This is a genomic window from Alloalcanivorax marinus, assembly GCF_016785095.1.
In the GTDB taxonomy this organism is placed as follows: Bacteria; Pseudomonadota; Gammaproteobacteria; order Pseudomonadales; family Alcanivoracaceae; genus Alloalcanivorax; species Alloalcanivorax marinus_A.
Window position 1 is genome coordinate 111,952 of record NZ_JAEKJB010000002.1, and the last position, 115,343, is coordinate 227,294.

The following is a 115,343-nucleotide window of genomic DNA, read 5'->3' on the forward strand; positions in this document are numbered from 1 at the left end:
TGAGCGGAGACCGGGCCTGCCCGGACCTGGGCCGGGCGTTACGCGCCGGCGGTAACCTGGATGAGACGGTGGCCGGCACCACCGGCCCTGGTTGCGCGCTCACCGAGCGCCGCCCCAGCGTGGTGACCGGCGGCGAGCATTTCCTGGAAGAGGCGGGCGGCTTCATCTGCGCCGCCGTGCCGCTGTTCGCGCCGGACGGCGAACTGGCCGGCGTGCTGAATGCCTCGCGGCGTCACGACGGGCGCGCCATGGGCGTGCTTGAGCCGCTGGCGCTGGCGGCCCGGGAGGTGGAGAACCGCATGGTGGAAAACCTGGCCGGGGACCTGCGTCTGGCGATCCATTACCGTTCCGAACTGACCGATTCCCCGGTGCGTGGCCTGATTCATTTCGACCGCGACGGACGCCTGCTGGGCGCCAATCCGGTGGCGCGCCAGTTGCTGGATCTGGCGCGGCTGGAAGGGGAGGGCCGGCCGGTTACCCTGGAGCGGCTTTGGGGGCGGGCGGTGCCGTCCCTGCGGCGCGCCGGCGGCGAGCCGGTGGCGTTGGCCTGCCAGGACGGCGGGCGGCTTTATGTTCGCGTGGAAAGCGCCTCCCGGTCGATGGTGGCCACGCCCCGCCGTGACGTCGGCGAGGCGGCTTCCGGGCCGCTCTATGAACGCGCTTTGAAAGCCTTTCGCGGCGGCGTGCCGGTGCTGATCAATGGAGAAACCGGCACCGGCAAGGACCGGCTGGCGCGCTGGCTCCACCAACGGGGCGGCGCGGGCCAGGGGCCGTTCGTGGCGGTGAATTGCGCCTCCATTCCGGAGGGGCTGATCGAATCCGAATTGTTCGGCTACGAGGAGGGGGCCTTTACCGGTGCCCGCCGTGGCGGCATGGCTGGCAAGTTCGAACAGGCCGACGGCGGCACCCTGTTTCTCGATGAAATCGGCGACATGCCGCTGACGCTGCAGGCCCGCCTGTTGCGGGTGCTCCAGGACCGGGAGGTGACCCGTCTCGGCGGCGGTCGGGTGCGCCCGGTGTCGTTCTCTCTACTGTGCGCAACCCTGCAGCCCCTGGACCGGGCCATCGCCGAGGGTCGTTTTCGCGAGGACCTGTTTTACCGCATCAACGGCCTGCGGGTGGCGTTGCCGGCGCTGCGCGAGCGCGCCGACCTGGCGGCGCTGATGGACTCGCTGCTTGAGGAGGTGTCGCCCTCGACGCCGGTGCCCCGGCTGTCGCCGGCGGCGCGGCGGGCGCTGATGGCCCATTCCTGGCCTGGCAACATCCGCGAACTGCAACAGGCATTGAGACTGGGCGCGGTGCTGGCGGAGGATGGCTGGATCGAGCTGGAGCATCTGCCCGCCGCCCTGCAGGAGAAGGCCGGCGAGCCGGCGACCGAGCCTCCGGCGGGCACCCTGGACGGGCAGACCCGGCAGGCGATGCTGGCGGCGTTAAGGGCCCACGGCGGAAACGTCTCCGCCGCCGCCCGTGGCCTGGGCATCGGGCGCGCCACCTTTTACCGCAAGATGCGGCGCTTCGGGCTGAACCGACAGGCCGGGCAGGAGTTTCAGAACCGGTAGGCGAGGGTCAGCGACGCCAGATTCATGCCCGGGTTGGGTTTGTACAGCCGTGAATTGGAAGTGTGCTGGCCGCGAAAGCCCACCGCCAGTCGGGGCGTTACCTGGAACACCAGGCCGCCGTGGCTGGTGAACTGGATATTGCCGCCCATATCGTCATCGTCGATGTGCGGGTGGCTCATGTAGGAAGGCTGCACGCCGAACAGAAAGTAGAGCCGGTCGCTGGGCCAGTTGACCCGCGCCACCGGGCCGAAAATATAGACCTCGGTCCGGTTGTCGCGACCGTTGCCATCTTCCCCTTCCCAGCGTTCCACGGACAGATCCCAGTAGGCCTGGACAAGATCGCCGGGCAGCCAGGATTCCACCGCGTGGGTTTGCAGCCAGGGTGATGGCCAGCTCACGAACAGGCTTTGGTAATCCAGCCCCTCGCCGCCGCCAACGCGGGCCCCGGCCTCGACGCCGGGTTCGGCGGCGCCGGCCTGGCCGCACAGCGCCTGGGCGGTCACCAGCGTGCCGCCGGCAATGGCCCTCACGGCGCGGCGTCCCAGGCCGCGTAATCCGTTCTTCATGGTGTGTTTTCCCGAGCAATAAAAGCGCAACAGGCGCGGTTTATACTCCAAACGGAGTGGTGTTTCCCGACAACGGGGAAAACGCGAAAAAGATCAGCGTAAATGTCCAAGCATGGGAGACGGAGCCGGTCGCCGGCGGGGCCGGCGACCGTGACGGGATCAGCCTTGGGGCGTGCTCCCGGTGTCCTTCGTGGCACCGGCCGCGGCGCCGGCCTGGGCGGCGCCGATCAGCGTGGCGCGGTCCGCCGCGCCGCCGCCGCCGAGGGCCCGGTACAGCGTGATGCGGTTGGCCAGCTTATCGAGCGTCACCGACACCCGCTGCTGGCGGGCGGTGAGCAGCTCGCGGCGCGCGTCCAGCACCGCCAGATAATCGTCGGCGCCTTCCCGGTAACGCGCCTCGGCCAGAACCAGGGAACGCTCGGTGGCGTCCACCAGGGCGGTTTGCGCGCGTTCCTCATCGGCCAGGGAATCCCGGGCCGCCAGGGCGTCCGCCACTTCCTGGAACGCGGTCTGGATGGCCTGCTCGTAGCGGGCCACGTTCTGGTCACGGCGCACCTCGGCCAGGTCCAGGTTGGCCCGGTTGCGGCCACCGCTGAAGATCGGCAGCGAAATGCTGGGTGAAAACGCCCACGCCTTGGAGCCGCTTTCGAACAGCCCGGACAGCTCGGCGCTGGCGGTGCCGGCGGAAGCGGTCAGGCTGATGCTCGGGAAGAACGCCGCCCGCGCCGCGCCGATGTTGGCGTTGGCGGCACGCAGAGCATGCTCGGCGCGCTGGATGTCCGGGCGCTGGCGCAAAACCGCGGAGGGCAGCGCGGCGGGTACTTCCGGCAGCGTGGCCACCGCCGGGTTATCCAGGTCCTCGCCGGGCAGCGACGGCAGCGGCGCGCCCACCAGCACCGCCAGGGCGTTGCGGTCGGCGGCCACCCGGCGCTGGTAGCGGGCCTGGTTGGCGCGGGCGGTTTCCAGGGCCACCTGGGCCTGGCGCAGGTCCAGTTCCGAGCCCAGGCCGAGATCGAAGCGGCCTTGCACCAGATCCACGGATTCGCGCTGGGCGCTCAGGGTTTCCTCGCTGATGCGCAGGTTTTCGCGGTCCGCCATCAGTGTCAGGTAGGCGTTGGCCACCTCGGACACCAGGGTGATGCGGGCGCTGTGGCGCGCTTCCTCGGTGGCCAGGTAGGACTCCAGCGCCGATTGCTTGAGGCTGCGGATACGCCCGAACAGATCCAGCTCGTAGGCGGCGATGCCCACGTTGACGCCATACTGGCTCTGCACCGTGCTCTCGCCGCTGCTGCTCAGATCGGCGGGTACCCGCTGGCGGGTGCCGTCGCCGTTGACGCTGACGCCGGGCAGCAGGTCCGCGCCTTCGATGCGGTACTGGGCGCGGGCCTCGGCCACGTCCAGCATCGCCAGCCGCAGGTCCCGGTTGTTGCTCAGAGCGGTGTCGATCAGTTGCTGCAGGTGCGGGTCGGTGAACAGTGCCCGCCAGCCGGGCAGCATCACCGAGCCGGTGGCGGCGACGCCGTCCTCGCCCAGGGTGGCCGGCACCGGCGAGGCCGGTTGCCGGTAGTCCGGGGCCAGGGTGCAGCCGCCCAGGGTCAGGGCGGCCAGCAGGGGCAGGGCACAGGGTCGATTCAGAACGCTCATGACCGTGCCTCCCGATCCTCAAGGGCGGTGCTGCCGTCTTTCTTGCCGGTCAGCGGCACGCCGGAGATGCGGCGCACCAGGGCATAGAACAGCGGGATGAAGAAGATCGCCAGCACGGTGGCCGCCACCACGCCGCCGAACACCCCGGTACCGATGGCGTTGCGGGCGCCGGAGCCGGCACCGGTGCTCAGCATCAGCGGTGTCACGCCGAGGCCGAACGCCAGGGAGGTCATCAGGATCGGACGCAACCGCATGCGCGTGGCTTCCAGGGTGGCCTTGAGCAGTGAGTAGCCCTCGTCCTCCAGGTCCTTGGCGAATTCGGCGATCAGAATGGCGTTCTTCGCCGACAACCCCACCGTGGTGAGCAGGCCGACCTGGAAGAACACGTCGTTGTTCAGGCCTCGCAGCATGGCCGCCAGCACGGCGCCGATCACACCCAAGGGCACGATCAGCATCACCGCGAACGGAATCGACCAGCTCTCGTACAGCGCCGCCAGGCACAGGAACACCACCAGCAGCGACAGGGCATACAGAGCGGGCGCCTGGGCGCCGGCCTGCTGCTCCTGGAACGACAGGCCGGTCCATTCGAAACCGAAGCCCTGGGGCAGGTCCTGGGCGAGCCGTTCCATGGTGGCCATGGCTTCACCGGTGCTGACGCCGGCGGCGGCGTCGCCCTGGATGTTCATCGACGACACGCCGTTATAGCGCTGCAGTTGCTGCGGGCCATAGGTCCATTCGCCCTCGGAGAAGGTGCTGAAGGGCACCATCTCGCCGACGCCGTTGCGTACGTACCAGTCGTTGATGTCCTCGGGCAGCATGCGGAAGGGCGCGTCGCCCTGCACGTACACCCGCTTGACCCGGCCCCGGTCGATGAAGTCGTTGACGTAGCTGGAGCCCCAGGCCACCGACAGGGTGTTGTTGATGTCCGCCAGGGGCACGCCCATGGCCTGCGCCTTCTGGCGATCCACGTTGAGGTCGTAGGTGGGCGCGTCGGGCAGGCCGTTGTAACGTACCTGGGTCAGAACGCCGGCCTGGTTGGCGGCGCCCAGCAACTGGTCGCGGGCCTGTACCAGGGCGTCATGGCCCTGGCCGCCACGATCCTGCAACTGGAAGTTGAAGCCGCCGGAGGTGCCCAGCGCCGGGATCGCCGGCGGATTCAGGGCGAAGATGATGGCCTCGCGGATTTGCGAGAAATAGCCCATGGAACGGCCAATGACCTGGCGCACGCCGTTGGTGCTCAGGTCCCGTTCTTCCCAGTCCTTGAGCCGCACGAAGGCGATGCCCGAGTTCTGGCCGCGACCGGCGAAACTGAAACCACCCACCGTGAAGATGGACGTTACCGCCTCTTCCTTGTTGAGGTAGTAGTCCTCCATCTTGCCGAGCACATCCATGGTCTGGCCCAGGGTGGAGCCCACCGGCAATTGCACCTGGCTGAGCAGGATGCCCTGGTCTTCCTCGGGCAGGAAGGCACTGGGCAGGCGGGTGAAGGTAAAGCCCAGCACCGCCACGATGGCCACGTAGATCAGCAGGTAGCGGCCGCGATGGCCGATCATCTTCTCGACCCGGCTCTGGTAGCCGTGGCTGGCGCGGTTGAAGTTGCGGTTGAACCAGCCAAAGAAACCTTTCTTCTCGTTGTGCTGGGCGGAGGAAGGCTTGAGCATGGTGGCGCACAGCGCCGGGGTGAGGATCAAGGCCACCAGCACCGACAGGGTCATCGCCGACACGATGGTGATCGAGAACTGCCGGTAGATGGCGCCGGTGGAGCCGGGGAAGAACGCCATTGGCACGAACACCGCCGACAGCACCAGGGCGATGCCGACCAGGGCGCCGGTGATCTGGTCCATGGATTTGCGGGTGGCCTCCAGGGGCCCGAGCCCGTCCTCCTCCATTACCCGTTCCACGTTTTCCACCACCACGATGGCGTCGTCCACCAGCAGGCCGATGGCCAGCACCATGCCGAACATGGTCAGGGTGTTGACCGTGAAGCCGAACGCGAACAGCACCGCGAAGGTGCCCAGCAACACCACCGGCACGGCGATGGTGGGAATCAGGGTGGCGCGGAAGTTCTGCAGGAACAGGAACATCACCAGGAACACCAGGGCGATGCCCTCGAACAGGGTCTTCACCACCTCCAGGATGGAGATCTTCACGAACGGCGTGGTGTCGTAGGGGTAGGAGATCTCCATGCCCTCGGGGAAGAACTCGCTCAGCTCGTCGAGCCGCGCGCGCACCCGGTCGGCGGTGTCCAGGGCGTTGGCGCCGGACGCCAGGTTGATGCCGATGCCGGAGGCGGGGCGGCCGTTGAAGCGGGCGTCGAAGTTGTAGTTCTCCGAGCCCAGTTTGATGTCCGCCACGTCACGCAGCCGGACCCGGGAGCCGTCGTTGTTCACCCGCAACAGGATCTCGCCGAATTCCTCCGGCGTTTCCAGCAGGGTCTGCACGATGATGGTGGCGGTGAGCTGCTGGTTTTCCACCGCCGGCTGGCCGCCCAGCTGACCGCCGGTGACCTGGTTGTTCTGTACCGTGATCGCCTGGATCACGTCGGTGGGGGTCAGGTCGTACTGGTTGAGCTTGTTCGGGTCCAGCCACACGCGCATGGCGTACTGGGCACCGAACAACTGGGTGGTGCCCACCCCCTGCACGCGGCTGAGCGGGTCCTGGACGTTGGCGCCCAGGTAATCCGACAGGTCGGTACGGCTCATGCTGCCGTTGCTGGACGTGGCGGCCAGCACCATCAGGAAGGAGTCGGACGACTTGCTGACCTGCACCCCCTGCTGCTGCACCACCTGGGGCAGGCGCGGCGTGGCCAGCTGCAGTTTGTTCTGCACCTGCACCTGGGCGATGTCCGGATCGGTGCCGGCGGCGAACGTCAACGCGATCTGCGCGGTGCCGGTGGAATCACTGGTGGAGTCGATGTAGAGCAGGTTGTCGATGCCGTTCATCTGCTGCTCGATGACCTGGGTCACCGAATCCTCCACCGCCTCGGCGGAGGCGCCGGGGTAGGTGGCGCGGATCGAGACTTCCGGCGGCGCCACGGTGGGGTATTGCTCCACCGGCAGGTTATAGATCGACAGTGCCCCGGCGAGCATCATGACGATGGCGATCACCCAGGCGAAGATGGGTCGGTCAATAAAGAATCTGGCCATGATTGTCCCTGTTGCGTGGGCGTTCGTTTACCGCGCGTCTTGCGCCTGGGCGTCGTCTGTCTGGTCGGTCTTGGGCGCCGATGTGCCATCGGCGCTGTCTTCCGGTGTCACCGTGATGGTGTCGGAATCCGACCTGTCCTGTTTCAGCTCCACCGGCTTCACCGGAGCGCCGGGGCGAATTTTCTGCAGGCCCTCGACAATCAGCCGGTCGCCGGCCTGGAGACCGTCGCTGATCAGCCAGCGGTTGCCCACCGTCCGTTCGGTGGTTACCTGTCGCTGCTCGACCTTGCCGTCCTGACCGATCACCAGGGCGGTGGCCTTGCCGTTGGGGTCCCGGGTGACACCTTTCTGCGGCACCAGGATGGCGCCCTCGCGCTCGCCCTGGGGCAGCCGCGCGCGCACGAACATGCCGGGCAGCAGGTCGTTATCCGGGTTGGGGAACAGGGCGCGCAGGGTCACGGAGCCGGTGCTTTCCTCCACCGCGAATTCAGAGAACTGCAGGGTGCCGGCCTCGCCGTATTCGCTGCCGTCTTCCAGCAGCAGGGTGACGCGGGCCTTGTCCTCGCCCACCTGCTGCAGGCGGCCGGCCTGCAAGGCCGCGCGCAGGCGCCGCAGCTCCTGGTTGGACTGGGTCAGATCCACGTAGATCGGATCAAGCTGACGGATGGTGGCCAGCGCCTGGGTCTGGTTGGCGGTGACCAGGGCGCCGGGGGTCACCACGGAGCGACCGATGCGACCGTCGATGGGGGCCTTGATGGTGGTGTAATCCAGGTTGATGCGGGCGGTTTGCAGCGCCGCCCGGGCGGCGTCCACCTGGGCCTGGGTCTCGCCCAGGGCGGCCTGGGCCTCGTCGTACTCCTGCTGGCTCACCGCCTTCATCTTCAGGAGCTTGTCGAAACGCTCGGCGCGCAGGCGGGTGGACTTCAGGGTCGCCTCGGCGCTGGCCACGTTGGCCCGGGCGCTGGCCACGTCGGCCTTATAGAGGCTGTCGTCGAGCTGATAGAGCGGCTGGCCGGCTTTCACCAGCTCGCCACCTTCGAACAGCCGCTTCTCGACGATGCCGGTGACCTGGGGGCGCACCTCGGCGATCTGGTAGGGGCTGGTGCGGCCCGGCAGCTCATTGATCAGCGTGAAGTTCTGGGACCGCACGGTGATGAAGCCGGCCTCCGGCGGAGCGCCGGCCTGCTGTTGCTGCTCGCCATCACCGCCGCAGGCGGCCAGGGCCAGGCTGAAAAGAACAATAAAGGGGAAGAACACCGAACCTGTGCGCATGGAAACCTCGGTTCTTTGATTCGTATCAAGCCAGGGAAGCTCAGAAGTATACATACATCCAAGAACGTATGTATAGTAGGGAAAAGTGAAACTATCGTGGAACGCAGGACCGGACCATGGCCCGACGCACCAAAGAGGAAGCCCAGGAGACCCGCGAGCAGATCATTGATGCCGCGGAGTTGGTTTTCCATCGTAAGGGCGTGGCGCGCAGCTCCCTGAACGACATCGCCCAACAGGCGGGAGTGACGCGCGGCGCGATCTACTGGCATTTCAAGAACAAGCAGGATGTGTTCGCCGCCATGCTTGAGCGCCACCGGCTGCCCACCGAGGCGCTCTCCCAGCGGGCCGAGGACCCCAGCGAGTCCGACCCTCTGGGGCGTTTTCGTGATCTGCTCATCAGTGTCCTCCAACGTACCGTGCGTGACCCGGGTCATCGCAGGGTATTCGAGATCCTGTTCTATAAATGTGAATTCACCGACCAGACCGCTCCATTGATGCAGCGCGTCCAGGAAAGCTATCTGGATGGCGGCGCCAAGGTGCGCCGCACCCTGGGCAATGCCATCGAGCGTGGCCAGCTGCCCGCCACTCTCAACCTGGGTCGGGCCGTCACCCAACTGCACGTGCAAATGACGGGCCTGCTTTACACCTGGTTGCTGCTGCCCGGTTCCTTCGACCTGGACCGCGAGGCCGCCGACTTCGTCGACAGCTACATTGCCACCCTTCGTTACTGCCCCACCATCGCCGGAGAGGGCGCCCACACGCCGCCTGGCGGCCTCGATCCGTAAACCTGAAACACCATTTCGATTTATTTGACGGAACCGATCCTCCATGCCACATTGCCGGACCTACCGATAAGTATGTCCGCCGTTAGCGGGCGCATAACAATGCGAGGAGAGCGCCATGCTGCCCCTTTCCGAACGGGCCCAGGGCCTGTACGACCAATTGGTCGATTTCATGGACCAGCACGTCTATCCCAATGAAACGGTGTACGCCGAGCAGCACGCCGCCAGCGAGGATCGCTGGACGCCGCCGCCGATCCTCAAGGAACTCAAACAGAAGGCCAGGGCCGCCGGCCTGTGGAACCTGTTCCTGCCGGAAAGCGACCTGGGTGCCGGGCTCAGCAACTACGATTACGCCCACCTGTGCGAGGTGATGGGGCGCGTTGCCTTCGCTCCCCAGGTATTCAACTGCGCCGCGCCGGATACCGGCAACATGGAAGTACTGGCCCGCTATGGCAGCCCGGAACAGCAGGAACAATGGCTCAAGCCCCTGCTGGCCGGCGAGATCCGCTCCTGCTTCTCGATGACCGAACCGGCGGTGGCTTCTTCCGACGCCACCAACATCTGCACCGAGATCAAACGGGACGGCGACGACTACGTGATCAATGGCCGCAAATGGTGGTCTTCCGGCGCCATGTCCAGCGACTGCAAGATCGCCATCGTGATGGGCAAGACCGACCCGAACGCGCCGCGCCATCAGCAACAGTCCCAGATTCTGGTGCCTCTGGATACCCCCGGGGTCCGGATCGAACGCGCTTTGCATGTGTTCGGCTATGACCACGCCCCCAAGGGGCACGCGGAAATCGTCTATGACAATGTGCGCGTGCCGGCGTCCAACCTGATTCTTGGCGAAGGCCGTGGCTTCGAGATCGCCCAGGGCCGCCTGGGACCGGGCCGCATCCATCACTGCATGCGCACCATTGGCCTGGCCGAGCGCGCCCTGGAAGCCATGTGTCAGCGGGTCGAGGCCCGCGAGGCCTTCGGTCGCAAGCTGTCGCAGTTCGATTCCATTCGCAAGGACATCGCCCGTTCGCGCCTGGAGATTGAACAGGCGCGCCTGATGACCCTCAAGGCGGCGCACATGATGGACACCGTGGGCAACAAGGTGGCCCGTCAGGAAATCGCCATGATCAAGGTGATCGCACCGGAAATGGCCCTCAAGGTGGTGGACCGCGCCATTCAGGTGCACGGTGCCCTGGGCGTGTGCCAGGACACCTTCCTGGCGTCCGCCTGGGCCAACCTGCGCACCCTGCGCCTGGCCGACGGCCCGGACGAGGTACACCTGGACACCATCGCCAAGCTGGAGCTGGGTCGGTATCGGTAAAACCAAGGAGAACAACAATGAGCAAACTCTTCGATCTGACCGGCCAGGTGGCCCTGATCACCGGCTCCACCCGGGGCATCGGCAAGGCCATCGCCGAGGAAATGGCCCGCGCCGGCGCCAAGGTGGTGATTTCCAGTCGCAAGCCGGAGCCCTGCCACGAAGTGTGCGAGGCGATCAAAGCGGAAGGCGGCGAGGCCATCGCCGTGCCCTGCAACGTGGGCAAGAAAGACGACCTGATGAACCTGGTCGACGAAACCCTGGCCGCCTTTGGCAAAATCGATATTCTGGTGTGCAACGCCGCCACCAATCCGGTCTACGGTCCCACCGCCGAGCTTACCGACGAGGCCTGGGACAAGATCATGGACACCAACGTCAAGGGCACCTTCTGGCTGTGTAACCGGGTGCTGCCGGAGATGGACAAGAACGGCGGCGGCAAGGTGGTGATCATTTCCAGCATCGCCGGCCTGCGCGGTAATACCGTGATCGGTACCTATGGTGTGTCCAAGGCCGCCGAGGCGGCCCTGGCCCGCAACCTGGCGGTGGAGTGGGGGCCGCGCAACATCCGTGTCAACGCCATCGCCCCGGGGCTGGTGCGCACCGACTTCGCCAAGGCACTCACCGAGGACCCGGAGCGCCGCAAGCGCGCCGAGGAGCGTACCCCGGTACGCCGTATCGGCGAGCCGGTGGACATCGCCGGCGTGACGCTGTTCCTGGCCAGCGACGCCAGTGCCTATGTCACCGGTCAGACCATTGTCGCCGACGGCGGCGAGACCATCTGTTAACACGGCTGCAAGCTTCAAGCCGCAAGCTGGAGGTGGCGGCCTGATGGGCCGGAGGCTTGCGGTTTGAAGCCGATTTGAGGGTTTCATTATGGAAGGTCAACCGGAAATCGTGCCGGTGCTGGAGGCGCACCGTCTCGACGAGGGCCGCCTGGCGGACTACCTGGCCGGCCAGGATCTGCTCGATGGCCCGCTGAAGGTGCGCCAGTTCCAGGGTGGGCAATCCAACCCCACCTATTTGCTGGAAAGTGGCGCGTGCCGCTATGTGCTGCGCAAGAAGCCGCCCGGCAAGGTGTTGCCCTCGGCACACCAGGTGGATCGTGAGTACCGGGTCATGAAGGCCCTCGGCGAGCATGGCCAGGTGCCGGTGCCGACCATGCGCGTACTGTGCGAGGACGAGACGGTACTCGGTACCAGCTTTTACGTAATGGACTTCGTGCCCGGCCGGGTCTACAGCCAACCGCAACTGGAAAGCCTCGACAAAGCCGACCGCGCCCGTCTCTACCACGACAAGATCGACACCCTGGCGCGGCTCCACCGGGTCGACTACCAGGCCGCCGGGCTGGGTGATTTCGGCAAGCCCCAGGGCTACGTGACCCGGCAGGTGAAACGCTGGAGCGCCCAGTACGAGGCCTCCAAAACCGACGACCTGCCGGCCATGGATAACCTCATGGCCTGGCTGGCGGACCACATCCCCGACGACGACAGCGCCGCCATCGCCCATGGCGATTTCCGGCTCGGCAATTTGCTGGTGGATAATCACGAGCCCCGGGTGGTGGCGGTCCTGGACTGGGAACTGGCCACCATCGGCCACCCGCTGGCGGACCTGGCCTATTGCTGTCTGCCGTACCATATGCCCCATGGCGTCAACGGCGTGCGGGGCCTGGATGGGCTTGATCTGGCCGCCCGCGGCATCCCCGACGAGCGTACCCTGCTGGAACGCTACTGCGAGGGCGCCGGCCGTGATGGCATCAGCGACTGGCCGGTGTTCCTGGCGTTCGCCCTGTTCCGCTCGGCGGCGATTCTGCAGGGCGTTTACGCCCGCGCCCTGCAAGGTAACGCCAGCGATCGAAACGCTCTGGAAGTGGGCAAACGCGCCGGGCTGATCGCCGAGCGGGGCTGGCAGATCGCGCGGACCCATAAATAAGAGTCGTAGGAGCGGCGGTTCCGCCGCTCCTACCATGATGTTCAAGAGGTCGGTAATGAAAATGTTCCGCAAGATTCTGGTCACCAACGATGACGGTATCGACGCCCCGGGCCTGGTGGTGGCCGAAGCGGTGGCCGCCGAGCTCGCCGAGGAGGTGTGGACGGTGGCGCCGGAACACGACCAGAGCGGCGTGGGGCAGGGCATCTCCCTGCATTCGCCGTTGCGCGTATACCATCATGGCGAACGCCGCTTCGCGGTATCCGGCACACCGGCGGACTGCGTCATGTTCGCCATGGCCGAGTGGTTCGCCGAGGACGCGCCGGATCTGGTGTTGTCCGGGGTCAATTGCGGCGCCAACCTGAGCGACTCGGTGATGTACTCGGGCACCGTGGGCGCGGTGCTGGCGGCGGCCCACCTGGGCCTGCCGGGCATTGCCCTGAGCCAGGCCTTCGTGGGCGACCGCGAGGCCATCAATTACGAGCCCACCGCACGCCATTCGGCGCCGCTGATTCGTCAGCTTTGGGAAACCGGCGCCGACCGGGACGGCTACCAGCGGGCCTGCTGGAATCTTAATTTTCCGGACCAGCCGGTGGCGGAGCTGCGCGGTTGCCGCTTCACCCGCCAGGTGAGTGGCGGCATCGCCGGGCCGCGCCTGGTGCACGGCACCGACGGCCGCGGCCTGTCCTACCACTGGCTGGCGTTCGAGCGCCGGCCTGGCTCCATCGAGCATCCGCGGTCCGACGTGGTCGCCCTGCGCGACGGCTATGTTTCGGTGATGCCGCTGCAGCCGACCCGTTGCGACGACGTGTTCGCCGAACAATGCTGGAATCAGGACGAGGCGCCGCGTCTTGATCGCGGATGAACTCGTTCCCGTAAGGACTGGGCGGCTGTGATCGCGGCTGAAGCCGCTCCTGCAAGGTCTTGTCCGGCGGTGTGAATCGCTCCTGTCGGGAGGGGGCTGTAGGAGCGGCTTCAGCCGCGATACGGCGCTTCGGAGTGCCGTTTCGTTTTTGGAACGTTATTCCGAAATAGTATTGACGGCCCTGGGGCGGCGTGTCAGATTGACCGCCAGATTCACTCCGGAGACCGCCCCCGGGTGCCCCGAGCGGGCGCTTGGGTGTGCTATTTCCTGTATCTAACAAAAACGGCGTGGCCCGATCCGCGCCGCAAACAGCATCACAAGGGAGAGTACAGGCATGTTCGATCGGCATTTCGCCGTCTGGCCGGACGGGGCCCCGCACCATCTGACCCTGCCGGAAACCAGCCTCTATACCAACCTGGAGATTTCCGCGCTGCGCTACCCCGACGAGAACGCCGTTGTCTATTACGACAAGGCCATCTCCTATCGGGAACTCAAGGAGCAGGTGGACGCGCTGGCCGGACAGCTCGAGCATCTCGGCGTGGAGAAAGGCGACCGGGTACTGCTTTTCATGCAGAACGCGCCGCAATTCATCATCGGCTATTACGCCATCCTGCGCGCCAATGCCATCGTGGTGCCGATCAACCCGATGAACCGCAGCGCCGAACTGGAGCATTACCTGGAAGATACCCAGGCCGCCGTATGCCTGTGCGGCCAGGAAGTGCTGCCCCAGATCCAGCCGCTGATCGGCCATGAGCGTCTGCGCCACGTGATCGTGGCTGCCTACGGCGACTATGCCGCCGCCGACACCGACCTGGACCTGCCCGCGGAAGTGAAGGCGCCGGCGCAACCGGTGCGCGGCGAAGGCCTGATCGGCTGGGCGGATGCCCTGGCCGCCGGTCACCGCCCCGGTGAACTGCTGGTGGGCCCGGATGATCTCGCCGTGTTCCCGTACAGCTCCGGCACCACCGGCGCGCCCAAGGGGTGCATGCACACCCACCGTTCGGTGATGGCCACCTGCGTGCACGGCGCCGCCTGGCGTCCCGGCGGCGGTCGTGAAGGCGTGGTGCTGGCGACCCTGCCGTACTTCCATGTCACCGGCATGCAGGGCGCCATGAACAGCCCCATTTTCCTGGGCGGCTGCATCGTGCTGATGACCCGCTGGGACCGCCGCGTGGCGGCGAAGCTGATCGAGCGTTACCAGGTCACCAGCTGGACCAACATCGTCACCATGGCGATCGATCTGCTTTCCGATCCGGAGGTGGAGACCTTCAACCTGTCCAGCCTGCAGAACATTGGCGGTGGCGGCGCGGCCATGCCGGAGGCGGTCTCGGACAAACTGTTCAATCTCACCGGCCTGCGCTATATGGAAGGCTACGGCCTGTCCGAAACCATCGCCGCTACCCACATCAACCCGCCGGAGCACCCCAAGAAGCAGTGCCTGGGCATTCCCGTGTTCGACACCGATTCGCGCATCATCAACGAGGATACCGGCGAAGAGCTGGGCGTGGGCGAGGTGGGCGAGATCGTGTCCCGTGGCCCGCAAGTGTTCCAGGGCTACTGGAACCGTCCGGAAGAAACCAAGAAGGCCTTCATTGAACTGGATGGCCAACGTTTCTTCCGCACCGGCGACATGGGCTACTACGACGAAGAGGGCTATTTCTTCATCGTCGACCGGGTCAAGCGCATGATCAATGCATCCGGATTTAAAGTCTGGCCCGCCGAGGTCGAAAGTCTTATGTATCGACATCCGGCGATCCAGGAGAGCTGTGTGATCTCCGCCCCCCACGAACGGCGCGGTGAAACCGTCAAGGCGTGCGTGGTGCTGGCCAAGGATCAGAAGGGCAAGGTCAGCGAGAACGACATCATCGAGTGGTGCAAGGAGCAGATGGCCGCCTACAAGGTGCCGCAAATCGTCGAATTCCGTGACGAACTGCCCCGTTCACCCACCGGTAAGCTGATGTGGCGCGCGCTTCAGGAAGAGGAGTGGGCCCGCGCCAAGAAACAAGCCTGAGCAAGACAGTACACAACAGAACAACACAAAAACCGAAGCCGTCTCGACAGCGCGGGCCCGTTCAATGGTGGGACCTTGGGGCACAGCGCGAGGCGGTTTCATAACCATAACGAGGAGTTCAAGCCTTGGACGCGTTTCTGCAGCAAGCGCTGAATGGCCTGACGCTGGGCAGCATCTACGGGCTGGTGGCCCTGGGGCTGACCCTGGTGTACGGCATTTTGCACGTTCCCAACTTCGCCCACGGCGCGCTCTACATGGTGGGCGCCTACATCAGTTACTTCATCATGGTCGAGCACGGCCTCAACTACTGGGTCGCCATGCTTGGCGCCGGCCTGGTGGTGGCGCTGCTGTCGGTGCTGTGCGAGCGGCTGGTGTTTCATCCACTGCGCCATGCGCCACCGATCCATGACAAGATCGCCGCCATCGGTATTCTGTTGTTTCTCGAGGCACTGGTGCAGATGCACTGGGGCGCCGACTTCCGGCGCATGCCCACTCCCTATACTGAAATCTTCCACTTCGGCTCCCTGACCCTGCCGGCCCAGCGTCTGCTGATCATCGTCGGCGCCTTCAGCCTGATGGGCGCGCTGCATCTGTATCTGAAGAAGACCATGACCGGTTCCACCATCATCGCCATGGCGCAGAACCGCGAAGGCGCTTTCCTGGTGGGTATCGACGCCAACCGGGTGGCGATGATGACCTTCGCCATCGCCGGTTTCCTGGCGGCGGTGGGCGCCACCCTGTTCGCGCCGATCAACCTGGTCTACCCGGCCATGGGGCACCTGGTGATCATGAAAGCGTTCGTGATCATCATCCTGGGCGGCATGGGCAGTATCCCCGGCGCCATCGTCGGCGGCTTGATCATCGGCTTTGCCGAAGCCCTGGGTGGCTACTACCTGTCCGGCACCTACAAGGATCTGATCGCCTTCGTGCTGCTGGTGGCGATCCTGTCGATCAAACCCACCGGCCTGTTCACCAAGGGGGTGCGCTAATGGACCGCGTCATGAATTTCCTCGCCAGCCCGGCCATGAAGGTGGTGCTGCTGGTGGCGGCGATCCTGTTCCCCTGGGTGGCCGCCAGCGAATACCAGATCTACGTGATGGCGCTGGCCTTCGTCTGGGCCATCGCCGTCTACGGCCTTAACATCATCACCGGTTATTGCGGCCAGCTGAACCTGGCCCACGGTGGTTTCTTCGCCATTGGTGCCTACGCCGTGGGGTTGCTCACCGTGGATTACGGCTGGGCGTTCTGGCCGGCGTTCATCGCCGCCGGCGTGCTCGGCGCTTTCTTCGGCTTCCTGGTGGGCGTGGTGTCCCTGCGCCTCAAGGAACATTACTTCGCCATCTTTACCCTGTGCGTGGGCTTCATCATCTATCTGTTGATCGAAAAATGGGAAGAGCTCACCCACGGTACCCTGGGCGTGATCAGCATCGCGCCGCCGGAAGGCTTCGGGCTGGTGGACTTCACCGAGACCATCCCGTTCTACTATCTGGTGCTGTTCTTCCTGGTGCTGGCGATCTGGCTGATCAGCCGCATCTCCCGCTCCCTGGTGGGCCGCACTTTCCTGGCTATTCGTATCAGCGACGATCTGGCCCAGTCCCTGGGTATCAACCTGATGCGCAACAAGGTCCTGGCGTTCGTGCTGTCCACCACCTACGCCGGCCTGGCCGGGGCGCTGCTCGCCGGCGTGGTGCGCTTCATCGGCCCCGACCTGGCGGAAATCACCCACACCTTCGACGTCATCACCTACCTGCTGGTGGGCGGCATCGGCACCCTGATGGGGCCGCTGGTGGGCACCCTGCTGATCACCTGGATCACCCAGGCGGTGCAGTCGTTCGAGGAATACCGCATGATCGTGTTCGGCCCGCTGCTGGTGGTGCTGGTGATCTTCATGCCCAAGGGCATCGTCGGCACCTTCCTGACCTGGCGTGGTCGCCGGCTGGCGAGCAAGGCGCCGGCCCGGCGCGCCGAGTCCCGGGTCGGTGATTCCAGTGACGGCAACCAGGGGGAGGCCGGCTGATCATGGCGGATAACAAAACAATGCTGAGCATCAAGAACCTCACCAAGCGCTTTGGCGGGCTGGCGGCGGTCAACGACGTGAGCGTCGATTTCCAGGCCGGCCAGATCAATGCCATCATCGGCCCCAACGGCGCCGGCAAGACCACCTTCTTCAACCTGGTGGCCGGCGCCATGCCGCCCAGCGAAGGCAGCATCGAATTCCAGGGCATCGATGTCACCGGCATGTCGCCGGACCGCATCGCCCGGCTGGGCATCGCCCGCACCTTCCAGACCACCATGCTGTTCGATCAGTCCACGGTGCTGGACAACCTGATCGTCGGCCATCGCCTGCGTACCCAGTCGCGGCTGTGGGATGTGATCATCAATTCCAAGCGTCTGCGCGACGAGGAGAAGAAGTGCCGCGCCCGCGCCGAGGAAGTGCTCGACTTCGTCGGCCTCTCGCATCTGGGGCACCGCTACATCGTCGACATCAGCCAGGAAGAGCGCAAACGGGTGGCCTTTGCCCTGGCCATGGCCACCGACCCGGAACTGGTGCTGCTGGACGAACCGGCCGGCGGCATCAACCCGGAGGAAACCGAGAACCTGGCCGGTCTGATCCGCAAGATGGTCGATCACGGCATCACCGTGTGCCTGATCGAACACAAGATGGACATGATCATGAGCCTGGCGGACAAGATCATGGTGCTCGACCATGGCGAGAAGATCGCCGAAGGCACGCCGGAACAAATCAAGAACGATCCGGTGGTGATCGAAGCTTATCTGGGGAGTGACGAAGATGTTGAAGCTTGAGAACGTCGACGCCAAATACGACGGCTTCAAGGCCCTGGATGGCGTGTCCATGAACGTGGAACAGGGTGAGTTGGTGGTCTTGCTGGGCGCCAACGGCGCCGGCAAGACCACCCTGTTCAATACCATCAGCGGGCTGCTCAAGCCCAGCGCCGGTCGCGTCAGCCTCAACGGCCAGGACGTGACCGGTCGTAAACCCTCGGCGCTGGTCCAGGCCGGCGTGGTACAGTGCCCGGAAGGCCGCAAGCTGTTCCCGGAGATGTCGGTGATGAAGAATCTGATGCTCGGCGCCTACGTGCACCGGCGCGACAGGGCCGGCATGAAAAAAACCCTGGGTCACGTTCTTGAAATGTTCCCCATTTTGAACGACAAAAAGGATGACGCCGCCGGCTCACTGAGTGGCGGCCAGCAGCAGATGGTGGCCATCGGTCGTGCTCTCATGGGACGCCCCAAGCTGCTGATGCTCGACGAACCTTCCCTGGGTCTGGCGCCGCTGGTGGTCAAGCAGGTGTTCAGCGCCGTGCAGGCGATCAACCAGGAAGGCACCACCGTGTTGCTGGCGGAGCAAAACGCCTTCGCGGCACTGAAAATCGCCACCCGGGCCTACGTGATCGAAAACGGTCGCCTGGTGATGGAGGGTGATCGCGAGACCATGCTCGGCAACGAAGCGGTCCGCAAGGCCTACATCGGGGCCTGACACGCATCAACGCGACGCACCACAACACACAACAATAGCCCAACAAAAACAATGGGAGAGAAAAGCATCATGAATCTGACCAAAACCTTTAAACGCCTGGCGACCGCCAGCGCCGTGGCCCTGGCCCTGGGTGGCGCGGCTCACGCCGAGGAAGTGACCATCGGTTTCACCGGCCCGCTCAGCGGCGGCGCCGCCCTGTACGGCGAGAACACCCTGGAAGGCATGCGCATGGCCGCCGAGGAAATCAACGCCGCCGGTGGTTTCGACGTGGATGGCGAGAACTACACCCTCGAGATCGAATCCCTGGATGACAAATACTCGCCCAGCCAGGCGGCGGTGAACGGCAAGCGCCTCGTGCAACAATACAAGGCGCCGGTGATTTTCACCCCGCACTCCGGTGGTACCTTCGCGCTGCAGGCGTTCAACGAGCGCGACGGCTTCCTGATCATGTCCTACACCTCGGTGCCGGCGGTAACCGCCAAGGGCAACGAGCTGACCGTGAAGATCCCGCCCAACTTCACCGATTACCTGGTGCCGTTCACCAAGATCACCATGGACCGCTTCGGCAAGAAACTGGGCGTGGCCAATGCCACCCACGACTACGCCAAGTACTGGACCAAGGAATTCGTGCCGGTATGGCGCAAGGCCGGCGGTGACGTGGTGTCCATGAACCCGATGGATTACAACAAGTCCGCGGATTTCTACACCGGCGTCAGCAAGGTGCTTTCCGAGAAGCCGGACGTGCTGTTCGTGGGGGGCGCCTCCGAGCCCACCGGTCTGGTGGTGCGGCAGGCCCGGGAGCTGGGCTTCAAGGGCGGCTTCGTGATCATGGACCAGGCCAAGATCGATGAAGTGGCCAAGGTGTCCGGCGGCCTGGAATCCCTGGAAGGTTCCGTGGGCGTGGTGCCCCTGGCCGAGTACAACACCCCGGGCGCGGAGCGTTTCGTCAAGCTGTGGAAAGAGAAGCACGACGGCGTTGCCACCTCGGAAACCGCCTACCACTACTTCGCCACCTACCTGGTGATGCACGCCATGCAGGAAGCCGGCAGCGTGGACGACCCGCGCGCCATTCGCGCGGCCATCCCCAAGGCCCTGGCCAAGGTGGACCCCAACCACAACCCCTATGACGTGACCGACATCACCGAGGACGGTAACCTGGGCGCCGATCCGCAAATCGCGGAAGTGGTCGACGGCAAGGTGGTGATTCGCGAAACCTCCGACTACAAAGAGTAAGCCCGCCACCGGCGGTACCAAGGGCACCCGGGAGGGTGCCCTTTTTGATTCCGCCAGCCGGAGGCCTCCGTGCCGTGATCCGGTCATTGGCGGGCTCGTCCGCTAGATAAAACCAAGTTTCGAATTATTGATAAAAGGCCCGCTTTTCTTATACTGAGGGGCCTGGAATTCAACCCGTTCTAAAGGCCACCGGAGACGCCGGAAACATGGCGAAAAAAGACATTTCCGGGGCTTTTTGCTGAAGGAGAGATCATGAGCGACGTAGTCAGCTACTGCCTGGAAGGCGACATCGGCGTCATCAGCGTCAATTACCCGCCGGTCAATGCCCTGGGGCAGGGCGTGCGCGAGGGGCTGGTCGAATGTCTGCGCCAGGGGCTCAAGGACGACCAGGCCAAGGCTCTGGTGGTGATCGGCGAAGGCCGTACCTTCCCGGCCGGCGCCGACATCCGTGAATTCGGCAAGCCGCCCCAGGGCCCGGCCCTGCCGGACGTGGTCGCCGAGTACGAGAGCAGCGACAAGCTGGTGGTCGCCGCCATTCACGGCACCGCCCTGGGCGGTGGCCTGGAAGTGGCGCTGGGCTGCGACTACCGCGTGGCCGTGGGGTCCGCCAAGGTGGGCCTGCCGGAAGTGAAACTGGGCATTCTGCCCGGTGCCGGTGGCACCCAGCGTCTGCCGCGCCTGATCGGCGCCCAGAAGGCCCTCGAGGTGATCGTCTCCGGTAACCCGGTGAAAGCCAAGGATGCCCTGGCCCTGGGCATCGTCGACGAAATCGTCGACGGTGATCTGCTGGAAGGGGCTTTGGCCTACGCCCGCAAGCTGGCCGCCGACAACGCGCCGCTGCGTCGCATCCGCGATCTGCAGGCACAAAAGGAAGACGCCGACCTGTTCAGCAACTTCGAGAAATCCATCGCCCGCAAACAGCGCGGCTTCAAGGCCCCGTTCCACTGCATCAAGGCGGTGCAGGCGGCGGTGGAGCTGCCCTTCGACGAGGGTATGAAGCGTGAGCGTGAGCTGTTCGCCGAACTGCTGGTGAGCCCGGAATCCCGCGCCCAGCGCCATGTGTTCTTCGCCGAGCGGGAAGTGGCGAAGGTGCCCGGCCTGGCCAAGGACACCCCCAAGCGCGAGATCAACCAGGTGGCGGTGATCGGCGCCGGCACCATGGGCGGCGGCATCGCCATGAACTTCGCCAACGCCGGCATCCCGGTGAAGATCCTGGAAGTGAAGGAAGAGGCGCTGGAGAAAGGCATCGCGGTGATCCGCAAGAACTACGAGAACACCGCCAAGAAAGGCCGTATCACCGCCCAGCAGGTGGAAGACCGCATGGCGCTGATCCAGCCCACCCTGAGCTACGACGACCTGTCCGACGTGGACCTGGTGATCGAAGCGGTGTTCGAGAACATGGATGTGAAGAAAGCCGTGTTCTCCGAGCTGGACCGGGTCTGCAAGAAGGGCGCGATCCTGGCCACCAACACCTCCACCCTGGACGTGAACCGCATCGCCGCCTTCACCCAGCGTCCCGAGGACGTCATGGGCATGCACTTCTTCAGCCCGGCCAACGTCATGAAGCTGCTGGAAAATGTGCGCGGCGAGAAAACCTCCGATGACGTGATCGCCACGGTCATGGACCTGAGCCGCCGCATCGGCAAGGTCGGCGTGCTGGTGGGCGTGTGCCACGGCTTCGTCGGCAACCGCATGCTGCACAAGCGTCAGGCGGAAGCCGTGCAACTGGTCAATGAAGGCGCCAGCCCCGCCCAGGTGGACAAGGTGCTGTTCGATCTGGGTTTCCCGATGGGCCCGTTCGCCATGTCCGACCTGGCCGGTATGGACGTGGGTTATCGCATTCGCGAGGAGCTGCGTAAGGAAGATCCCGACAACGCGCCGCCGCGTAACTGGACCGACGAACTGGTCGAGCAGGGCCGCCTGGGCCAAAAAACCCAGGCCGGTGTGTTTGACTACAAGGAAGGCGACCGTACCCCGGTGCCTTCATCCGAGGTTGACGCTCTGATCGCCAAATTCCGCGAAGAGCAGGGCATTCAGTCCCGTGAAGTCAGCGATCAGGAAATCCTGGAGCGCTGCATGTACGTGATGGTCAACGAAGGCGCCAAGATCCTGGAGGAGGGCATCGCCGCCCGCCCCCTGGACGTGGACGTGATCTGGATCTACGGCTACGGCTTCCCGGTGTACCGGGGCGGCGTGCTGTTCTGGGCCGATTCCGTGGGCCTCAAAACCATTTATGACAAGGTGAGCCAGTTCCACAAGGAAACCGGTGACGACGTATGGAAGCCGGCGGCGCTGCTCGAGAAGCTGGCCAACGAGGGCAAGGGCTTTTACGGCTGAGCTCGTTCATCGCGGCATTAGAGAGGACACTATGGATATTAATTACACCCCGGAAGAGCGCGCGTTCCGTGACGAAGTGCGTACCTTCCTGAACGACAAACTGCCGGCGGATATTTCCCGCAAGGTGAAAGAGCACAAACGCCTGGGCAAGGAAGACACGGTCCGCTGGCAGAAGATTCTTAACGAGCAGGGCTGGCTGGCCCTGCACTGGCCGAAGGAACATGGCGGCACCGGCTGGAGCCCGATCCAGAAGCACATCTTCGAGGAAGAGTGCGCGGAAGCCGGCGCTCCCACCGTGCTGCCGTTCGGCGTCAACATGGTCGCTCCGGTGATCATCAAGTTCGGCACCCAGGAGCAGAAGGATTATTACCTGCCGCGCATCCTGCGCAGTGACGACTGGTGGTGCCAGGGCTACTCCGAGCCCGGCGCCGGTTCCGACCTGGCCGGCCTGAAGACCCGCGCGGTGCGCGAAGGCGATCACTACATCGTCAATGGCCAGAAGACCTGGACCACCCTTGGTCAGCACGCCAACATGATTTTCTGCCTGGTGCGCACCGACCCGGATGCCAAGAAGCAGGAAGGCATTTCCTTCCTGCTCATCGACATGGAGAAAAGCGAGGGCATCACCGTGCGCCCGCTGATCACCCTGGACGGCGAGCACGAAGTGAACGAAGTGTTCTTCGATAACGTCAAGGTTCCCGTGGAGAACCTGGTCGGCGAGGAGAACAAGGGCTGGACCTGCGCCAAGTACCTGCTCACCTTCGAGCGGACCGGCATCGCCGGCGTGGGCTCTTCCAAGGCCGCCCTGGCGCACCTCAAGCAGGTGGCCCGCGAGCAGATCGTCAACGGCAAGCCGTTGATCGAGGAGCCGCATTTCCGCGCCCGCCTGGCGGACGTGGAAATGGAGCTGATGTCCCTGGAGATGACCAACCTGCGCACCGTGGCCGCCGCCGAGGCCGGTGGCGTGCCCGGCGCGGAAAGCTCCTTCCTGAAAATCATGGGCACCGAGCTGCGTCAGGAGATCACCGATCTGTTCCGCCGCGCCGCCGGCCCCCACGCGCTGCCGTTCCTCCCCGAGGAGCTGGAAGGCGATTTCGAGGGTCCCTACGTGGGGCCGGAATTCGCCGCCTCCGTGGCCAGCCGCTACTTCAATTTCCGCAAGCTCTCCATCTTCGGGGGCTCCAACGAAATTCAGAAGAACATCATCTCCAAGATGATCCTGGGTCTGTAAGGAGACGCGAACATGGATTTCAAACTGAGCGACGAGCAGCGCATGCTCGAAGAGACCGTGGGTCGTCTGGTCCGTGACACCTATACCTTCGACGCGCGCAACAAGATCCTGGAGTCCGAGCAGGGCTTCAGCACCGACATGTGGAACCAGTTCGCCGAGCTGGGCCTGCTGGGCGTGCCGTTCTCCGAGGAAGCCGGTGGCTTCAACGGCGGTGGTCCGGAGCTGATGGTGGTGGCCGAGGGCTTCGGTCGTGGCCTGGTGGTGGAGCCCTACCTGGCCACCGTGGTGCTCTCCGGCACCCTGATCGACAAGCTCGGTGACGATGCCCAGAAAGAACAGTGGGTGAGCGCCATCATCGGCGGTGAAACCCGCTTCGCCCTGGCCGCCTACGAGGCCCGGGGCCGCTACGACCACACCGTGGTCGAGACCAGCGCCAAGAAGGATGGCGACGGCTATGTGCTCAGCGGCGAGAAAGCCGTGGTCCTGCACGGTGACAGTGCCGATCAGCTGGTGGTGATCGCCCGCACCGGTGGTGATGCCGACGCCCGCGATGGCCTCAGCGCCTTCATCGTCGACGCCAACGCCGACGGCGTGAGCCGCAAGGGCTACCCGACCATCGACGGTCTGCACGCCGCCGAGATCACTCTGAGCAACGTCAAGGTTGGCGCCGACGCCCTGCTGGGCGAGGAAGGCAAGGCCATCGACGCTCTGGAAGCGACTCTGGATCTGGCCCTGATCACCCTGTGCGCGGAAGCCTCCGGCGCCATGGAAGTGGCCTGCGACCAGACCCTGGAATACATCAAGGAACGCCAGCAGTTCGGCGTGCCGATCGGTAAATTCCAGGCCCTGCAGCACCGCATGGTGGAAATGCGCATGGAACTGGAAAAAGTGCGTTCCATCACCATGCTCGCGGCCTGCAGCCTGGACGCTCCGGCGGACCTGCGCAAGAAACGCATCTCCGCGGCCAAGGCCCAGGTCGGCAAATCCGGCCGCAAGGTGGCCGAGGAAGCGATCCAGCTGTTCGGTGGCATGGGCATGATGGAGGAGACCCCGGTTTCCCATTACGCCAAGCGCATCGTGATGATCGACCACTGGTTCGGCGACCGGGAATACCATCTGGGTATCCTGGAAACCCTGATCGATGTGGACGACCACGCGGCGTAACCAAAAAGGGCGGCCCGCGGGTCGCCTTTTTTTGTTGTCCTAATTCTCCGTAGGAGCGACTTCAGTCGCGATCAACCGCCTTGGCAATCGCGACTGAAGTCGCTCCTACGGTTTGTCACGAATAACAAATTTATCGGGAGAGAGCATCATGACCGTCAATCGCCAGATCATTCTCGCCAAACGTCCCACCGGCATGCCCGGTGATGAAAACCTGAAACTCCAGGAAGGCAGTGTCCCGGAAGTGGGCGACGGCCAGGTACTGGTACGCACCATCTATCTGTCCCTGGACCCCTACATGCGCGGTCGCATGAGCGCCGCCAAGTCCTATGCCGCTAGCGTCGAGGAGGGCTCCGTCATGGAGGGCGCCACCGTGGGCCAGGTGGTGGAATCGCGCAGCGGCGACTTCAAGCAGGGCGACTATGTGCTGTGCCCCGGGGGTTGGCAGGAGTATTCCGTCAACAGCCCGAAAATGATGCGCAAACTGGACCCGGCCCAGGCACCGATCAGCACCGCCGTGGGCGTGCTCGGCATGCCCGGCTTCACCGCCTATGTGGGCCTGGATGAAATCGGCAAGCCGCAAAAAGGCGAGACCGTGGTGGTGTCCGCCGCTGCCGGCGCGGTGGGTCAGGTGGTCGGTCAGATCGCCAAAATCCAGGGCTGCCGCGTGGTCGGCGTGGCCGGCGCCGAGGACAAGTGCAAGCACGTGGTGGAAGCCTATGGCTTCGACGCCTGCGTGAACTACAAGGACGCGGACTTCCGCGACCAGCTCAAGAACGCCTGCCCCGACGGCATCGACGTCTACTTCGAGAACGTGGGCGGCGAGACCTTCGACGCGGTGATGGAGCTGGTCAACGATTTCGCCCGCATTCCGGTGTGCGGCCGTATCGCCCACTACAACGACACCGAGCAGCCCCAGGGCCCGGACCGCCTGCCCGGCTTCATGGGCAAGGTGCTGGTCAAGCGTCTGCTGCTCAAGGGCTTTATCCAGTTCGATTACGCCCACCGTGGCCCGGACTTCCAGCGTGATATGAGCGCCTGGATTCGTGACGGCAAGGTCAAATACCAGGAAGATGTGGTGGACGGCCTGGAAAACGCCGTGTCCGCGTTCCAGGGACTGCTGCAAGGCAAGAACCGGGGCAAGCTGCTGATTCGTGTCGGTGACGACCCGACCCTGAAGTAAGGGTCCTCCATGTCCGACAATCCGGCCGTGGCGCTCCTGTTCGAGCGTCATGGGGCCCGCTATCGATGGTTCGCCACCGTCACGGTGATGCTCGGCACCCTGTCCGTGGTGCTCGCCGCCACCATCATCAATGTGGCGGTGCCATCGATCATGGCTCAATACGCTCTGGCCCAGGATCAGGTGCACTGGCTCGCCACTGGTTTTCTGGCGGCGATGACCGTGGGCATGCTGCTCAATGCCTGGGCGGTGGCCCGCTTCGGGTCCCGCCGGGCGTTCCTGCTGGCCATGGGAATCTTCATCGTCGCCTCCCTGGTGGGCGGGTTCGCCGACAGCTTCACCGTGCTGGTGCTGGCCCGCGTGGTGCAGGGGGTGATGGCCGGCATGATCCAGCCGCTGGCGATGATCACTATCTTCCAGGTGTTTCCGCTGCACAAGCGCGGCCAGGCCATGGGCATCTACGGCATGGGCGTGATCCTGGGGCCGGCCATCGCGCCGGCCCTGGGCGGCGTGCTGGTGGACGCCTGGTCCTGGCGTGCCACCTTCTTCGTGGTGTTGCCCGCCTGCGCCCTGGCCATGGCCCTGGGCCGCGCCTTCCTGCCCGACCACCGGGAAGCGGATGCCCCCCGTCTGGACTGGGCCGGCCTGGCGCTGCTCAGTCTGGGACTCACCGCCACCCTGTGGGCGATGGCCTCCGGGTTGCGCCGTGGCTGGCTGGAGCCGTTGCTGCTCAGCGCCCTGGTGGGCGGTCCGTTGCTGTTGATTGTCTTCGTGCTCTGGCAGCGGCGCGCCCCCCATCCGTTGTTTGACCTGCGGGTGTTCGCCACCCCGGGCTTCGGCGGCGGTTTCCTGCTCTCCATGGCGATTGGCGCCGGGGTGTTCGCCTCCACCTATCTGTTCCCGCTGTATTTCCAGCAGGTATCCGGGTTGAGCGCTTCCGCCTCCGGTCTGATGCTGATGCCCGCCGGCCTGGCCATGGCGTTCATCTTCCCGTTCGTCGGTTACCTCACCGACCGCATGCCGATCACCGGCCTGGTGGCCGCTGGCCTGTTGTTCTTCATCGCCAGCATGGTGATGATGCGCGCCGCCGATGCTACCACCACCGGTGCCTGGCTGATTGCCTGGGCGATACTGGCGCGCCTCGCCATGGGCCTGATGATGCCGCCGGTGACCACCGGCAGCCTGATGATGTTGCCGCCGGCGCTGATTTCCCAGGGCTCCGGCATCATCAACTTCGGCCGCCAGATCGGTGGTGCTCTGGGCATCAACCTGTGCGCCATCTGCGTACAATTTTTTTCCGACCGTTACTGGCGGGCTTTCCCCGAGGCCGGCCACGGCCACGCCTTCGAGGTGGGCTTCGACGACGCCTATCTCATGTTACTGATCGTTTTCGTTCTCGGTTTCTGGCCCCTGCGCGCGCTGCGCCGGGGCGAGCAACGAATGCACGCGGAGAAATCCTGATGACCGATTCCCAACCCCATGCCCTGATTATCGGCGCCGGCGCCATTGGCAGCTTCTACGGTGCCATCCTCAAGCGCGCCGGCTGCACCGTGAGCGCCGTGGTACGCTCCGAATACGACGCCATCAAGGAGCACGGTTTCCAGTTCGAAAGCCCCCTGGGGGATATCTCCTGGACCCCGGACCACCTGTACAGGGACGGCGATGCCCCGGCCGCCACCCCGGACTATGTGATTCTGGCCACCAAGGTGCTGCCCGGCAGCGACCGCGCCGCCCTGGTCAAACCCTGGGTGGGCGAGGGCACCCGCATCGTGCTGATCCAGAACGGCCTGGACATTGAACGTGAACTGGCCGACGCCTACCCGGACAATCCCATTATCAGTTGCCTGGCGTTCGTCGCCGTGAGCCGGGTGGCGCCCGGGCGCATCAAGCACAACGCCTATGGCCGCCTGGTGATGGGGCGTTTCCCGTCCGGCCTGGACGTTCACTGCGAAGCCCTGCGTGACCTGTTCGTGGCCGGCGGCATCGACATCAAGCTGGCCGAGGACGTGGTTCGGGAACGCTGGCTCAAGTGCGTCTGGAACACGCCGTTCAACCCGCTCTCGGTGCTCGCCAACGGTGCCGATACCCTGACCATGCTGGACGCCCCCGGTGGGGAGGAACTGGTGCGCGGCATGATGGAAGAGGTGATGGCCGCCGCCGCCGCGGACGGGCACCCGTTGCCGCCGCAACTGGTGGACAGCAACATCGAAGGCACCCGCAAGATGCCCGCCTACAAGAACAGCATGGCGCTGGATTACCTCAATGGGCGGCCCATCGAGCTGGATGCCATCCTTGGCAACGTGGTGGCCATCGCCCAGCAGCACGGCGTCGCCGTGCCGCGTTTGGAAACCATGCTGGCGGCTCTGCGCATGCGCGCCTGATTGCCCCACCGTGAAGACGGCGTGATTGCCTGATCCTCCTTAATGAGACTACAATTAATAATAATTCTCATTAATGATATGAAGAGGTGATGGCCGATGCACATGCGGATTGGCATGACGCCCAGCGCGGGCGTGTTGATGGGGTGTTTCGCGGTTTCCCTGGGCGCCCTGGCGCCGCCGGCGCTGGCTCAGGCAGTGGATTCACCCCGTGCCAGCCATCGTCCGCAGCGCGTGCGGGTGGCGGTGCCCGCCCAGGATCTGAGTCGGGCGCTGGCCAATCTTTCCCAGCAGACCGGCGTGCCCATCCGCCACGCCGGCGGTCTGCCGGCGATCACCGCCAACGCGGTCAACGGTACCCTCAGCCTGGATCAGGCCCTTGCTACTCTGTTGGCGGGCAGCGGCCTCACCTGGCGCTTCACCGACGACGGCGTGTGGGTGGAAAGCGACGCCTCCGAGAGCCACCGTCTGGAGCAGGTCGAGGTGGTCGATCAATCGCCGGTAGCGGAATACGCCTGGGGCGCCGCCAGCAAGGGCTATCTGGCCACCCACTCCGCCACCGCCACGAAAACCGACGCGGCGCTACTGGAGGTGCCGCAATCAATCTCCGTGGTCACCCGCCAGGAAATGGACGACCGTGGTTCCGACACGGTGATGGACGCGCTCAATTACGCCGCCGGTGTAAGCACCGAGCTGTCGGGCATCGACAGCCGCGTCGACGATATCCGGATTCGTGGCTTCGACGCCGGGAGCTGGAGCAACAACATGTACCTGGACGGCCTGCGCATGCCCCGTGGCGGCCAGTGGACCACCACTCAGGTGGACGCCTACGGGCTGGAGCGCGTGGAGGTCATGAAGGGCCCCGCCGCCGTGCTGTACGGGCAGGTGGCGCCCGGCGGGCTGGTCAACATGGTGGCCAAGCGGCCGGCCCATGATCACCGCAACGAGGTGGTGCTGGAGGCGGGCAGCTTCGACCAATACGAAGGCGCCTTCGATCTTGGCGGCGATCTCACCGGTGATGGCCAGGTGCTGGGCCGTTTGGTGGGTTCCTACAACGATGGCGATGCCCAGGTGGACGAGACCGAACTGAGCCGGCTCTACCTGGCGCCCAGCGCCACCTGGTTCGTGTCCGACGACACCGACATCACCTTCCTGAGCTATTACCAGAAGGACGAAGGCGGCTCCACCTATCAGTTCCTGCCGGTACAGGGGCTGCTGTATCCCACTCCCTACGGCTACATCGACCGCGACACCTTTCTTGGCGAGCCGGACTGGAACACCTATGACCGCGAACAGTGGGCGCTGGGCTATGACCTCAACCACTATTTCAACGACGTCTGGTCGTTCCGTCAGAACGTGAAGTACAGCTATGTGGACTCCCTGTTCCGAACGGTGGTGTCCAGCCCGCGCCTCACCGTCGCCAACGGTGGCCTCAACGCGGACAACCGCACCTTCCCCCGGCGTGGCGTGAAAGGCGAGGGCGACCTGCGCAGCATCCAGGCGGACAACCAGTTCAAGGCCCGTTTCCGCACCGGCGGCCTGAGTCATGACATGGTGATGGGTGTGGACTATCTGCGCAGCCACTGGCAGGCCACCCGTTACATGGTGACCGCCAACATCACCGATATCGATGTCTTCAATCCGGTCTACGGTGGCGCCGCCGGGTTCGAGGAAAGCCTGGCGGTGCAGATCGATCAGGACCGCATCGAGCGCCAGACCGGCGTCTACCTGCAGGACCTGATCGCACTGAATGACTGGCGGTTCACCCTGGGCGCCCGCCAGGATTACTTCAAGGTGGATGCGCTGGACGACGCGGACTCCGCGGACGACGACGCGCTCACCTGGCGTGCCGGCGCCACTTATCTGTTCGATAACGGCCTGGCCCCCTACGCCAGTTACGCCACCTCCTTCGAGCCGCTCAGCGGCGACGATTCCAGCGGTTCCCCGTTCGAGCCCTCCGAGGGCAAGCAATACGAAATGGGGCTGAAGTTCCAGCCGCCGCGCAGCAACAGCCTGATCACCCTGTCACTGTTCGATCTTTATCAGACCAACCTGGTGGTCACCGACGGCAACCCACCGGCCAACGCGGAGTGTCTCAGCACCGGTTCCTGCCAGCGACAAACCGGCGAGACCCGCACCCGGGGCGCGGAGCTGGAAGCCAAGATGTGGCATGAAAGCGGGTTGAGCGTCACCGCCAGCTATACCCACCTGGACACCGAGGTCACCGAAGGTGATCAAGAGGGCAACGAGAAGCCCCTGGCGCCGGAAAACATGGCCAGCCTGTGGCTGGACTATCAATGGCGCCAGGGCGCCCTGGCCGGCCTCGGCCTGAGTGCCGGCGCTCGTTATGTCAGCAGCCTGTATGGCGACGCGGAGAACCTCTACCGGCTGGACAGCTACACCCTCTACGACGCCTCCCTGCGCTATGACCTGAGCCACCTGGGCGCCCGTGGTGTTACCGTGGCGCTCACCGGGCGCAACCTCAAGGACGAGGAATACCTGACCACCTGCACCGTCTACGGCTGTTCGTTCGGCTCGGCGCGCAATATCACCGCCAGCGTCAAATACCGCTGGTAACAGGAGGGAAGAGCACATGGCCATCGCCATCAGTCTGATCCTGAGCATCGTCGGCACCGCCTTGCTGTATCTCGCCTCGCCCAACCAGGGCTGGCTGCGCCAGCCGCTGGGGAGGGCCTGGGTGCCCTGGGCGGTGGTGATGGTGTTGTTGTCCTGGCCCGCCTGGATGGGCGCCCTCGATCCCAAGGCCGGTTTCTTCGCCGCCCTGACGCTGCTGATGCTGCTGCTGGGGCTGTTGCCGCTGCTTTCCCTGCTGCGTGGTGGGGCCCGCTGATGGCGAAACCGAAGTACACACCGATCCGGCAGGACTGGTGGAGCAAGACCCTGGCCGGTGGCGTGCTCGGGTTTACCCTGGGTGTCGCACTGAGTGGTCTGTTCGCCTGGCTGGGCCCCGGCGGCATCGAAGCCGCCAACAAGGTGCAGGTGGTGATGTGGCTGGTGCCGGTGCCCTGGATGGCGGCCTTCTCGCTGGTCTATCTGTTTCCCAGCGGCGTGCGCGCCTGGTTGTGGCTGGGCGCCGCCAACCTGCTGGCCTTCGGCGCGCTGGTGGTGGCCCGTGGCGCGCTGGCGGGGGGATGATCATGCGCAGTGACGTCATCCGCGTTTACAAGAGCCTGCACACCTGGACCGGCCTGATCGCCGGTATGTTGCTGTTCATCGGCTTTTACGCCGGTGCGCTCACCATGTTCAAGGACCCCCTGGATCGCTGGGCCACGCCCCCCTCGCAGCAGAAGGTGGCGGCGACGGACTGGCCGGCGGCGGGGCAGTGGCCGGCGCTGATCGCCGCCACCCTGGACGCCCACCCTGGCGCGGCGCGGGGCTTCACTTTGCACCTGAAGCGCGAGGAAAACACTCCGGCACCCCTGGTCTGGCGCGAAGGTGGCGACGAGCATGGTGGCGGCCGGGTGCGGGGAGCGACCCTCGACGCCGACGGCGAACTGGTGACCCTGGAGACCGCCCCTTCGGCGATGGCGGAGCTGATTGATCTGCTGCATCAGACCGGTGGCATCCCCGGTCGCGGGCACCATTACTGGGGCGTCTACGCCATGGGCGTGGTGTGCGTGCTGTACGTGCTGGCGCTGGTGTCCGGGCTGGTGGTGCTGCTGCCCACGCTGGTCAAGGATTTCTTCGCATTGCGGCGCGGACGCAACCTCAAGCGGTTCTGGCTGGACGCCCATAACGTGGTGGGCATCACCAGCCTGCCGTTCCATCTGATGATCGGGCTCACGGTGATCGTGTTCGCTTTTCACGACCAGATCTACGGGGCGCTGGGGCAGGTGGTCTATGGCGACCGGCCCCTGTTCGAGCGGCCCGCGTCCGCGCCGGAAAGCGCCCCCCGAGGCGTGGATCATCTGCTGGCGCCGGCCACCTTGCTCGCCACGCTGCGCGAAACGGAGCCCGCCTTCGTGCCACGGGAGCTGATCTACAGCGACCCGCTGGGCCCCCGCGCCGACCTCCGCGTGGCCGGCGAAAGCGAAGGGCATATGCGGCGCGGCGCCAATCGCGGCTTCGCCAGTCTGGACCCCTACACCGGCGCGATCACCAACCTGGATTATCTGCCCGGCCATGAAGATACCTGGATTGATATCGTCACGGTGTTCTTCGCTCTGCACTTCGGTAATTTTGGTGGCCCGGTGATTCGCTGGAGCTATGTGCTGCTGGGGCTGGGCGGTGCTTTCCTGTTCTATACCGGTAACCTGCTGTGGGTGGAAAGCCGGCGTCGCAAGCAACGACGCGGCGCGGCGCCGGTCAGCCAGCGACGTGCCACGCGGGCGATGGCGGCGGCCACCGTGGGGGTGTGCTGGGGCTGCGTGGCCGGCGTGTCCGCCGCCATGGTGGCGGGCAAGTGGGTGCAGGGTCTGGTGACGGACCCCAACGCCTGGTATCCGGCGGTCTACTACACCGTTTTCCTGGGCAGCGTGGCCTGGGCTTTCTGGCGCGGCGCGGCCCGAGCGGTGGTGGAATTGCTGTGGGTCAGCGCTCTGACGACCCTGGCGATCCCGGTCACCGGCCTGGTGGCCTGGCTGGCGCCGTCGCTGCCACCCTGGGTGTATCCCCGGCCGGGGTTGCTGAGCGTGGAGATCAGCGCATTGCTGGCCGGCGGTCTGCTGGTGCTGGCAGCCCGCCGCACCGCCCGCCGGGTACGGCAAGGTAGTGCCGACAGTGTCTGGTCGCGGGCGGACGCCGATGGCGAGGCCCGCTCGTCGTTGCCCGGCTCGGTGTGAAGGCTGCACGCGGTGGCGCCTTGTGGCCGTGAGATGCCGGGTTACACTGTCCCGGTGCCGGGCGAGCGCGCCGGCGATGCGATGACAAGGAGAACACGCGATGCCGGATCCGGGGTGGACACGGCGGGTCAAGCTGCAGCAGTTGCGGGCCATTCTGGCGGTGGCCGATCACGCCAGTCTGGTCAAGGCCAGTGAACGCATTGGCCTGAGTCAGCCGGCGATCAGCAAGATCATCAACGAGGTGGAAGCGGATTTGGGGGTGCGGCTGTTCGTGCGCAACAGCCGTGGCACCCACGCCACCGGGTTCGGCGAGATGCTGGCCGGCCACGCCAAGCGGGTGTTTTCCCAACTCGAGCAGGTTGAACAGGAAATCCACGACGCCCGCGAGGGGCTCAGCGGCCATGTGGTGGTGGGCGCCCTGCTGGCCGGCAGCGCTCAGTTGCTGCCCCGGGCCATGGCGCGGCTGCACCGCCGCTTGCCGGGTATCCGCACCACCGTGGTGGAAAGCACCTACGAGCATCTGGTGCCGTCGCTGCACCGGGGCAGTCTGGATTTCATTGTTGGCCGTTTGCCCGCCTACCGGTACCGCGAGGGGCTGGCGGTGGAGCCGCTCTACCAGGAGGAGATTCATTTCGTGGTGCGCCCCGGCCACCAGGCGCTTGCTCTGGCGACCCCGGATCTGGCCGACCTGGTGCGCTGGCCCTGGATTCTTCCGCTGCCGGATACCACCCTGCGTCAGATGTTGGAGGCGGCGTTTCTTGACCGCAACCTGGAGTTGCCGGTGGCGCCCTGCGAGTCCCTGTCCGTGGCTGGTAACCGGGCGATGATTCTGGAAAGCGACTGTATCGGTACCTTTCCATCCCGGGTGGTAGCCCGGGACCTGGAGGCGGGCCTGCTGGCACGGCTGCCGGTCACTCCGGCCCTGCCGTTCGGGCCGGTGGGAATTTCCTATCTCAAAGGCACGGCGTTTTCCAAAGCGGCGGAAGCATTGCTGGCGGAGATGCGCTCCCAGGAGCTATAGCCTCGGGTTATAGCTGGGCGCCTTAAATTCATTACATGACATATCCCGGGCCGGGGTAACGTGACCTTGCTTTCACAGGCCGCGCCCGGACGCTCACTCCCCGGGCACGGTGACCTCGAAGAACAACAAAGGCATCGTGATGACCTCCTTGATCGATACTCCCCTGGCCGATCATCAGATCACCGTCCGCAAGGCCGCCCGTGCCCTGGGGCGCCATGGCCTGGCGCACGCCTATGGCCATTGCAGCCAGCGGCTCGACGACAACCACTTCCTGGTGTGCGCGGCCCGTCCGCTGGGCACCATCGCCCCGGGCGAGGAGGGGCGCGTGGTGGCTCTGGACGAGCCACTGCCGGAGGGCGTGCTCGGAGAAGTGCGCATTCACCGGGAGATCTACCGTCGCCGGCCGGACGTGGGCGGCGTGGTGCGGGGCATGCCGCCTCGGGCCATGTCACTGTCGGTGCTGGGCCGCACGCCACGCTTGCTGCACGGAATGGGCGCTTACTTCGTCGATGGTATTCCACTCTGGGACGACCCCCAATTGATCCGGGATGACAGCGACGCCGAACGCCTGGCCGGACAACTGGGCGGCGCGGCCGCCATTGTCATGCGCGGTAACGGCGTGGTGACCGCGGGCCCCAGTCTTCCGGACGCGGTGGTGCTTGGCTGGTACCTGGAGGACGCCGCCCGTATCGAAATCGACTGTCTGCCGGCGGCGGATGCCGTCCGCCCCCTCGGCGAACAGGAAGCGCGCCGCCGCGCAACCCGCTCCGGGCGCATCTTCGAGCGCATGTGGGATTACCTGACCCACGGAGACCCGGAATGAGCGCCGCGGCTCCGGAAACGGCGCCGCGTTCCGGATTTCTGCCCCGCCTGCAGCGGTTCAGCACCGCCATGGCCGGGCTGGAACGGGGTGTCGCCGGCCTGTGTCTGGCCGTGGTGTTTGTGCTGCTGGTGCTCAACATCGTCACCCGCGCCGCCGGCCAGGCGCTGTTCTGGGTCGATGAGGCCGCCATCACCGCCATGGTCTGGATGGCGTTCTTCGCCGCGCTGGTGGGATTGCAGGCGCGCTCCAATATTGCCGTGACGCTGCTTGCCGACGCCGTGCCGATCGCCGTCCGTCTCTGGCTGGCGGTGTTGGTGGACCTGATTCTGCTGCTGTTCGTGATCGCCCTGGCGGTCATGGTATGGCGCTGGTTCGCGCCGGTGGCGGTGTGGCGCGCCGGCGGTGATCTGCGGGCGTTCGCCGAACAGACCTTCAATTTCATGTACCAGGAGCCGACGCTCACCCTGGGAATTCGCAAGGTGTGGCCGTGGTTGGTGCTGCCGATGTTCGTGCTCGGTGGTCTGGTGCACTGCGTCGCTAACCTGGACGACAGCCTGGCCCGGGCGCTGGGGGGGGAGGACTGATATGGTCATTGCCTTCTTTATCGGGCTGTTGCTGGTGGGCGTGCCGGTGGCTTTCGTGCTGGCGCTGACCGCATTGTTCTATCTGTTCTCCAGCGGCAACTCGGTTCTGCTGGATTCGTTTCCGCAACAATTCTACGGTGGCCTCGAGAACTATGGCCTGCTGGCGCTGCCTCTGTTCATCCTGGTGGGTGAATGCATGAACGAGGGCGGCATCGCGCGGCGTTTGATGGCCATGGCCGCCGCGCTGCTTGGCTCCATCCGTGGCGGACTGGCCTACATCAACCTGCTCTCCAACATGATGATGGCCTCCATCCTCGGTTCCACGGTGGCGCAGATCACGATCATGTCGCGGGTGGCGGTGCCGGAGATGGAGCGGGCTGGCTACCCACGCGATCAGGCGGTGGCGATCACCGCCGCCGGTGGCATGCTGGCACCGATTATCCCGCCGTCCATGCTGTTCGTGATCTTCGGTGTGATCGCGCAGATATCGATCGGGGATCTGTTCATTGCCGGTATCCTGCCCGGCGTGCTGCTGGGGCTGGCATTCTTCGCGGTGTTGGGCTGGATGGCGCGCCGCCACCGGTTTCCCGCCACCGAACCCATGTGCTGGCGCCGCCGGCTTATGGCCCTGCGCGACGGTCTCGCCGCCGGCTTGATTCCCGCGCTCATCGTCGGCGGTATTCTCAGTGGCCTGGCGACCCCCACGGAGGCGGCGGCGCTGGCCTGCCTGGGCTCGATTCTGGTGGGGCGATTCGTTTACAAGGAATTCGATCCGCGCGCCCTGTGGCCGGCCCTCAAGCGCACCGCGTTGAGTTCCTCGGTGGTGTTGATTCTTATCGCCGCCGCCAACCTGTTCAGTTGGGTGATCACCTACGAGAATCTGCCGGCCCTGGCCGCTCAGTGGATCCAGGCCGCCGCGGGTTCACCGGCCCTGTTCCTGGTGCTGGTCACACTGGCGTTGCTGGTGGTGGGGATGATCCTGGACCCGATCCCGGCGTTGATCCTGGTGGTGCCGGTGCTGTTGCCGGTGGCGACCGGGGTTTACGGCATCAGCCCGTTCCATTTTGGCGTGATTGTTTGCCTGACCCTGGTGATGGGGCTACTGACTCCACCGGTGGGCTCGGCGCTGTTCACCGCCTCGACGCTGTCCGGGGTGCGCGCCGAGCGGCTGTCGCTGCTGCTGCTGCCTTATCTGCTGGTAATGCTGGTGGTGATGGCGCTGCTGATCTTCTTCCCGTTCCTGACCACGGCGCTGATCTGAGATGGCGGCGCCGGTGTATTCCACCGCGGTGCTGGGCGCCGGCCTGATTGGCGCCGGCTGGGCCGCGCTCTTCGCCCTGCGCGGGTGGCCGGTGGTGGTGGTGGACCCGGCGCCGGATGCCGGCGAACGGGTCACCGCCATGATCGAACGGGCCAGGCCGGTGCTGGACCGGCTTGGCCTGTTGGCCGGGCAACCCGCCACGCCGACGGTGATTCCGACCCCGGGGCCGACTCTGCGGGACGTGGTGCTGGTGCAGGAAGCCTTGCCGGAACAGCCCGCACTCAAGCGAGAGGCGTTATTGGCGCTGGAGAGCTGGATCGGTGCCGACGCACTGATCGCGTCCAGCTCCTCCGGGCTTATGCCGTCGCAATTGCAGGCCGGCCTGCGTCACCCGGAACGGCTCCTGATCGCGCACCCCTGTAATCCACCCTGGTTGATGCCGGTGGTGGAACTGGTCGGCGGTGGGGCAACCGGGCCAGCCACGCTGGACCGCGCCGAGGCGCTGTATCGGGCCCTGGGTCGGGAACCGGTGCGCCTGCGTCGGGAGGTGCCGGGGCATCTGCTCAACCGGTTACAGGCGGCGTTGTGGCGCGAGGCGGTCTATCTGGTGGCCGAGGGCTACGCCACCGTCGCCGACGTGGATACCGCGGTGACACGCGGGCTGGGTGCCCGGTGGGCCTGCTGCGGCCCCCACGAAATCTTTCATTTGGCCGGTGCCGACCGGGGGCTGGCCGGCTTTCTCGAGCAACTGGGGCCCGCCGTGGAGGATTGGTGGCGGGACCTGGGCGAACCGACCCTGGACGCGGCCACCCGCGACGCGCTGATCGCCGGCATGGATCAGGCGGCGGCCGGGCGCGGCGTGACGGCGCTCGCCGAGCGTCTCGATGCGCTGATGCCGAAGGTATTGGAGGCACTCCGGGACTGATCCTGACATCACTGCAAAAAAACAAGGGAGATAATCATGAAAAGAATCCACGCTGGTGTGCTGCTGATCGCACTGATGGCCCTGTTTCCTTTAGCCGCGCAGGCCAAGACCCTGCGTCTGGGGCTGATCACGCCACCCTCCCACCAGTGGACCCTGTCCGCCCAGGCCATGGCCAAACAGGTGCGGGAAGAAAGCAACGGTGAGCTCGATATCCTGGTGTTTCCCTCCGGCCAGCTCGGTAGCGAAGCGCAAATGGTGCAGATGATGCAGCGCGGCGCCCTGGACATGGCGTTCCTGGCCGCCGGTGAACTGGCTAACCGGGAGCCGGATTTCGCCGCTCTGTTCGCCCCTTATCTGGTGGAAACACCACAACAGGCCCGCGAGTTGCTGCAAGGCGACAGCGCGCGGAAATTGCTTGCCGAGGGGCGGCGTCTGGGCTTGGTGGGGCTGGGGTTCGGCATGGCCGGTTTGCGCCAGATCGTGGTGCGTGGCGAGGTCAACAGTATCGATGATCTGGCCGGGCGAAAAATCCGCACCATGCCGGTCCAGCCGGAGCGGGATTTCTGGAACAAGATCGGCGCCGCGCCCACCCCGATCCCTCTGCCGGCACTCTATGACGCCTTCGCCAATGGCCAGGTGGACGGTATGCAGATCGATTTCGAGGGCACCTGGAACACGCGTTACCTGGACTACGCCGGCACCGTGATTCAATCCAATCACATGATGTTGCCGATGATCGCGGTGGCCTCGGCGCGCACCTGGAAGGGGCTCTCCGAGGACGAACGCGCGTTGTTGAACAAGCGGGTCGGTGCGCACCTGGACGCTTTGTTCGATACCTACGCGGACATCGATGCCCGCTATCTGGCGAAAATCCGTAACGAGTCGGATGTGCCGGTGATCACCGTGGGCCGCGATTTCTTTGGCAACGGCGTCGATCTCTGGTATCGGGAGTGGCGTGAGAAAGCACCGCTGCTCAAGGCGCTGGAAAAGGAAGCGGCGGCGATCCGGGGCGAACAATAGAACGGTTGAGCGCCCCCCGGGGGGGGGGATCGCGACTGGGCGGCATTCCGCTTCAGTCGCGATCAACGACGCCTGATCAACTGGCGTAATCGGAGCCGATGCGCTCCAGTTTACGCAGCAGCGCCGGCCAGGTCAGTTTGCTGGCCATGCCCAGTTGCTGGGACTGCTCGGCGGTGGTGTCGATGGCCGCCTGGGAGGGCAGGTAGGGTTCGCCCTGGTTGAGGGTGCGCACCTGGATCTCCGCGGCCTTCATCAGGAAGTACATGTAGGTGAAGGCCTCGCCCACGTCGCGACCCACGCTCAGGGTGCCGTGGTTGCGCAGCAGCATCATGTTCTTGTCGCCGAGATCCCGGACCAGCCGTTCGCGCTCATCCAGGTTCAGGGCCACGCCTTCATAGTCGTGGAAGCTGAGATGTTGCAGGCACAGCATGGCGGTCTGGCTGAGCGGCAGCAGGCCGTCCTTGTGGGCGCTTACCGCCACCCCGTCCGGGGCGTGCAGGTGCAGCACCGCGCCCGCTTCCTCGCGGGCCATGTGCACGGCGCTGTGAATGGTGAAACCGGCCGGGTTGACCCGGTTGGTGGCGCCGCCATCGACGATCTCGCCGTTCTGGTCCACCTTCACCAGGGAAGACGCGGTGATTTCATCGAACAACCAGCCGTAGGGGTTGATCAGAAAGTGATGCTCCGGGCCCGGCACGCGGGCGGACAGGTGGGTGAACACCAGGTCTTCCCAGTCATACAGGGCCACCAGCCGGTAGGCGGCGGCCAGATCCTTGCGGACCTCCCACTCTCCCTGACTCATGGTGCTCTGGCGAGCGGTTGCTTCGGTCATTGCGGCACCTCATTTGTTGTGAAATAGTGTTTCATTAATATAACAACAGTGTTGAACCGATGGCTATCCGTAGGAGCGGCTCCGGCCGCGATGCCTCGCGCGGCCAAGCTGCTGCCCATGTCACCGTGAACGCTCTTTCGCGGCTAACGCTAGTCGTTCACAAGCACCCGCTTGCCGCTGAAGCTGTCCTCCAGCATGTGCCGGTGCGCCGCCGGCGCGTCACTGAACGGGAAGGACGCCAGGGGCAAAGGCTTGAGCCGGCCGCTGGCGAACAGCGGCGCCAGCCGGTCGTTGAAGACCTCGGCGATGGCGATGCGTTTTTCCAGCGGCTGGCTGCGCATGGTCATGGCCATCATGGTCGGCCGGCGCGCGATCAGGGCACGCAGGTTGAGCTCGGTGGTGGCGCCGCCCAGGGCGCTCAGCATCACCAGCTTGCCCTCCACGCGCAGGGCCTTGAGCACGGTTTTCCAGTCCGGGCCCACCATGTCCAGGATCACCGCCACGCCGTCGCCGGTGAGCGCCTGGATGCGTTCGGGCAGGGTGTCGTCCTCCAGCACGCCTTCCAGCAGGCCCATCTCGCGGGCCGTGGCCAGGTTGGCCAGGTCGCGGCTGGAACCGATCGGGCGCGCGCCCAGGGTGCTGGCCAGCTGGGTGGCGGCCAGGCCGACGCCGGCGGTGGCCGGGCGGATCAGACACCACTGGCCGGGCTGCAGGCCGCCTTCCAGGAACAGGCCCCGGTAGGCGGTGAGAAAGGCCTCCGGGATGGTGGCGCCGGTGGCGAAGTCCAGTTCGTCGGGCAGCGTCAGCGTCTCGCGCTCATGGACCACCAGTTGTTCGGAATACGCCGCGCTGGGGATCAGCCCCATCACCCGGTCGCCCACTTTCCGGCCCATGACGCCGTCGCCCACCGCGTCGATGACGCCGGCGTATTCCAGCCCCGGCACGCTGTTGTCGAAGCCCGGGGGCGCCGGATACAGGCCCTGGGTCTGCATGATGTCGGCGCGGTTCACGCCCACCGCGCGCACCGCGATGCGGACCTGGCCGGTGCCGGGTTCCGGCGCCTCGGCGTCGTCCAGTTTCAGAGTGTGGTCGTCCTGAATGCGCCACGCTTGCATGCTGTTTCTCCCTGCCAAACCGGGCGGCCTCGCCGCCCCGGTCAAGTTCATGTTGTCGCGCGCGCCGGGATCACCGGGCGCGCGCCCAGAAAGAGTGTCCCGGTATGAGCTCAGCGCTTCAATATCCTTTCACCGAGCCGCCGGCGTCCGGCCACCGTATCCAGGTGGCCCCCGGCGTCCACTGGCTGCATTTTCCGCTGCCGTTCTCCCTCGACCACATCAATCTGTGGCTGCTCGAGGACGGTGACGGCTGGACCCTGGTGGACACCGGTTTCGGTTCCCGCGCCACCCGCGAGCTGTGGCGCGCCACCTTTGATCAGGCTCTGGATGGCCGGCCGATCCGGCGCATCCTGGTGACCCATTACCATCCGGATCACATCGGCCAGGCCGCCTGGCTGGCCGGGCACTTCCAGGCCCCGGTATGGATGACCGAGGGCGAGTGGGCGCTCACCCATCGCCTGCAGACCGCCAGCGACCAGGAGGTGGCGGACGGTTTCCGGCGGTTATTTGGCCGCCACGGCCTGGGCGAGGCGGACCTGGCCGCCCTGGCCGGTCGCGGCAACGGCTACCGCAAGGTGATACCGGAACTGCCGCCGTCGCCGGTGATCATCGCCGAAGGCGACACCGTGTCGATCAACGGTGATGCCTGGCGGGTGCACATCGGTCGGGGTCATGCCCCGGAACACGCCTGCCTGTACCGTGAGCAGGACCATCTGCTGATCAGTGGCGACCAGGTGCTGCCCACCATCTCCAGCAACCTTACCGTGCGCGCCCATCAGCCGGACGAGGACCCGGTCACCGAGTTCGTCGATTCCCTGCGCGCCCTGCGCGCGGCGCTGCCGGCGGATACCCTGGTGCTGCCGGCCCATGGCCTGCCGTTTCGCGGGCTGCACCAACGCATCGACGATCTGTGCGCTCACCACGACGAGCAGCTTGATGCCGCCCGGGACGCCTGCGCCGAACGGCCGCTGACCGCCTTCGATCTGCTGCCGGTGCTGTTCAAGCGCGAACTGGACAGCCACCAGCTGATGTTCGCCATGGGCGAGAGCATCGCCCACCTGAATTGCCTGCACGCCCTCGGCCGGGTACGGCGCGAAGAACGGGACGGATGCCTCTACCACATCGCGGTCTAGCATACCGTTCGGTATGGGCGGGGCATTGTATAAATTGGCTGGGGTGGGGGGGGATCGCGACTAAAGTCGCTCCTACGCGGTTGTAGGAGCGACTTTAGTCGCGATGGCGGTCGGCTCAAGCCGCAAGCCTGCAGCCGCTTATTGCGCGTCGCGGACCATGCCGCGGGCGATCACGATCTGCTGGATCTGGGTGGTGCCTTCATAGATGCGGAACAGACGCACGTCGCGGTAGAAACGTTCCACCGCGTACTCGGCCATGTAGCCCGCGCCGCCGTGGATCTGCACCGCCCGGTCGGCCACCCGGCCCACCATTTCCGCGCAGAACAGCTTGCAGCAGGAGGCGTCGAGGCTGACGTTCTTGCCGGCGTCCTTGCTGCGCGCCGCTTCCAGTACCATGGAGCGGCCGGCGAAGGCTTCGGCGCGGGAGTCGGCCAGCATCGCCTGGATCAGCTGATGGTCGGCCAGGGGCTGGCCGAACTGCTTGCGCTCCATGGCGTATTTCAGGGCGTCCTCGATCAGGCGCTCGGCCACGCCCACGCACACCGCCGAGATGTGCAGACGGCCCCGGTCCAGTACCTTCATGGCGGTTTTGAAACCCTGGCCTTCCTTGCCGCCGATGATGTTCTCGGCGGGCACCCGGCAGTTGTCGAAGGTGATGTCGCAGACATGGGCGCCTTTCTGGCCCATCTTCACGTCCGGCTTGCCACGGATCAGGCCCGGGTTGTCGCCTTCCACGATAAAGGCGGTGATGCCGCCGGCGCCCTTGTTGTCCGGATCGGTGCGCGCCATCACCGTGTACAGGCCGGCTTCCGGGCCGTTGGTGATGTAGCGCTTGGTGCCGTTCAGCACATAGTGCTCGCCGTCCTTGTCCGCCCGGGTTTTCAGGCTGGCGGCGTCGGAACCCACATCGGGCTCGGTGAGACAGAAGGAACCGATCACTTCGCCGGTGGCCAGCTTGGGCACGTACTTGCGCTTCTGTTCCTCGGTGCCGTCGATCAGGATGCCCTGGGCGCCGATGCCGTTGTTGGTGCCGAACAGGGAACGGAACGCCGGCGAGGTATGGCCGATCTCGAAGGCCACCAGGGCTTCTTCTTCCATGGTCAGGCCGAGGCCGCCGTACTCTTCCGGAATGGACAGACCGAACAGGCCCATTTCCTTCATTTCGTTGGCGATGTCCTCGGGGATGGCATCGTTTTCCGCCACGGTCTGTTCCGCCGGAATCAGGCGGTCGCGCACGAAACGGCCGATGGTGTCGACAAGCTGGTTGAGCACTTCCTGGTCGCGAATCATGGGGCTCTTCTGTCTTATTGGTTAGTCTGGAGGTTGGTCCGTCCGGAGGCATGACCGATGGGTCGCCGGCGGCTTGCATCGCACTCTGTCACGACCTATTCTTTCCGTCAAGTTTCGGAATAACATTCCGCTATGCGGACTATCACCCTTTTTTATGGCGGTCGCGCCCTGCGTCCGTCTTCCCCGATTCGAGGACCTCTCCATGCTCGACGCCTACATCTATGACGGCCTGCGCACCCCCTTCGGCCGCCACGCCGGCGCGCTCGCGCCGGTGCGCCCCGACGACCTGCTGGCCGGCGTGATCCGTGCCCTGATCGCACGCAACCCGTTCGCCCCGGAAGACTTCGAGGACCTGGTGGCCGGCAACACCAACCAGGCCGGGGAGGACGCCCGCAACCTGGCCCGCCACGCCGGCCTGCTCGCCGGGCTGCCGGAAACCGTGGCCGGCCTCACCGTCAACCGGCTGTGCGGCAGCGGCCTGGCCGCCACCCTGGACGCGGCGCGCATGGTCACCGTGGACGAAGGCCAGTTGGTGATCGCCGCCGGCGCCGAGTCCATGAGCCGCGCGCCCTTCGTCATGGCCAAGGCGGAATCGCCCTACAGCCGCAACATGCCCATGTTCGACAGCACCATCGGCGCGCGCTTCCCCAACCCGCGCATCGAGCAGCAGTTCGGCCGCGACACCATGCCCGAAACCGCCCAGAACGTGGCCTCCGAGCTGGGCATCACCCGGGAGCAGGCGGACGCCTACGCGGCCCAGTCCCAGCGCCGTTACGAAGCGGCCCGCGCCGACGGTTTCTTCGCCGCCGAGCTGCAGGCCGTGGAAGTGCCCCAGGGCCGCAAGAAGCCGCCGCTCAGCGTTACCGAGGACGAGCACCCGCGCCCCGGCACCGATGTGGAAAAGCTGGCCAAACTGCCGGCCATCGTGGAAGGCGGCGTGATCACCGCCGGTAACGCCTCCGGCGTCAACGACGGCGCCGGCGCCCTGATCATCGGCTCCCGCGCCGCCGGCGAGAAAGCCGGCATCGCCCCGCGCGCCCGCATCATCGCCGGCGGCGTGGCCGGCGTGCCGCCACGCATCATGGGCCTGGGCCCGGTGGGCGCCTGCCGCAAGGTGCTGGACCGCGCCGGCCTGACCCTGGCGGACATGGACGTGATCGAAATCAACGAGGCCTTCGCCGCCCAGGTGTTGGGCTGCTGCAAACAGCTCGGCCTGGAGGGCGACGACGAGCGCCTCAACCCCAACGGCGGCGCCATCGCCGTGGGCCACCCCCTGGGCGCTTCCGGCACCCGCCTGGCGCTCACCGCGCTGCGTCAGTTGGAGCGCATCGACGGCCGCTACGCTTTGGTCAGCCTGTGCATCGGCGTGGGGCAGGGCGTCGCCATGCTGATCGAACGCCAGCGCTAACCCGCCGCCGGAGGGATGATCGCGACTGAAGCGGTGCGCCGCCCGGCCGCTCCTACAGCGGGGGGCGGCCACTGTAGGAGCGACTTCAGTCGCGATCCGCGCCGTGGCCGTCGAGGAAGGCCCGGGCCAGTCGTTCCGCTTCCTCGGCGGTGGCCACGATCCGCAGCCGCACCTTGAACAGGCCCGCCAGGGCCGCGCTCTGAGCCCGCATCATGGTTCGTTTACCGGTATCCGGCTCCACCGCCACCATGCCCCGGCAACGGCGCGCCAGGGTGTCCCGGTTGCGCTTCATCCACAGGGTGCGGCGTTTACGGTCCTCATGGGCTTCCCGGTGTTCGCCCTCGATGGCGGCGACCACCATCACGAACGGATCGGGCTGCCCGATCAGGGTCTCCATCTCCGCCTCCCATTGCACCGCGTAGCCCTCCGGCAGCCCCTCGGGCATCAAACGCACCAGCGGAAAGTCGGCCACATCGTGTACCTGAAAGTCATTCGGATTCATGGCCCGTCCCCCGGTCGGTGTTGGGGCGGTTCACGCCCAGGGTGTTTTGTTGCTCGGCAAGAATATCGTTGGCTCGCATTGTCGTTTCCTTGAGTCGGGGCCGGGAATCAGGGTGCGATCCAGACTAGCCGCGCGCCTCTGACTGAAATACCGTATTGAAGACATTCAATATCGGAAATACGCCAATATGACGTGGACCAGGATGCCCCCGACGGGGGGCAGCGGCACTTTCCCGGCCTTTCAGGGCCCGCTGCTTGCCCGCATCTGGGACAAATCCCAGGCCAGCCGCGAGGCCCACGCCGCCGGCGTCCATCAGCACAAGGAAGGGCAGCTGTGCGGCGCCACGGAAGGGCTGTTGACCGTGCACACCGGCGACACCCGCTGGGCGGTGCCCGCTCTGCACGCCATCTGGATTCCGCCGCGCCGGGAGCACGGCATCGACCCCCACGGTCAGTTCGACGGCTGGGCCATGCTGATCAACGAAACGCTGTGCCAGGGGCTGCCGGCGGAACCCTGCATCCTGCGCGTCTCCGGTCTGCTCATGGAGGCGGTGAAGCGCGTGGCCGGCTGGGATGAACAGACCTGGGCGCCGGAGCGGGATCCGCTGGTGGCGGTGATCGCCGCCGAGATTCGTGCTCTACCGGACGCGCCCCTGGGGTTGGTCATGCCCCGGGATCCAAGGCTGGCGCGCATCGCCGACGCCCTGCTGCGCGACCCGGCGGACCGGCTTGGGCAGGCGGAATGGGCGAGTCGGGCCGGCCTGTCGTCGCGCACCCTGTCGCGCCGGTTCCCCCGGGAAACCGGGCTGGGCTTTCAGGCCTGGCGTCAACGCGCCCGTTTGCTGCGAGCTCTGGAACACCTGGCCGCCGGCCTGCCGGTGACCACCGTGGCCCTGGAATGCGGCTACGACACCTCCAGCGCCTTCATCGAGGCGTTCCGCCGGGTCTTCGGCGTGACGCCGGGCCGCTGGAAAGAGCGCGGGCCGGCGTGAGGCCTTGCCATCACGTTACGTTCCTGCCGGCAAGCCGTGGCAAAGGCAGACCGCATCACGCTGGCGGTGTGACCCGGGCGGCGGATTGGCACGCCAGCACGTTATTGCGCGACTCTCTATCTTGAACCCGGGTGGTGAGTGCGGCTTGATAGCCGGCTGACCAAGGAGAGTTCAATGAATGTGAAACGTCATGCCCTGACGCTGGCCCTGCCGGCGCTGCTGGCCGCCTGTGGCGGCGGGAGCGGTTCTTCCGGTGGTGGTGGCGATGAACCACCTGCCAACGAGCCGCGCAATGTGGCGCTGCCGGAAAACGGTGGCCAGGCCGACGCCAATTACAACCAACAAAGCGCCGGCCTGGTCAACGATGGCATTGCCTACCAGGAAGACAGCAACGAGGAACTGCTGGCGGATTATTGGCAGGGCAACGTGGAGGATGATTTCGTGGTCGTCAACTTCGACCGCGTCTATGAAGTGTCCGAATTCAGCTTCTACACCAACATGGCCCAGCAGGTGAACAACGAGCCCGACCGGCTCTGGGTGGCGGTGTCCGCCGATGGCGATCAGTTCGAAGCCATCAACCTGCGCGAAACCTGCGATACGGCGACCTGGATGGGCCGCTACCGGATACGCTGCCAGGTGGAAGACCCGCTTACCCTGAAAGCCCTGCGGGTGCATACCCGCTTTCAGGTCAACGCTCACAACTTCCACGTTGCCGAGATCGAGGCCTGGGGAGTGCGCTGATCGCCGGCTGCCTGAAATATGCTTGCTATTAAATAGCGCACTATGTAATCATTCGCTCCATGAGTGATGACACCGACACCCCGGACTCCCTGCTGCGGCTCGACCTGCAGGTCTGCTTCGCGCTGTACTCCACCCAGCTGGCGATGACCAAGGTCTACCGCAAGCTGCTGCGCGAGCTGGATCTCACCTATCCCCAGTACCTGGTGATGATGGTGCTGTGGGAGCGTGACGGGCAGTCGGTGTCCGCCATCGGCGAACGCCTGTTTCTGGACTCCGCCACCCTGACGCCGCTGCTCAAGCGCCTGGAGAGCGCCGGCCTGCTGCACCGCCGCCGCGCGGCCGAGGACGAACGCCGGGTGGAAGTGCGCCTGACCGACGCCGGCCAGGCCCTGCGCCGCCGCGCCGAGGCGATCCCCGAGGCGGTGGCCTGCGCCAGCCGCTGCGAGCCGGAGGAGTTGGTGGCGCTCAAGGAGCAGTTGGAAACCCTGCGGCGGCGGCTTACTGAAACGTCCTGAACGCCGCGGAGGCCCTGAACGCCTGTCGGCGTTATCGCGACTGAAGTCGCTCCTACAGCACTCTCGCGGTAGTTATCGCGACTGAAGCGGAACGCCGCCTACGGGAGGTTGTAGGAGCGACTTCAGTCGCGATCAGACTGCGCCGGCAACGTACAAGCCATTAAATAGCGCACGATTTAATCGTGCAAAATCAAGCAAACGGAGAAACCCCATGACCATCGAAAAGACCCTCTATCAAGCCGAAGCCCGTGTCACCGGTGGCCGCGACGGCCACGTCACCAGCAGCGACAAACAGCTCGACCTCCAGCTCACCACGCCCAAGGCCCTGGGCGGCCCCGGCGGTGACGGCACCAACCCGGAGCAATTGTTCGCGGCGGGCTATTCCGCCTGCTTCCTCAGTGCCCTGAAGCTGGTGGCCGGCAAGGCCAAGGTGGCGCTGCCCGACGACACCCACATCAATGCCAAGGTGGCGATCGGGCCGGACGGCGAGGGCTTCGGCCTGGCCGTGGTCCTGGCGGTGACCCTGCCCGGCCTGGAAGAAGATGACGCCCGCGCCCTGGTGGAAAAGGCCCACGTGGTGTGCCCGTACTCCAACGCCACCCGGGGCAACATCCCGGTGGAGCTGGAAGTCCACGTTTGAGCCCGCGCTCCTGGCCCGGCGTCACCGCCGGGCACTGGCCTCGATGGCCGGCAATGCTAGAATCGGCCGGCATTCGCTGAAACGAGGTCGTCGTGTCCCAAGTCACCCGCGCGCTGGATTATCTGAAACAAGGTCTCACCCTGGCCCGCAGCCCCGGGCTGCGGGCCTACGTGGTGGTGCCCATGATCTTCAACGTGCTGGTGTTCGGCGGCCTCTATTACCTGTCCGGTCAGTGGATCGCCGGCTGGATCAGCACCGCCACCGCCGGCTGGGCCTTCGACGGCGGCCTCAGTTTCCTTAACGGCGCCATCGATTTCCTGGTCAGCGCCGCCGTGGTGCTGGTGTGGATTCTGCTGCTGGGGTTGCTGGCCAGCGTCTTTACCCTCGGCGTGCAGTTGATCGCCGCGCCCTTCATGGGCTTTCTGGCGGAAAAGGTGGACGTGCGTGTCACCGGCCGGCCATTGCCGGAGGAATCCATCGCCGCGATGACGGTGCGGGTGTTCAAGCGCGAGCTGCGCAAGACCTGGTACTGGCTGTGGCGGGCGGTGCTGATCCTGTTGGTGGTGCTGGTGATCTACTTCATCCCGGTGGTGAACGTGTTCGCGTCGGCGGTCTGGTTCCTGTGGTCCGGCTGGTTGCTGGGCATGCAATACATCGACTACGCCGCCGACAACCGCCAGGTGCCGTTCACCGAGATGCTGGAACGCCTCAAGACCAAACGCTGGCTGGTGCTCACCTTCGGCTCGGTGATCCTGGGCCTGACCATGCTGCCGCTGGTGAACCTGGTGATCATGCCGGTGGCGGTGATCGCCGGCACCCTGGTGTGGGTGCACGAATTGGAACAGGTATCTTGACTGACCCCTTTTTTTGTTCCGCTCAAAAAGCTTTTTTCTAATGAAAAAAGCTGGTTTTTTTTAAGTATCGTTTCGTTTTCAAAATGTTCCCAATGAAACAGGATTGTTTTGGCCCCGTCCGGGGCCGAAATAATCCGTCATTTTCTCCCCAAGTACCTCGAAATACTCTTATTTTCTCGCTCTGATATTTTTGTCTTAGTGCAATTTTTTCATACGTAAATCACATCAACATTCAGCCCTGAAAACCCTTCGGAACGTAAAAGAATGTTGATTGACCGTATGGTTTTGGTGACATAGATTCCAAAAATTGTGAACCAGTTGGTTGCGAACACTTGTTTGCAAAAATACGCAAAGCCATAAAATAACGTCAGGAGCCGCTGGCTCCATCGGGGGAAAGCACAATATGGGAGCACCAACCACACCCTCCCTGCGCATCACCGCGCCCGGTTCCATCCTGCCAGTTCCTTTTTCGGCCAAGCCCGCCGCCATCTCCGGTTCTTCCCGGCGGGCGGACCAACCTCTCGGGATCTACTTCGCATGAGCAGTAAAATCAGATTCTTGCCCGCCGCCGCGCTGGCATTGATGTTGGGTGCCGCCGGCCCGGTGGCCATGGCCCAGGAACCCGCCGCCCGCCAGGTGCTGGTCAACGGTGTCGCCTTCCAGGGCAATACCACCTACAGCGCCTCCGACCTGTCCGGGTTGATCGCCTCGGAAATCGGCAAGCCCATGACGCTCAAGGATATCCAGGGCCTGGCCGCCAAGGTCGAGGCGTTCTACCACGACGCCGGCTACCCGCTGGTCAAGGTGGTGGTGCCCCGGCAGGCCTTCGCCGACGGCAAGCCGGTGGAACTGGTGGTGCTGGAAGGGCGCCTCGGTGAAGTGCGTATCGAGGGCGAGCGCCGCTACCACACTCAGCGTATCCGCGATGCCCTGGCCGCCAGTGGCGTGCGCGCCGGCGAGCCGCTGCGCCTGGACCGGGTGGAACGGGCACTGACCCGCATCAACCGGGAAGCCGGCGTGGAAGCCAGCGCCACTCTCAAGCCCGGCGCCGAGCAGGGCTACACCAACCTGGTGGTGGCGGTGGAAGAGGGGCCGCTGCTCAGCGGCAGCCTGGAAGTGAACAATTACGGCAGCAAGGACACCGGTCGCTACCGGGTGGTGCCCTCCATCAAACTGGAGAACCTGAGCGGTCGGGGCGACAGCGCCAACCTGATCGGCATGCAGTCTCTGGGTGACGGTGATGCCTGGTTCGCCTACGCCGACTACGCCACCCCGGTGAACAGCCGTGGCACCAGCGTTCAGGTGTACGGCTCCACCGGTAACGTCAACGTCGGCCGTGACTTCAAGGTGCTGGAAGTGGAAGGCGACAGCACCGGTGCCGGCCTGGGCGTACTGCAGGATCAGATTCTTTCCGCGCGCAGCATCCTCACCTACAGCCTGTGGCTGGAGGGCACCAACCTGGATCAGGAGATGCTCGGTGTCACCGTGGCCGAGGACCGGGTGCGCAAGGTGCGCCTGGGCGTGGCCTGGGACCGCACCGACCTGTCCGGACGCAGCCTGGTATCCCTGGATCTGCATCAAGGGCTGGGGGAGCGCCTGGGCGGCATGGACAACGACTCGGTGCTGTCCAGCCGCGCCTTCGCCGGCGCCGACAACGACTTCACCAAGATCACCCTGGACCTGACCCGCATCCAGCGGCTTAACGCCCGTACCCTGTTGATCCCGCGCCTGTACGGCCAGTACGCCTTCGATCCGCTGGTCTCCAGCGAGCAGTGGGCGATCGGCGGCGTCAACTCGGTGAAAGGCCACGCGCCCTCGGTGTACTCCGGTGACAGCGGCGTCACCGCTTCCCTGGAAGGGCGCTACGACCTGTTCGCCGATAACCACCGCTACCAGTTGATCGGCCAGATCAGCCACGGTCGCATGCACATCAAAAAACCATTCTACGACCAGGACGGCGAGCAGGATATCTCCGGTGTCAGCCTCGGCGTGATGGCCCGGCCGCTGGACCCGGTCGAGGTGCGCCTGGAATGGGGCCTGCCGCTGGGGCCGGAAACCGGTGATGACAATTATTTCTACGCTCAGGCGCGCTACCGCTTCTGAGGGGGGCCGGGCCAGTCGGCCCGCATACGACTTTCACGGGTGACAGATCATGGCACGGAATAACAAGCGCAAAGCTTCGGTGGCGGTAGCCGTTTCGGTTTCGGTGTTCGGTTTCAGCGGCACGGCTCAGGCCGGGCCCAGTGGCGGCAATGTGGTTCGCGGCGATGCCCAGATCACCAACCCCGCGGCGCTGGAAACCTTGATTCAGCAGACCTCCGGCAAGGCGGTGATCAACTGGAATGACTTCAGTATCGATCCCGGCGAGCTGGTGAAATTCATTCACCAAAATGCCAGCGATGTAACGCTTAACCGGGTCACCGGCGGCAGCGTCTCGCAGATCAAGGGCGCGCTCACCGCCAACGGCAACATCTTCCTGATCAACCCCAACGGCATCGTGTTCGGCGCCGACGCCACCATCGACGTGGCCGGCCTGCTGGCCACCACCTTCGATATCGCCGACGACGACTTCATGGACGGCAAGTTCAATTTCAGCGGCGAGCTGATGAACAGCGCCTCCATCAAGAACCAGGGCACGATCACCACCGACGACGGCGGCTTCGTCTACCTGATTGCTCCCAATGTGGAGAACACCGGCCACATCATCGCCAACGTCGGTCGCGTGGCCCTGGCCAGCGACGGCAGCTATGACATCGACCTCACCGGCAACGGCCTGGTGAAGTTCTCGGTCACCGACGCGGACCTGACCGGTGCCACCGGCTCCATCAAGAATGGCGCCGGCGGCCAGATCGAGGCCGGCCACGTGCTGCTCTCCGGCAGCCAGAAGGACGCCGTGGTCTCCTCCGTGGTCAACCAGGGCGACATCACCGCCGCCACCGAGCTGACCATGGCCGGCGACGACCTGGAGCAGTCCGGTAATCTCACCGTCACCGGCCCCGATGGCGAGGTCCGGCTGCAGGCGGACAACGCCATTACCTCCAACGGCGGGCTGATCAAGGGTGACAGCGCCGTTCTCGATGCCGGTACCGGCATCGGCGCCGCCGGCGCGGTCAATACCGAAGTGGATCACCTGACGGTGAGCAGCGACGAGGGCGCTATCCGCGTCGACGAAGCGGACCAGCTCGCCAGCCTCAGTATCGACACCGGCGACAGCGCCGAGATCAACCTCAAGCACGAAGTCCAGGACCCGATCACCGGCGATCCGCTACTGGTCAATGCCAGCGTCGATTTCGATGGTGACCGTCTGTCCACCTCCGGCATCGTGGCCACCGACCTCGATTTCACTCACTCCGACGGTGGCGTGACCCTGAACGGCGCCCATGTGGATGGCGATCTGGCCGTCACCGCCGCCGGCGATATCCTCGGTAACGGCAACCTGGACACCGCCGCCAGCGGCGAGCGCGTGGCCCTGGCCACCACCGTGGACGGCGCCACCATCGGCGCGGAGAACAACGCTCTGCGCCTGGACGCGGACACCCTGCGCGCCGAGGCGAAAAAAGGCCACGTGGTGATCACCGACACCGACGGCGACCTGACCCTGGAGCGGGTCAGCACCGGTGACAACAGCGTCGAGGCCGGCCTGCGCGCCCTGATTACCGCCGAGGACGGCGACCTGCGCGGCAGCAATGGCGCCCAGGCCAACGTGGAGGCCTGGGCCACCAACCTGCAAGCCGATGGCGCCATCGGCGGGGAAGGGCAGGCGGTGACCACCGCCGTGGACGTACTGTCGGCCTCCACCCAGGACGGCGGTATCTATATCGATGAACAGGACGGCGAGCTGATGCTCGGTCGGATCAGCGCCGGCGAACGCGTCAGCCAGGGCGGCCAGACGGTATCGTCCACCGGCATCGCCGGAGCCGACGGTGACATCACCCTGAGCACCGGCGCGGCGGGCACTCATGACGTCATGATCGCCGCTGAAGACAACATTCTTATCGGTGACCAGATCTCCTCCCCGGACGGGCTCGGGCTGTTGTCCCGCCAGGGTGGCATTTACCAGAGCGGGGACAGCGCGACCCTTACCGGTCGCTTCATTTACCTGGCCGCCGCCGGTCGCCTGGGTCAGGATGGCGGCGCCCTGAAAACCCGCAGCAATCGCCTTCGCGCCTATTCCGGCGGCGACGGTATTTACCTGGCCGAGGACAACGGCCTGAACGCCGAGGAAATCCGCTCCCTGGGCGAAAACGCCGAAGTCAGCCTGCAAGCCACCCTGGGCGACGTGGTCCTGGGCCTGGTGGAAGCCGACAACGGCGAGGTGTCCGTGACCAGCCAGGACGGTGACATCCTCGCCAGTGGCGACGCCGACCAGATCGTGCGCGGCAATCACCTGACCCTGGACGCCGACGGTGCCATCGGCACCGCCGCCCAGGCGCTGAACACCGAGGTCGGCGGCCTTACCACCAGCACCGGCACCAGCCTGGCCGGTACCTACGTGGCCAACACCGGCCTGCTGTCGAGCCTGGACGTGACCACCGTGGGCGGCAATGTCTCGGTCTCCGACGACGATGGCGGCATTACCTTCGACCGCGCCGACGAACATCTGGCGGTGCGGCGCGACAGCGCCCAGGGTCTGGATCTGGCCTTCAACAACCAGGCCGGCAACCTGATCGTGGAAGGCGCCGATCTGTCCGGCCATGACGTCGACCTCACCGCCAGCGGTCGCATCGGCGACGGCGGCGGCCTGCTCGCCGCCGACGCCCTGACCCTGGACGCCGGCGACGACATTGATCTCACCACCAACGCCAATAGCATCGACGCCACCAGCGCCGACGGCGACATCGATCTGGATAACCGGGGCTCCGGCGAACTGACCCTGAACGCGTCGGCCGGCGGCGCCGATCGCGGTGTCACGGTCAGCCACCAAGGCGATCTCACTCTCGGCCAGGTGTCCGCCGACGGGATGATCCGGCTTACCGCCGAGGGCTCCCTGAACGGTGACGGTGAGAGCACCGCCATCACCGGCAACGACGTGCAACTGGACGCCGCCCGCATCGGCAGCGACAGCCGCGCGTTGTCCACCGCCGTGACCGGCAGGCTGTCGATGCTATCCGGTGGTGATATCCACGTCAGCAACGTGGGCGCGCTGAGCATGTTGGAGGGTGAAGCCAGCGACGATATCGATTTCAGCCAGTCCGGCGACGCCGTGCTGGGTCGCTTGTCCAGCGGCGGCAGCGTCACCTTCTACGCCACCGGCCGGGTCAGCGACGGCAACGGCGACGACAACAACATCGTCGCCGGAAACCTGGACCTGGACGCCCAGCAAATCGGCGCCGTCGACGGCACCGTGGACGCCCTGGAAATCCGCGTCGACGAACTGGTGGTCAACGCCAGCAACGGTGGCATCTATCTGCGCAACCGTGACAGTGGCCCGCTGAGCCTGATCCGCGCCCGCGCCGCCGGTGGCGACGTGGACATCGACAGCGCCGGAAGCATCGGCCTGGGCACCGTCACCGCCGCCGGCGGCAACGTTACCCTGACCAGCGGCGGCGCCATCAACGACGCCCGCCCGGACGGTTCCGACGAAGCCAACGTGGTGGCCCGCAAGGTGGACATGCGCGCCGAGCAGGGCATCGGCAACACCGGCCCCCTGGTGCTGGACGTGGATCGCATGTCGGTGAGCGGCGGTAACGGCGACGTCAACGCCGCCAGCCCCGGCGCCGTGGAAGTGGACGCCGACAGCCTGGTGGGCAAGGGCGCCAGCGGCGTCACCATCGTGGCCGCCTCGATCACCGTGCTCGACAACAACGGCGGCACCCTGGTCATGGACGGCGGCAAGCTGGTGCTCACCGCCACCAACGGCAACATCGTGTTCCTCAACCAGGACGACACCATCCGCCTGCCCGGCGGCGGCAGCATCACCCTTACCGCCCGGGCCGACGGCGCCAACGAAGGCTACAACGGCAACATCATCACCGGTAATCTGGTCACCGAGGGTGGCGACATCACCCTGGATGCCGACCGCAACGTGACCCTGGGCATGCTCGACACCGGCGGCACCGGCGACGTGTATGTGATCGCCCGCGACGGCGTCATCCTGGACGGCAACGGCGCCGACCAGAACGTGCGCGGTGATCATGTCACCCTGATCGGCAACACCCCCAGCGAGCGCGACGCGGAAATCGCCCGCGATACCGCCATCGCCGACTACGCCGGCCGGGTGGCGGAACTGAACGCCAAGATCCTGCAGCTGGAAACCCTGCAGCAACAGCTCGAGGCCTACCTGGCGGCGCTCAACCAGGCGATCGTCAGCAAGAATATTTCCCAGCAGAACCTGGCCAGTGCCCAGCGCACCGTGAACCAGCTTTCCAGCCAGTTGAACGCCGCCAACAGCCAGTTGGACACCCTCAATCGTGTCGTCTCCGTGGCCCAGATCGCGGTGGACGCCGTGGCCATGGTGGCCGGCGGCGCCCAGGCGATCCCGTTCAGTGGCGACGGCGGCGCCGAAGCCACCTTCCAGGGGCTGAGCCTGGTGCTGTCCGCCGCCCAGGTGGCCGTGGACGAGTACGACCGCAACGTGGTCTCGCCGCTGGCCGACCGGTTCAACGTGGCGCTCAATGACCTGGACGTGGCCAAGGCTTACCTGGGCGACGCGATCACCAACGTGGAAACCTGGACCACCCTGCGCAATACCACCCAGGTGTCCCGGGACATGGCCGACCAGTCCGTGTTCAAGGCCACCGCCGCCCGCGACGCCAGCCAGTTGCTGCGCACCCAGGCCATCGCCGCCTACGACCAGGCCCAGGACATCGACATGTCCGCCGCCAAACCGCTGGGCATCCAGGCCAACCAACTGGACATGGGCACCAGCAGCGGCCGGGCATTGAACAGTGGCGTCTACCTGGATTCCACCGGCAGCCTCGGCCTCGGTGACATTGAATCCGTGGGTGATATCCGCGTCGAGAACGTGGCCGGTACCATCAGCGTGGTGGGGGATGTGGTCAGCCCGACCCTGATTTCCCTGCAGGCGGAAGGCGCGGTACGTGGCATCGGTGGTAGCTGGGTGAACGGTGAATGGGTCGCCGACGCCGGCACCCTGCACGCCCCGGCCATCGCCGTGCGCGCCGGTCAGGGCGTCGCCGACGAGGAGGATTCGCTGCACACCGACACCGATGAAATCGCGGTCGACGCCGGCGACGGCGACGCCTTCGTGATCAACGATAATGGTGGCGACGAACTGGTGCTCGGCACCGTGGACGGCCTCAGTGGCCTCACCGCCGCCGGCGACATGGGGCTGTGGAACAAAGGCGACCTGCGCCTGAAAACCCAGGTGGTCGACACCGAGATCACCACGGACAGCCAAACCTATCTGTACGCCCAGGGCGGCGCCATCATCGACGACAACGGCGACACCCTGAACGTCACCGGCGGTGACCTTGAGTTCCGCGCCGACGGCCAGGTGGAACTGGACACCAAGGTGGACCGCGTGGTCGACAGCGGCACCAGCGAAGGCGACGTGCTGCTGCGCGAGCGCGATGACCTGGCGCTGATCGCCCTGGAAACCCTGAACGGTGACATCGACGTGACCGCCGGCGGTAATCTGACCGTCCATCAACTGGCCGCCGCCGGCGACAGCGCCACCATCGCGCTGGACGCGGACGGCCGCATCGACGACGACCAGGACAACGACACCGGCATCGTCGCCAAGCGTCTGGAACTGACCGCCGGCGGCGCCATCGGCGCTACCGGCTCCTTCGCCCAGCGCGGCCTGGACACCGCCGTGGACGTGGTCACCGCCGACGCCAAGGGCGAGATCAATATTCACGACGCCGACGACCTGGACGTCGAGAAAGTCACCACCACCACCGGCAACGTCACCCTCACCAGCGACAACGGTGACCTGCATCTGGGCGAGGTGCGCACCGACGGCGAGAACGGCAACATCACCCTGGTGGCCCACGGCGCCATCGACGCCCTTAACGAGGTGGATGACACCCCGGAACTGTACGCCGATCAACTCGCCCTGCGCGCCGGCAACGGCATCGGCACCGCCGACCAGGCCCTGCTGATCGAAACCGGCGCCCTGGAAGCGGACGCCGGCGACGGCGGCCTCTACCTGTTCAACCAGAACCGCGACCTCACCGTGGGTGGCGTGACTCCGAACCTGGGCCTGCCCGGCCTCACCGGCCTGGACGCCAACGGCGACCTGCATCTGACCGTGGCCGACGGCGCCCTCACCGTGAACGAAGCGGTGACCCAGACCGGCGAAGGCGACACCCGCCTGAGCAGCGGCAAGGGCCAGTTGCTCAACGCCAACCTGGACGCCGACGGCGACCTGAAGCTGACCGCCACCACCGGCGACATCACCGCCATCAACGGCGTGCAACTGACCAGTGACGGCGATCTGTCCGCCACCGCCACCGAAGGTGGTGTCAGCCTGGTACAGAACAGCCGTGCCCAGGCCGAGGGTGACGTGACCCTCAAAGCGGGCACCACCGCGTCGCTGACCAACGCCAGCGTCCAGGCCGGCGGCGACCTTACCCTGACCGGTGAAAACGGCAACGTGACCCTGGCCAACAGCCAGGCCACCGGCGCCGGGGACGTGACCGTCAGCGCCGGCGACAACATCACCGTATCCAGCGAGTCCACCCTCACCGCCACCAACGGGGCCCTGAAAGCCACCGCCACCGATGGCAACCTGGAGATCAATAACGGCAGCAGCGCCTCCGCCGCCACCACCCTGGATCTGAAGGCGGGCAACCAGGCGGCGCTGATCAACGCCACCGCCCGGTCCGGCGGCGACATGAGCATCACCGCCGAGGACGGCGACGTGCTGCTCACCAACAGCCGCGCCGCCACCGACGGCGGGCAAACCGTCAGCGCCGGCGAAAGCGTGCGCCTGAACCAGTCCCAGCTGCACACCGAAACCGACGGCGACATGAAAGTAACCGCCGAGGCCGGCGACATCAGCCTTCTTAACAGCCAGATGATCGCCGGAGGTGCCTTCGACGGTGAGGCCGGCGGCAACGCCCTGCTGACCAACGGTCTGATCAGCGCCGGCAACTCTCTGGACCCGGAATTCGACGGCTCTCTGGACCCGGAATTCGACGGCTCGCCGGACCCGGAAGTCGTGGCCACTCTGGACCTGGACGCCGGCGGCAGCGTGCGTCTGACCCAGGGCAGCACCATCACCGGCGCCGACGACACCCATGTGGGCGCCGAGGAAGGCGAGCTGCTGGTGGTGGATAACGGCAAGATCCTCTCCGATGCCGATATCGACCTGAGCGCCGGCACCAACGCTACCTTCAACACCGGCCGCGCGGTGGCCGGGCAGGATCTCACCCTCACCGCCGGCCAGAACGTGAGCGTTTCCGGCGGCGGCAACCTGACCGCCACCGAGGGCGACCTGTCGGCCACCGCCACCGGCGGCGATGTGCTGTTCACCCAGAACAGCAGCGCCACCGCCGGCGGTGACCTGAAGCTGACCGCCAACGGCAACACCATCCTCACCAACGCGCTGATCAACGCCGGCGTCGACCTGGCGTTGACCGCCACCGAGGGCTCCCTGCGCCTGACCACCAGCAACGCCACCGCCGGTGGCAAGGTGGAGGCCCTCGCCGGCCAGGACCTGCAGTTGTCCGGCAGCTCCACGCTGATCGCCAACGATGGTGGCCTCACCGCCACCGCCACCAACGGCACTCTGAACCTGAGCCAGGGCAGCCGCGTCGCTGGCACCGATGACGTGGACCTGCGCGCCGGCACCGACCTGTCCGTGAATGCCTCCACCGTGGAATCCCTGGAGCAGGATCTGAGCCTCACCGCCGACACCGGCAGCGTGACCCTGGTGACCGCCACGGCCACCGCCCAGGGGGACGCCACCGTCACCGCCGCCGACAACGTGGCGCTGTCCGCCGGCTCCCGGCTCACCGCCACCAGCGGTGACCTGGGCATCACCGCCACCGAAGGTGACCTGACCGTAAGCCAGTCCTCCAGCCTCACCGCTGGCAACGACCTCACCGGTGACGCCGGCACCGACCTGGCCTTCACCACCGGCGCCACGGTGACCGCCGGCGGCGACCTGGACCTGGACGCCGGCGATGACCTGAGCGTGACGGACGCCACCGTGCGCGCCGACGGCGACGCCGCCCTGACCGCCACCGACGGCAACCTGTCGGTGACCCGTGGCACGGTCACCGCCGGTGGCTTCCTGGATGGCGACGCCGGCAAGGGCATCCTGCTGACCGCCGCCAACCTGACCAGCGGTTACTCGGTCATGGTGCCGTTCGCGCCGGTACCCCTGGAGCCGCAGCCCGAGGGCAACGTGGACCTGACCCTGAACGCCGGCAGCGGTGACATCGCCCTGTCCCAGGGCAGCGCCGTCGAGGCCGCCGGGGCGCTGGTGATGGATAGCGAGGAAGGCAACGTCAGCCTTACCAACGGCAGCCGCGCCACCGCCGTCACCGACGCCACCGTGGCCGCCGGGGCCGGTGTCAGCCTGGCGGAGGCCTCACGTCTGGAAGCCGGCAGCGGTGACCTGAAGGTGACCGCCACCAATGGCGACTTCACCGTTCGCCAGTCCTCCGTGCTGCGCGCCGGCGGTGACTTCACCGGCAGCGCCGGCGGCGACCTGGCCTTCACCGAGGGCGCCCAGGCCGACGCCGATGGTGACCTGGACCTGGATGCCGACGGCAACCTCACCGTGCAGGACGCCACCGTGCGCGCCGACGGCGATGCCGCGCTCACCTCCAGCGGCGGCAATCTGTCGGTGACCCGCGCCTCGGTCACCGCCGGTGGCTTCCTGGACGGCGACGCCGGTGGGGCCATTACCCTGACCAGCGCCACCCTGGCCAGCGGTCAGCCGGCGCCGGTAACGCTGTTCGCGTTCGCGCCGCTGCAAGCCGGTAGTGTCGATCTGAGCCTGAACGCCGGCAGCGGCGACGTGACCCTCACCGGCGGTAGCCAGGCCACCGCCGCCGGGGCTCTGACCCTGGGCAGCGAGGAAGGCAGCGTCGTCCTCACCAACAGCAGCCATGGCCGGGCGGCCACCGACGCCACCCTGACCGCCGCCACCGACGTGCGCATCAACAACGGTTCGTCCGTGGATGCCGACGAGGGCGACCTGACCGTCACCGCCACCGATGGTGACCTGAGCGTTACCAGCGGCGCCACGCTCACCGCCGGCAACGACCTCACCGGCACCGCCGGCCAGAATGTCACCCTGGATCAGGCCACCGCCGAGGCGGGCGCCAAGCTGTCCCTGACGGCCCAGGGGGCGGACCTGTCCCTGGCCAACAGCCAGGCCACCGCCGCCACCGACCTGGATTTGAGCGCCAATGGCGGCCTCACCGTGGACACCTCCACGGTGCGCGCCGAAGGCGCTCTGGATCTGACCGCCGGTGAACAAGGCGACCTGGCGGTAACCAGCGCCAGCGTCACCGCCGGCGGCGCGCTCACCGGTAAAGCCGGCGGCGGGGCCACCCTGACCGCCGCCACCCTGACCAGCGGCGACGCACCGGGCGCCGACCCGGCGGACCTGAGCCTGACCGTGGGCAGCGGCGACCTGACCGTCACTGACGGCAGCCGGGTCACCGCCAGCGACTCGCTCACCGTGAGCAGCGATGAGGCGGCGGTGAAGGTGGACGATGGCAGCTATCTGGAAGCCAATCGGGACGTGACCGTCACCGCCGGCACCGACGTGGGCTTCGATAACGCCAGCCTGGACGCCGTAAACGGCAACGCCCGGATCACCGCCAGCGACGGCGCCCTGACCCTGGCCAACAATGCCGCTCTGAGCGCTGGCGCGGACCTGGAGGCCAGCGCCGGTGGCAAGATCACCATGGACGCCAGCAGTGTGATGAACAGCGGCGCCAGGATGACCCTGGAAGCCGGTGACGACGTCGCCCTGTCCACCCTGCGTGCCGGTGGCGACGTGTCCGTGACCAGCGAGGAGGGCGGCATTCAGGCCGACCCGGCCATCGCCGAGCACATCCACGGCGACAACCTGTTCCTGTCGGCGGCCAAGAGCATCGGCTCCACGCTCAGCGGCCTGAAGACCCGCGTGACCAACCTCTACGTCACCATCACCGGCAGCGGTGATCTGCATCTGGAGGACCTGGACACCGACGGGCTCACCGTCAAGGACAGCAGCCTGGCCGACGGCGATGCCCACCTGCGCGCCGGCGGTGACCTGACCATCGATGCCCTGGCGGTAAACGGCGACGCCGTGCTCGACAGCGCCGGCCGCCTGGCCACCAGCGCGGAAGGCACCCTCAGCGCCGACGATCTGCAGGGCACCGCGGTCAACGGCATCCGCCTGAACAGCGAGCTGGACAGCGCCACCCTGGCGGTCAGCGGCACCGGCGACATCGACCTGGACAACCAGGGCGACCTGCGCCTGGACGGCGCCACCACCGCCGCCGGCGACATCGACGTGGACAACGCCGGTGACCTGGGCATTGGCCGGGTCGCTGCCGGCGATCACGATGTGGCTCTCAGCGCCGACGGCGCTATCCGCAAGGACGGTGCCGGTGAAGTCCAGGGCGTCAACGTGACCCTGCGCGCCAACGACGGCATCGGTGAATGGGCCACCAACAACCCCACCGACGGCTTCCTGAACCTGAGCGCCGAGCGCATCGACGCGCTCTCCGTTGCCGGTGACCTGTTGCTGAACCAGCAGGGCCCGGTACTGATCAGCCAGGCGCGCACCGGCGACAGTCGTGTCGGCGTGCAAGTGGAGAACGGCGATGCCACCCTGGGCGACATCCGCGCCCAGGGCCAGGTGACCGTGGTCGCCAATGACGGCAAGCTGATCGACGATGGCGATGCCGACACCCGCGTGGTGGGCGACGAGGTGCGACTGGCCGGCCGCGACGGCGTGGGTACCGACACCACCGCCATCGCCACCCGCGCCAACAGCCTGGATCTGCGCGCCGAAAGCGGTGTCATCAACGTGGAGGAACAGGACGGCCTGGCCGGCCTGGACGCCCACATCGAGAACGGCGACATCCGCGTGCGCACCCTGACCGGCGACCTCACCGTCGACGAAGTACAGGCCCTCACCCCGGGCAACGCGGTGATGCTCTCCGCCGTGGCCGGCGCCATCCTCGATGGCAACGGCGAAGCCAACAACATCGTCGCCGCGCTGCTCGAACTGAGCGCCGCCACCGGCATCGCCCGCGCCAGCAACCCGCTGAACGTGGACGTGGACACCCTGGGTGCCGCCGGCGGCAGCGGTGGCGTCTACATCAACAACCGCGGCACCGGCCCGCTCACCGTCACCGGCCTCACCGGCCAGGGCGGCCTGGGCCTGAACACCAGCGGCGACCTGGACCTCACCGGCGACGTCACCGGCCGCCGCGTGGACCTGGCCGCCGCCGGTGATTTCACCCAGGGCGGCCGCATCAGCGGCACCGAGGGCGTCACCGTGATCTCCAACGGCAACGTCACCATGGTCGCCGGCGCGCGCACCGACAGCACCGGCGACATCGGCTACCGGGCCGGCGGCGACCTGACCGTGGACACCCTCCACACCACCACCGGACTCACCGGCGGCAAGGTGACCCTGGAAGGCCGCACCCTGACCAGTAACGCCACCGAATCCGGCTCCATCCGCGCCGGCCAGGTGGACGTACGGGTGCCCACCGACAACGGCGAACGGGTCTACGATCTGGTGGATACCACCAACGGCAAGGCGCGGGTGTCGCTTAACCAGCGCACCCTGGGCGGCAAGATCGTCGAGGACTCCCAGTACGTGGGCGATCTGACGCACCCGCAAAGCCTCGACACCCCGCGCCTGGTATTCAACCCGTTCGAAAGCTTCCAGCCGAACACCACCGGCCAGGGCTTCCAGCCCGTCCCCGGCGACAACGGCGAGTGGCACTACGAGCCCTGAGTTTTCCCGTACTCACCCCCGCTTGGGAGCCCGGCCTCGGCCGGGCTTTTTTATGGTTTGTCGCTTGCTCTATCAAAGGACTGGACAATACCGAAAGCTACGCGGAGCCTTCGGGTTACCAGGAAAGCAATATTTCCTCCAAGTACAATGGGTGGCTATCACGGTCAATAAGCACGCCACCAGCTCAGGTGAAAACCGTTTCGCTTGAGATCTGAATTTTCGGGCGGGGCGGGGTGGACGGTAGGGGGTTGAAGGGGTCGCCAATGAATGACATTGAATTTTTTTCTGGATTTTTATTTATTATTTTATTTATTTCTTATGCTGCTTTCTCTATAGAAAAACTACGAAGAAGTTTGGAAAAGAAGGTTGGCTTTCTGGAGCTTTGGTGGTTGGTTGGCAGCTTGGAGATTAGGAAGGATATCGATTTCGGTGCTTCAGACAAAGATAAGATAATTTCAACAAAAACAACCATAAAGAGAGGTGTCTGTTTTCTGACTTTTTTCATGGTTGCTTTTGTTGTCGTTTTTTCTACTTAGTTGTGCCTCGATGTTTTTGGCAGGCCGCTCACTCAGCCTGTGACTCTTGGTCAGGTGGCGTGCAGCCTGCTTCATGCATCTTTGATGGCGCCAATAATCCGCTCTTCGGTGTCACCGCAGTCGGTTAAAGCCGCCGCACCCGCAGGGAGCGGCCCTTGATCTTGCCGGCCTGGAGGCGCTGCAGGGCCTTGTCGGCGACGGCGCGGTCCACGGCCACATAGGCCTGGTGGTCGAAGAGGGTGATCTTGCCCACCTTGTCGCCGGGCAGGCCGGCGTCGCCGGTGAGGGCGCCGAGGATGTCGCCGGGGCGCAGCTTCTGCTTGCGGCCGGCGCCGATGCACAGGGTCGCCATGGGCGCCCGCAGCGGGCTCCGGTCGGCGTGGGGGCGCACCTGGTTCAGGTCGTGCCAGGGCAGGGTGCCCGGGTGCTGGTCCTCGATGGCCAGGGCGCGGCGCATTTCCGGCGGCGCCACCAGGGTCAGCGCCAGGCCGCGCTCGCCGGCGCGGCCGGTGCGGCCGATGCGGTGGGTGTGGGTTTCCGGGTCGCGGGCGGGTTCCACGTTGATCACCAGATCCAGGGCGGCGATGTCCAGGCCCCGGGCGGCCACGTCCGTGGCCACCAGCACCGCCAGGCTGCGGTTGGCGAACAGGCCCAGCACCTGGTCCCGGTCGCGCTGCTCCAGGTCCCCGTTCAGGGCCCGGGCGGAGACGCCCTGGGCGTTCAGGTGGTCCGCCACCTCCTGGCATTGCCGCTTGGTGGCGCAGAAGGCCACGCAGGACGCGGGCCGCAGGCTGTAAAGCAGCCGCGTCACCGCCTCCAGGCGGGTTTCCGGCGTCACCTCGTAGAAACGCTGCTCGATGTCCGGGCGGTCCTCTTCCGTGGCCACCTTGATGGACACCGGATCGCGCAGGAATCGGCCCGCCAGGGTCTGGATGGCCGGTGGCCAGGTGGCGGAGAACAGCAGCGTCCGCCGCCGCGCCGGGGTTCGTTCGACGATGCCGGCGATGCTGTCCACGAACCCCATGTCCAGCATCCGGTCGGCCTCGTCCAGCACCAGGGTATTCAGGCCGTCCAGGGACAAGGTGCCCTTGGCCAGGTGCTTCTCGATCCGCCCCGGGGTGCCGACGATGATCTGCGCGCCGTGCTCCAGGGAGCCCACCTGGGGCCCCATGGCCACGCCGCCGCACAGGGTCAGCACCTTGATGTTGTCCGTCCCCCGGGCCAGCCGCCGCAGCTCCCGGGCCACCTGGTCCGCCAGCTCCCGGGTGGGGCACAGCACCAGGGCCTGGCAGCGGAAGTCCCGGCGGTCCAGCGAATGCAGCAGCCCCAGCCCGAACGCGGCGGTCTTGCCGGAGCCGGTGCCCGCCTGGGCGAGCACGTCCCGCCCCTCGAGAATGACGGGCAGGCTGCGCGCCTGGATCGGCGTCATGGCCGTGAAGCCCAGCGACGCCAGGTTCGCCAGCGTGGCGGCGTCCAGCGGCAGGGAAGCGAAATCGGTATCGGTCATGGCACGGCCTGGAAAGCAGGGAAGGGCGCGCATTCTAGCACCTTCCGCCCCCATCCCGTCCGCCGGCCATGCGCTCCATATGTCCCATACGTCCCATACGTCCCATACGCCGTAGGGGCGACTTCAGTCGCGATCAGCCTGGCGGAGCGGTGATCAACCCGCCGGGCCATCGCGACTGAAGTCGCTCCTACGGCGATCTCCACCCTGCGGAGCGGTTACCGCAAGCACACGTAAAAAGCCCCCGGGCCGGGTGAATTCAAGCCCTCTTGCCGCTAGACTAGTCTGCTTTAGATCGCTCACGGTCCCGCCGCCGGCGGGACCCTCGGCCCGAGTTGGAGCGGCGATGGCCGCGGTTCGCACCCTATGAGACTGAAAACCATCAAGCTGGCCGGCTTCAAGTCGTTCGTGGACCCCACGTCGGCCCTGTTTCCGGACAACCTGACCGCCGTGGTCGGGCCCAATGGCTGTGGCAAATCCAACATCATCGACGCGGTGCGCTGGGTGATGGGCGAATCCTCCGCCAAGCATCTGCGCGGCGAATCCATGGCCGATGTCATCTTCAACGGCTCCAACGCCCGCAAGCCGGTGGCCCAGGCCTCCATCGAGCTGGTGTTCGACAACTCCGACGCCACCGTCACCGGCGAGTACGGCAAGTTCAACGAAATCTCCGTGAAACGCCAGGTGACCCGGGACGGCCAGTCCAACTACTTCCTCAACGGCACCAAATGCCGCCGCAAGGACATCTCCGATATTTTCCTGGGCACCGGTCTGGGGCCGCGCAGCTACGCGATCATCGAGCAGGGCATGATTTCCCGCCTGATCGAGGCCAAGCCGGAGGAGCTGCGGGTTTATATCGAGGAAGCGGCGGGCATTTCCAAGTACAAGGCGCGCCGCCGCGAGACCGAGAACCGCATGCGCCGCACCCGCGAGAACCTGGAGCGGCTCACCGACATCCGCGATGAGCTGGAGCGCCAGCTCGAGCGCCTCAGCCGCCAGGCCGCCGCCGCCGAGAAGTACAAGCAGTACAAGGAAGAGGAGCGGCACAAGAGCGCCCAGCTCAAGGCGCTGCGCTGGAAGGGCCTGGACAACCAGGTCAAACAGCTGGATCAGGTGATCGGCGAGCTGGAAGTGGCCCTGGAGGCGCGCATCGCCGAGCAGCGCCACGCCGACGCCGAAATCGAGCAACTGCGTGAGAACCACAACGACGTCCAGGAAAGCTTCAACCAGGTGCAGCAGCGCTACTACGCCCTGGGCGCCGAGGTGGCGCGCCTGGAGCAGAGCATCCAGCACCAGCGCGAGCGGCGCCAGCAGCTTTACGAGGAGCTGGAGCAGGTGAGCGCCAGTTGGAAGGAGGCCGAGGCCCACCAGAGCGCCGACGCCGAGAAGCTGGCCCAACTGGACGAAAGCCTGGAGAACCTGGAGCCGGACCTGGAGCTGGCCCGCGAGCGCGAGGAAACCGCCGCCGAGGCCCTGGCCCTGGCCGAGGACGCCATGCAGGAGTGGCAGCAGGCCTGGGAAGCGTTCAATAACAAGGCCGGCGAGTCACGCCGCCAGGCGGAGGTGGAGCAGTCCCGCATCCAGCACCTGGAGAAATCCATCGAGCGTCTGGGCGACCGCCTGGAGCGTCTGGCCAAGGAACAGGAATCCCTGGATTCCGGGCCCCTGGCCCAGGAAATGCGCCAGCTCGAGGAGCAGGTGGCGGAGTTCCGCGAGCAGGGCGAGGAAAGCGAGTTGCGCGCCGAGAGCCTGCAGGAACGCATCAACCAGCTGCGCCGTGACAATGGCGAGCGTGGCCGTGAGCTGGACGAGGCCCGCGACCGCTTGCAGGCGGCCCGCAACCGTCACACTTCCCTGGAGGCCCTGCAGAAGGCGGCCATGGGCGACGACGGCGCGGTCAGCGACTGGCTGGAACGCCATGAACTGGACCGGCAGGCCCGTCTGGCGGACCGCATCCAGGTGGCCGAAGGCTGGGAAAAAGCCGTGGAAGCGGTGCTCGGCGATGCCCTGCAGGCGGTGGTCATCGACGGCCTAGACCGGGTCGGCGACTGGCTCGCCGATCTCACCCATGGCCGCGTCACCCTGATGGACGCCAACGCCGCCGGGCCCGCGGCTTCAGGGGCGCCCGCCGCCGACGCCCTGATCAATCACGTTACCGGCGATGTCCCCGAAGGCCTGCTCACCGGCGTGCACGCCGCCGACGATCTGGGCGCCGCGCTGGCCCTGCGTTCGCGCCTGGCCGCCGGCGAATCCGTGGTCACCCGGGACGGCATCTGGCTGGGCCCTGACTGGCTCAAGGTGATGCGCGAGCAGGACCAGGAAGCCGGCGTGCTGGAGCGCCGCCGCGAGCTGGAGGCTCTGGCCGGCACCATCGACGGCGCCGAGGCCCGGGTGGAGGAACTCAAGGCCGCCTTGGAAGAGGCCCGCGAGGCGATCGCCGAGCTGGAGGAAGAGCGCGAGGAAGTGCAGCGCCAGGCGGCCCGCCTGAATCGGGCGCTGGGTGAGGTGAACGCCCAGGTCAGCGCCCGCCAGGTGCGCCTGGAGCAGATCACCATGCGCCGCGAGCGCCTCGGCAACGAGATGGAGGAAGCCCGCGGCCAGCTCAGCCAGGAAGAACAACAGATCAAGGAGGCCCGCGCCGTGCTCCAGGAAGCCCTGGACGCCATGGAGCAGGACTCCGGCGAGCGCGAGGCGCTGCTGTCAAAACGCGACCAGGCCCGCGCCGCCCTCGACGATGCCCGCCAGCAGGCGCGCCAGCAACGGGACCTGGCCCACCAGTTGGCCATGGACGCCCAGGGCGCGCGCACCCAGGCGGATGCCCTGCGCCAGAACCTGGACCGTTTGTCCTCCCAGGTGGCGAGCCTCGGCGAGCGCAAGGCGCAGCTTGAGGACCAGGCCAGCGACGGCGGCGATCCGGGCCTGGAACTGCAGGAGCAGCTGGAGGAAAAACTGGAGCAGCGCCTGGAGTCCGAGCAGCAGCTCGCCGAGGCCCGCCGCCGCCTGGAGGACGTGGAGCACCGCATGCGCGACCTGGAAGGCCGGCGCGGCCAGCACGAACGCCAGGCCCAGGAAGTGCGCGATGCCATCAACGGCAAGCGCATGCAGTGGCAGGACCTGACCACCCGCCGCCAGACCGTGGCCGAACAGCTCGACGAGCAGCACTTCGACCTGAACACGATACTCGACAACCTGCCCGAGGAGGCGGACGAGAAAGCCTGGGCCGAGGAGCTGGAGCGCATCGGCCAGCGCATCGCCCGCCTGGGCCAGATCAATCTGGCGGCCATCGAGGAATACCAGCAGCAGTCCGAGCGCAAGCAGTACCTGGATCAGCAGAACGACGATCTGGAAGACGCGCTCAAGACCCTGGAAAACGCCATCCGCAAGATCGACCGGGAGACCCGCACCCGCTTCAAGGAGTACTTCGACCGCATCAACAAGGGGCTCCAGGAGCTGTTTCCCAAGGTTTTCGGCGGCGGCCACGCCTACCTGGAACTCACCGGCGAGGACCTGCTCGACACCGGCGTGGCGATCATGGCGCGGCCCCCCGGCAAGCGCAACAGCACCATTCACTTGCTGTCCGGGGGTGAAAAAGCGCTCACGGCGTTGTCCCTGGTATTCAGTATCTTCGAACTGAACCCGGCGCCGTTCTGTCTGCTTGATGAGGTGGACGCGCCCCTTGACGACGCCAACGTGGGGCGTTTCTGTAATCTGGTGTCGGAAATGGCGGAGCGGGTACAGTTTATCTACATCACGCACAACAAGATCGCCATGGAGATGGCGCACACCCTGATGGGCGTGACCATGCACGAGCCGGGCGTATCCCGCCTGGTATCCGTGGACGTGGACGAAGCCGCCGAAATGGCGGCCATGTAATGCGGGAACACATTGATCCGATGAATCTGGGCGACGCGAGCCAAGCTAAGGAAGAGGCAACATGGGCCTGAATCTGGAAACACTGATTGGCATCCTGGTCATTCTGATCCTCCTGATTCTCGCCGATGGCGTGCGACGCATGATCCGCGAGCGGCATGGCCGCCTGCGCATGCGCATCGACCGCCGTTTCGGCAAGGACAAGGGGCAGCAAAACGCGGACGACGAGGACGACTACCCCCATGACCTGGGCAAGCCCCGGGTCCGCCGCCGCGACCAGGCGTCCATCGACATGGACGGCGTCGACGACGACGGCGACGCCGCCGATCCGCCGATGATGATGGACCCGGCGGACGCGCCGACGGATTCGGGCGCCGCCCGCCGCGCCGAGCAGGGCACCTTGTTCGATGGTGAAGGCGAGGCCGAAGCGGAGCCGGCGCCCCGCGCCGCCGAACCGCCGCGCCGCGCGGCGTCCGAACCGCCGGCCCCGGAGCCCGAGCCCGAACCGGCCCCGGAGCCGCCCCGCGCCGCGGACGCGCCGCGAACCAACACCGGCGCCGACTCCGGTAGGAGCGGCTTTAGCCATGATACCGTCGAGGACGCCCCGGAGCCGCGCCGCGCGACCACGAACCGCGCGCCGGCCCAGGAAGCCCCGCCCCTGGAAGTGATCGTGTTCCACCTGATCGCGCGCCGCCCGGAACGCTTCGACGGCCAGGCCCTGCTTCGCATGCTGCTGGAAGGTGGCCTGCGCTACGGCGACATGCAGATCTTCCACCGCCACCGCGATACCCGCGCCGGCGAGCAGCTGGAATTCTCCGTGGCCAACGCGGTGGAGCCGGGCACCTTCGACATCGACACCATGGAAGACGAAGGCTTCGCCGGCATCACCTTCTTCATGAAACTGCCCGGCCCCGGCGAACCGCTGGCCTCCCTGGACCGCATGCTGGCCATCGGTCGGCGCCTGGCGGAAGAACTGGACGGCGAGCTCAAGGACGAACAGCACAGCGTGCTCACGCCGCAAACCATGGAACACCTGCGCCAGCGCGTGCAGGAATTCGAACGCCGCCAGCGCGTCTCCCACGGCGCCTGACCGACCGCCCACGGCAACACAGTAGGAGCGGCTGGGCGGCACCCCGCTTCAGCCGCGATAACGGCCTGGTCGGAACCCACCTGATCGTTATCGCGGCCCAAGCGCAGCGCCCGCCGGCCGCCCTGAACCGACTCCGTGCACAGCCCGACCCCGACACAATCCGGCACCCGTAACCCAAGGACCCGATTCCCTGTGACCTCGAAGAAAACCCCGGCCCCCGCCGACGAGATCCAACAACTGCGCACCACCCTCAACGACTGGTCCTACCGGTACTACACCCTGGACGACCCGTCCGTGCCGGACGCTGAATACGACCGTGCCTTCCGCCGCCTGCAGGAACTGGAACAGGCGCACCCGGAGTTGATCACCGACGATTCCCCCACCCAGCGGGTCGGCGACGCCCCCCTGGACGCTTTCGATGAAGTGCGCCACGCCGTGCCGATGCTGAGCCTGGGCAACGCCTTCAGCGACGATGAACTGCGCGATTTCGACCAGCGCGTGCGCGAACGCCTGGATGTGAGCGGGCCGGTGGATTACGTGGCCGAACCCAAGCTGGACGGTCTGGCGGTGTCCCTGGTCTACGAGAACGGTCGCCTGGTGCGTGGCGCCACCCGGGGTGACGGCGAAACCGGCGAGGACATCACCGCCAATGCGCGCACCATCGAATCGATCCCGCTGCGCCTGCGCGGCGACCATCCGCCCACGCTGCTGGAGGTGCGTGGCGAGGTGGTGATGCCGCACAGCGGCTTTCACGACCTCAACCGCCGCCAGGAAGAGGCCGGGCACAAGACCTTCGCCAACCCGCGCAACGCCGCCGCCGGCAGCCTGCGCCAGCTGGATTCCCGCATCACCGCCGAGCGCCCCCTGGAGTTCTACGCCTATTCGGTGGCGCGCCTGGAAGGCGAGCCCTGGCCGGACACCCACTCCGCCATGTTGGAGCGTCTGCGCGAGCTGAACCTGCGGGTCAACCCGGAGGTGAAGCGCTGCCAGGGCCTGGAGGCGCTGCTGGCCTTCTACAACGACATCCAGCAACGACGGGACCAGCTCGACTACGACATCGACGGCGTGGTCTACAAGGTGGATCGCTTCGACTGGCAACGGGATCTGGGCTTCGTCAGCCGCGCGCCGCGCTGGGCCATCGCCCACAAGTTCCCGGCCCAGGAAGAACTCACCGTGCTCAATGACGTGGACTGGCAGGTGGGCCGCACCGGCGCCCTGACCCCGGTGGCCAAGCTGGAGCCGGTGCAGGTGGGCGGCGTCACCGTCAGCAACGCCACCCTGCACAACATCGATGAAATCCGCCGCCTGGACATTCGCGTCGGCGACACCGTAGTGATCTACCGGGCCGGCGACGTGATCCCCAAGGTGGTCAGAACGGTGCCGGAACGGCGCCCCGACGATGCCCGCGAGATCCATCTGCCGAAACGCTGCCCGGTGTGCGACAGCGAGATACTGCGCGCCGACGACGGCGTGGTGGCGCGCTGCACCGGCGGCCTGATCTGCGGCGCCCAGCGCCGCCAGGCGATCAAACACTTCGCCTCGCGCCGGGCCATGGACATCGACGGCCTCGGCGACAAGCTGGTGGACGCTCTGGTGGACCAGGGCCTGGTCGACAACGTGGCCGATCTCTACAAGCTCAAGGCCGAGGACGTGGCCGAACTGGAGCGCATGGGCGAGAAGTCCGCCGCCAATCTGATGGCCGCTTTGGAAGCGTCCAAACGCAACAGCCTGAGTCGCTTCCTGTTCGCCCTGGGCATCCTGCAGATCGGCGAGGAAACCGCCAAGGCCCTGGCGGACTGCTTCGGTGACCTGGAAGCGATCCGCCACGCGCCATTGATGTTGTTCCTGCAAGTGCCGGACGTGGGCGGCGAGGTGGCCCGGGCCATCGCCGCCTTCTTCGCCGAGGAACACAACGAAACGGTCATCGACGAACTGCTTGCCGCCGGCGTTACCCCGGCCAGCGACGGCGTGCCGTCGCGCCGTTTCGTGGACAGCCTGACCCTGGCCGGCTTTCTGCGCGGCGCCAAGTTCCTGGGCATGCCGCTCAGCGGCGTCGGCGACAAGACCCTGGAGACCCTGGGCCGCCACTACCGCACGCTGGAGGCGCTGGTCCGGGCGGTGGAGGCCGGCGAGGACGACGCCGACACCGGCGTCAAGGCCGCTACCCTGGAGAAGCTGAAGGAAGGCCTGCGCGCCGATGATTGGCTGGCGCGCCTGCGGGCCGCCGAGGACTACGCCGCCGGCCTGGCCGCCAAGGCCCCCGCCGGCGACGCCGACGAGCGTCCCCTGGAAGGCCAGACCTGGGTGCTCACCGGTACCCTGAGCCGGCTTACCCGGAGCGACGCCAAGGCGCGCCTGGAAAGCCTGGGCGCCAAGGTGGCCGGCAGCGTCTCCAAGAACACCGCCCGGGTGGTGGCCGGCGAGGCCGCCGGCTCCAAGCTGGCCAAGGCGGAGAAGCTTGGCGTCGAGGTCATCGACGAGGACAGCTTCGTCCACTTCCTGGCCGGCCACGGCATCGCCTTGCCGGAACAATGAGCGCGGCCCAGGCAATCGCGGCTGAAGCCGCGCCGCCGCCACGCCCACCAGGATGGCGGCCCGCCGCCCCGCCGGTTACCATGTCGCCAAGCCGAAATCGTGAGGTCCTTTCATGCGCGTCCTGGTTCTGGCGCTGACGCTGCTGCTGCTCGGCGGCTGCGCCACCACCCCCACCCACATTGATGACGTCTGCGCGGTGTTCGATCAGAAGGGGGGCTGGTTCAACAACTGGTACAAGGCCGCCAAGCGCAGCGAAAAGGAATATGGCGTGCCGGTGGCGATCCTGATGGCCACCATCTACAAGGAATCCGGTTACCAGGCCCATGCCAAGCCACCGCGCACCAGACTGCTCGGCATCATCCCCTGGAAACGTCCCTCCAGCGCCTACGGTTACCCCCAGGCCCTGGACGGCACCTGGGCCTGGTACCAGCGCGAAACCGGCCACGGCGGCGCCAAGCGCGACGACTTCGGCGACGCGGTGGACTTCGTTGGCTGGTATCACTACCAGAGCCACGTGCGCAACGGCATCGCCCTCAACGACGCCTACCACCTGTACCTGGCCTACTACGCCGGCCACGGCGGCTACGCCCGGGGCGTCTGGAAAAACCGGTCCTACATGCAGCGCTCCGCCCGCCGCGCCCAGGACATGGCCAGCCGCTACGCGGTGCAGTTGGAGCGTTGCGGTCGATGAGCGGAGTCCGATTTGGATAACGAGTCGATTGTTTACGGCTGCATCAAACACCTGCCGTTCGGCGACGATCGGCAGCGCAAGGCCAGTTGCTTCCACAACCGCCGCGCGTTGCGCGAGCTGCCGGAGGCGGACGAGTGGCCGTTCCTCAGCCAGGACATGTTCGCCATCGCCGGCGACCCGGGCAGCGGCGCCGGCTTCCAGACCCAGGTGATCCACTTCGGTATGTCCTACCGCGCGGTGGAGTACGAATGGGAGCATTGGATCGCCAAGTTCGAACGGCTGCTCAAGCGCATGTACTGGGTCAGCGCCGTGGTGCACCTGGAAACCGAGCTGGCCGGCTTTCACACCTTCCTGTGGGACAGCGCCGACGATTACCACGAACCCTCGGACGAGCCGCTGCGAGTGCGCTGCGAATGGTCCCGGGAAGGCAACATGGTTTAAACGGATTGCGCTTATGAGCATGCCGATCATCGTGCCCTGGTCCGACATCGACCGCGCCACCCTGGACAACCTGATCGAGGAATTCGTCACCCGCGACGGCACCGATTACGGCGAGCAGGAAGTCGCCACCGCCACCAAGGTGGAGCAGGTGCGCGCGCAGCTGAAACGCGGCGAGGCCGCCGTGGTGTTCGACGAAGCCACCGAAACCGTCTCCGTCATGACCCGCGAGCAGCTCCGCGAGCTGGGCTTGTAGCGGCCTTCTGGCTTGGTTCTCCATCCGGGCCGCGTCTCGTCGTGGTCCCCCTTCCGGGAACGTCGTGAATCCATCCCTGGAGACTCCCGGTCAAACATCCTGTTTGACAGGGTCCCGGAAGGGGGACCACGACGAGACGCTACGAGGTAGCGTAGTAGGAGCGACTTTAGTCGCGATGAAGCGGGCACGGCGGTGATCGCGACTAAAGTCGCTCCTACGGTGCCAATCGATCATGGTAGGAGCGACCGGGCGGCGTTCCGCTTCAGTACGCCACAGCCACCACCAACAAATGGACGCTGGCGACCAGGAACACCGTCCAGGTGGCGATGATGCCGAGCTTGCGGAAATTGTTCACCTCGCTGCCCGGGCCGGTCATGCCCCAGGCATGAGTCACCCGCCCCAGCACCAGCAGCGCCCCATACAGATGCAGCGCCCAGGCGTTGGCGTTGTTGCCCTCCAGCAGCGCGATCAGGATCAGCGCCAGGGGAATGTATTCCACCGCGTTGCCATGGGCGCGCACCGCCCGGGTAATGCGTGTGTCGCCGCCGTCGCCCAGGGAAATCCCCCGACCGAAGCGGTAGCGCACCACGTTGAAAGCCAGGGCCAGGACCAACAGGCCGCACAGGGCGGCGTACAGGGCGGTGATCGGAAACATGGGCGAACCTCGTTATCGTTTTTTTCGTTGTCGTTTCAGGAATCTGACCGGGTCCAGGGCGTCCAGCAATGGCCGGTCCGCCGGTGGCGGCGCGTCGCTGATGCGGTCCGCCAGGATCTCCGCGCACAGCGGCGTGCCGGTGATGCCCCGGCTGCCGTGGGCGATGCTCAGCCACAGGCCGGGCAGGGCGGCCAGGTCGTCACTGGCCGGGTCCGGCAACGGGCCGGCCAGGGGCAGAAAGTCGGTGCTCTGACAGCGCAGGCCCACCCGCCGATCCACCACCCGGATGCCGTCGCCGCCCAGCTCCGCCCAGTAGTCCGGCAGGTGGTGGCGCAGTTGCGCCAGGTTGGCGTCGTCGTCCTGGTCCCGGGGCGCCGGGTCCGGGTCGTGCAGATCGAAGGTGGCGCCCACGCAGTGCAGGCCGTCCAGGGCCGGAGTCAGGTAGCCGCCATGGCAGCGGGCCCGCTCCCAGGCGGCGCTGGCTTCGGTGGCCGCGCAGTAGCTCACCTGGCCGCGAATCAGCTTGAGCGGCAGCCAGTCCAGGGTGGCGCCGTCCACGCTCATGTCCCGGGCGGCGCCGGCGGTGGCGATCACTATCGCGTCGGCGTCCACCTGCTCGCCGTCGTCCAGGGTGGCCCGGGCCGGGGTGCCGCTGGCCAGGGCGGTGACGGCGGCCCGCCGTACCCGGATCGCCGGGTGGTCGAGCAGGGCGTGGCACCAGGCCGGCGGGTTCAGATAGCCGCCGCCGCGCAATTCGGCGCGGTCGTCACCGGCCAGCAGCAGCGAGTCCGGCCAGGCGCCGCTGTCGGCGGCGGCGCGGATCTTGGCGCGCTGCTTGTCGTCCACATAGTGCTGGATCACCCCGTTCAGGGCGCCCTGGCCGTCCGCCGGGAAGCGGTGCCGGGCCAGCCAGCGCAGGGCATGGCCATAGCTGAGCTGGTAGAAACGATTCTGGGCGGTGAGGTGCGGGCTGGGGGTGCTGTAGACCACCCCGGCATGATTGCCGGAGGCCGCCGTGGCGATGCCCGCCGGGTCCACCACGGTGACCCGCCAGCCGCGCTCCGCCAGCGCCCGGGCGGCGGTGGCCCCGGCCAGGCCGGCGCCGACCACCAGCGCCTCGCCACGGCGCTGACGTCCGGGCCGCCAGGCCGCCGGGTCGGCACCGAAGGTGCCCACCACCATGTGCCGCTTGTGGCCGAAGCCGTCGATGCGTTCGACCTGGAAGCCGGCCTCCGCCAGCCCACGGCGCACCGGGCCGGCGGCGGTGAAGGTGGCCAGGGTGGCGCCGGGCCGGCTGTGGGCGGCGAGCTGCTCGAACAGAGCCGGTTGCCACATGGCCGGGTTGCGCGCCGGCGCGAAGCCATCCAGGAACCAGGCGTCCACCCGCGCCGGGCACAGCCGCCAGAGAGCCTCCGCGTCGCCGAACATCAGCGTCAGGCCGATGTTGTCCGCCAGGGTCAGGCGGTGGTAACCCGGCGAGGCCGGTGGGTACTGGGCCAGTAATTCGGTCGCCGGGGCGCCCAGGTCCGGCCAGTGGGCCAGAGCCCGGGCCAGGTCATCGGCCCGCAGCGGGTGCTTCTCCACCGAGAACAGTTCCAGCCGCGCGCCGGCCGGGGCCTGTTCGGCGAACAGGCGCGCCGCCAGCAGTATGTTCAGGCCGGTGCCGAAACCGGTCTCGCCGATCACGAAGCGGTCGCCATCGGCGAGGGCGGCGAAGCGCCGCGCCAGGCGGTTGCCGTCCAGGAACACATAGTGGCTTTCAGCGCGGCCGTCCTGGCGGGAGAAGTAGGGGTCGTCGAAGTCCCGGGCCACCGGCGTGTGCTCCTGCCAGTGCAATTGGGCGGGTTGGATCGGGGCGAAATCGCCGTTGGACATGTGGGAGCCGGCTCCTCAGACTACGCCGTTTGAATCGGGCCGCTTGAATCGGGATGCGCCCGGCGTCGCGCGCCGGGGCGAGGATAATATCATGATCGCTAAAATCTGGGCGGTGATGGCGCCGGTGCTGGCCTGCGCTGGCGTGGGCCTGTTCTGGGGCCGCACCGGCCGGCCTTTCGACACCCGCATGGTCACCGGCCTGGTCACCACCGTGGCGACCCCCTGCCTGATCGTCGCTACCCTGGGCAAAAGCGACCTGGACCTGGCCGCCCTGGCGCGCATCACCGGTCTGTTCCTGGCGGTGCTCACCCTCACCGGACTGGTGGCCTGGCTGGTGCTGCATCTGTGCGGACGACCGCTGCGCGTGTTCCTGCCCTCGATGATGTTCCCCAACACCGGCAATATGGGCCTGCCATTGTCGATGCTGGCGTTCGATGAGCACGGTCTGGCGCTGGCCCTGGCCTGGATGATGCTCACCTCGGTGGTGCAGTTCTCCTTCGGGCTGGCGGTGGTCAGCGGCCAGGGGCTGTCCTGGAAGCTGTTCCGTCATCCGATTCTGGTATCGGTGGTGATCGCCGTGGTCATGGTGCTGTTCCGGGTGCGGTTGCCGGAATGGCTGTTCAACAGCGTCCATTTGATCGGCAATCTGACTATCCCGCTGATGTTGATCACCCTGGGCGTGTCGCTGTCCCAGTTGCGGGTGCGCCATCTCGGCCCCGGCGCCGGTTTCGCCGTGCTGCGGTTGGTGCTTGGTTTTACCGCCGCCTGGCTGGTGTGCGAGCTGGCCGGCGTGGAGGGGGTGTTGAGAGGCGTGATCCTGATCCAGTCCACCATGCCGGTGGCGGTGTTCAACTACCTGCTGGCGCAGACCTACCGGCAGGGGCCGGAGGAGGTGGCGGCCATGGTGGTGTTCTCCACCGTGCTGTCCTTCCTGACCCTGCCGCTCCTTCTTGCCGTGGCCTTGCCGTAATCCTCCTCCAAAAACCGCCGGCGCGGCTTACCCCGGAGCGGAGCGGCGTGGCCCCCTTTCCGGGACCCTGTTTGACAGGATGTCAAACCGGGAGCCCCCAGGGACGGGTTCACGGCGTTCCCGGAAAGGGGGCCACGCCGCTCCGCGCCCCGGATAGAGAACCCAACCCGGAATTCGCCACGATCACGGCTCGAACGCCCGAAACTCGGCCAGCGCCCGCTTGCTCAGCCGCAACAGCGCCGTGGTGTCCGCCTCCCGGCTGGCCGCCTCGATGCGGATGAAGCGGTCGCCGTCCACGGTCAGCAGCAGGGTTTCGTAAAGAGGCCGGCGGTTTGGCCGATTGATCAGGTAGGCGCCGCTGGCGGTGACATGCCCCTCCAGGTCGAACAGCCGTTCCCGCACCACGCGTAACGACAGATCGTCGCTGTTGTAGACCCGATTGACGCGTTGCTGGCGCAACTGGCCGTAATGTCCGGAGACAAGGCGGGTGGCGTCCAGATCCTGCCAGCCTTCGGGCAGGCCATAGAGGGTCAGGGTGAGGCGCCGGTTCGGATCGCCGTACACCCAGCGGCGCCAGCCCTGGTCGTCGTTGCTGATCTCACCGTCGCGGTCCAGGCCGGCGAGGCGCGGCGGTGCCTGGGCCGCCGCCAGCCAGACGGGCATCGCCGCCGGCGCCGGAGGAGTGCGGTCCACGGCGTCGCGGGCGCGCAATTCGGGTATGGTGGCGGTAGGTGGCGGGCTGGCGCAGCCGCCAGCCAGTACAACAATCAATAATGCCGGCAGGATCTGGACACCCCGGAGATACATGAACACCATCCTGTCACGCGGTCTTCGTTAGTCTGGCGCTTTCGGTGTGAACATCGCAAGCCCCGCTGACCCCGCGCGCGACCAGGGAGGACGCAGGTGTGATGAAGCAACGACGGTTTCCCGCGGTGTTGCTGCTGGTGGCACTGGTGACGGTGCCGTTCGTGGTGATGGCCACGCTGTTATATCAGTACCGCCTGGAACTGCACGATCGTCATCATGAGGTGCAGGCGGATCTGTTGGTGTTCGCCGCCGGCCTGCGCGCCAGCGAACCCCTGGAGCAGAGCCGGGATCTGGCGGCGGCGGCGGCGGTGAGCACGTCCGAGGAGCTGGCGGCCCGCTATCAGGCCGCCGTGGCCGAGGCCGATCAGCGCCTTGATAGCTATCGGCTGGCGATGGAAAACGAGGGCACTCCGGACCTGGCCAACATCGTCGCCGGGGTGGAGAGGGCCTGGCGGGCCATGGAGGCGGGTGCCGCCGTGGGGGGCGTGTTGGCGCCCTTCCGGGCTCTGGATCAGATCGATGGTCGCCTGCACGCTTCCCTGGCGGCGGTGCTGTATCTGTCGCACCTGTCGGACAGCCGCCTGGCCAGCCCCGGCCGCGCGCTGGTGCTGCCCCTCAATGGCCTGCGCGAGGTGCGCCGCCACCTCGGCGTGGTGCGCGCGCTGCTGCTGTATGGCGGCACCACCGGTAATACCCTGGACCCGTTATCCCTCTATCAATTCCACAGGGCCCGTGAGCAGTTGAAAGAGGCCATGGCCGATGTGGACCAGCAACTGGCCGCCCCGGACGGCCCGGAAATGGCCGTGCTGCAGCGTCGCTGGAATCAGGTCCGGGACGACCTGAACGATTACCTGCGCTGGAGCAGCGAGGCGGTGGACCTGTCTGGCGATCTGTCGATGTCCTGGCGCGAGGGTCTGGCCCGGGCCGATGGCCCACTGGCCGGCCTGCGGGCGCTGGCGCGTACCTCGGTGGACATGGCCGGCGCCCTGGCCCGCAACGGCCACGATCGGGTGGTGCGCGACACCGCCTGGATGCTGGCCGGCCTGGCCCTTGCCTACGCCCTGGTGCTGGCGGCCAGCCTGCTGTTCCTGCGCATCACCGCCCGGGCGGTGCGGGGCAACGCCGAGGTGCGTGCCAAGAGCCAGTTCCTGGCGCGCATGAGCCATGAAATCCGCACCCCCCTCAATGGTGTGCTGGGGCTGGCGGAACTGTTGCGCGAAACCGATCCCTCGCCCCGCCAGCAGGACTACATCGCCCTGATCGAGAACGCCGGGCGAACCCTCAATACCCTGGTCAACGACGTGCTCGATTACGCCAAGCTGGAGGCGGGCAAGCTGGAGCTGGATATCGGTGAATTCGATCCCGCCGCCCTGGTGATTGAGTGTGCCCACATGTTCAGCCTGCCGGCCAGCGACAACGGTGACCTGGTGCTGGTGGACGTGGACCCGGCCTTGCCGGCCCGGGTGCGTGGTGACGCCACCCGCCTGCGCCAGGTGCTTATCAACCTGATCGCCAACGCGGTGAAGTTCACCCGCCACGGCTGGGTGCGGGTACGCGCCCGCTGTGAACGGGCCGGCCAGCACGATGTGATCCTGTCGTTTTCGGTGGCCGACAGCGGCCTGGGCATGAGCCGCGAGGAGCAGCGCCGCCTGTTCCAGCACTTCAGTCAGGCGTCCGCGTCGGTGGCGCGGCGTTTCGGTGGCACCGGCCTGGGGCTGTCCATCAGCCAGGAGCTGGTGCGTCTGATGGGCGGCGAGATCCAGTTGCGCAGTGCTCCGGGGCAGGGCGCCCGTTTCCACTTCGCGCTCACCGTACCGGTGGCCGCGCCGCCGGTGCCGATGCCCGAGCCGCCCCGGGAGCCGGCCTTGATCTGGGACCAGGTCGGCAATCTCAAGGGCCTGATCGACGGCGACCGGCGTTTCGCCCACGTGCGCGTGGTCACCGATCAGGAGGGCGCCCGTGCCGCCCTGGCCGAAGCGGACGCCACCCACCTGCTGGTCAACGGCGTCACCGATGGCGTGTTGCTCGACCAGGGACTGCGCCCGGCCCGCCAGCGCAACGCCGGTTTCCGGCCACTGTTGTTGTGTGGCATGCGCGAAAGCGGCGAGGTGGTGATGCGCGATGACATCACCCTGGTGCGCCGCTCGGTCCTCACCGTCATGGAGCTGCTGCAACTGCTCAGCGACAGTGGCCCGGGCCAGGTGCCTCTGCTGTCCCGGCGCGAGCCGGAGGACGACCGCGCCGGGCTGCGCGTGCTGGTGGCCGAGGACAACCCGGTCAACCAGATGGTCACCCGGGGCTACCTGGAGCGGCTTGGTGTACCGGCACCGGTGCTCAGCGACGACGGCCAGCGGGCCCTGGCCGAATTCACCGCCGGCGGCGGTGCCTACCGGCTGGTGCTGATGGATCTGGACATGCCGGTCATGGACGGTTTCGAGAGTGCCCGGCGCATGCGCCGCCTGGAGCGGGACAACGGCTGGCGGCCCGCGGTGATCCTGGCGCTCAGCGCCCATGTCATGCCCGAGTACGCCGAGCGCATCCAGGAGGTGGGCATGGACGGGCAATTGATCAAGCCGCTCACACTGAGCGCCTTGCAGGCTGCGCTGCATCAATATCTGACCGCCTGATCCGGGAACCGGTAATCACCCGGTGTTATTATGTTTCCTTCCATCGAGCCGGTTTCGGGGTGGGGCAGGGAGAGTGAGTATGTGGAGGCTTCTGGCGGTGCTGTTAATGGGCGCCGCCACCATGGGCGCCGGGGCGGCGCCCTTGACGTTCGAGCAGGCCTGGGGCCGTCTCCTCGCCGAGGACGACAACCTGGCCGCCGGTGCCGCCGCCGAGGACAGCGCCCGGGCCCTGGCCGATTCCGCCCGCGCCCTGTTGCTGCCCCAGGTGGAATTGCTGGGCACCTATACCCGCCTGGACCGTCGACCGGAACTCAATGTGCTGGATCTGGAGCCGCTGGACAGCCTCGCCGGCACCAGTGCCGGCCAGTTGCTGGTGCAGTTGCTGGGCGGCCCGGACGTGTTCAGCACGCCGCTCACCGACGATCGCGACATCGCCCGTTCCTCGCTGCTGGCGTTCTGGCCGCTGTACACCGGCGGGCGCGTGCACGGCCAGCGCCGTCTGTTGGAGCTGGGCCGCGACGAAGCCGGCGCCCTGCGCGAGGAGCTGCGGCGCGCCCGCTTCCTGGAGCTGGTCGGCGCCTATTTCGGGCTGGTCACCGCCGAGCACCTGGTGGCCACCCGCCAGGCCGCCGCCGACACCCTGGCCGGCCACCTGGAGGCCGCCCGCCGGCTCGAGGAGCACGCCCAGATCGCCCGCGTCGAGCGCCTGGCCGCCCAGGCCGCCTACGACCAGGCGCGCATCGATCTGGCCTCGGCCCGGGAAAAACGGGACATCACCCGCCTGGCCCTGACCCGTCTGGTGCACGCGCAAACGCCGGTGACTCCCGCCTCGCCACTGTTCGTCCACCCACTGCCCGAGGACGACGCGCTCGAGCAACGCCTGGAGGATCACCCCGGCCTCAGGCTGCTGGCCCTCAAGGAGCAGGGCGCCCGCGCCCGGGGCGACATGGCCCGGGGACTGTTCCACCCCAACCTGTTTCTGTACGGCAGCTACAACCTACACGAGGATGATGCCCTGATCAGTGAGCTGACCCCGGACTGGATGGTGGGCGTGGGTGTGCGTTTCGCCTTGCTCGACCGGGCCGGTCGTGGCGGCAAGGTGCGCGCCGCCGAGGCCGCCGTGGAGCGGGTACGGCGGTTGCGCGCCGGCGCCCGCCGGGAGCTGGCGGTGATGCTGGAAAGCCAGTACCGGGAGGCACGCCGTGCCCTGAACGAATACCGCACCCTGGCCAGCCAGATCGAGCTGGGCGAGGAAAATCTGCACCTGCGCCAGCGCGCCTTCGAGGAAGGGCTGGGCCGTTCGCTGGACGTGGTGGACGCGCAAACGGCGCTGTCCGCGGCGCGCACCCACCGCCAGGCGGCGGCGTTCCGCTACGTGGTGGCGCTGGCCCAGGTGATGGCGCTCACCGGCCAGGTGCGGCGCTTTATCGACTATCAGGAACAAGGGGAACAGACACCATGAAAGCGCGCGCCGTTTTGATCGCCCTGGTGGCCGTGGTGGCGGTGGCGCTGCTGGCGACCGCCTTCTGGAACGCTTATCGCCCGCGCACGCCGCTGCTGCAGGGCCAGGTGGAAGCCCGCCAGTACCTGGTCTCCTCCAAGGTGCCCGGGCGCCTGGCCGAAACCCTGGTGCGCAAGGGCGACCGGGTGGCGAAGGGCGACCCGGTGTTCACCATCGACAGCCCGGAATTGGAGCAGAAACTGGCCCAGGTGGACGCCCTGGACCGCATATCCTCCGCCCTGATCAGCGCCGTGGAAGGCGGCACCCGGGAAGAGAAGATCCAGGCCGCGCGCAGCGAATTCGAGAAGGCCAAGGTGGCCGAACAGCTCGCCGAGACCACCTACCGGCGCGTGCGCGCCCTGGCCGACGAGGGCGTGGTGGCGCGTCAGAAGCTCGACGAAGCCTATACCGCCTGGCAGGTGGCGGTGAAAACCCGGGTCACCGCCGGCCAGGTGCTGAAGCTGGCGGAGGCGGGGCCGCGCTCCGAGGCCCGCGACGCCAGCACCGCCACCGGCGATGTCACCGCCAGCCTGCGCCAGGAAGTCCAGGAACTGCTCGACGACGCCCGCGTCACCGCTCCCCATGCCGGCGAAGTGGACGACGTTGCCCTGCAACCCGGCGAACTGGTGCCCCAGGGCTTCCCGGTGGTGACCCTCACCGATCTGGACGACGCCTGGGCGGTGTTCAACGTGCGTGAAGATCACCTGGCCCGGTTCCAGCCCGGGGAGGTGTTCACCCTCTCGATACCGGCTCTGGACCGGGAGGCGGAATTTCAGGTTTCCCATCTGGCCGCCCGGGGTGATTACGCCACCTGGCGGGCCACCGGCGCCGGCCAGGACTACGACCTGCGCACCTTCGAGGTGGAGTTGCGTCCCAGGACCCCGGTGGATGGCCTGCGCCCCGGCATGAGCGTGCTGCTGGAGGCGGAGCCCTGAGATGGCGCTGCCCGATGGCGGCCAGGCGCTGCGCGAGGACTCCTGGCTGCGCCTGCTGAGCCTGTGGCTGCCGCCCCTGGCGACGCTGCTGTTCCTGGCGATCTTCGCCCAGGGCGCGCCCCGGGATCTGCCCCTGGCGGTGGTCAACCTGGACCCGGGCGGCGCCTCCCGGGCGCTGATCCGCGCCCTGGACGCCAGCCCCGGGCTGGCGGTGCACCGGGAATACCGCTCCCTGGCGGGCGCCCGCGTCGCCCTGCGCCGGGGCGAGGTGCTCGCCACCCTGGTGATTCCCGAGGACTTCGCCGCCCATCTGCGCCAGGGGCGCAGCCCCCGGCTGGCGGCCTTTGAGAACACCCAGTACCTGCTGGCCGGCAAGTTCATCGGCTCCGCCCTGGTGGACGCGGTGGGCGACTACGGCGCCCGGGCCGGGGCCGCCCTGCGCCTCGCCCACGGCGACCCGGCACCGCGTGTGGCCCTGGCGGTGAAGGCGGTGCGCCCCCAGGTGGTGTCGTTGTTCAACCCGGCCATGAGCTACGCCCGTTTCCTGGTCACCGCCATCGCCCCCGCCATGTGGCAGGTGCTGCTGGTGGTGGCCACCGTGCTGGCGGTGTTCTGGCGGCTGCGGCGGGCGCCGTTGCCGGCCGGCAACGGTGCCCGGCTGAAGGCGATGACCTCGACCCTGGCGCCGCTGGGCCTGGTGTTCTGGCTGCAGGGGCTGCTGATGCTGGCCCTGTTCGCCGTGTTTCTGGAGTGGCAGCCGGCCGGCGGCTGGGGCTGGCTGCTGCTGGGCCTGGCGCTCACCGTGCTCGCCGTGCAGGCGATGGCGGTGCTGATCGTGGCACTGATGCCCGAGCCCCTGCATGCGCTCAGTGCCTGCGCCGCCTACCTGGCGCCGGCGTTCGCCTTCATGGGTATTACCTTCCCGCGCGCCGACATGAACACCCTGGCCTGGTGGTGGGGCGCGCTGATGCCCTCCACCCACTACATGGAACTGCAAGTGGCGGTGGCCGACCACGCCGCGCCCTTCGCCACCCTGTGGCCGCCACTGGTGGCGTTACTGCTGTTCCTGGCGCCGTTGCCGCTCAGTGTCCGGGCCCTGCCCGGGGGCGGTGCCTCATGAGCCGGCTGGCGCGGGCCTGGGGCCAGGAGTGGCGCTATCTGTACCGCGACTCCGCGGTGATGATGGTGCTGCTCGGCGGGGTGTTGTTCTATGCCTTTCTGTACCCGCTTCCATACCGCCACAACGTGCCCGGCGAGCAACCGGTGGTGGTGGTCAACCGGGATCATTCCGCCCTGGCGCGGGAGCTGACGCGGCGGGTGGAAGCCACCCCGGAGGTGCGGGTGGTGGCCCGGCTCGATGACGAGGACCAGGCCCGGGAATGGATCGCCGAGGGCCGCGCCCACGGCCTGCTGGTGATCCCGGCCCACTTTCAGCGCGACCTGATGCTGGGCCGGCCCACCACGCTCAGCTACGCCGGCGACGCCAGCTACTTCCTGATCTACAGCCGTGTGGTGGAAGGGCTGCTCACCGCCGGCACCACCCTGAGCCTGGAAACCCAGGCCCGCCGCGCCCTGATGCAGGGCCGCGAGATGACGCGCATCCCCGGCGAACTGCAGCCGGTACGGCTGGTACGCGAAGGTGCCTTCAATCCGCTGGAGGGCTATATCGATTACGTGGTGCCGGCGGTGTTCGTGCTGATCCTGCACCAGACCCTGCTGATCGCCGCCGGCTGCCTCACCGCCCGCGACCGCTGGCGGCGCGGGCAGGGCGAGGCCGCCGTGCCGCTGCGCCTGGCGCTGCCGCTGCGCCTGCTCAACTTCGTGGCCATCTACCTGCTGTTCGCGATGCTCTATTTCGGCGTCTTTTTCCAGTACTACCAGGTGCCGCGCCACGCCGATCCCATCGCGCTGCTGGCCCTGGCCACCCTGTTCCTGACCGCCACCGGCCTGTGCGCCCTGGCCTTGGGTTACGCGGTGAACCGCCTCGAAGGGCCCACCCTGGTGGTGCTGGTCTCGTCCCTGCCGATCGTGTTCTGCGCCGGCTTCGTGTGGCCTTCGCAAAGCCTGCCCACGGCGCTGCGCTGGCTAGCGGACCTGGTCCCGGCTACCCCGGGCATCCAGGCCTTCCTCAAGCTCAACCAGATGGGCGCCGCCCCCCATGAACTGGCGCCGGAGCTCACGCTGATGCTGGCCCAATGCCTCGGCTACGGCCTCCTGCTGCTACTCCTCGCCCGCCACCGCCGCCCCCCACAACCGCTCTGGGTACCGCCCCATCGCGACTGAAGCGGTACGCCGCCCGGTCGCTCCTACGATGGTGTATCGAAGTTGTAGGAGCGACTTCAGTCGCGATGGGGCTCACCCCAACCCAAACGGTGCGCTCCGGCGAAGCTACCTCGGAGCGAGTCGGCCTGGGCCCCTTTCCGGGACCCTGTTTGACAGGATGTCAAACCGGGAGTCTCCAGGGATGGATTCACGACGTTCCCGGAAAGGGGCCCAGGCCGACTCGCGGCCCCGCTAGAGAGACTCCCACATCCGGGAGCCACCAAATCAGGCCCGCAACCGCCCCATCCGCAGCCGCCGCCAGCCCACCACGCCGGCCACCTTCAGCAACGAACTGAGCCCACCGGCATCCGCCATCGGCGCCTTGCCCCGCGCGATGCGCGCCAACTGCAGCGTATACCAGGACACCTCCATCATCGCCGCGTTGTCCACCGCGCGAATCCCGGTACGGATCGGCGCCACCGCGCTGGTCACCGCCTCACCTTCCAGCAGCCGCCGGCTGAACGCCGGGTCCACCACCAGCGGCCGCGCCAGGCCGATCAGATCCGTGGCGCCGTCCGCCAGTGCCGCCGCCATGCCGTCCCGGGAGCGGAAACCGCCGGTCACCATCAACGGCACCGCCACCCGCCGGCGCACCTGCTCCGCGTACTCCAGGAAATACGCCTCGCGCCGGCGCGTGGATTCGCGCACCCCGGCTCCGGCCATGCGCGGCGCCTCATAGGTGCCGCCGGAAATCTCAATCAAATCCATGCCCCGGGCGGCCAGGGCCTCCACCACCGCCAGGGATTCCTCCTCGCCGAAGCCGCCTTTCTGGAAATCGGCGGAATTGAGCTTGATCGACACCGGATAATCGTCGCCCACCCGGGCACGGATCTCGTCGTACACTTCCAGCACGAAGCGCATGCGCTTGTCCGGGCTGCCGCCGTACTCGTCCTCGCGCCGGTTGTGACGTGGCGACAGGAACTGGCTCACCAGATAGCCGTGGGCACCGTGGATCTGCACGCCATCGAAACCCGCTTCCTTCATGATCGCGGCGGTCTCGCCGAAGCGGCGCACGATGTCCTGGATCTCCGCCACGCTGAGCGCCTTGGGGGTGTGGAAGAAGCGTTTCAGGCCCGGGTCCTCGAAGGGCAGGGCGGAGGGTGACACCGAGCGCCGGTTGAGCGCCGCCGGTGCTTGCTTGCCCGGATGGTTGAGTTGCACCCAGATGGCGGCGCCGGTTTCCTGGCCGGCGCGGGCCCAGTCGCGCAGACGCGGCAGGTCGCGGCGGTCCTCCACCACCACGTTGCAGGGCTCGCCCAGGGCATGGCGGTCGATCATCACATTGCCGGTGATCAGCAGGCCGGTGCCACCCCGCGCCCAGGTCCGGTACAGGCGTGGCAGGCGGGGCGTGACCCGGTTGCCCGGCGTGCCAAGGGTCTCGCTCATGGCCGACTTGGCCAGGCGGTTCTTAAGAACGGCCCCGCAGGGCAGGGTCAGGGGTTGTTCCAGGGTGACGGTCATGGCGGTCCTCGCACTCGATGAACTGGCCCGCGCAGTGTGCCCCGGAATGCCGGGTCCTTGCGGGCCAATCAGCGGCGTTTGCGGGCCACCAGGGTGGCCCGGCGAGGCGCCGGGTGGCCCTCCCGGGTGCGTGACGGATGGTCCGGGTCGAGGAAGTCCGGCAGCGATTGAAAGCGCATCCAGTCGGTGGCGCGCTGCTCGTCGGTGGTGGTGACGGTTTCGTCCACGCAGCGTACCTCCTCGAAGCCACTGCGCCGCAGCCAGATCGCCAAGTGGGCGCTGCTGGGCAGGAAGAACACATTGCGCATCGCCGCGTAACGGCCCTCGGGCATCAGCACGGTGTGTTCGCCACCTTCCACCACCAGGGTCTCCAGTACCAGCTCGCCGCCCGGGCGCAGGGCGCCGGCCAGTTCCAGCAGGTGGTCCAGGGGCGAGCGGCGGTGGTAGAGCACGCCCATCGAGAACACGGTGTCGAAGGCGGCGCTGGCGGGCAGCTCTTCCATGCGCAGCGGCGCGAACCAGAACGGCGCCCGTGGCGCGTAACGCCTCACCGCCAGATACTGCATCAGGAACAGGATGGTGGGGTCGATGCCGAGCACGAAGTCGGCGCCGGCGCCCACCATGCGCCAGCCGTGGTAGCCGCTGCCGCAACCCACGTCCAGCACCCGGCGACCGCGCAGGTCGGACAGGTGCGGCGCCACCCGTTGCCACTTCCAGTCGGAGCGCCATTCGGTGTCCACGGTTTGGCCGAAGAACTCGAACGGGCCCTTGCGCCAGGGGATCAGCCCTTGCAGGGCGGTCACCAGGGCATCGCGATCCACGGCCGCGCCCGGCGCACCCAGGGTGACGGTGTCCCGGTCCAGGTCATGGGGCGCGGGGCCCGGTGGCAGGGCGGCCACGGCATCGCGCCAGCGGGGCAGGTCGCCGTGGGGCTTGTCGATCAGACGCTGGCGGCTCAGCGCCAGCACCGGGTCGGCGCCGTCGCCGAGCACCGGGGGCAGGGCCCGGGCCAGCTCGTTCAAATAGGTAGGCAGCATGGCGCGGATTATCCGGGTGGGGTGTCGTTGCCGCAATGGGGCCACATCGCTCCGCTCGGCAGTGATCCTCACCGTCATTGTTCTTCGTGGTGGTGCGGGCCTAGGAGGGGGTGGCACCGGGGATCAGGGACGCTTCCAGCAGGTGGTCGATGAGGCGCATGCGGGTGGGTTCGTCCAGGCGCCGCAGGGCCGGCGACAGCTCGCGCACCAGGATGCCTTCATCATGGCGGCTCAGTTTCTCCACCAACTCGTGGAGCTCGCCGGACGCCGCCGGCGGCTCGGTGCCCGCCGTCGCCGTCGCCGCGAAACGCTCCAGGGCGGCGCGGGCCCGGCGCGACAGAATCGGCTCGCCGCCGTCCTCCTCGGCGGCCAGCAGACAAAGGGTGTCCATCAGCAGTTCGCGGACCGGTTCGCGGCTTTCTTCTTCCTGGTCGCTCTCGGACACATGCACCGCCATGCAGGGATGAAGCCGCAGCGCCCGCTCATCCAGTGTGAAGCGGGTGCGCTCGAACCAGCCGCGCAGCCGCTGGCCCAGGCACACCGCGCCCTCCACCCGGGTGCCAGGCAGGCACAGCACCAGATAGCCCCGTTGCCAGGCCACCAGGCCGTCCTCGGCGCGGATGCGCCGCTCCACCGCCTGGGCGAGCTGGCGCTGTAGCTGGCGCAGCCGCTCGCCGCCCAGTTGGCGGCCAATGGCCGGCAGTTCCTTGAATTGAATGGCCAATAAGGACAACGGCAAACGGTGCCGTTGGCACAATGAGAAAAGCTGCGCCAGCGGGGCAAGACCTTGGCTGTGGGTGCGTGAAGCGTCCGTCCCGGAAGTCATTCTGTGATCCCGTGTTGAAGTTATTATCTGCTCCTGCGTTACACGGGCTTTCCTTAGCAATACGGCAGCGGGGTTGCCGCTTTTCACATAGTAAGTGTTTCGCTAAGCAATACTTCCGGTTCGTACCAACGGTTACAGGAAATCCGGTTTTGGTTACGAACCCGTTATCCGGGACCGTTCTGTATGACCACGATTTTGCTCACCGCCGTGATTTCTTCCGCCATTACGTTGTTCGTGGTGGCGCTGTGGGGCCACTTCTATTTACAGCCGCGTTTGAAGAGTGGCCTGAAACGGGAACTGGACGAGGAAGCGCGCAAGGCGGCGGATCTGATCGCGGCGAGCGTGGAGGAGGCGGTGAAGCGGGGCATCAACGAGGGCGTGCGCAATCTGCCCACCCGGGAGATGCTGGAAGAGACCAGCCGCAGTCTGGCGCGTTCCAGCACCGAGTTGGTGGGCGAGCGCATCAGCAAGTTCTTCGGCAAGAAATAGCCGCTTCAGTCGCGATCAGCGCTCCCGGTGCATCAGCCGCCCGATGATCAGGGCCAGGCCGAAGCTGATCATCGCCAATGACACATAGTCGTGGGCGAAGGCGCGCCAGGTGTCCTGCCACTGGCCCAGAGCGCGCAGCAGCGCCACCAGCATCAGGCCCAGGCCGGCCACCAGGAAGGCCAGATCGAGCCGGCGCGCGTGGCGGATTTCCCGGCGCAGGCCGCGCACCTCCTCGATCAGATCTTCCTGCAGCAGTTGCTGGCGGGCCATCTGCGCCGCCAGGTCCCCGAGGTGATCGGGCAGCCCGGCCAGCTTCTCCAGCCACACCGGGTCTTCCCGGCGCAGCACCGCGAGCAGTTCCTTGAGGCGCACATGGTCGTCCAGCCAGTTGCGGGCCAGCGGCCACAGGCTGAATTCGCTGATCATGCTTTGCAGGCGTTCCAGGGTGTCCGGCGGGCCGGTGATGCGCAGGCGTTCCTCGGCGTCACCGCTGTTGGGGGCCAGCAGCCAGTGCAGCATGGCGCCCAGGGGCCCGCGCACGCGCACGTCCACCGGGCCCTCGTATTCGTCGTGCAGCTCCACGCCGTCTTCATAGATCAGCATATAGAGCACCCACATGGGGTTCTCGCCGCGTACCCGCACGGCGGTGCCGTGCAACGCCGCCAGTTGCTCGCGCCCGCGCGGGTCGCCGGTAAGCGCCTGGTTGAGCAGGGTTTCCAGGGCGCCGTACATAAGCAGCCCGGGCAGGGTGGACGGCGTGGTCATGGAATACGAAATCCTTCTGTTCTGGCGTGCGAATACTGGCTGGAAGTATGGGGCAAGCGGGGGCGGTTGCCAAAAATTACGCGCCGACGCTGAGTGGACGACCGCCAGTGTCCCTATACTAGGAAGCGGATTATTACCATAACATTGGCTTTCGTGACCGGCGCGCGCGCCCCGAGGGAGCTGTTCTCGGCGGGACCGGGCGGCTAGGCTTGTGGCTCCTCGGTGTTTGGAAGATGCCGAAGGCTCGCCGCGTCCACCCTGGGAGGGGGTTGTTGCCCGACATGCTGGATTCGTTGTTTTCCCATCCGGATTTCTGGAAGTACTTCAGCCTGCCGTTTATCGCCGGCGCCGTGGGTTGGGCCACCAACTGGATGGCCGTGCAGATGACCTTCTATCCGTTGGAATTCATCGGTATCCGCCCGTTCCTGGGCTGGCAGGGCATCATTCCGTCCAAGGTCGAGAAGATGGCCGCCATCGTGGTGGACAAGACCCTGCAGAAACTGGGCAGCCTGGACGAGTTTTTCCGTGAGATGGAGCCGGAAAAAATCGCCGCCCACCTCACCAAAAGCATCCAGGCCCGCATCGAGGAATACGTCGACGAGGTAATGACCGAACGCAACGCGGTGCTCTGGGAGAACCTGCCCCTGGCGGTGCGCAAGCGGGTCTACGCCCGGGCCCGCCGTGCCATTCCGGCGGTGATGGACAACGTGGTCGACGACATCAGCCGCAACCTGGAAAACCTGGTGGACATGAAGCACATGATCGTCGAGCGCATGCGCTCGGACAAAGCGCTCATGGTGCAGATGTTCAAGGAAGTGGGGGAGCCGGAATTCCGCTTCGTCACCAACTCCGGTTTCTATTTCGGTTTTCTGTTCGGCCTGGTGCAGGTGCCTGTGTTCATTCTCATGCCCGCCAACTGGGTGCTGCCGGTGTTCGGTTTCATTGTCGGCATCGCCACCAACTGGCTGGCGTTGAACGTGATCTTCCGGCCCCTCAACCCGGTGCGGGTGGGGCCGTTCCGGCTTCAGGGGCTGTTTCTCAAGCGTCAGAAGGATGTGGCCGAGTCGTTCGCCCGGCTCACCACCGAGGAACTGGTGACGTTGCGCAACATTATGTACCAGGTGATCAACGGCCCCCGTGGCGATCGCACCAAGGCGTTGATCAAGCGCCACCTCAAGCCGCTGCTCAATGGCGGCTTCGTGCGCACCGCCGCCCAGCTTACCGTGGGCCCCGGTGGCTACGCCGACCTCAAGCGCGCGGTGGAGGACAAGGCCGTGGACCTGGCGGTGGAGCCGTTCGAGGACGACCGCTTCAACCGCGAGCGCAGCAGCATCATCGAGCGTCTCATGCGCGAGCGCATGCAGGGACTCAGCTCCGAGGAATTCCAGGACCTGCTGCGCCCGGCGTTCCAGGAAGACGAGTGGATTCTGATCCTGGTGGGCGGTTTCCTGGGCGCCATGGCCGGGCTGGCGCAACTGATCTTCGTGTTCGGGCTGGCGTGACCATGAATACCGTGACCCTCTCATCCTACGATCTGGCGCTGCTGCTCACCGGCTGTGCATTGCTGTCCGCCCTGATCACCCTGGTGGTGGTGGGGCTGGTGGTGAAATTCTGGCTCGGGCCACGCCTTGAACGGCATATCGACGCCCGTTTCGAGGCCGGCGCCGACCGCCTCACCGAGCGCTTCGTGGCGGTGCTTACCGGCAAATCCCGGGATTTGATCCGCGATCGCGCCCGGGATCTGGCCCGCTTCGTGGGCGGACGCCGGCCCCGCGAGGAAGGCGAGGACCGGGAATAGCTTGTCGGACAAGCCATTGGCCGGGCCTGTCATTTTTGGCCTATACTCCCGCGCTGCCAGCGTTTGACCGAGAGTGAGGCCCATGTCCGATCGCGACGAACACCAGGATTCCCAGCCGCGGGATGAGCGCGGCCACCCCCTGCGGGCGCTGTCCGGCGCTTCCCGCGACCTGCGCAAGTACACCCATCAGATCTGGCTGGCCGGCCTGGGCGCCTACGCCCGCGCCGAGGAAGAGGGCAGTGGTTTCTTCGATGCCCTGGTGGAAGCCGGGCGCGAGGTGGAGCGTCGCGCCAAGGAAAAGACTCCGCGGGTGGAAGACATAAAGGAACGGGTGCGCCATCACACCGGCGAAACCATCGATCGCATGGAGAAGGCCTTCGACGATCGCCTGGGCAAGGCTCTGTCCCGGCTCGGCATTCCCAACAAGCGGGAAGTGGATGCCCTGCGCCAGCGCGTCCAGGAGCTCACCGACGCCCTGGAGCATATGGAACACGATGACGACGACACCCCGCCGGAGCAGGGCGGCCCGCGCTGATTCGCCCCACGGCGGGGCAGGCGCCCCGCCAAAACCGGTTATGCGCCGGTTCCCACCAGATTGCCCACAGAATTATCCACAGGATGGCCCCGGTTCGCGCCAAAGCGGGGCACCCATACCCGTGTTCCATGCACCACCGGCACCGTGGCGGTGCTTTTCGTGTGTCCATTCGCGTGACGTCATTTCACTATTGACAAGATCGTGAAACCCGGAAACTGTGCACAGCTTCGTCGGGATTGGGAAAGAAGGTAACAGGGCGCCCCGCAACATGGGAAATAGGCTTTATATAAAGCATAAGTCATTGTTTTTATTGTTTTTTCTTATTTTGGTCAAAAAAACGTCAAAGAGAGGAAAGGGCCTTTTTTACGCTGTTGGGGCCACTTTTCCGCGTTTTCTTCACAGGTTTATCCACAGGATCTGTGGAAAACCTTTCCGGCGGAAAAATCGCTCCGCGGACGTCCAGTCCGTGATGTGAAGGATTGGTTAAATTCACCGCACTCCGCGCCGTTGCCCGGAATGACCGCGTGGGGACCGGTCTTCCAGCGTTTCTTCACACCTTTATCCACAATATCTGTGCATAAAAAAACGCGGGCCCGGAGGCCCGCGTTTTTGTTCAGCCGCGATGGGTTGGCGGTCTAGAAGCGGTACTGCCCACCGTCGATCCCTTGCTGAACCTCCGGCGTGAGACGCTGGTAACAGCTCTCGCCGGGCAGCAGCACATAGACCGGATCGTCATGCTTGCTCAGGTCGTACTTCTCGTCCTTCAGCTTGTTCTTCTGGTGCTTGAAGGTGCCGGTGGTTTCCACCCCGTGGTCGGTGATGCGCAGGAACACCGGAATCGCGTAGGGCGGCAGCTCGCGCTGCAGGTAGGCGCACAGCGCCGGCCAGTCCACGTCGTCGTGGGGGCGGTCCAGGCGCAGTTCCGCCATGCCGGCGCGACCGTTGGTGCCGGGGATCTCCACGCCGTAGACCACGGATTCCACGATCTGCTCGAAGCCGTCCAGGATCTGCTCCACCTCGGTGGTGGACACGTTCTCGCCCTTCCAGCGGAAGGTGTCGCCCAGGCGGTCGACGAACTGGGCATGGCGGAAGCCGATGTCGCGCATCATGTCGCCGGTGTTGAACCAGGCGTCGCCTTTCTTGAACACGTCCCGGAAGATCGCCTTCTCGGTCTTCTCCGGATCGGTGTAGCCGTCGAACGGCGTCTTGTCGGTGATCTCGCCGAGCATCAGGCCGGATTCGCCCTTGCCCACCTTGATCATGTAGCCGTTCTTGTCGCGCACCGGCTCGTCGGCTTCCTTGTCGTACTTGACGATGGCGTAGCTCACCGGTGAGAAGCCCACCGTGTTGTCGAAGTTGAACACATTGGTGAACGCCACGTTGCCCTCGGAGGAGGCGTACAGCTCCACCACGCGTTCAATGCCGAAGCGCGCCTTGAACTGTTTCCAGATGCTCGGGCGCAGGCCGTTGCCGACGATGGTGTGCACCGGGTTGTCGGCGTCGTTGGGTTTCTCGGGCTGCTCGTTGAGATAGCGGCACAGCTCGCCCACGTAGCCGAAGGCGGTGCAGTTGTGCTTGCGCACGTCGTCCCAGAAGCGGCTGGCGGAGAACTTGCGGGCGATGGACAGGCCGCCTTCGCCGGCGATCACCGAGGCCCAGCAGATCACCATGCCGGTGGCATGGTAGAAGGGCAGGGTGCAGTACAGGCGGTCGTCCTTGCCCAGGCGTACCGCGGAGTAGCCGAAGGCGCCGTAGGCTTTTTCCCAGCGGCCGTGGTTGAACACCACCGCCTTCGGCAGGCCGGTGGTGCCGGAGGTGTAGATGTAGAACAGCGGATCGCGCAGGAACGTCTGGTTGGTGGTGGCGGGATTCTCGCTGGAGCAGTCCTTGATCTCGGTGGCCAGGTTGGCGAAACCCTCCGGCGCGGTGCCCGGGTCCGCCAGGGTGTCCTGATCGGCGAAATAGAAGAAGTTCTTCTTCAGGTCCAGGTCGTCACGGATATCGCGGATGGTCTCCACCAGCTCCTCGCCAATGATCGCCGCCTTGGGCTCCACCAGGTTGAAGCTGTGCACCAGCACCTTGCCTTTTTGGGAAGTGTTGAGCAGGGCGGCGCACACGCCCAGCTTGGCGCAGCCAAGCACCGCGGCCAGCAGCTCCGGGCGGTTCTCCACGTCCACCGCCACGGTGTCGCCCTTCTTCAGGCCGATGGAGGCCAGGTAGTCGGCGATGCGGTTGGCCCAGGCGTTGAACTGCTTGTAGGTCAGTTCGCGGTCGTCCTGCAGCACGGCGACGCCGTTGGGATTGCCGGCGGTGGCCTGCTCGAAGGCCACGCCGAGCCCCAGCGGCTTGGAGGTATCGGTGATCTTGCTCATCTTGGAGCCCTTGATCAGACCGGGCAGATTGCCGATCACTTCAGGCACCTTGGAAAGCAGCTTGGGCAACGTAATCACGTCGGCGTTGCTCATGGGGTCTCCACTGTCTGTGTTCTTGGAATGCCCGGACCACGCCGGGAGCTCAAACCGATTGCAAACGGGACCCGCCGGGCCTCGGAAGCGGGGTATACCTTACCGGTGGATACGTATACCGGCAATCGATCCGAGACGCCCTGTGCGACCAGTCGGTCGCTTCCCTACAACGGGGCCGCCCGTAGTGAACCATATTCTGGCACCCTCGTGCCTTGGCCCTGGGAATCCCGTGGCTTGTCCTTAAAGCTCATCGGTTACCGTGATCAGCAACTGCTGACGCTTGACCTGATCGCCGGCGGCGGCCTCCACCCGTTCCACCCGGCCATCGCGATCCGCCTTCAGGGCGTGCTCCATTTTCATCGCTTCCAGTACCGCCAGGGTCTGACCCTTTTCGACCGTGTCGCCGGGGCTTACGTTCACTTCGATCACGGCGCCGTCCATGGGCGCCTTCAACTGTCCGGAGCCGGGACCGTCGTCGCCGGCCCCGGCGCGGTGGGTGCGCTCCTCGAAGGCTACCCGCGCGGCACCGTCCTGCAGCCACAGCGTCTCGCCCTGGCGCCACCAGCGGTAGCGGCGGCGCACGCCGTCCACGCTGGCCACCAGGCCGCCATCCTGGTGGACCAGGTCCAGGGTCAGCCCGGGCTGGCCGTGCACGCCGTCCGGCGTCAGATACAGGGTGCGTTCCTGCTCGCCGCTGGCCAGCACCAGGGGCTGGGCACCCAGGCCACTGGAATGCCAGCCGGCATAACCACGACCGGCGGCGGCGCCGGAACGACCCAGCAGCAGCGCCGCCAGACCCCACAGGGTGTCGCATACCGCCAGCGGCTCCAGGGCCGGATCATCGGCGAACGGGCCGCCGATAAAGGCGGTGGTGGCGGCGCCGGTGGCGAATTCCGGGTGGCGCAGGATCGCCGCCAGGAAGCGGCGGTTGTCGTCCAGCCCCATCAGCTCGGTATCCTCCACGGCGCGGATCAGTCGCCGGCGGGCCTCGTCGCGGCTGGCGCCGAAGGCGATGATCTTGGCCAGCATCGGGTCGTAGTGGCTGCCCACCTCGGCGCCGTCCACCAGCCCGTGGTCCACGCGCACGCCGTCGCCGGTGGCGGGGCGCCAGCGTTCCACGGTGCCGGTTTGCGGCAGGTAGTTCCGCGCCGGGTCCTCGGCATAGAGGCGCACCTCCATGGCGTGGCCGCTGAGTGTCACCTGTTCCTGGCTGAGCGGTAGCGGCTCGCCGGCGGCCACGCGCAGTTGCCAGGCCACCAGGTCCTGGCCGGTGACCAGCTCGGTGACCGGGTGCTCCACCTGCAGCCGGGTGTTCATTTCCAGAAAGAAGAAGTCGCCGTCGTCGCCGAGCAGAAACTCCACCGTGCCGGCGCCTACGTAGTCGCAGGCCCGGGCGGCGTTCACCGCCGCCTCGCCCATGCGCGCGCGCAGCCCGTCGTCCACCGCCGGGGAGGGCGCCTCTTCCACCACCTTCTGGTGGCGGCGCTGCACCGAGCAGTCCCGTTCGCCCAGATGAATCACATTGCCGTGGTGGTCGCCGAACACCTGGATCTCCACGTGGCGGGGGTTGACCACCGCCCGCTCCAGGATCAGCTCATCGTTGCCGAAGCTGCTTTTCGCTTCCTGGCGAGCGCTCTTGAGCTGGGCGGCGATGTCGCCGGCGTCGGTGACCACCCGCATGCCGCGGCCGCCGCCGCCGGCGCTGGCCTTGATCATCAGCGGCAGGCCGACCCGCTCCGCTTCGCGGATCAGGGTGTCGTCGTCCTGGGCCTCGCCCTGGTAGCCGGGCACGCAGGGCACGCCGGCCTCCTGCATGGCGATCTTGGACAGGCGCTTGGAGCCCATCAGCCGGATCGCCGCCGGCGGCGGGCCGATGAAGGTAATGCCGGCGGCGGCGCAGGCCTCGGCGAAGTCCGCGTTCTCGGACAGAAAGCCGTAGCCGGGATGCACCGCGTCGGCGCCGGTGCGCCGGCAGGCGTCCAGCAGTGCCTCGCTGTTCAAATAGGAGCGCGCCGCCGTGGCCGGGCCGATGCACAACGCTTCGTCGGCCAGGGCCACATGGCGGGCGCCGGCGTCGGCCTCGGAAAACACCGCCACGGTGCGATAGCCCAGCGACTGCGCCGAAGCGATCACCCGGCAGGCGATTTCGCCCCGGTTGGCGATCAGAATCTTTTCAAAGCTCATCGATGATTCCTTGTCATTTGTTCCCGGTCGTGGCGCCGTTATCGCGACTGAAGTCGCTCCTACCGCGATGAGAACCGCTGTAGGAGCGACTTCAGTCGCGATCGTCGGCCCAGGACGGCGCTCGTTTCCGCACGAAGGCCAGGGTGCCTTCCTGGCCCTCGTCGCCGTTGACGGCGTCGGCGAATTCCCGGGCGGCCCGGTCCAGCAGCTCCTCCATGGGCACGCTATCCACGTCCAGCACCAAGGCCTTGGTGGCGCGGTTGGCGCCGGGGGCGCAGCGGCGCACCTGGTCGAGCAGCCCGGTGAGCTTCTTGTCCAGCTCCTCGGCGGAATCGGCCACCTCGTGAACCATTCCCAGGGCCAGGGCCCGGTGGCCGTCGAAGCGGGCCCCGGTGAGCGCCAGCCGGCGCGCCTGGGTGAGCCCCACCCGCCGCACCACGAACGGCGCGATCTGGGCGGGAATCACCCCGAGGCCGGTTTCCGGCAAGGCGAAACGGGCGTCCCCGGCGGCCAGGGCCACATCGGACACGCACGCCAGCCCGAAGCCGCCGCCCATCACCGCGCCCTCCAGCACCGTGATCAGTACCGCCGGCAGACGGTTGGCCCGGGTGATCATTTCGCCGAAGCGGCGGTTGAGGCGGAAGAACGCCTCCGGGTCGCCGTCGGCGGCCTTTTGCCGGGCGCCGGCCATGTCCTTGATGTCGCCACCGGCGCAGAAATGCCCGCCGGCGCCACGCAACACCAGGGCGCGCACGCTTTCATCGCGCTCCACCGCCTCGAAGGTGGCCATCAGCTCTTCCACCATGGCCAGGCTCATGGCGTTGCGTGCCTCCGGACGGTCCAGCGTGACGCGCAGCACGCCGCCGTCGCGGTGCAATGTGATCGTCTCGGTTCTGGGTAAATCCATAGCTCTGTCTCGTTCTGAAAACGGGCGGCCTGACGGTCGCGATACAGGATGCATCCTGTATCGTTATTTTTTCTTGCCGGGCAGCATGTCCATGGTCTTGCAGATAATGCCCAGCATCACCTCGTCGGCGCCGCCGCCGATGGAACCCAGGCGCCCGTCGCGATAGAGCTGGCTGGCCGGGTTGTCCCACATGAAGCCGTTGCCGCCCCAGTACTGCATGCAGCGGTCGGAGACCTGGCGCATCAGGCGGCCGGCTTTGAGCTTGGCCATGGACGCCAGGCGCAGTACGTCGCCGCCGTTCACATAGGTCTCGCAGGCCTGCCAGACCAGGGCGCGCAGCAGTTCCACCTCGGTTTGCAGTTCCGCCAGGGTGAAATGCACCGATTGGTTGTCCAGCAGGGACATGCCGAACACCCGCCGCTCGCGGGCGTACTCGATGGTGTCGCGGATCAGGTTGTCGCAGCCCTTGAGGGCGTTGGCGGCCCCCCACAGGCGCTCTTCCTGGAACTGCATCATCTGCATCATGAAGCCCATGCCTTCCTGGCCGATCAGATTGCTTTGCGGCACGCGCACATTGTCGAAGAACACCTGGGCGGTCTCCGAGCTGCGCATGCCCAGCTTGTCCAGATGCTTGTCCACGGTGATGCCAGCCGCGTCCTTGGGCACGATGATCAGCGACTTATTGACGTGGGGCTTGTCGTCGGAGGTGTTGGCCAGCAGGCAGAAGAAGTCGGCGCTCGGCGAGTTGGTGATCCACATCTTGGTGCCGTTGATCACGTAGTCGTCGCCGTCTTTTTTCGCGTTGGTCTTGATGTTGGCCACGTCGGAACCGGCGTGGGGCTCGGACACCGCGATGGACGCCACCATCTCACCGGCGATGGCCGGCGCCAGGTAATCGCGCTTGAGCTGCTCGGAGCCGAACCGCGCCAGGGCCGGGGTGGCCATGTCGGTCTGCACGCCTATGGACAGCGGCACGCCGCCGCAGGCGGCGCCGCCGATCTCCTCGGCAACGATCAGGCCGTAGGAATAGTCCAGGCCCATGCCGCCGAATTCCTGCGGTTTGGTGACGCCCAGCAAACCCAGGTCGCCCATCTTCTTGAAGACGTCATGGATGGGAAAACGACCGGCGTTCTCCCATTCCGGCACATAGGGGTTGATTTCCTTCTCGACAAAATTACGCACCGTGCGGCGCAGTTCTTCGTGTTCCTGGGTGAATTGCATGTCCTGCTCCTGATGTCCGTTTGTCTTGGCGATCGCTCTTACAGCCGCGCAACGCCGAACGTATTGGCGTGTGGTTCCCGTTGTTCCGCTTGCCGGAAGATATCCAGCACATAGGCCAGCACCTTGCGGGTGTCGCGGGGGTCGATGATGCCGTCGTCCCACAGTCGCGCGGTGGCGTACAGCGCGGTGGACTGGGCGTCCAGTTTCTCGGCGGTGCTTTGCTGCAGCATGTCCAGCACCTTCTCGTCCGGTTCCAGGCCGTTGGCCCGTTGCTTGGCCTCGGCGACGATGCGCAGCACCATGCCGGCCTGCTGGCCGCCCATCACCGCCACCCGGCTGTTGGGCCAGGCGAAGATGAAGCGCGGGTCCAGGCCGCGGCCGCACATGGCGTAGTTGCCGGCGCCGTAGGAACCGCCCACCAGGATCGAGACCTTGGGCACCCGGGCGTTGGCCACCGCCTGGATCATTTTCGAGCCGTGCTTGATGACGCCGTTTTGTTCCGCGTCGGTGCCGACCATGAAACCGGTGGTGTTGTGAAGAAACAGCAGCGGCCGGCGGGTCTGGTCGCAGAGCTGGATGAACTGGGCCGCCTTGGCGGCGCCGCGCGGGGTGATCGGGCCGTTGTTGCCGAGCACGCCCAGCGGCTGGCCCTCGATCTCGATCCAGCCGCACAGGGTGGCCGCGTCCCACTCGTTCTTGAAATCCAGGAAGTCGGAATCGTCGGCGATGCGGGCGATGATCTCGCGCACGTCGTAGGGCTTCTTGGCGTCGTCGGGGACCACGCCGAGCAGTTCCTCGGCATCGAACCGGGGCGGCTTCCAGTCGCCGGTGGCCGCCGGGGTGTCGCGCAGGCCCAGCTTTTTCATGATGTCGCGGGCATGGCGGATGCCGTCGGCGTCGTTCTCCGCCAGGTATTCGGCGGTGCCGGCCACGCCGGTGTGCATTTCCGCGCCGCCCAGCTCCTCGTCGCTGGCGATCTCGCCAGTGGCCGCCTTGAGCAGCGGCGGGCCGGCCAGGAACATCTTGGCACGGTCGCGCACCAGCACCACGTAGTCCGACAGCCCCGGTTGGTAGGCACCACCGGCGGTGGCGTTGCCGTGCACCACGGTGATCTGCGGCACCCCGGCGGCGGACAGGCGTGCCTGGTTGGCGAAGGTGCGCGCGCCCTCCACGAACACATCGGCGGCATAGTTCAGGTTGGCGCCGCCGGATTCCACCAGGCTGATGATCGGCAGCCGGTTTTCCAGGGCGATCTTCTGCAGGCGCAGGGTCTTGTACAGGCCGGACGGGGTCACGGTGCCGCCCTTGATGGCCGAGTTGGAGGCCACCACCAGGCAGCGCACCCCGCACACATAGCCGATGCCGGCGATGGTGCCGCCGCCGGCCTCGGTGCCGTCCCGGTCGTCGTGCATCTTGTAGCCGGCCAGGTTCATCAGGCTCAGAAACGGTGAGCCCGGGTCCAGCAACCGCGCCACCCGCTCATGGGGCAGCAACTGGCCGCGTTTTTCGAATTTCTCGCGTTTGCCTTCGGCGGTGTCCACCACCTTCCGCTCGATGGCGCGGAATTCCTCCACCGCCTTGAGCAGCGCCTCGCGGTTGTTCCGGTACGCCTCGCCGTGAGGGTCCAGGACGGAGTCGAGCACGGTCATTGGATGTCCTTCAATACGGCCGGAACGACGGCGCGATGGAAGCCGTCATAGGGTTTCGAGTTGGCGTGGTCGGGCAGCGGGAACATCGCCACGTTGCCCTGGCTGGCGCCGCCGTCGATGCGCAGCGTGTCGCCGTTGATGAAGGCGGCGCCGTCGCTGAGCAGAAAACAGATCGCCGAGGACACTTCCGCTTCCATGCCCAGGCGCTTGAGCGGCACCGCGTCGCGCAGCGTCTTGATGGTTTGCTGCATGCTTTCCGGGTAGGTATCCATGCCGGAGGAGGCGATCCAGCCCGGCGCCACCGCGTTCACGCGCACCCCGGCGCAGGCCCATTCCAGGGACGCGGTCTTGGTGAAGTTGTCCATGCCGGCGCGGGCGGCGCCGGAATGGCCCATGCCGGGCATGCCGCCCCACATGTCGGCGACGATGTTGACGATGCCGCCGCCGGTCTTGTTCATGCCCTGCATGAACACTTCCCGGGCCATCAGGAAGCCGCCGGTCAGGTTGGTGCGGATCACCGTTTCCCAGCCTTTCTGGCTGATCAGCGCCAGTGGCGACGGGAACTGGCCGCCGGCGTTGTTGACCAGACCGTCCACCTGGCCCACGGCGTTATAGATGGCGGCCACGGTATCGCGCACCTTGTCCTCGTCACGGATGTCGCAGGCGAAGCAGAGCGCTTCCTGGCCGGTGTCCTCGAGAATTTCCCCGGCCACCGCCTGGAGCTTGTCCTGCTTGCGGCCCAGCAGCACCACCCGGGCGCCCAGCGCCGCCAGCTCATGGGCGGTGCAGCGGCCGATGCCGGAGCCGCCGCCGGTGACGATCACGGTCTTGCCGGCGAACAGGTCGTCGCGGAAAACGGAACGGTAGGGCATTCGTCATATCCTCACTGCAATTCATTAAAGTCGATGGCGCCCGCGCGCCGTGGCTGTCGGTCGCGGCTGAAGCGGAACGCCGCCCGGTCGCCCCTACAGGGTGGTTTTCTCGACCTCATTAGCGATGTCCTGGCTCACCGGAATCGGCATGTCCAGCAGCTGCTGGGCGAACGCCTTGCCCTGCGGGTCGATACGCAGGCTGGCGATGCCGCCGCCGCCCAGGGCGTGGCGCAGCAGGAAATTGAAGGCGTGGAAACCAGGCAGCTCCCAATGGCTCACGGAGCCGTGTTCCGGGTCCAGCACATGGCGCATATAGTCGGCCACCGCCTGGTCGGTGAGCGCCGCGCGCAGGTAGGGCAGGTACTCCGGCTTGCGCGCCATGACGCCGATGTTGGCGTGGTCGCCCTTGTCGCCGGAGCGCGCCCAGGCCAGCTTCACCAGCGGCACGCTGGCCGGACCGCCGGCGGTGTCGGTGCCCTGGCTGGAGGGCAGGGCGGTGAGGTCCAGTGGTTCGCCCACCGGCACGCCGACCTCCACCGGCTCACCGTCCAGATCCACGGTGGCGGTCACGTCCACCTTCGGTACCAGGGTCGAGAACAGGCGGATGCGCGGCACTGGCTTGGGCCGCCCGCCCACCAGGCCGGACAGGCCCGGCGCCATGCCGGTGGCGGCCTGGGCGATCTCCCGGGCGAACAGGCCCAGGGCCTTGCGATCATCGTGCAGGGCGGCGATCTTGACCACCACCTCGCGGGTGTCGTCGCGGCGGGCGTGGGCGCCATAGGTGGCCTCGCTGCCGAGGATTTCCACGCTGGTGTCGCGGAACGGCGCCAGGCCCAGGGCCTGGAGCTGGGCGCCGGTTTTCTTGAGGATGGCGTCCGCCACCACCCGGCCCTTGGTGGGGGCGTCGAGGCCCGCCATCAGGAACGACACAGTGATACGCTGGCCGTCCGGCCAGGTGGCGGACACCTTGTAGGTGTCGGTGGGCGGCCGGCCCCGGGCGCCGCTTACCCGCACCCGGTCGTCGCCGTCCTGCTCCAGGGTCACGGCGGTGAAGTCGCACACCACGTCGGGAAGAATGTAGGCGCGCGGGTCGCCGATCTCGTAGAGCACCTGTTCACCCACCGTGGCCGGCGTCACCAGGCCACCGGTGCCGGCGGGTTTGGTGACCACGAACTGGCCATCGGCGTGGCACTCGGCGATCGGGAAGCCCATGTCATGGAAACCGGGCACGTCCCGCCAGTCGGTGAAGTTGCCGCCGGTGCACTGGGCGCCGCACTCGATCACATGGCCGGCCAGGGAACCCTGGGCGAGCTTGTCGTAGTCGTCGTCGGCCCACTGGAACTCATGCATCAACGGGCCCAGTACCAGGGCGGAGTCCGCTATCCGGCCGGTGAGCACCAGGTCGGCGCCGGCGTCCAGGGCCGCCTGGATCGGCAGGGCGCCCAGGTAGGCGTTCATGGTCAGCGTCATGGGCGGCAGCGGCGCGCCGCTGTCGAGCTCGGTGCAGCCGGCGAATCGCTCGCGCTGGCCGTTCAGGTCGTCGCCTTCCACCAGAGCGATTTTGAGATCCACGCCGGCCTCGGCGAATACCGCCTGCAAGGCCTCCCGGCAGGCGCGCGGATTGACGCCACCGGCGTTGCTGATCACCTTGATCTTCCTGTCGCGGATTTCCCGGGCCAGGGGCGCCATTACCTGATGCACGAAATCGTGGGCGTACCCCGCGGACGGGTCCTTCATGCGCGCGCCGGCCATGATCGACAGGGTGACCTCGGCCAGATAGTCGAACACCAGATAGTCGATGTCGCCTTTGCGCACCAGTTGGAAGGCGGCGCTGTTGGTGTCGCCCCAGAAGGCCGCGGCGCAGCCGATACGGACGGGATCGCTCATGGGACCGGCTCCTGATTGCCGTGATGGATCGGATTCCGTAAGCTACCAAGCAAGCGCTTGGTTTGGCAAGAGGCAAACTATAAGCAGGGCATGAGCAGGGCATGCTGTAGGAGCGGCTTCAGCCGCGATAGGGCCTGTTTGAAGCTTGCCGCTTGCGACTCGCCGCTTGCCGCTTTTAAATGCGCCGCCAGGAGGAACGACCCATGCCCGACAATCCGTCCATCCATGGCATCGACAACTCGCCCCGGGGGCGCCTGTTGAGCGCCGCCGCCCAGTTGTTCCGCGCCAAGGGGTTCGACCGCACCACGGTGCGCGACATCGCCGCCGCCGTGGGCATCCAGAGCGGGTCCATCTTTCACCACTTCAAAACCAAGGAAGACATTCTCTACGCGGTGATGGAAGAAGTGATCCGCTTCAATACCGAGCGCCTGCGCCAGGCGGTGGCCGCCGCCGACACGCCGCTGGAACAACTGCGCAACCTGGTGCGCGCCGAACTCACCGCCACCGTCGGCGATACCCGCGAGGCGATGACGGTGATGGTCCAGGAGTGGCGCTGCCTGAGCGAGGACAACCAGCGCCGGGCCCTGGCCCTGCGCGATGTCTACGAGCGCCTCTGGCTGGACGTGCTGGGCGCGCTGCACGAGCAGGGCGCCTTCCGCGCCGACCCCTTTATCCTGCGTCGCCTGATCACCGGCATGATCGGCTGGACCCCGAACTGGTTCAGCGCCAACCGGCGCCTGTCCCTGGATGACCTGGCGGATCTGATCGTCGACCGGGTGGTGGGGGAGCGGCCATGATCGGCAACGGCTACCCGTGGGGCAATGGCTACACCATCATGGAAGAGGGCGAGCTGGACCGGGACACCTGGCAACTGCGCGTGCACCACTATCTGGTGGCGGGGCCGGATGGCCGCGCGCTGCCCCGGCGCTTCCCGTCCATGGACGCCGCCAAGGCGTTTATCGACGATCAGGACAAATTATGACCGAACGGTGTCGCGGGTCGAAAAAAGCCGTTGACACCCCGGGCCCAATCCCTAAAATGGCGCCCACTTCGCGACGCGAAGCACCCAGGGTGGTTAGCTCAGCTGGGAGAGCATCTGCCTTACAAGCAGAGGGTCGGCGGTTCGATCCCGTCACCACCCACCAGTTTCCCATCGGGCTTCAGAGCCCAAAGGGAGAGTCGGAGCGGTAGTTCAGTTGGTTAGAATACCGGCCTGTCACGCCGGGGGTCGCGGGTTCGAGTCCCGTCCGCTCCGCCACTTCTTCATGATTCTTCCTCCTTGATAGACATTGTAAGGTTGAAGTTCAGGGCATCGGCTCACCGCCGGTGCCCTTTTTGTTTGTGGCGCCGATCACGCCCGGGGAACTCCCGGCCGATTTCTCCCTCCAAGAATCCGAACGACCACGGGAACGGTCGTTCATCAAGCCGTCACATAAGGGCGGCTATTCTCCAAAGACCAATAGCAAAGCAGAGAAAACAAGTAAGAAAGGAGTAAACCATGGACGAATATCTGGAAGAACAACTGGAACAGAAACTGTGGCTGGAAAGCTACGATGAGCTCGATGACGACCTGTGCGACGATGGTGTGGAGCTGTAGCTCCGGCCTCCGTCGCCACCCGCTTCACCTCTCAACCCCCTCTCCCCTGATTCACCCTCCGACCTGATTTCCCATCGCCATGTCCGCGCGCATCGCGTGCGAAATTGGTGACCGGCTTCCTTGTGCCAGCATTACGACACTGCCTATTCTGCGTCCAATCCGGGGGCCGGCGGCGGGGGCAGCGTGCCGCGGCGACTGACCGGCAGCGGCAGGGAGTGACACCGCTTGTCACCGGTTGGCACCGATAACAACGATTAGGGAAGGCGTCATGGCGGGTTCGTCCGTAACCTCCGAAGCGATTCTGTTCTACGACCGCAAAGGCATCTTCAAGAGCATGCTCCACGCCGATTTCGAGGCGATTCTGGACGGTATGGTCGGGGTGCCGGAATTCGCGCGCCGGGAAGTGCGGGGTGCCTACTGTCTGGTCAACGGCCAGCTCAAGATCAAGGCCATGGTGCTGTTCCTGATTGAATTCGACGACGACGGCATGGCCGACCATACCTGGAACGTGCCCCTGCGCCATCTGGCCGAGCACGGCGGCCCGGGGCCGGACATGGGCGCTGGCCCGATCCGTCTGGCCTGCCGCAGCCAGTGTCCGGTGGCCTGGCATCAGGATCAGCTCTGGGACCCCTCCATGAAGCCCGGCGCCAATGATTTCGTGGCCGCCCGTGATCTGGTGCGCCAGCGCGGCGCCAAGATGGGCCTGGAGGTGGACGATGACCTGCCGCCGCCGCGCGCCGTGCCGACCCTCTCCGACGAGCCGGCGCCCACGGTCAAGGGGAGCCGCGCGGACCCGCGCGAGGACGCCGAACGGGTGCGCCTGGCGCGCACCATCAAGGAATTGCGGCTGCGCATCCACACCCTGGAAAGTGGCCAGAAGGAGGAATTGGCCCAGCTCCGCTACGCCCAGCAGCAGAAGGAGGAGATCCTCAGCGCCCAGCTGGAAAAGGTGCTGATGCAGTTCAAGACCCTCAAGTCCCAGAACGCCGCCCTGCGCGAGCAGAACGGCTCGCTCAAGGCCCAGGTGGAGGCCCTCGACCGGGCCCTCAAGGAACAGGCCGGCCGCGACGCGGAGCAGGGCAGCGAGGTGGAGCGCCTGGCCGAGCAGTACCGGCTTACCCTGGAGCAGCGCCTGGAAGAGGAGCGGGCGCGCCTGGCCGACGAGATCCACACTCGGGAAATGGACGTGCTCACCCGCGACGAGGTGATCAGCCAGCTGCGCGAGCAACTGGCCACCTTCAAGCGCGACCAGCTCGATGAGGCCCACTCCGGCGCCCGCAAGATGCTGGAAAAGCTGGAGGACCTGGGCCTCAGCTTCATTGCCTTCCACCCCGGCGCCGGCCATGTGTCGGTGCCCGCCGGGCAGATTTCCGACTACATGGACAACCCGCAGGCGTTCGCCGCCCGCAAATGCCTGGTCACCGAGGATCACTACCGGGCCTGGCTGGAACACTACGAGAACCCGGTTTGCCGGGTGCCGGTGGGGCCCGACCAGGCGCCCTGCGGCAAGCGCGTGATCCGGGTGGACGTGCCCAACCAGTTCAAGCCAGGTGTGTCCGATTGCAACTCCAACCGCTGCCCCCATTGCCGTTCGGATTCTTCCATCGACAATGTGTTGAAGTTCCGGTGAGCGAGAGGTTGGTAAGTTTTTTGCAGGCCAATAAGAATCCGACGTATAGGGGAGTCGCTGTAATGGCTCGGGAATCCATCGATAAACGCCTTCTGCAGACGTTCGTGCCGGTCAATGCCCTGTCCGGCGACCAGCTCGACTGGCTGCTCGACCAGCAGGAGGTACGCCGCTACGAAGCCGGCGACATCCTGTTCCGGCAGGGCGACCGGGACAACACCACCATCTATCTGCTCAGCGGCCAGGTGGAGCTGTTCAGCGAGCGCGGCGAACGTACCCTGGTGAGCGCCGGCGATGGCGCCTCCTGGCACCCGCTCGGCCACTTCCAGCCGCGCCGCGACGACTGCCGCGCCCTCACCGAGGTGAGCGTGGTGCGTTTCGACAGCTTCCGTCTGGACACCATCCTGTCCTGGGACCAGTCCGCCGGCTACGTGATCCTCGACATCAACGCCAACGCCGCGTACCAGCATGACCGCGAGTGGATGATCCGGCTGCTCAAGTCCAACCTGTTCCACCGGGTGCCGCCCTCCAACATCCTGGAAATCTTCCGCCGCCTGCACGCCCGCCGCTGCAAGGAAGGCGAGGCCATCGTCCGCCAGGGCGAGCAGGCCGACTGTTGCTACATCATCAAGGAAGGCGTTTGCGAGGTGGCCATCACCCTGGGCGGGCAGAGCGAGGCCACCCCGGTGGCCATGCTCGAGGAAGGGCAGTGGTTCGGCGAGGAGGCGCTGCTGTCCGGCAAACCGCGCAACGCCACCGTTACCATGGCCACCGACGGCGTGCTGATGCGTCTGGACCGCCAGGACTTCGATGCCCTGCTGCGCGAGCCGGTGGTGCACGCCATCGACGCCGAGCAGGCCCGCGCCCGCATCGAGGCCGGCGGACGCTGGCTGGACGTGCGCACCGCCGATGAATTCGACCAGCAGCACCTGGAAGCCGCCGCCAACATGCCGCTCAGTGCCCTGCGCCTGAAATCCCGCCTGCTGGACCCGGGGCGGCCCTATGTGGCCTATTGCGATACCGGTCGGCGTAGCGCCACGGCGGCATTTTTGTTAAAAAACGCCGGTCTGGACGTATACGTGCTGGATGGCGGCCTTAATGGCAATGCTGATACCCTGCACGAACACCTTACCGAATAGCCGTTCCCGCGCCGTGCCGGGGCCGGCGCTGGCAACGGGCCCCGCAACGTGTCCCAGGAAAAATTTCGCATCATCGGTTTGATCGCCCGCTCGGAAAGCGAACAGGCGCTGTACTCCATGCGCCAACTGATTCATTTCCTGCACGGTCGCGACTGCACCGTGATTCTCGACAAGGCGATCGCCGACAGCCTCGCCGAAATGGGCCTGCAGGCCGCCACCACCGCGCAGATGGGCGAGGCCTGCGACCTGGTCATCGTGGTCGGTGGCGACGGCAGCCTGCTGGGCGCCGCCCGCACCCTGGCCCGCTATGACATCCCGGTGCTGGGCATCAACCGTGGCCACCTGGGCTTCCTCACCGACATCCTGCCCTCGGAAATCGAATCCCGTGTTGGCCAGGTGCTGGATGGGGACTACGCCACCGAACGACGCTTCCTGCTCGACATGGAAGTGCGCCGGGGCAAGAGCGTGGTGGGGGAGGGCAGCGCCCTCAACGACGTGGTGCTGCTCTCCGGTGACAGCGTCCACATGATCGATTTCGAGCTGACCATCGACGGCCATTTCGTTTATGCCCAGCGCTCCGACGGCCTGATCGTGTCCACCCCCACCGGCTCCACCGCCTACGCTTTGTCCGGTGGCGGCCCCATCATGCACCCGCGCCTCGACGCCATGGTGCTGGTGCCGCTCAACCCGCACACCCTCACCAGCCGCCCGCTGGTGGTGGATGGCGACAGCGAAATCAAGATCCAGATCACCACCGAAAAGGTGAACCCCCTGGTCAGTTGCGACGGCACCGCCGGTACCCGCCTCAAGGTCGACGACGTCATCGCCATCCGCAAGAAGCCCCACCGCCTGCGGTTGATCCACCCGCCGGGCCACGACTTCTACCAGGCCTGTCGTTCCAAGCTGGGCTGGAGCACCCGTCCCGGCGACGGTAATTGAACCCGATCGCGACTGAAGTCGCTCCTACGACTTTGATCCGGTGTAGGAGCGACTTCAGTCGCGATGCCGGCCGCCGCCGCGGCCGTTGGTTGCAACTTGCAACGGCGCTTCCACCGGCAAGGCCTGTCTCGCGCCTGCATCCTGTATCTTGAATCCTGTATCCTTACCCCCCATTCCATAACGCACAGTTTTCGACAGGTACCCGCGATGTCTTCCGCTCCCTCTTTTGACCAGATGATCGACTCCATGACCCTGGAGGTCTGGCACAACATGCGCACCGCCGTGGAAACCGGTCGCTGGCCCGACGGTCGCAAGGTGAGCGATGAGCAGCGCGAGCTGTGTCTGCAGGCGGTGATCGCCTGGGAAGCCCGCAACCTGCCCGAGGAGGAGCGCACCGGCTACGTGCCCAGCCACTGCAAGAGCCAGGCGGGCGGCGGGGAATCCGAGCAGCCGGTGTCCCTGCGCCCCGCCGGCGGAAAAGGAGAACACTGATGAGAGACGGACAACCCAACCCGGTCACCCGCCTGGCGGACTACCAGCCGCCGGCCTGGCTAGTGCCCGACACCAGCCTGGACGTGGACCTGCGCGATGGCCACGCCCTGGTCACCGCCCGTTTGACCCTGCGCCGCAACCCGGCCCGCGACGACCAGCCGGCGGATCTGGTGCTCGACGGCGAGAACCTGGACCTGCGCGCCCTGACCCTGGACGACCGTGAACTCAAGCCCGGCGACGACTACCGCCTGGACGGCCCGAAGCTGGTGATCCCCGGCGCCCCGGACGCCTTCACCCTGACCTCCGTGGTGCGCATCGAGCCGGAAAAGAACACCGCCCTGGAGGGCCTGTACCGCTCCAACGGCATGTACTGCACGCAATGCGAGGCGGAAGGCTTCCGCCGCATCACCTTTTTCCCGGATCGCCCGGACGTGCTCAGCCGCTTCACCACCACCATCCACGCCGACAAGAGCGCCTACCCGCTGCTGCTCTCCAACGGCAACCCGGTGGACGCCGGCGAGGAAGAGGGCGACCGCCACTTCGCCACCTGGGAAGACCCGTTCCCCAAACCCTGCTACCTGTTTGCCCTGGTGGCCGGAGACCTGGCCTGCCTGTCGGACACCTTCACCACCGCCTCCGGCCGTGAAGTGGCCCTGCGCCTGTACGCCGAGCACCGCGACCTGGACAAGCTCGACCACGCCATGGATTCACTCAAGCGCGCCATGGCCTGGGACGAACAGGTGTTCGGCCGCGAATACGACCTGGACATCTTCCAGATCGTGGCGGTCAGCCACTTCAACATGGGCGCCATGGAGAACAAGGGCCTCAACATCTTCAACACCTCCTGCGTGCTGGCCCACCCCGACACCACCACCGACGCCGCCTTCGAGCGGGTGGAATCCGTGGTCGCCCACGAGTACTTCCACAACTGGAGCGGCAACCGGGTCACCTGCCGCGATTGGTTCCAGCTCAGCCTCAAGGAAGGCTTCACCGTGTTCCGCGACCAGGAGTTCTCCTCGGACATGAACTCCCGCGCCGTGGTGCGGGTGGAAAACGTGGATTTCCTGGTCAACCATCAGTTCCCCGAGGACCAGGGCCCCATGGCCCACCCGGTGCGCCCGGCGGCCTACCAGAAGATCGACAACTTCTACACCCTGACCGTCTACGAGAAGGGCGCCGAGATCGTGCGCATGCAGCATCAGTTGCTCGGCGCCAAGGACTTCCGCCGCGCCACCGACCTCTACTTCGAGCGCTTCGACGGCCAGGCGGTTACCTGCGACGACTTCGTGGCCTGCATGGAAGAAGTGTCCGGGCTCGACCTGACCCAGTTCAAACGCTGGTACAGCCAGGCCGGCACCCCGGTGCTCACGGTCACCGACGACTACCGGGATGGCGAATACCAGCTCACCATTGAGCAGCACACCCCGGCCACCCCCGGCGAACCGGACAAGCAGCCGCTGATGATCCCGATCAAACTGGCCCTCCTGGACGGCCAGGGCCGGCCGCTGCCCCTGGACGACCAGGGCGGCACCGAAACCGTGGCGATCCTGCGCGAGCCCCGCCAGGTGTTCCGCTTCCGGCTGCCGGAACAGCCCACGCCGTCCCTGCTGCGCGGCTTCTCCGCGCCGGTGTCGCTGCGCTACGACTTCAGCGAGGAGCAGCTCGTCACGCTGCTGGCCCACGACAGCGACGGCTTCTGCCGCTGGGATGCCGCTCAGCGCCTCTACTTCGCCGCCCTGGCGCGCATCATCGACGATGGCGAAAGCGCCGCCGACCAGTTGCCCCGGCTCGCTCCGGTGCTGGAGCGGGTCATCGCCCGCGCCGCCGAGGACCCGGCCCAGGCCGCGCTGCTGCTCGGCCTGCCCGCCGAAAACGCGGTCGGCGACCGCCACGCGCCGCTGCGCCCGCAACGGGTCCATCAGGCGGTGAGCGGCCTGCGCGCCGCTCTCGGCGAGGCCCTGGCCGACCACTGGTGGCGCCTGGCCGAGCAGTTCGACGAGCCCCGCTACCAGAGCGGCGGCGATGCCATGGGCCGCCGCCGTCTGCGCCGGCTGGCCCTCGCCTACCTGGCCGCCGCCGCCGGGCAGGGCGCCCTCGACGCGACCAGGGTGGGCGAATACCTGGGCCGCGACTTCGACCAGCCGACCTGCATGACCAACGCCCAGGGCGCCCTGCGCGACCTGGTGCACAACGGCCTGGACGACCAGGGCCGCCTGGCCCGCTTCGCCGAGCAATGGGCCGATGAACCGCTGGTCATGGACCAGTGGTTCGCCATCCAGGCCACCGTGCCCGGCCCGGACACCGTGGCCCGGGCCGAGGCGCTGCTCGACCACCCGGCCTTCGAGTGGACCCTGCCCAACCGGGTGCGCGCGGTGATCGGCACCCTGGTCAACGGTAACCCGTCCGCCTTCCATGCCCCGGACGGCAGCGGCTACGCCCTGTTCGCCCGGGCGCTCAAGAAACTCGATGGCATCAACCCGCAGATCGCCGCCCGGCTCGCCAACGGCGGTGCCCGGCTCAAGCGCCTGGAGCCGGACCTGGCCGGCAAGCTCGGCGACGCCCTGCGTGGCATCCGCCCCGGCGCCTCCGCCAACCTCGCCGAGGTGCTCGACCGCATCCTCGGCGCCTGAGCGCCGCCATCGCAAATCGCGACTGAAGTCGCTCCTCCCCCCCCGTAGGAGCGACTTCAGTCGCGATTCGCCGCAGAACATCACGCCCAGGCGCCCCCGTCCCCGTGCCCCTGCCGCGCCGCTGGCGTATACTCCCCGCGCCGATCGCTCTGGAGCCGCCCCGTGCTGTACCGCCTTGCCCGTCCGCTGCTGTTTTCCCTGTCCGCCGAACAGGCCCATGACCTGACTCTGGACCTGCTGCGCCGGGGCGCCGGCAAGCTGCTGCCCGGCACCGTGCCGGACCGGCCGGCCTCGGTGATGGGCCTGGACCTGCCCAACCCGGTGGGCCTGGCCGCCGGCCTGGATAAGAACGGCGACTGCATCGATGGCCTGGCCACCCTGGGCTTCGGTTTCCTGGAGGTGGGCACCGTCACCCCGCGCGCCCAGCCCGGCAACCCCAAGCCGCGCCTGTTCCGCCTGCCCGAGGCCCGCGCCATCATCAACCGCATGGGCTTCAACAACCACGGCGTCGACGCCCTGGTGGCCAATGTCCGCGCCAGCCGCTATCAAGGCGTGCTGGGCATCAACATCGGCAAGAACAAGGACACCCCGGTGGAAAACGCCGTGGACGACTACCTGATCTGCCAGGAGAAGGTCCACGCCCTGGCCAGCTATCTGGTGGTCAATGTGTCCTCGCCGAACACCCCGGGGCTGCGCAGCCTGCAACACGGCGACGCCCTGGACGCGCTGCTCGGCACCCTGCGCGAGGCGCAAACCCGGCTCGACCAGCAAAACGGCAAGCGCGTGCCCCTGGTGATCAAGATCGCCCCGGACAACAACGAGCAGGAACTGGGCGCCATGGCGGAAGCCTTCGTACGCCACGGCATCGACGGCGTGTGCGTCGGCAACACCACCCTGGAGCGCCCCGGCGTGGAACGGCTCCAGCACGGCGGCGAGCAGGGCGGCCTGAGCGGCGCCCCGCTCAAACCCATCGCCGACCGGGCCCTGGCCACCATGCGCCGCGCCCTGGATGGCCGCCTGCCGATCATCGGCGTGGGTGGCATCCAGAGTGGCGCCGACGCCGTCGAGAAGCGGCGCCTGGGCGCCGACCTGGTGCAGGTCTATTCCGGCCTGATCTACCAGGGCCCCGGTCTGGTCCGCGACATCGTCAAGGCCTGGTAAACCCGGCGCCGCAGAAGCGCCCTGTAGGAGCGACTTGTAGGAGCGACTTCAGTCGCGATCCAGCGCCGGATCAATGGCACCGCCCAATCGCGGCTAAAGCCGCTCCTACAGTGCATTACCAGGGCAGGGTGGGCTGGCCGCCCAATTAAAAAGGGCCCTGGAGGGGCCCTGTGGGGTCGACGCGCGAAGCGCCGGCGCTGAACGGAAAAACGTATCGAAATTGTTTGGTCTGGCTTGAAGCTTTCAGAGGTCCTTCAGGTTGTGAATGCCGGCAACGCCGATCATGCCTTGAACTTGGTTGGTGCGCCCTTCACGCCAGCCCTGCATCCAGTTACTGCGGGCCTGGAGGGCGCCGAAGGGGCAGAAATCGCGGGACTTTCCTCGGTATCCGGCCTGGTAGCCCCGGCTGTAGGCACGATCATCACGACTGCGTTTTTGTCGCTTCATAGACATTGTCCTCACTTGTCGTTTTCGAAAGCCTCGTAGTCGAGTATGGAAAAGCCCTCCCCGGGTGTCGAATAACAAGTCGCCATAATAGGGGAGGGTGTTAAACGGATGACGCATAACGGTCATTTTGATGAAATGGCCTGAAATTCAGTCCCATCAGGTACTTACAAGGCGAAGCCCATGCAATTCATCATCACCTGCCTGCCCGGCCTGGCGCCGCTGCTCGCCGACGAGCTCACCGAATTGGGCATGTCGGTAACGGATCGCGGTAACGCCCATGTGGCCATCGAGGGCCGCCAGCAGGACGGCCTGCGCGCCTGCCTGTGGTCGCGGCTCGCCGAGCGGGTGCTGCTGCCGGTGGCGGAGCTGGCGGTGCCCCCGGAAGACGCTCCGGAAAAGCTCGCCGAGGCGGTGGACTGGCACGCCCTGGTTCCCCCGGGCGGAGCCCTGCATCTGAGCCTGGATCATGGCAAGGGCGTGCGCGGCGACAGCCGGGTAAGCACCAAGCGCCTGTTGCGCGGCCTGCCCACCGACATCACCGTGGCACGCCGGGAAGCCGGTGCCTGCTGCCTGCGCGCCCGGCTCGACCCGGACGCCGCCTGGCTGTGGCTGGACCTGGCCGGCACGCCCCTGCACCGGCGCGGCTACCGCCTGGCCGGCGGCCGCGCGCCGCTGCGCGAGAACCTGGCCGCGGCCCTGCTGCGCGCCGGTGGCTGGCACCGTGACGACCGTCCTGGCCTGCTGGTGGACCCCTTCTGCGGCAGCGGCACGGTGGCCATCGAGGCCGCCTGGATGGCCGCCGGCATCGCCCCCGGCGCCCTGCGCAAGGACTACGGCTTCCAGGCCTGGCGCGGCTGCCGCCAGACCCTGGCCCAGGAGGCCCTGGCTGAAGCCGCCGCCAGCCTGGAAAGCCCGGCGGCGCTGCCCGCCCTGAAAGGCTTCGACGCCGACAACGACGCCCTCAAGTACGCCCAGCACAACGCCGAGCGGGCCGGCATGGCCGGCGCCATCCACTTCGAGCGCCGCGAGCTGGGCAACCTGCGTGACCGGGACCTGGCCGCCGAGGGCCTGGTGGTCACCAACCCGCCCTGGGGCGAGCGCCTCGACGAGCAGGAGCAGGCCGCCTGGCTGTACGCCGGCCTGGGCCGCCTGCTCGGCGAGAAAGCCCCGGCCTGGCGGGCGGTGCTGCTGGGTGCCGACGTCACCGCCCTGGACCGCGCCGGCATGGATCTGGAAGCACAATGGAAGGTGCGCAACGGCGCCCTCACCAACTTCATCCGCGTCAGCCGGCCACGCCCGCCGGCCCCCCGGGAGCCGCTGCGGGTCGGCGAGGCGCCCAGTTTCGAGCTGCCGGCGCCGGCGGTGCCGCTGTTCAACCGGCTGCGTAAGAACGGCAAGCACCTGCGCCGCTGGCTCGACCGGGAAGACATTCAGGCCTACCGCCTCTACGACCGGGACCTGCCGGAATTCAACGTGGCCGTGGATATCTACGGCGACCAGGTGCTGGTGCAGGAATTCAAGGCCCCCTCCACCGTGGACCCGGAAAAAGCCCGCCAGCGCCGCCAGTGGGCGGTCACCGCCACCCGCGCCGCCCTCGGCGTGCACCGCGAGCAGGTGCACCTGCGCACCCGCGAGCGCCAGAAGGGCCGCGACCAGTACCGCAAGCTCAACAATCAGAACCGCTACCAGGTGGTCCGCGAAGGCCGCGCCCACCTGCTGGTCAACCTGGATGACTACCTGGACACCGGCCTGTTCCTGGACCACCGGCCCATGCGCCTGCGTATCGCCGAGGAGGCCGCCGGCAAGCGCTTTCTCAACCTGTTCGCCTACACCGGCGCCGCCACCGTCCAGGCCCTGGCCGGCGGCGCCCGCCGCGCGGTCACCGTGGATACCTCGCGGCGCTACCTGGACTGGGCCGGCTGCAACCTGGCGCTCAACGGCTTCGCCACCGACCGCCACCCGCTGGTACGCGCCGACGCCCAGGCCTGGCTGGACGACTGCAAGGAACAGTTCGACCTGGTATTTTGCGATCCGCCCACTTTTTCCAATAATAAGGGGCGCGACGATTTCGTCGTCCAGGAGCACCACGGCGATCTGATCCGCCGCATCATGAAACGGCTGGAACCGGGCGGCGTGCTGTATTTCTCCTG

The 115,343-nt window shown here is 66.7% G+C and carries 87 protein-coding genes and 2 tRNA genes (2 of these 89 only partly in view); 65 read left to right on the forward strand and 24 right to left on the reverse strand.

Annotated features, from left to right (window positions below):
• Nucleotides 1-1,559: the 3' portion of a sigma-54-dependent Fis family transcriptional regulator gene (locus JF515_RS02375; RefSeq protein WP_203100633.1), read on the forward strand. The gene continues 319 nt to the left of window position 1, outside the view; only the last 1,559 of its 1,878 coding nucleotides appear in the window; its start codon lies beyond the left edge, outside the window; it ends in the stop codon at nt 1,557-1,559.
• Here JF515_RS02375 and JF515_RS02380 read toward each other — a convergent pair.
• The 4 genes from JF515_RS02380 to JF515_RS02395 all read right to left on the reverse strand — a co-directional run bounded on the left by JF515_RS02380 (nt 1,547) and on the right by JF515_RS02395 (nt 8,187).
• On the reverse strand, nt 1,547-2,125 hold the full coding sequence (locus tag JF515_RS02380) for an acyloxyacyl hydrolase (protein WP_203100635.1): 579 nt from the start codon (nt 2,123-2,125) through the stop codon (nt 1,547-1,549). The genes JF515_RS02375 and JF515_RS02380 overlap by 13 nt on opposite strands.
• A gap of 159 nt (nt 2,126-2,284) precedes the next feature.
• Nucleotides 2,285-3,769, reverse strand: a complete 1,485-nt coding sequence (locus JF515_RS02385) for an efflux transporter outer membrane subunit (RefSeq protein ID WP_203100641.1) — start codon at nt 3,767-3,769, stop codon at nt 2,285-2,287.
• Entirely contained in the window at nt 3,766-6,915 is a 3,150-nt protein-coding gene (locus JF515_RS02390; protein WP_203100643.1) for an efflux RND transporter permease subunit, read from the reverse strand. Before JF515_RS02390 ends, JF515_RS02385 begins: the two co-directional genes overlap by 4 nt.
• Nucleotides 6,916-6,942: 27 nt before the next feature.
• Nucleotides 6,943-8,187: an efflux RND transporter periplasmic adaptor subunit gene (locus tag JF515_RS02395; protein WP_203100645.1), complete on the reverse strand. Its 1,245-nt coding sequence runs from the start codon at nt 8,185-8,187 to the stop codon at nt 6,943-6,945.
• A 116-nt stretch (nt 8,188-8,303) separates the two neighbouring features.
• On the opposite strand from JF515_RS02395, the gene JF515_RS02400 reads away from it, so the two are divergent.
• From JF515_RS02400 to JF515_RS02530, 27 genes are all read left to right on the forward strand, one after another.
• Entirely contained in the window at nt 8,304-8,972 is a 669-nt protein-coding gene (locus tag JF515_RS02400; protein WP_203100647.1) for a TetR family transcriptional regulator, read from the forward strand.
• 115 nt (nt 8,973-9,087) lie between these two features.
• Nucleotides 9,088-10,290, forward strand: coding sequence for an acyl-CoA dehydrogenase family protein (locus tag JF515_RS02405; protein ID WP_203100649.1), 1,203 nt, complete (start codon nt 9,088-9,090; stop codon nt 10,288-10,290).
• Between the two features lie 17 nt (nt 10,291-10,307).
• A complete protein-coding gene (locus JF515_RS02410) occupies nt 10,308-11,072 on the forward strand; it encodes an SDR family NAD(P)-dependent oxidoreductase (RefSeq protein WP_203100651.1) in 765 nt (254 codons plus the stop codon).
• 88 nt (nt 11,073-11,160) lie between these two features.
• Nucleotides 11,161-12,216 carry a phosphotransferase family protein gene (locus JF515_RS02415; protein ID WP_203100653.1) on the forward strand — a complete coding sequence of 352 codons (1,056 nt, stop codon included), beginning with the start codon at nt 11,161-11,163 and terminating at the stop codon, nt 12,214-12,216.
• A gap of 55 nt (nt 12,217-12,271) precedes the next feature.
• Nucleotides 12,272-13,078, forward strand: a complete 807-nt coding sequence (gene surE / locus JF515_RS02420; protein WP_203100655.1) for a 5'/3'-nucleotidase SurE — start codon at nt 12,272-12,274, stop codon at nt 13,076-13,078.
• Nucleotides 13,079-13,412: 334 nt separating this feature from the next.
• Nucleotides 13,413-15,089 carry a long-chain fatty acid--CoA ligase gene (locus JF515_RS02425; RefSeq protein ID WP_203100657.1) on the forward strand — a complete coding sequence of 559 codons (1,677 nt, stop codon included), beginning with the start codon at nt 13,413-13,415 and terminating at the stop codon, nt 15,087-15,089.
• 125 nt (nt 15,090-15,214) lie between these two features.
• Nucleotides 15,215-16,078, forward strand: coding sequence for a branched-chain amino acid ABC transporter permease (locus JF515_RS02430; RefSeq protein ID WP_203100659.1), 864 nt, complete (start codon nt 15,215-15,217; stop codon nt 16,076-16,078).
• Between the two features lie 11 nt (nt 16,079-16,089).
• A complete protein-coding gene (locus tag JF515_RS02435; protein WP_238400804.1) occupies nt 16,090-17,106 on the forward strand; it encodes a branched-chain amino acid ABC transporter permease in 1,017 nt (338 codons plus the stop codon).
• 2 nt (nt 17,107-17,108) lie between these two features.
• Nucleotides 17,109-17,894, forward strand: coding sequence for an ABC transporter ATP-binding protein (locus JF515_RS02440; RefSeq protein ID WP_238400805.1), 786 nt, complete (start codon nt 17,109-17,111; stop codon nt 17,892-17,894).
• Nucleotides 17,881-18,588, forward strand: coding sequence for an ABC transporter ATP-binding protein (locus JF515_RS02445; RefSeq protein ID WP_203100663.1), 708 nt, complete (start codon nt 17,881-17,883; stop codon nt 18,586-18,588). The genes JF515_RS02440 and JF515_RS02445 overlap by 14 nt, the downstream gene beginning before the upstream one ends.
• Nucleotides 18,589-18,657: 69 nt before the next feature.
• Complete coding sequence (locus JF515_RS02450) at nt 18,658-19,821, forward strand: ABC transporter substrate-binding protein (protein WP_203100664.1); 1,164 nt, start codon at nt 18,658-18,660, stop codon at nt 19,819-19,821.
• A 252-nt stretch (nt 19,822-20,073) separates the two neighbouring features.
• Nucleotides 20,074-22,158 (forward strand): 3-hydroxyacyl-CoA dehydrogenase NAD-binding domain-containing protein, encoded by a 2,085-nt coding sequence (locus tag JF515_RS02455; RefSeq protein WP_203100666.1) that lies wholly within the window; start codon nt 20,074-20,076, stop codon nt 22,156-22,158.
• Nucleotides 22,159-22,189: 31 nt separating this feature from the next.
• Nucleotides 22,190-23,389: an acyl-CoA dehydrogenase family protein gene (locus JF515_RS02460; protein WP_203100668.1), complete on the forward strand. Its 1,200-nt coding sequence runs from the start codon at nt 22,190-22,192 to the stop codon at nt 23,387-23,389.
• A gap of 12 nt (nt 23,390-23,401) precedes the next feature.
• A complete protein-coding gene (locus JF515_RS02465; protein ID WP_203100670.1) occupies nt 23,402-24,553 on the forward strand; it encodes an acyl-CoA dehydrogenase family protein in 1,152 nt (383 codons plus the stop codon).
• A gap of 148 nt (nt 24,554-24,701) precedes the next feature.
• Entirely contained in the window at nt 24,702-25,733 is a 1,032-nt protein-coding gene (locus JF515_RS02470; protein WP_203100672.1) for an NADP-dependent oxidoreductase, read from the forward strand.
• Nucleotides 25,734-25,742: 9 nt separating this feature from the next.
• Entirely contained in the window at nt 25,743-27,191 is a 1,449-nt protein-coding gene (locus tag JF515_RS02475; protein ID WP_203100674.1) for an MDR family MFS transporter, read from the forward strand.
• A complete protein-coding gene (locus JF515_RS02480) occupies nt 27,191-28,111 on the forward strand; it encodes a ketopantoate reductase family protein (RefSeq protein WP_203100676.1) in 921 nt (306 codons plus the stop codon). The genes JF515_RS02475 and JF515_RS02480 overlap by 1 nt, the downstream gene beginning before the upstream one ends.
• A 96-nt stretch (nt 28,112-28,207) precedes the next feature.
• Nucleotides 28,208-30,685 carry a TonB-dependent siderophore receptor gene (locus tag JF515_RS02485; RefSeq protein WP_203100678.1) on the forward strand — a complete coding sequence of 826 codons (2,478 nt, stop codon included), beginning with the start codon at nt 28,208-28,210 and terminating at the stop codon, nt 30,683-30,685.
• Nucleotides 30,686-30,701: 16 nt separating this feature from the next.
• Nucleotides 30,702-30,959, forward strand: a complete 258-nt coding sequence (locus JF515_RS02490) for a hypothetical protein (RefSeq protein ID WP_203100680.1) — start codon at nt 30,702-30,704, stop codon at nt 30,957-30,959.
• Complete coding sequence (locus JF515_RS02495) at nt 30,959-31,264, forward strand: hypothetical protein (RefSeq protein WP_203100682.1); 306 nt, start codon at nt 30,959-30,961, stop codon at nt 31,262-31,264. The genes JF515_RS02490 and JF515_RS02495 overlap by 1 nt, the downstream gene beginning before the upstream one ends.
• A gap of 2 nt (nt 31,265-31,266) precedes the next feature.
• The gene (locus JF515_RS02500) at nt 31,267-32,910 is read left to right on the forward strand and encodes a PepSY-associated TM helix domain-containing protein (RefSeq protein WP_203100684.1); all 1,644 of its coding nucleotides are present in this window, start codon (nt 31,267-31,269) and stop codon (nt 32,908-32,910) included.
• A gap of 100 nt (nt 32,911-33,010) precedes the next feature.
• Nucleotides 33,011-33,931: a LysR family transcriptional regulator gene (locus JF515_RS02505; RefSeq protein WP_203100686.1), complete on the forward strand. Its 921-nt coding sequence runs from the start codon at nt 33,011-33,013 to the stop codon at nt 33,929-33,931.
• 139 nt (nt 33,932-34,070) lie between these two features.
• Nucleotides 34,071-34,754 carry a class II aldolase/adducin family protein gene (locus JF515_RS02510; protein WP_203100688.1) on the forward strand — a complete coding sequence of 228 codons (684 nt, stop codon included), beginning with the start codon at nt 34,071-34,073 and terminating at the stop codon, nt 34,752-34,754.
• A complete protein-coding gene (locus JF515_RS02515; protein ID WP_203100690.1) occupies nt 34,751-35,338 on the forward strand; it encodes a TRAP transporter small permease in 588 nt (195 codons plus the stop codon). The genes JF515_RS02510 and JF515_RS02515 overlap by 4 nt, the downstream gene beginning before the upstream one ends.
• A gap of 1 nt (nt 35,339) precedes the next feature.
• Entirely contained in the window at nt 35,340-36,599 is a 1,260-nt protein-coding gene (locus tag JF515_RS02520; RefSeq protein ID WP_203100692.1) for a TRAP transporter large permease, read from the forward strand.
• Nucleotide 36,600: 1 nt separating this feature from the next.
• The gene (locus tag JF515_RS02525) at nt 36,601-37,524 is read left to right on the forward strand and encodes a 3-hydroxyacyl-CoA dehydrogenase NAD-binding domain-containing protein (RefSeq protein WP_203100694.1); all 924 of its coding nucleotides are present in this window, start codon (nt 36,601-36,603) and stop codon (nt 37,522-37,524) included.
• Nucleotides 37,525-37,560: 36 nt separating this feature from the next.
• On the forward strand, nt 37,561-38,544 hold the full coding sequence (locus tag JF515_RS02530) for a TRAP transporter substrate-binding protein (protein WP_203100696.1): 984 nt from the start codon (nt 37,561-37,563) through the stop codon (nt 38,542-38,544).
• 76 nt (nt 38,545-38,620) lie between these two features.
• Here JF515_RS02530 and JF515_RS02535 read toward each other — a convergent pair whose 3' ends face one another.
• Complete coding sequence (locus JF515_RS02535) at nt 38,621-39,376, reverse strand: class II aldolase/adducin family protein (RefSeq protein ID WP_203100698.1); 756 nt, start codon at nt 39,374-39,376, stop codon at nt 38,621-38,623.
• A gap of 149 nt (nt 39,377-39,525) precedes the next feature.
• A complete protein-coding gene (locus JF515_RS02540; RefSeq protein ID WP_203100700.1) occupies nt 39,526-40,491 on the reverse strand; it encodes a zinc-binding dehydrogenase in 966 nt (321 codons plus the stop codon).
• Between the two features lie 104 nt (nt 40,492-40,595).
• Between JF515_RS02540 and JF515_RS02545 the strand changes: the two genes are divergently transcribed.
• Nucleotides 40,596-41,624, forward strand: a complete 1,029-nt coding sequence (locus tag JF515_RS02545) for an MBL fold metallo-hydrolase (RefSeq protein ID WP_203100702.1) — start codon at nt 40,596-40,598, stop codon at nt 41,622-41,624.
• 138 nt (nt 41,625-41,762) lie between these two features.
• Here JF515_RS02545 and JF515_RS02550 read toward each other — a convergent pair whose 3' ends face one another.
• The gene (locus JF515_RS02550) at nt 41,763-42,914 is read right to left on the reverse strand and encodes an acyl-CoA dehydrogenase family protein (protein ID WP_203100704.1); all 1,152 of its coding nucleotides are present in this window, start codon (nt 42,912-42,914) and stop codon (nt 41,763-41,765) included.
• A gap of 202 nt (nt 42,915-43,116) precedes the next feature.
• On the opposite strand from JF515_RS02550, the gene JF515_RS02555 reads away from it, so the two are divergent.
• Entirely contained in the window at nt 43,117-44,322 is a 1,206-nt protein-coding gene (locus JF515_RS02555; protein WP_203100706.1) for a 3-oxoadipyl-CoA thiolase, read from the forward strand.
• 85 nt (nt 44,323-44,407) lie between these two features.
• On the opposite strand, the gene JF515_RS02560 is transcribed toward JF515_RS02555, so the two are convergent.
• Nucleotides 44,408-44,824, reverse strand: a complete 417-nt coding sequence (locus JF515_RS02560) for a GntR family transcriptional regulator (protein WP_203100708.1) — start codon at nt 44,822-44,824, stop codon at nt 44,408-44,410.
• Nucleotides 44,825-45,026: 202 nt separating this feature from the next.
• Between JF515_RS02560 and JF515_RS02565 the strand changes: the two genes are divergently transcribed.
• From JF515_RS02565 to JF515_RS02600, 8 genes are all read left to right on the forward strand, one after another.
• On the forward strand, nt 45,027-45,815 hold the full coding sequence (locus JF515_RS02565; protein ID WP_203100709.1) for an AraC family transcriptional regulator: 789 nt from the start codon (nt 45,027-45,029) through the stop codon (nt 45,813-45,815).
• 174 nt (nt 45,816-45,989) lie between these two features.
• Nucleotides 45,990-46,556 (forward strand): hypothetical protein, encoded by a 567-nt coding sequence (locus tag JF515_RS02570; RefSeq protein ID WP_203100711.1) that lies wholly within the window; start codon nt 45,990-45,992, stop codon nt 46,554-46,556.
• A gap of 59 nt (nt 46,557-46,615) precedes the next feature.
• Nucleotides 46,616-47,071, forward strand: a complete 456-nt coding sequence (locus JF515_RS02575; RefSeq protein WP_203100713.1) for a MarR family winged helix-turn-helix transcriptional regulator — start codon at nt 46,616-46,618, stop codon at nt 47,069-47,071.
• A 211-nt stretch (nt 47,072-47,282) separates the two neighbouring features.
• Complete coding sequence (locus JF515_RS02580) at nt 47,283-47,711, forward strand: organic hydroperoxide resistance protein (protein WP_203100715.1); 429 nt, start codon at nt 47,283-47,285, stop codon at nt 47,709-47,711.
• Nucleotides 47,712-47,803: 92 nt separating this feature from the next.
• Nucleotides 47,804-48,565 carry a sulfate transporter CysZ gene (gene cysZ / locus JF515_RS02585; RefSeq protein ID WP_203100716.1) on the forward strand — a complete coding sequence of 254 codons (762 nt, stop codon included), beginning with the start codon at nt 47,804-47,806 and terminating at the stop codon, nt 48,563-48,565.
• 537 nt (nt 48,566-49,102) lie between these two features.
• On the forward strand, nt 49,103-50,668 hold the full coding sequence (locus JF515_RS02590; RefSeq protein ID WP_203100718.1) for a ShlB/FhaC/HecB family hemolysin secretion/activation protein: 1,566 nt from the start codon (nt 49,103-49,105) through the stop codon (nt 50,666-50,668).
• 49 nt (nt 50,669-50,717) lie between these two features.
• Nucleotides 50,718-62,453, forward strand: coding sequence for a beta strand repeat-containing protein (locus tag JF515_RS02595; protein ID WP_203100720.1), 11,736 nt, complete (start codon nt 50,718-50,720; stop codon nt 62,451-62,453).
• Nucleotides 62,454-62,716: 263 nt separating this feature from the next.
• Nucleotides 62,717-62,989 (forward strand): hypothetical protein, encoded by a 273-nt coding sequence (locus JF515_RS02600; RefSeq protein WP_203100722.1) that lies wholly within the window; start codon nt 62,717-62,719, stop codon nt 62,987-62,989.
• 124 nt (nt 62,990-63,113) lie between these two features.
• Here JF515_RS02600 and dbpA read toward each other — a convergent pair whose 3' ends face one another.
• The gene (dbpA, locus tag JF515_RS02605; RefSeq protein ID WP_203100724.1) at nt 63,114-64,496 is read right to left on the reverse strand and encodes an ATP-dependent RNA helicase DbpA; all 1,383 of its coding nucleotides are present in this window, start codon (nt 64,494-64,496) and stop codon (nt 63,114-63,116) included.
• A 363-nt stretch (nt 64,497-64,859) separates the two neighbouring features.
• On the opposite strand from dbpA, the gene smc reads away from it, so the two are divergent.
• The 6 genes from smc to JF515_RS02635 all read left to right on the forward strand — a co-directional run bounded on the left by smc (nt 64,860) and on the right by JF515_RS02635 (nt 73,373).
• On the forward strand, nt 64,860-68,366 hold the full coding sequence (smc, locus tag JF515_RS02610) for a chromosome segregation protein SMC (RefSeq protein WP_203100725.1): 3,507 nt from the start codon (nt 64,860-64,862) through the stop codon (nt 68,364-68,366).
• A 61-nt stretch (nt 68,367-68,427) separates the two neighbouring features.
• A complete protein-coding gene (gene zipA / locus JF515_RS02615) occupies nt 68,428-69,453 on the forward strand; it encodes a cell division protein ZipA (protein ID WP_203100727.1) in 1,026 nt (341 codons plus the stop codon).
• A gap of 192 nt (nt 69,454-69,645) precedes the next feature.
• A complete protein-coding gene (gene ligA / locus JF515_RS02620; protein ID WP_203100729.1) occupies nt 69,646-71,988 on the forward strand; it encodes an NAD-dependent DNA ligase LigA in 2,343 nt (780 codons plus the stop codon).
• A gap of 112 nt (nt 71,989-72,100) precedes the next feature.
• Nucleotides 72,101-72,679, forward strand: coding sequence for a hypothetical protein (locus JF515_RS02625; protein WP_203100731.1), 579 nt, complete (start codon nt 72,101-72,103; stop codon nt 72,677-72,679).
• A 12-nt stretch (nt 72,680-72,691) separates the two neighbouring features.
• The gene (locus tag JF515_RS02630) at nt 72,692-73,120 is read left to right on the forward strand and encodes a hypothetical protein (protein ID WP_203100733.1); all 429 of its coding nucleotides are present in this window, start codon (nt 72,692-72,694) and stop codon (nt 73,118-73,120) included.
• 13 nt (nt 73,121-73,133) lie between these two features.
• Nucleotides 73,134-73,373, forward strand: a complete 240-nt coding sequence (locus JF515_RS02635; RefSeq protein ID WP_410298432.1) for a YheU family protein — start codon at nt 73,134-73,136, stop codon at nt 73,371-73,373.
• Between the two features lie 262 nt (nt 73,374-73,635).
• Here JF515_RS02635 and JF515_RS02640 read toward each other — a convergent pair whose 3' ends face one another.
• Together JF515_RS02640 and mnmC are read right to left on the reverse strand one after the other, a co-directional pair.
• The gene (locus tag JF515_RS02640; RefSeq protein WP_203100735.1) at nt 73,636-74,028 is read right to left on the reverse strand and encodes an MAPEG family protein; all 393 of its coding nucleotides are present in this window, start codon (nt 74,026-74,028) and stop codon (nt 73,636-73,638) included.
• A 12-nt stretch (nt 74,029-74,040) separates the two neighbouring features.
• Complete coding sequence (gene mnmC, locus JF515_RS02645; RefSeq protein WP_203100737.1) at nt 74,041-75,903, reverse strand: bifunctional tRNA (5-methylaminomethyl-2-thiouridine)(34)-methyltransferase MnmD/FAD-dependent 5-carboxymethylaminomethyl-2-thiouridine(34) oxidoreductase MnmC; 1,863 nt, start codon at nt 75,901-75,903, stop codon at nt 74,041-74,043.
• Between the two features lie 91 nt (nt 75,904-75,994).
• Here mnmC and JF515_RS02650 point away from each other — a divergent pair, with 91 nt between their 5' ends.
• Entirely contained in the window at nt 75,995-76,873 is an 879-nt protein-coding gene (locus JF515_RS02650; RefSeq protein ID WP_203100739.1) for an AEC family transporter, read from the forward strand.
• Between the two features lie 183 nt (nt 76,874-77,056).
• Here the strand turns inward: JF515_RS02650 and JF515_RS02655 are convergent, their stop codons facing one another.
• A complete protein-coding gene (locus JF515_RS02655) occupies nt 77,057-77,680 on the reverse strand; it encodes a hypothetical protein (RefSeq protein ID WP_203100741.1) in 624 nt (207 codons plus the stop codon).
• 101 nt (nt 77,681-77,781) lie between these two features.
• On the opposite strand from JF515_RS02655, the gene JF515_RS02660 reads away from it, so the two are divergent.
• The 5 genes from JF515_RS02660 to JF515_RS02680 all read left to right on the forward strand — a co-directional run bounded on the left by JF515_RS02660 (nt 77,782) and on the right by JF515_RS02680 (nt 85,026).
• Nucleotides 77,782-80,307, forward strand: coding sequence for a hybrid sensor histidine kinase/response regulator (locus tag JF515_RS02660; protein WP_203100742.1), 2,526 nt, complete (start codon nt 77,782-77,784; stop codon nt 80,305-80,307).
• Between the two features lie 79 nt (nt 80,308-80,386).
• Nucleotides 80,387-81,769 carry a TolC family protein gene (locus JF515_RS02665; protein ID WP_203100743.1) on the forward strand — a complete coding sequence of 461 codons (1,383 nt, stop codon included), beginning with the start codon at nt 80,387-80,389 and terminating at the stop codon, nt 81,767-81,769.
• On the forward strand, nt 81,766-82,743 hold the full coding sequence (locus JF515_RS02670) for an HlyD family secretion protein (RefSeq protein ID WP_203100744.1): 978 nt from the start codon (nt 81,766-81,768) through the stop codon (nt 82,741-82,743). The genes JF515_RS02665 and JF515_RS02670 overlap by 4 nt, the downstream gene beginning before the upstream one ends.
• Nucleotide 82,744: 1 nt before the next feature.
• Nucleotides 82,745-83,863 carry an ABC transporter permease gene (locus JF515_RS02675; protein WP_203100745.1) on the forward strand — a complete coding sequence of 373 codons (1,119 nt, stop codon included), beginning with the start codon at nt 82,745-82,747 and terminating at the stop codon, nt 83,861-83,863.
• Nucleotides 83,860-85,026, forward strand: coding sequence for an ABC transporter permease (locus JF515_RS02680; RefSeq protein WP_203100746.1), 1,167 nt, complete (start codon nt 83,860-83,862; stop codon nt 85,024-85,026). Before JF515_RS02675 ends, JF515_RS02680 begins: the two co-directional genes overlap by 4 nt.
• 264 nt (nt 85,027-85,290) lie before the next feature.
• On the opposite strand, the gene JF515_RS02685 is transcribed toward JF515_RS02680, so the two are convergent.
• From JF515_RS02685 to JF515_RS02695, 3 genes are all read right to left on the reverse strand, one after another.
• Nucleotides 85,291-86,526, reverse strand: a complete 1,236-nt coding sequence (locus tag JF515_RS02685) for an NADH:flavin oxidoreductase/NADH oxidase family protein (protein WP_203100747.1) — start codon at nt 86,524-86,526, stop codon at nt 85,291-85,293.
• A gap of 68 nt (nt 86,527-86,594) precedes the next feature.
• On the reverse strand, nt 86,595-87,563 hold the full coding sequence (gene cmoB, locus JF515_RS02690; protein WP_203100749.1) for a tRNA 5-methoxyuridine(34)/uridine 5-oxyacetic acid(34) synthase CmoB: 969 nt from the start codon (nt 87,561-87,563) through the stop codon (nt 86,595-86,597).
• A gap of 100 nt (nt 87,564-87,663) precedes the next feature.
• On the reverse strand, nt 87,664-88,389 hold the full coding sequence (locus JF515_RS02695; RefSeq protein ID WP_203100751.1) for a hypothetical protein: 726 nt from the start codon (nt 88,387-88,389) through the stop codon (nt 87,664-87,666).
• Nucleotides 88,390-88,572: 183 nt separating this feature from the next.
• On the opposite strand from JF515_RS02695, the gene JF515_RS02700 reads away from it, so the two are divergent.
• Complete coding sequence (locus JF515_RS02700; RefSeq protein WP_203100753.1) at nt 88,573-88,878, forward strand: hypothetical protein; 306 nt, start codon at nt 88,573-88,575, stop codon at nt 88,876-88,878.
• Nucleotides 88,879-88,893: 15 nt separating this feature from the next.
• Here the strand turns inward: JF515_RS02700 and JF515_RS02705 are convergent, their stop codons facing one another.
• Entirely contained in the window at nt 88,894-89,643 is a 750-nt protein-coding gene (locus JF515_RS02705; protein WP_203100755.1) for an SCP2 sterol-binding domain-containing protein, read from the reverse strand.
• 281 nt (nt 89,644-89,924) lie between these two features.
• Here JF515_RS02705 and JF515_RS02710 point away from each other — a divergent pair, with 281 nt between their 5' ends.
• The 3 genes from JF515_RS02710 to JF515_RS02720 all read left to right on the forward strand — a co-directional run bounded on the left by JF515_RS02710 (nt 89,925) and on the right by JF515_RS02720 (nt 91,976).
• Nucleotides 89,925-91,145 carry a DUF445 domain-containing protein gene (locus tag JF515_RS02710; protein ID WP_203101401.1) on the forward strand — a complete coding sequence of 407 codons (1,221 nt, stop codon included), beginning with the start codon at nt 89,925-89,927 and terminating at the stop codon, nt 91,143-91,145.
• A gap of 2 nt (nt 91,146-91,147) precedes the next feature.
• Nucleotides 91,148-91,441, forward strand: a complete 294-nt coding sequence (locus JF515_RS02715; protein ID WP_238400806.1) for a hypothetical protein — start codon at nt 91,148-91,150, stop codon at nt 91,439-91,441.
• Nucleotides 91,442-91,523: 82 nt separating this feature from the next.
• Nucleotides 91,524-91,976, forward strand: coding sequence for a phasin family protein (locus JF515_RS02720; RefSeq protein ID WP_203100757.1), 453 nt, complete (start codon nt 91,524-91,526; stop codon nt 91,974-91,976).
• 635 nt (nt 91,977-92,611) lie between these two features.
• Here the strand turns inward: JF515_RS02720 and JF515_RS02725 are convergent.
• The 7 genes from JF515_RS02725 to JF515_RS02755 all read right to left on the reverse strand — a co-directional run bounded on the left by JF515_RS02725 (nt 92,612) and on the right by JF515_RS02755 (nt 103,161).
• Nucleotides 92,612-94,441 (reverse strand): long-chain-acyl-CoA synthetase, encoded by a 1,830-nt coding sequence (locus tag JF515_RS02725; RefSeq protein ID WP_203100760.1) that lies wholly within the window; start codon nt 94,439-94,441, stop codon nt 92,612-92,614.
• A 240-nt stretch (nt 94,442-94,681) separates the two neighbouring features.
• Nucleotides 94,682-96,625, reverse strand: a complete 1,944-nt coding sequence (locus JF515_RS02730) for an acetyl/propionyl/methylcrotonyl-CoA carboxylase subunit alpha (RefSeq protein WP_203100762.1) — start codon at nt 96,623-96,625, stop codon at nt 94,682-94,684.
• 91 nt (nt 96,626-96,716) lie between these two features.
• A complete protein-coding gene (locus JF515_RS02735; protein WP_203100764.1) occupies nt 96,717-97,532 on the reverse strand; it encodes an enoyl-CoA hydratase/isomerase family protein in 816 nt (271 codons plus the stop codon).
• A 63-nt stretch (nt 97,533-97,595) separates the two neighbouring features.
• Nucleotides 97,596-98,753, reverse strand: a complete 1,158-nt coding sequence (locus JF515_RS02740; RefSeq protein WP_203100766.1) for an acyl-CoA dehydrogenase family protein — start codon at nt 98,751-98,753, stop codon at nt 97,596-97,598.
• 38 nt (nt 98,754-98,791) lie between these two features.
• The gene (locus tag JF515_RS02745; RefSeq protein WP_203100768.1) at nt 98,792-100,402 is read right to left on the reverse strand and encodes an acyl-CoA carboxylase subunit beta; all 1,611 of its coding nucleotides are present in this window, start codon (nt 100,400-100,402) and stop codon (nt 98,792-98,794) included.
• Nucleotides 100,399-101,274, reverse strand: coding sequence for an SDR family oxidoreductase (locus tag JF515_RS02750; protein WP_203100770.1), 876 nt, complete (start codon nt 101,272-101,274; stop codon nt 100,399-100,401). The genes JF515_RS02745 and JF515_RS02750 overlap by 4 nt, the downstream gene beginning before the upstream one ends.
• Before the next feature lie 93 nt (nt 101,275-101,367).
• A complete protein-coding gene (locus tag JF515_RS02755) occupies nt 101,368-103,161 on the reverse strand; it encodes an acyclic terpene utilization AtuA family protein (RefSeq protein WP_203100772.1) in 1,794 nt (597 codons plus the stop codon).
• Between the two features lie 203 nt (nt 103,162-103,364).
• Here JF515_RS02755 and JF515_RS02760 point away from each other — a divergent pair, with 203 nt between their 5' ends.
• The 10 genes from JF515_RS02760 (at nt 103,365) to JF515_RS02805 (ending at nt 112,746) form a co-directional block, all read left to right on the forward strand.
• The gene (locus JF515_RS02760; protein WP_203100774.1) at nt 103,365-103,958 is read left to right on the forward strand and encodes a TetR/AcrR family transcriptional regulator; all 594 of its coding nucleotides are present in this window, start codon (nt 103,365-103,367) and stop codon (nt 103,956-103,958) included.
• A complete protein-coding gene (locus JF515_RS02765) occupies nt 103,955-104,143 on the forward strand; it encodes a hypothetical protein (protein ID WP_203100776.1) in 189 nt (62 codons plus the stop codon). Before JF515_RS02760 ends, JF515_RS02765 begins: the two co-directional genes overlap by 4 nt.
• 87 nt (nt 104,144-104,230) lie before the next feature.
• Nucleotides 104,231-104,306 (forward strand) — tRNA-Val (locus tag JF515_RS02770).
• A gap of 36 nt (nt 104,307-104,342) precedes the next feature.
• Nucleotides 104,343-104,419: transfer RNA gene (locus JF515_RS02775), tRNA-Asp, on the forward strand.
• Between the two features lie 607 nt (nt 104,420-105,026).
• Nucleotides 105,027-106,388: a hypothetical protein gene (locus JF515_RS02780; RefSeq protein ID WP_203100778.1), complete on the forward strand. Its 1,362-nt coding sequence runs from the start codon at nt 105,027-105,029 to the stop codon at nt 106,386-106,388.
• A 62-nt stretch (nt 106,389-106,450) separates the two neighbouring features.
• A complete protein-coding gene (locus tag JF515_RS02785) occupies nt 106,451-107,524 on the forward strand; it encodes a cyclic nucleotide-binding domain-containing protein (protein WP_203100780.1) in 1,074 nt (357 codons plus the stop codon).
• Nucleotides 107,525-107,572: 48 nt separating this feature from the next.
• Nucleotides 107,573-108,463, forward strand: coding sequence for an NAD(+) kinase (locus tag JF515_RS02790; RefSeq protein ID WP_203100782.1), 891 nt, complete (start codon nt 107,573-107,575; stop codon nt 108,461-108,463).
• A 207-nt stretch (nt 108,464-108,670) separates the two neighbouring features.
• Entirely contained in the window at nt 108,671-108,955 is a 285-nt protein-coding gene (locus JF515_RS02795) for a YeaC family protein (protein WP_203100784.1), read from the forward strand.
• Nucleotides 108,955-111,585, forward strand: a complete 2,631-nt coding sequence (gene pepN, locus JF515_RS02800; RefSeq protein ID WP_203100786.1) for an aminopeptidase N — start codon at nt 108,955-108,957, stop codon at nt 111,583-111,585. Before JF515_RS02795 ends, pepN begins: the two co-directional genes overlap by 1 nt.
• A gap of 162 nt (nt 111,586-111,747) precedes the next feature.
• Nucleotides 111,748-112,746 carry a quinone-dependent dihydroorotate dehydrogenase gene (locus tag JF515_RS02805; protein WP_203100788.1) on the forward strand — a complete coding sequence of 333 codons (999 nt, stop codon included), beginning with the start codon at nt 111,748-111,750 and terminating at the stop codon, nt 112,744-112,746.
• 243 nt (nt 112,747-112,989) lie between these two features.
• On the opposite strand, the gene rmf is transcribed toward JF515_RS02805, so the two are convergent.
• Nucleotides 112,990-113,193, reverse strand: coding sequence for a ribosome modulation factor (gene rmf, locus JF515_RS02810; protein WP_194297037.1), 204 nt, complete (start codon nt 113,191-113,193; stop codon nt 112,990-112,992).
• Nucleotides 113,194-113,373: 180 nt separating this feature from the next.
• Between rmf and rlmKL the strand changes: the two genes are divergently transcribed.
• Nucleotides 113,374-115,343, forward strand: partial view of a bifunctional 23S rRNA (guanine(2069)-N(7))-methyltransferase RlmK/23S rRNA (guanine(2445)-N(2))-methyltransferase RlmL gene (gene rlmKL / locus JF515_RS02815; protein ID WP_203100790.1) — the 5' portion only. The gene runs 142 nt beyond the window's last position; only the first 1,970 of its 2,112 coding nucleotides appear in the window; it begins with the start codon at nt 113,374-113,376; its stop codon lies beyond the right edge, outside the window.

Coding starts and splice junctions, on each gene's coding strand:
- JF515_RS02380 (WP_203100635.1), bottom strand. CDS start 2,125: ATGAAGAACGGATTACGCGGCCTGGGACGCCGCGCCGTGAGGGCCATT.
- JF515_RS02385 (WP_203100641.1), bottom strand. CDS start 3,769: ATGAGCGTTCTGAATCGACCCTGTGCCCTGCCCCTGCTGGCCGCCCTG.
- JF515_RS02390 (WP_203100643.1), bottom strand. CDS start 6,915: ATGGCCAGATTCTTTATTGACCGACCCATCTTCGCCTGGGTGATCGCC.
- JF515_RS02395 (WP_203100645.1), bottom strand. CDS start 8,187: ATGCGCACAGGTTCGGTGTTCTTCCCCTTTATTGTTCTTTTCAGCCTG.
- JF515_RS02400 (WP_203100647.1), top strand. CDS start 8,304: ATGGCCCGACGCACCAAAGAGGAAGCCCAGGAGACCCGCGAGCAGATC.
- JF515_RS02405 (WP_203100649.1), top strand. CDS start 9,088: ATGCTGCCCCTTTCCGAACGGGCCCAGGGCCTGTACGACCAATTGGTC.
- JF515_RS02410 (WP_203100651.1), top strand. CDS start 10,308: ATGAGCAAACTCTTCGATCTGACCGGCCAGGTGGCCCTGATCACCGGC.
- JF515_RS02415 (WP_203100653.1), top strand. CDS start 11,161: ATGGAAGGTCAACCGGAAATCGTGCCGGTGCTGGAGGCGCACCGTCTC.
- surE (WP_203100655.1), top strand. CDS start 12,272: ATGAAAATGTTCCGCAAGATTCTGGTCACCAACGATGACGGTATCGAC.
- JF515_RS02425 (WP_203100657.1), top strand. CDS start 13,413: ATGTTCGATCGGCATTTCGCCGTCTGGCCGGACGGGGCCCCGCACCAT.
- JF515_RS02435 (WP_238400804.1), top strand. CDS start 16,090: ATGAATTTCCTCGCCAGCCCGGCCATGAAGGTGGTGCTGCTGGTGGCG.
- JF515_RS02440 (WP_238400805.1), top strand. CDS start 17,109: ATGGCGGATAACAAAACAATGCTGAGCATCAAGAACCTCACCAAGCGC.
- JF515_RS02445 (WP_203100663.1), top strand. CDS start 17,881: ATGTTGAAGCTTGAGAACGTCGACGCCAAATACGACGGCTTCAAGGCC.
- JF515_RS02450 (WP_203100664.1), top strand. CDS start 18,658: ATGAATCTGACCAAAACCTTTAAACGCCTGGCGACCGCCAGCGCCGTG.
- JF515_RS02455 (WP_203100666.1), top strand. CDS start 20,074: ATGAGCGACGTAGTCAGCTACTGCCTGGAAGGCGACATCGGCGTCATC.
- JF515_RS02460 (WP_203100668.1), top strand. CDS start 22,190: ATGGATATTAATTACACCCCGGAAGAGCGCGCGTTCCGTGACGAAGTG.
- JF515_RS02465 (WP_203100670.1), top strand. CDS start 23,402: ATGGATTTCAAACTGAGCGACGAGCAGCGCATGCTCGAAGAGACCGTG.
- JF515_RS02470 (WP_203100672.1), top strand. CDS start 24,702: ATGACCGTCAATCGCCAGATCATTCTCGCCAAACGTCCCACCGGCATG.
- JF515_RS02475 (WP_203100674.1), top strand. CDS start 25,743: ATGTCCGACAATCCGGCCGTGGCGCTCCTGTTCGAGCGTCATGGGGCC.
- JF515_RS02480 (WP_203100676.1), top strand. CDS start 27,191: ATGACCGATTCCCAACCCCATGCCCTGATTATCGGCGCCGGCGCCATT.
- JF515_RS02485 (WP_203100678.1), top strand. CDS start 28,208: ATGCACATGCGGATTGGCATGACGCCCAGCGCGGGCGTGTTGATGGGG.
- JF515_RS02490 (WP_203100680.1), top strand. CDS start 30,702: ATGGCCATCGCCATCAGTCTGATCCTGAGCATCGTCGGCACCGCCTTG.
- JF515_RS02495 (WP_203100682.1), top strand. CDS start 30,959: ATGGCGAAACCGAAGTACACACCGATCCGGCAGGACTGGTGGAGCAAG.
- JF515_RS02500 (WP_203100684.1), top strand. CDS start 31,267: ATGCGCAGTGACGTCATCCGCGTTTACAAGAGCCTGCACACCTGGACC.
- JF515_RS02505 (WP_203100686.1), top strand. CDS start 33,011: ATGCCGGATCCGGGGTGGACACGGCGGGTCAAGCTGCAGCAGTTGCGG.
- JF515_RS02510 (WP_203100688.1), top strand. CDS start 34,071: ATGACCTCCTTGATCGATACTCCCCTGGCCGATCATCAGATCACCGTC.
- JF515_RS02515 (WP_203100690.1), top strand. CDS start 34,751: ATGAGCGCCGCGGCTCCGGAAACGGCGCCGCGTTCCGGATTTCTGCCC.
- JF515_RS02520 (WP_203100692.1), top strand. CDS start 35,340: ATGGTCATTGCCTTCTTTATCGGGCTGTTGCTGGTGGGCGTGCCGGTG.
- JF515_RS02525 (WP_203100694.1), top strand. CDS start 36,601: ATGGCGGCGCCGGTGTATTCCACCGCGGTGCTGGGCGCCGGCCTGATT.
- JF515_RS02530 (WP_203100696.1), top strand. CDS start 37,561: ATGAAAAGAATCCACGCTGGTGTGCTGCTGATCGCACTGATGGCCCTG.
- JF515_RS02535 (WP_203100698.1), bottom strand. CDS start 39,376: ATGACCGAAGCAACCGCTCGCCAGAGCACCATGAGTCAGGGAGAGTGG.
- JF515_RS02540 (WP_203100700.1), bottom strand. CDS start 40,491: ATGCAAGCGTGGCGCATTCAGGACGACCACACTCTGAAACTGGACGAC.
- JF515_RS02545 (WP_203100702.1), top strand. CDS start 40,596: ATGAGCTCAGCGCTTCAATATCCTTTCACCGAGCCGCCGGCGTCCGGC.
- JF515_RS02550 (WP_203100704.1), bottom strand. CDS start 42,914: ATGATTCGCGACCAGGAAGTGCTCAACCAGCTTGTCGACACCATCGGC.
- JF515_RS02555 (WP_203100706.1), top strand. CDS start 43,117: ATGCTCGACGCCTACATCTATGACGGCCTGCGCACCCCCTTCGGCCGC.
- JF515_RS02560 (WP_203100708.1), bottom strand. CDS start 44,824: ATGAATCCGAATGACTTTCAGGTACACGATGTGGCCGACTTTCCGCTG.
- JF515_RS02565 (WP_203100709.1), top strand. CDS start 45,027: ATGCCCCCGACGGGGGGCAGCGGCACTTTCCCGGCCTTTCAGGGCCCG.
- JF515_RS02570 (WP_203100711.1), top strand. CDS start 45,990: ATGAATGTGAAACGTCATGCCCTGACGCTGGCCCTGCCGGCGCTGCTG.
- JF515_RS02575 (WP_203100713.1), top strand. CDS start 46,616: ATGAGTGATGACACCGACACCCCGGACTCCCTGCTGCGGCTCGACCTG.
- JF515_RS02580 (WP_203100715.1), top strand. CDS start 47,283: ATGACCATCGAAAAGACCCTCTATCAAGCCGAAGCCCGTGTCACCGGT.
- JF515_RS02590 (WP_203100718.1), top strand. CDS start 49,103: ATGAGCAGTAAAATCAGATTCTTGCCCGCCGCCGCGCTGGCATTGATG.
- JF515_RS02595 (WP_203100720.1), top strand. CDS start 50,718: ATGGCACGGAATAACAAGCGCAAAGCTTCGGTGGCGGTAGCCGTTTCG.
- JF515_RS02600 (WP_203100722.1), top strand. CDS start 62,717: ATGAATGACATTGAATTTTTTTCTGGATTTTTATTTATTATTTTATTT.
- dbpA (WP_203100724.1), bottom strand. CDS start 64,496: ATGACCGATACCGATTTCGCTTCCCTGCCGCTGGACGCCGCCACGCTG.
- smc (WP_203100725.1), top strand. CDS start 64,860: ATGAGACTGAAAACCATCAAGCTGGCCGGCTTCAAGTCGTTCGTGGAC.
- zipA (WP_203100727.1), top strand. CDS start 68,428: ATGGGCCTGAATCTGGAAACACTGATTGGCATCCTGGTCATTCTGATC.
- JF515_RS02625 (WP_203100731.1), top strand. CDS start 72,101: ATGCGCGTCCTGGTTCTGGCGCTGACGCTGCTGCTGCTCGGCGGCTGC.
- JF515_RS02635 (WP_410298432.1), top strand. CDS start 73,134: ATGAGCATGCCGATCATCGTGCCCTGGTCCGACATCGACCGCGCCACC.
- JF515_RS02640 (WP_203100735.1), bottom strand. CDS start 74,028: ATGTTTCCGATCACCGCCCTGTACGCCGCCCTGTGCGGCCTGTTGGTC.
- mnmC (WP_203100737.1), bottom strand. CDS start 75,903: ATGTCCAACGGCGATTTCGCCCCGATCCAACCCGCCCAATTGCACTGG.
- JF515_RS02650 (WP_203100739.1), top strand. CDS start 75,995: ATGATCGCTAAAATCTGGGCGGTGATGGCGCCGGTGCTGGCCTGCGCT.
- JF515_RS02655 (WP_203100741.1), bottom strand. CDS start 77,680: ATGTATCTCCGGGGTGTCCAGATCCTGCCGGCATTATTGATTGTTGTA.
- JF515_RS02660 (WP_203100742.1), top strand. CDS start 77,782: ATGAAGCAACGACGGTTTCCCGCGGTGTTGCTGCTGGTGGCACTGGTG.
- JF515_RS02665 (WP_203100743.1), top strand. CDS start 80,387: ATGTGGAGGCTTCTGGCGGTGCTGTTAATGGGCGCCGCCACCATGGGC.
- JF515_RS02670 (WP_203100744.1), top strand. CDS start 81,766: ATGAAAGCGCGCGCCGTTTTGATCGCCCTGGTGGCCGTGGTGGCGGTG.
- JF515_RS02675 (WP_203100745.1), top strand. CDS start 82,745: ATGGCGCTGCCCGATGGCGGCCAGGCGCTGCGCGAGGACTCCTGGCTG.
- JF515_RS02680 (WP_203100746.1), top strand. CDS start 83,860: ATGAGCCGGCTGGCGCGGGCCTGGGGCCAGGAGTGGCGCTATCTGTAC.
- JF515_RS02685 (WP_203100747.1), bottom strand. CDS start 86,526: ATGACCGTCACCCTGGAACAACCCCTGACCCTGCCCTGCGGGGCCGTT.
- cmoB (WP_203100749.1), bottom strand. CDS start 87,563: ATGCTGCCTACCTATTTGAACGAGCTGGCCCGGGCCCTGCCCCCGGTG.
- JF515_RS02695 (WP_203100751.1), bottom strand. CDS start 88,389: ATGACTTCCGGGACGGACGCTTCACGCACCCACAGCCAAGGTCTTGCC.
- JF515_RS02700 (WP_203100753.1), top strand. CDS start 88,573: ATGACCACGATTTTGCTCACCGCCGTGATTTCTTCCGCCATTACGTTG.
- JF515_RS02705 (WP_203100755.1), bottom strand. CDS start 89,643: ATGACCACGCCGTCCACCCTGCCCGGGCTGCTTATGTACGGCGCCCTG.
- JF515_RS02710 (WP_203101401.1), top strand. CDS start 89,925: ATGCTGGATTCGTTGTTTTCCCATCCGGATTTCTGGAAGTACTTCAGC.
- JF515_RS02715 (WP_238400806.1), top strand. CDS start 91,148: ATGAATACCGTGACCCTCTCATCCTACGATCTGGCGCTGCTGCTCACC.
- JF515_RS02720 (WP_203100757.1), top strand. CDS start 91,524: ATGTCCGATCGCGACGAACACCAGGATTCCCAGCCGCGGGATGAGCGC.
- JF515_RS02725 (WP_203100760.1), bottom strand. CDS start 94,441: ATGAGCAACGCCGACGTGATTACGTTGCCCAAGCTGCTTTCCAAGGTG.
- JF515_RS02730 (WP_203100762.1), bottom strand. CDS start 96,625: ATGAGCTTTGAAAAGATTCTGATCGCCAACCGGGGCGAAATCGCCTGC.
- JF515_RS02735 (WP_203100764.1), bottom strand. CDS start 97,532: ATGGATTTACCCAGAACCGAGACGATCACATTGCACCGCGACGGCGGC.
- JF515_RS02740 (WP_203100766.1), bottom strand. CDS start 98,753: ATGCAATTCACCCAGGAACACGAAGAACTGCGCCGCACGGTGCGTAAT.
- JF515_RS02745 (WP_203100768.1), bottom strand. CDS start 100,402: ATGACCGTGCTCGACTCCGTCCTGGACCCTCACGGCGAGGCGTACCGG.
- JF515_RS02750 (WP_203100770.1), bottom strand. CDS start 101,274: ATGCCCTACCGTTCCGTTTTCCGCGACGACCTGTTCGCCGGCAAGACC.
- JF515_RS02755 (WP_203100772.1), bottom strand. CDS start 103,161: ATGAGCGATCCCGTCCGTATCGGCTGCGCCGCGGCCTTCTGGGGCGAC.
- JF515_RS02760 (WP_203100774.1), top strand. CDS start 103,365: ATGCCCGACAATCCGTCCATCCATGGCATCGACAACTCGCCCCGGGGG.
- JF515_RS02765 (WP_203100776.1), top strand. CDS start 103,955: ATGATCGGCAACGGCTACCCGTGGGGCAATGGCTACACCATCATGGAA.
- JF515_RS02780 (WP_203100778.1), top strand. CDS start 105,027: ATGGCGGGTTCGTCCGTAACCTCCGAAGCGATTCTGTTCTACGACCGC.
- JF515_RS02785 (WP_203100780.1), top strand. CDS start 106,451: ATGGCTCGGGAATCCATCGATAAACGCCTTCTGCAGACGTTCGTGCCG.
- JF515_RS02795 (WP_203100784.1), top strand. CDS start 108,671: ATGTCTTCCGCTCCCTCTTTTGACCAGATGATCGACTCCATGACCCTG.
- pepN (WP_203100786.1), top strand. CDS start 108,955: ATGAGAGACGGACAACCCAACCCGGTCACCCGCCTGGCGGACTACCAG.
- rmf (WP_194297037.1), bottom strand. CDS start 113,193: ATGAAGCGACAAAAACGCAGTCGTGATGATCGTGCCTACAGCCGGGGC.